Origin of the sequence: Thiobacillus sp. SCN 63-57, from assembly GCF_001725555.1 — a bacterium.
In the GTDB taxonomy this organism is placed as follows: domain Bacteria; phylum Pseudomonadota; class Gammaproteobacteria; order Burkholderiales; family Thiobacillaceae; genus Thiobacillus.
Map to the genome: position 1 here is coordinate 1 of NZ_MEGP01000025.1, position 100,969 is coordinate 100,969.

The window sequence follows — 100,969 nt, forward strand, 5'->3', positions numbered from 1 at the left end:
GTGAAACGCGGTAACCTCCATCCGGAGCAACACCAAATAGGCAGGCGATGAAGCGGCTCGCTGAGTCTGCGGGTAGGTGGCTTGAGCCGGTCAGCAATGGCCGGCCTAGAGGAATGGTTGCCCACGACAGAACCCGGCTTATCGGCCCGCTTTTCCACTTCCTATTTAATTCAATCACTTAGCTTTTCTTCCTAAAATAAGAGACAGAAAAAGCGGCTAAGCGACGGTTTTTCCAGAAACTTATCCACAACCCAAAACCACCCCTAAGTCCTTGAGGCATAGGGGTTTTTTTGTGTTCGTCGGCTTGACCCCCCCAAAACTATCCCCTATAGTGGGTGCAAGTGGTGATTGGTGGGAAGTTGTGGGAGAATGCGCCCGTCCAATCACAATCAAATTCAGCCGGATTGGGTTTCAAAAAACTGGGGGGAGCATGTTTCGGGGGGTCGCAACGGTCAGTCTGGATAGCAAGAACCGGCTCGTGGTGCCGGCGCGCTATCGCGACGCCCTTCTGGTGAACGGAGGCGGTCGCGTGGTGATCACGGCCGATCCCAGCCAGTGCCTGCTGCTCTATCCCTTGCCCGAGTGGGAGCCGATCGAGAAGAAGCTCAACGGCTTGTCCGATTTCAATCCCCGTACCCGCAGTCTCAAACAATTGCTCGTCGGCTATGCGCACGACATGGACATGGACGGCGCCGGCCGTGTGCTGCTACCGCCCATGCTGCGCAAGTTCGCCGAGCTCGACAAGAACGTCGTGCTGGTGGGGCAGGGCAGCAAGGTCGAGTTGTGGAACGAGGCGCGTTGGGAAGCGCAGGTGTCGCAGGCGCTGAGTTTCAGCGACGACGCGCTGCCCCCCGAATTGGAGGGATTTACGTTGTGATGGAGCCCGCCCATGTGCCGGTGCTGGCACAGGAGGCGGTGGCGGCGCTGGCGATCAAGCCCGATGGCGTGTATGTCGACGCGACGTTCGGACGCGGCGGCCACAGCCGGCTGATCCTGGCGCAGTTGGGCACGCGGGGGCGTCTGGTCGCGCTGGATCGCGATCCCGATGCCATTCACGTTGGCCGTACCCTGAAGGACGTCCGGCTGACGCTGGTACAGAGTACGTTTTCGCGCCTGGGCGCGGTGCTGGATGAATTGGGCATAGGGCAGGTGGACGGGATTTTGCTGGATATCGGCGTGTCGTCTCCGCAACTCGACGATGCGACGCGTGGATTCAGTTTTCGCTTCGATGCCCCGCTCGACATGCGCATGGATCCGGGGAGTGGACTGTCGGCTGCAGACTGGCTGGCGACGGCGGCAGAGGAGGAGATCAGTGAAGTCATCCGCACCTATGGGGAAGAGCGGTTTGCTAAATCGATTGCGCGCGCGCTTGTTGCGGCACGGCAAAAAGAGGCCATCCGTAGCACCGGGCAACTCGCGAATCTCATCGCCGCAACGGTCAAGAAGCGCGAACCGGGGCAACACCCGGCGACCCGCAGCTTCCAGGCTATACGGATTTATCTCAACCGCGAGCTTGAAGAACTGAGCATCGTGTTGCCGCAATGCGTGGACAGGCTGCAGCCCGGCGGCAGGCTTGTCGTCATCAGTTTCCATTCGCTCGAAGATCGCATCGTCAAGCGTTTCATGCGCGATGAGTCCCAGGGGGAACAGGCGCCGCGCCGGCTGCCGATACCGGCCGCCATGCTGAAACCGGGGCGTCTGAAACGTGTGGGTCGTGCCCAGCATGCAAGCGATGCCGAAATCGCAGCCAATCCGCGTGCGCGTAGCGCCGTATTGCGGGTGGCGGAGCGTATGGGCGAGACGACATGAGCCGTCTCAATGTCGTCCTCGCATTGGTGCTGGTGGCGTGTGCGCTGGCGGTGATCCAGGCGCAGCATCGTGCGCGCACGTATTTTGTCGAGCTGGAACGCCTGAAAAAAGAGGCGCGCGTGCTGGACGAGCAATGGGGGCAATTGCAGCTGGAGCAAGGCACCTGGGCCAATCCGGCACGGGTCGATACGCTTGCAAGGACCCGGCTGGGCCTGATTGCGCCGCCGCATGATCGTGTGCGCATCGAAACGCTGACGAACGCGCCATGAACTACCATTCGCGCAAACTGCTCAAGCTGAATCTCGCTCCCTGGCGCATGGCGACGGTGGGCGGTCTGCTGCTTGCCGGGTTGACGGTGGTGGCCGGGCGCGCCTTCTATCTGCAGGGCCTCAATACCGATTATTTGCAGGGCAAGGGCGATGCGGTGGCCAATCGCAACCTTACTCTGCCGGCGCACCGTGGACAGGTGACTGACCGCTACGGCCAGTTGCTGGCGATCAGTACGCCGGTCGAATCCCTGTGGGCGCGCGCGACCGAACTCAATCTGTCGGCAGACCAGCGCGCGCATCTGGCCAGAGTGCTCGAGATCTCGCCGTCGGAGCTGACAAAAATCCTGTCGCACAAAACGCGCGGCGAATTCAGCGTGCGCCGCCCGGTTACTCCGGAGCAGGCCGTCAAGATCGCCGCCATGGGGTTGCCGGGCTTGACGCTGCGGCGCGAATACCGCCGTTACTATCCGGCGGGGGCGGTCACTGCCCAGGTGGTGGGCTTCACCAATGTGGACGACAAAGGGCAGGAAGGCGTCGAGCGCGCCTACCAGGACTGGCTGGCCGGGCGCGCGGGCGAGCGCCAGATCCTGCGTGACCGTCACGGCAACACCATTCGCGATCTGGCGCCGATCAAGACCGCGCAGATGGGCGGCAACCTGACCCTGTCGCTTGATCTCAAGATCCAGTATCTGGCACACCGTGAACTGGCGGCGGCAATCGAGAAACACAAAGCCAAGGGCGGCAGCATCGTGGTGCTCGACGCCAAGACCGGCGAGATCCTTGCGCTGGTGAACCAACCGGTTTTCAATCCCAACAACCGCCAGAATTACAAGCCGGACCTGATGCGCAACCGCGCGGTGATCGACACCTTTGAACCGGGGTCCACCGTCAAGCCCTTCGTCGCGGCAGCGGTACTGGAGCGGGGCCTGTTCCGCCCGGACAGCGTGATCGAAACGCCGGACAACTTTCGGGTCGGAAACAAGCTGGTGCACGACGAACACCACCACGATCACCTGACGGTGACGCAGATCATCCAGATATCGAGCAATGTCGGTGCCGCCAAAATGGCGATGACATTGACGCCACAGCAGCATTGGGAGGTGTTGCATCGTGCCGGGTTCGGCCAGTTGCCGGGTTCGGGCTTCCCGGGCGAGACTGCCGGGCGGCTGCGCGATCCGGCGACCTGGAAGCCGGTCGAACAGGCCACCATGGCGTATGGCTACGGATTGTCGGTCAGCCTGCTGCAACTGACCCGGGCCTACATGGCGTTTGCCAACGACGGCGAAGTCATGCCGTTGTCTTTCCTCAAGCGTGAGCCGCAGGAGATCGTCGGCGAACGGGTGTTCTCTCCGACCGTGGCACGGGAAGTGCGCGCGATGATGGAGACCGTGACTCAGGAAGGCGGTACCGGGACATTGACCCGGGTGCCGGGTTATCGCGTGGCCGGCAAAACCGGTACCGCACACAAGCTCGTCAATGGCCATTACGCGCCGGACCGTTATCTGGCCTCCTTCGTCGGCATGGCGCCGGCGTCGAATCCGCGTCTCATCATTGGCGTGGCGATCGACGAGCCATCGGATGGCGTGTATTACGGCGGCAGCGTCGCAGGGCCTGTCTTCGCGCAGGTCATGGCAGCGAGCCTGCGCCTGCTCGGGCTGCCGCCTGATGCACCGGAAACCGAAACGAAGATGACCGAGAATGCCGTGTCGGCCAAGGGGGGCGCGTGATGGCGACGGCCGGCTCGCATCCCGTTTCCGGCCTGGCCGCATCCCAGGCTATCCACGAGACGGTGCCGCATATTCTGGAACGGCTCGGGATCGCCGTCGGCGAACTCACCAGCGACAGCCGCAAGGCCGTGCCCGGTACGGTGTTCGCCGCTTATCCCGGCGAGGCGCGCGACGGGCGGGATTTCATTGCACAAGCCGTGGCGCGGCGTGTCGACGGCGTGTTGTGGGAAGCGGACCATTACCAGTGGGATCCGGCGCTGGACATCCCCAACGCCGGCGTGGTCGGGTTGAAGACCCGTATCGGCGAAATCGCCGCGCACGTATATGGCGAGCCTTCGCGCGCGCTGCACATGGTCGGCGTCACCGGCACCAACGGCAAGACCTCGGTGGCGCACTGGGTGGCACAGGCCTTCACGCAACTGGGGCGCAACGCGGCTGTCGTCGGTACCGTCGGCAACGGTTTTCCGCCTGTCGGAGGCAAGCCCGGTGCGCTGACGCCTGCACTCAACACCACGCCCGACGCCATCGAATTGCAGCAGCGTCTTGCGGCGTACCGGCAGCAGGGTGCGGTCGCCTGTGCGATGGAAGTCTCGTCGCACGGGCTCGCGCAGGGCCGCGTCAACGGCACCCGCTTTAATGTCGCCGTGCTGACCAATCTGTCGCGCGACCACCTCGACTACCACGGCAGCATGGAGAACTATGCCGACGCCAAGGCCCGACTGTTCAGCTGGCCCGGGCTGCAATGGGTCGTGGTCAACGTCGACGACGAGTTCGGGCGGCGGCTGGAAAGCGAAACCCGGCCCGCGCGCGTCGCCGGATACGGATTCCAGCGCGGTGCGGTGGTAGCGGAAAAATTGCATCTATCCCAGGCTGGCTTGCACCTGCGGGTTCATACCGACTGGGGCAATGTCGAGTTCGATGTGCCGCTGCTGGGGCGTTTCAATGCAGCCAATCTGCTGGCTGTGCTCACCACCCTGCTGGTTTCGGACGTGAAGCTGGACGATGCCTGCCAGGCATTGACCCATGTCACGCCGCCGCCGGGACGGATGCAGACGCTGGGCGGCGATGTGCATCCCCTGGTGGTCGTGGATTATGCCCATACGCCCGATGCGCTGGAAAAAGTGCTTGCCACGCTGCGTGAAATCGCCGGCGGCGGGCGTTTGATCTGCGTCTTCGGCTGCGGTGGAAATCGTGACAAGGGCAAGCGTCCGTTGATGGGACGGGCCACCGCCAAAGGCGCGGATGAAGTCTGGGTCACCAGCGACAATCCACGCAACGAAGACCCGCATCACATCATTCAAGACATTCTCGCCGGGATGAACGGCAAGCCGCATGTCGAGCCCGATCGCGCGCGCGCGATCTTCGAGGCCATCGGCGGCGCGCATCAAGGCGATGTGGTGCTGATCGCCGGCAAGGGTCATGAGGACTACCAGGAAGTTGCGGGCGAGCGCCTGCCATTCTCCGACGTGGCCGTGGCGAAGAAGGCACTGGAGGCGTGGACATGAGCGACCGAGCCTGCGCAGTTGTGAGCACCGCGAATGGCCACCTGCGCCGACGTGCTGCAATCGGCTATGGGGCAAACCTGACGGAGGCGTGGACATGATGCGTCTTTCCGAAGCCGCCGCCATGCTGGGCGTACCGTTTGCGGGTGAGGATGCCGAGGTGCTGCGCATCGCCACCGACAGCCGGACGATCCGGCCGGGCGATCTCTTCATCGCGTTGCGCGGCGAAAAATTCGACGGCGGCAGGTTTGCCGGCCAGGCGCTGGGGCAGGGCGCGGTCGGCGTGGTGCTCGACCCGGCCCAGGCACCCGATGTGACCGCCGCCATCCGTGTCGACGATACCCGCCGGGCATTGGGCAAGCTGGCGGCCGCCTGGCGCGGACGCTTCGCCGTTCCGGTGGTCGCCATCACCGGCAGCAACGGCAAGACCACGGTCAAGGAAATGCTGGCGGCTATCCTGCGGGCGGAAGCCGGATCGGACGCCGCCGTGCTCCATACCGAAGGCAATCTCAACAACGACATCGGCCTGCCGCTGATGCTGCTGCGCTTGCGCGAGTCGCATCAATACGCCGTACTGGAAATGGGCATGAACCATGCAGGCGAAATCGACTATCTGACGCGCCTGGCCGCACCCGATGTGGCAGTAGTCAACAACGCCCTGTCCGCGCACATCGGCTTTCTCGGTTCGATCGAGAATATCGCACGCGCCAAGGGCGAGATATTCAATGGCCTGTCGGATGCCGGTATCGCGGTGTTCAACGCCGATGATCCGCATGCCTGGCTGTGGCGCGAAGCCAATGCGCACCGCTGCGTGATCGACTTCGGCATCAGGCAGCCGGCTGCGGTGCGCGGGCACTACCAGCCGTGCGATTTCGGCTCGGTGCTGACCCTCGCGCTACCCAATGCCACACTGGAGATCAGCCTACAGGTGCCGGGCGAGCACAACGCAATGAATGCGCTCGCCGCGGCGGCGGCCGCCTTTGCGCTCGACATCAGCCACCGCAGCATCGTCGCCGGGCTGTCGGGATTCGGCGGCGTCAAGGGTCGCCTGCAGAAGAAGCCCGCACTGCACGGCAGCACCTTCATCGACGACACCTACAACGCCAATCCCGATTCGGTTAAGGCCGCATTGGCCGTGCTGGCGCAACAGGCCGGCAAGAAAGTGCTGGTGCTGGGTGACATGGGCGAACTGGGCAGCGACGCCGCGGCGATGCACGCTCAGATCGGGCAGGCGGCACGCGAAGCCGGCGTCGACAGGTTGCTGGCACTGGGCGAACTGACGAAGGAAACCGTCGGGGCCTTCGGCGCCGGTGCAATGCATTTCGAACGTATCCAGGAACTGCTTGCCGAACTCGAAAACGCACTCACGCCCGACACCACCGTGCTGGTGAAAGGCTCGCGTTTCATGCAGATGGAACGCGTGGTCAACAGTTTTATGGAAGACCCGGCACCTTCGCAGCCGGGGCACGAGGGACACTGACATGCTCCTGTGGCTGTTTCAGCATCTGGGCCAGGACGTTCGGGTATTCAACGTCTTCAACTACCTGACGCTGCGTGCCGTGCTGGCCACGCTCACCGCACTGACGATCTCCTTCATCGTCGGCCCGGCCGTGATCCGCAAGCTCACTGCGCTGAAAATCGGCCAGTCGGTGCGCAGCGACGGCCCGCAAACCCATCTGGTCAAGGCCGGCACGCCGACCATGGGCGGCGCGTTGATCCTGGTCTCGGTCGCCGTGACCACGCTGCTGTGGGCGGATCTGACCAACGACTATGTGTGGCTGGCCTTGCTCACCCTGCTGGGCTTCGGCGTCATCGGCTGGGTCGACGACTGGCGCAAGGTCGTCGAGAAGAACTCGCGCGGCCTGCCCTCGCGCTGGAAATATTTCTGGCAGTCGGTGATCGGCCTCGCGGTCGCGGCCTACCTGTGGCACACGGCCAGCCTGCCGGCGCACACCGAGCTCATCATTCCCTTCCTCAAGCACGCCACGGTTCCGTTGTCGGCGGTGGGCTTCATCGCGCTGACCTATTTCGTCATCGTCGGCTCCAGCAACGCGGTCAACCTGACCGACGGCCTCGATGGCCTGGCGATCCTGCCGACCGTGATGGTGGCATCCGCCCTGGCGATCTTTGCCTACGTCGCGGGCAACGCGGTGTTCTCGAAATACCTCGGCCTGCCGCACGTGCCCGGTGCGGGCGAGCTCGCGGTGTTCTGTTCGGCGATGGCGGGTGCGGGGCTGGCCTTCCTGTGGTTCAACGCCTATCCGGCGGAAGTGTTCATGGGCGACGTCGGCGCGCTGGCGCTGGGTGCCGCCCTCGGCGTGGTCGCCGTCATCGTGCGGCAGGAAATCATCCTCTTCATCATGTGTGGCGTGTTCGTGGTGGAAACCCTGTCGGTCATGGTGCAGGTTGCCTCGTTCAAGCTTACCGGCAAACGCGTGTTCCGCATGGCGCCGATCCACCATCACTACGAATTGAAAGGCTGGAAGGAGAACCAGGTGGTGGTGCGTTTCTGGATCATCAGCATGATGCTGGTGCTGATCGGCCTGTCGAGCCTGAAGCTGAGATGAACTACGACAGCCTGAACCTTTCCGGCAAACAGGTCCTGGTGCTCGGCCTCGGCGACACCGGGCTGTCATGCACCCGCTGGCTGGCGGCGCGTGGCGCCCAGGTGAACGTGGCCGACAGCCGCGCGACGCCGCCGCATGCTGCGCGTCTGGCGGAATGGTTGCCGCAGGTGCCGCTCTTTACCGGTCCGTTCGACGATGCCCGCCTACTGGCGGCCGACATGCTGGTGCTCAGCCCGGGCGTGCCGTTGGCCGAACCGGCTGTCGCGCGTGCCGTCGCTGCAGGCGTCGAGGTGGTGGGTGATGTGGAACTGTTCGCCCGCGCGATCCATGCACTCAACACCGAGCGTGCCGCGTCGACCGATTCAAGCGGCCCGATGCGGGTGATCGCCATCACCGGCAGCAACGGCAAGAGCACCGTCACCTCGATGTGCGGCGACATGTGTCGCACGGCTGGGCTGACCACTTGCGTGGCCGGCAATATCGGCCTGCCGGTGCTGGATGCACTGGCCGAAATCGAACAAGGCATCGCCCCTGCACCCCAGGTGTGGGTACTGGAATTGTCGAGCTTCCAGCTTGAGACGACCACCAGCCTCAACGCCGATGCCGCCACGGTGCTCAACGTGTCGGAAGACCACATGGATCGCTATCCCGACATGGACGCTTACGCCGCTGCCAAGGCACGCATCTATGGCGGCGTCGGCGTGCAGGTGGTGAACCGCGACGATGCACGCAGCCTCGCCATGGCACGACCCGGCCGCCACGTGGTCAGCTTCGGTCTGGATCGCTGCCCGAGGGGCGAGAACTTCGGTTTGTGCGAGGACGAGCTCTGCCTGGGCGGCGACATGCTGATGCCCTTGTCCGCGCTGCCGGTGGCCGGGCTGCACAACGCGGCCAATGCGCTGGCGGCCCTGGCGCTGACCCGCGCGCTGGATTTGCCGATGGAGGCCTTGTTGCGCGGTCTGTTGCATTTCAAGGGACTGCCGCACCGGGTGGAAAAGGTCGCCGAGATCGAGGGGGTGACCTACTACGACGACTCGAAAGGCACCAATGTCGGCGCCACCGAGGCCGCGCTGTATGGCATGGGTAATCGCAAAGCAGTGGTGATCCTGGGCGGCGACGGCAAGGGGCAGGATTTCAGCCCGCTCAAGGCGGCAGTGGAAGCCAATGCCCGGGCCGTGGTGCTGATCGGGCGCGACGCTTCGCTGATCGATGCCGCCATCGCAGGCTGTGGCGTCGACGTCTATGCGGCCACGAGTCTTGCCGATGCAGTAAGCCAGGCGCAGCGTCTCGCCCATCCCGGCGATGCCGTCCTGCTGTCGCCCGCCTGCGCCAGCTTCGATATGTTCCGCAACTACGTTCATCGCGCCGAAGTGTTCGTCGCCGCCGTGAACAAGCTGGCGGCTGAAAGGGCGGCGAACTGATGCTTTATGCCGCGCGTGCGCCCAAACCCAGTGCCGAGCTCGATTTCAGCCTGTTGTGGCTGGCCATGGGCCTGCTGGCGATCGGCCTGGTGATGGTCTATTCCGCGTCGATTGCGATCGCCGAAGCCGCTCGTTATACCCATCACAACGGCGAGTACTACCTGCTGCGGCAGGGCATCTTCATCGCCATGGGCGTCGGGGTCGGCATCGCCGCGTTCCGGGTGCCGATGCGCGTGTGGCAGCAGGCAGCTCCCTATCTCTTTCTGGCCGGCCTGCTGTTGCTGGTGGTCGTGCTGATCCCGCATATCGGTCGAGAGGTCAACGGCAGCCGGCGCTGGATTCCGCTCGGTTTTGCCAACCTGCAGCCCTCGGAACTGATGAAATTCCTTGCCGTGTTGTATGCGGCCGACTACACCACGCGCAAGGCCGCCTTCATGCATGACTTCAAGAAGGGATTTCTGCCGATGGCCGCGGTGATGATGCTGGCCGGTGCCCTGTTGCTGCGCGAGCCGGATTTCGGCGCCTTCGTCGTCATCGTCTCGATCGCCATGGGCATTCTGTTTCTCGGCGGCCTCAACTGGAAGGTATTCGCTGGACTGGTGGTGGTGCTGCTGGTCGGGTTTGCTCTCCTGATCCTGACCTCGCCGTATCGCCTGCAGCGCGTGCTCGGCTTCATGGATCCGTTCGCCGACCCGTATGGCAAGGGTTACCAGCTGTCGCACGCCCTGATCGCCTTCGGTCGTGGCGAGTGGCTGGGCCTGGGCCTGGGCGGCAGCATCGAAAAACTGTTCTACCTGCCGGAGGCGCACACCGATTTCCTGATGGCCGTGATCGCCGAGGAGTTCGGTTTCGTCGGCGTCGTCGTGGTAATCGGTCTGTTTGGCTGGCTCATCGTCAAGGCCTTCCTGATCGGCCACCGTGCAGCCCAGCTCGAGCGCAATTTCTGTGCACTGGTGGCGCAGGGTATCGGGATCTGGATCGGTGTGCAGGCGCTCATCAACATGGGCGTGAACGTCGGCCTTCTGCCCACCAAGGGCCTCACGCTGCCTTTCCTGTCGTTCGGCGGCAGCGGCATCATCGCCAACTGCCTGGCGGTCGCCATCCTGTTGCGCATCGACTGGGAACACCGGCAGATGATGCGGGGAAAAACCTTCTGATGGCCGCCCTGAACCGTACGCTCATGGTCATGGCCGGCGGCACTGGCGGTCACGTCTACCCGGCGCTTGCGGTGGCCGACGCGTTGCGCGCGCGCGGCTGGGAGGTATTCTGGCTCGGTACGCGCGCCGGGCTGGAAGCGCGCGTAGTCCCGGCGGCGGGCATCGACATGGTGTGGGTCAGCATGGGTGGCGTGCGTGGCAAGGGCCTGCTGAAAAAGCTGCTGTTGCCGGCCACCCTGCTGGTCGCCTTCTGGCAGAGCCTCGTCGCCATCCTCAAGCGCCGCCCCGATGTCGTGCTCGGCATGGGCGGCTATACCGCCTTCCCCGGCGGCATGATGGCGAGCCTGCTCAACCGGCCCCTGGTCATCCACGAACAGAATTCGATCGGCGGCCTCACCAACCGGGTGCTGGCTTGTCTTGCAGACCGTGTGCTGACGGCTTTTCCCAAGGTATTCACTCATGCGCACGACAAACCGATCCCATGCCGTCGTGTGACGACCGAATGGGTGGGTAACCCAGTACGGAGCGATATTGTCGCTCTGGCAAACGAGCAGCGCACCGACATTGCCGCCACCACGCCGATGGCGCCCAACGGACCGCTACGCCTGCTGGTGGTCGGCGGCAGTCTCGGCGCACAGGCCCTGAACGAACGGGTCCCGCAGGCGCTGGCCCTGCTGCCTGCGGACCAGCGTCCGCATGTTGTCCATCAGTCCGGCCGTCAGCACCTGGATGCGCTGCGTGCGAACTATGCCGCCGCCAGCGTCGAGGCCGAGGTGTGCGATTACATCGAGGACATGGCTGCCGCCTATCGCGACTGCGATTTCGCGATCTGCCGCGCAGGCGCGATGACCGTGGCCGAACTGGCCTGTGCCGGCGTGCCTGCGGTGCTGGTGCCTTTCCCCTTTGCGGTGGACGACCACCAGACCGGTAATGCCCAGTTCCTGTCCGAAGCAGGCGCGGCGTGGCTGATCCAGCAGAAGGATTTGACCGCGGAAAAGCTGGCGGAACTGGTCGGCAGCCTCGACCGTGCCAGCCTCGCTGCGATGTCGGGCAAGGCACGCGCGCTGGCAAAACCCGATGCCACGGCTCGCGTCGCCGATATTTGCGAGGCACTTGCCAAATGAAACACGCCGTCAAGCACATCCATTTCGTGGGCATCGGCGGCGTCGGCATGAGTGGCATCGCCGAAGTGCTGCTGAACCTGGGTTATAGCGTGTCGGGCTCGGACCTGGCCGACAACGCGGTGACGCAGCGGCTGGCCGGCCTGGGCGCGCGCATCCATCGCGGCCATGCGGCGGAGAATATCGTCGACGCCGATGCTGTCGTCACTTCGACCGCAGTACAGGAAGACAACCCCGAGGTCATCGCTGCGCGCGAGAAGAAGATTCCCATCGTGCCGCGCGCACTGATGCTGGCCGAACTGATGCGGCTGCTGCTGGCCGAACTGATGCGGCTGCAGCGCGGCATTGCGATCGCCGGCACGCACGGCAAGACCACCACGACCAGCCTGGTCGCCAGCATCCTCGGCGAAGCGGGCATGGATCCGACCTACGTCATCGGCGGCAAGCTCACTGCCGCCGGCACCAATGCGCGACTCGGCAAGGGCGATTTCCTGGTGGCCGAGGCCGACGAGTCCGATGCCTCCTTCCTTTACCTCACGCCGGTGATCGCGATCGTCACCAACATCGACGCCGATCACATGGATACCTATGGCCATGATTTCGAGCGCCTGAAAACCGCCTTCGTCGATTTCACGATCCGCACGTGCGCGAGATCCTGCCGCGCATCACCAAGCCGATCACCACCTACGGTCTGGACGAGTCGGCGCAGGTGCGTGCGGTCAATCCGCGCTTCGAGCGCGGCCAGATGCGTTTCACGGTCAAGCGCGAAGGCATGGCCGATCTCGACGTGATGCTGAATCACCCGGGCATGCACAACGTGCTGAATGCGCTGGCGGCGATTGCCGTGGCGAGCGAAGTCGGTGCCGATGATGCCGCCATCGTCAAGGCGCTTGCCGAGTTCCATGGCGTGGGCCGCCGCTTCCAGCGTTACGGCGAGTTGTCCGCGAAGGATGGCGGGAAGTATTGCCTGGTCGACGACTACGGCCATCATCCGGTCGAGATGGCCGCCACGCTCGCCGCAGCGCGCGGCGCCTTTCCCGGCCGGCGTCTGGTGCTGGTGTTCCAGCCACATCGTTTCACGCGCACGCGCGACTGCTTCGAGGATTTCGTGAAAGTGCTGTCGGAAACCGACGTGCTGGTGTTGACCGAGGTGTACCCGGCAGGCGAGGCCCCCATCGTGGCGGCCGATGGCCGCGCGCTGGCGCGCGCGGTGCGGGTGGCCGGCAAGGTCGAGCCGGTGTTCGTGGAAAACGTGACCGATGTCCCGGCCACGGTGCGCGATCTCGCGCAGGCGGGCGACGTGGTGCTGGTGATGGGGGCCGGCAGTATCGGCCAGGTGGCGCCCGCACTGGGTTCGGAATCCGCCGGGAGGACAAACCATGCGGCATGACTACCGCATGAGCGAAGTCGACATGGCGGGCGGGGGCGCACCCGTCCTGCGCGGGCACTTCCTCTACAACGAACCGATGAAGAAGCATGTGTCGTGGCGCGCTGGCGGTGCCGCGCAACGCGTCTACATTCCGGCCGATCTCGAGGATCTGACCTGGCTGGTCCGTTCGGTCCCGGCGCACGAAAGCGTTCACATGGTGGGTTTGGGCAGCAATCTGCTGGTGCGTGACGGCGGGGTCGCCGGCGTGGTGATCTTGTTGCACGGCGTGCTGAGAAAACTGGCCATCGAAAGCCGTACGCATGGATTGCCGCCGGCGCCGGCAGATGTCGACACTGCCTTGGTGTACGCCCAGGCAGGCGTCGCCTCGCCCAAGCTGGCACGTTTTGCCGCCAACCACGATCTCGTCGGCGGCGAGTTCTGGGCCGGCATTCCGGGCACCGTCGGCGGTGCCATCGCCATGAACGCCGGCTGCTACGGCAGCGAAACCTGGGACAAGGTGGTGCAGGTACAAACCCTGGATCGCGATGGCCAGTTGAACGAACGGTTGCCGGATGAATATGTGACCGGCTACCGCCATGTCGCGCTGAAGCTTGCGCATCAGGAATGGTTCATCGGCGGCTGGTTCCGCCTCACGCGTGGCGATGGCGCGGCTTCGCGCGAAATCATCAAGGACTTGCTGAAAAAACGCATTGCCTCGCAGCCACTGAATCTGCCCAACGCCGGTTCGGTGTTCCGCAATCCCCCTGGCGACTATGCGGCCCGGCTGGTCGAGACCTGTGGCCTCAAGGGTTTCAGGATCGGTGGCGCGCAGGTGTCGACCAAGCATGCCAACTTCATCGTCAATACAGGCAACGCCACGGCAGCCGACATCGAGCGACTGATCGAGCATGTGGAAGAGACCGTGGAGACGCGCACCAATGTGCGGTTGATCCGCGAAGTGAGAATTATTGGAGAACGTCTGTGAGCACGATCGTATCGGCGAAGGCATTCGGAAAAGTCGCCGTGATGCTGGGCGGCACGTCGGCGGAACGGCCGGTGTCGCTCAATAGCGGCGCAGCGGTGCTGGCTGCGCTGGCCCGACAGGGGGTCGATGCGCACGCATTCGATCCGGCGAACCGCAATCTCGGAGATCTCATCACAGGTGAGTTCGACCGGGTCTTCATCGCGCTGCACGGGCGCTACGGCGAGGATGGGTGCATGCAGGGCGCACTCGAACTGCTGGGCATTCCCTATACCGGCAGCGGCGTGATGGCGTCGGCCATCGGCATGGACAAGTGGCGTACCAAGCTTTTGTGGCGCGCCGCCGGACTGCCGACTGCCGACTGGGACATTCTCACCGCGGCCAGCGATTTTGTCGCAGCGGAAAAGAAGCTGGGCCTGCCCATTTTCGTGAAGCCCGCCCGTGAGGGGTCGAGCATCGGCATGAGCAAGGTGACCGAGCCGGGTACGCTGAAGGCGGCCTATGAGACCGCCGCCGAACACGACACATTGGTGCTGGCCGAGAAGTTCATCGACGGCGCCGAATTCACCGTCGGCATCCTCGGCGAGGCCGCCTTGCCGCTGATCCGCCTAGAGCCAGCGAAAGACAAGGCCTTCTACGACTTCGAAGCCAAATACCTGCGCAACGATACCCAATATCACTGCCCGGCGGGGCTCCCGGAGATGCAGGAAATGGCGTTGCGGAAATTGGCGCTCGACGCTTTCCGCCTGGTCGGCGGGCGCGGCTGGGGACGGGTCGACGTCATGCTGGACAGCCTCGATAACCCCTACCTGCTGGAGGTGAATACCTCGCCCGGCATGACCGACCACAGCCTGGTACCGATGGCCGCGCGCGTCGCCGGCCTGGATTTCGACGCCCTGTGCATGAAGATACTGGAGCAGACGCTGTGACGTCTCCGGAACTCGCCGCCCATCCGCTGTCGCAGGTCGCCCGCGTGCTGACCTGGGGCGCGCTCGGGCTGCTGGCCTACGGCACCGCCAGCTGGGTGGCTGCGCAGCCGTGGTTCGCCCTGCACACCATCGAGGTGAAAACGCCGGTAGCGCACGTCACCGAGGCGCAGATCCGCCTGGTGGCCGAGCGTCAGGTACGCGGGACCTTCTTCACGGTGGATCTCGAGCATGTACGCAACAGCCTGGAAAAGCTGCCCTGGGTGCGCGAAGCGCGCGTGGAGCGCCGCTGGCCCGACACCCTGGTGGTCTCGCTCACCGAGCATGTGCCGCTTGCCCGCTGGAACGACGATGCCCTCGTGAGCGAGACCGGCGAAGTGTTTGGCGCCGCCGTGTCCACCAAGCTACCGCGCCTTGTCGGCCCCGAGGGCAGCAGCACCGAAGTGGTCGCGACGTACCGCCACTATCAGGCGGCACTGGCTCCCCTGGGCATGACGATAGACGAATTGCGGCTGTCACCGCGCCGCGCCTGGCGTGTGCGCCTCGACAACGGCATGCAGCTGGCGCTTGGCCGGATGCAGACCGACAAGCGGCTGGCGCGTTTCGTCGCCCTGTATCCGCGCCTGTTCGGCCAGCAGCCGGCAAAGGACGGGCAGGCTGCGGCCACCCCTCCCATCCCGCTGATGGTTGACCTGCGCTACACCGACGGCTTCGCCGTGCGCATGCCGAACGGCGTGACCCCTTTTAAATCGAGTGAAACATGAGTGCACTGCAACATGAGTAAGCCAAGAGATCCCAAAAACCTCGTCGTCGGTCTCGACATCGGCACGTCCAAGATCGTCTGCATCGTTGCCGAGATCAACGACGAGGGCATGCTCGAGGTCATCGGCATGGGCACGCATCCGTCGCGCGGCCTGCGCCGTGGCGTGGTGGTCAACATCGAAGCCACCGTCAACGCCATCCAGCGCGCGCTGGAGGAGGCCGAGCTGATGGCCGACTGCAAGATCCGCGAGGTGTACACCGGCATCGCCGGCAGCCACATCAAGAGCTTCAACTCGCACGGCATGTTCGCCATCAAGGACAAGGAAATCAGCCAGATGGACGTCGACCGCGTGGTGGAAACCGCGCGTGCGGTGAACATCCCGACCGATCAGCAGATCCTGCACACCATCCCGCAGGAATTCATCGTCGACGGCCAGGAAGACGTGCGCGATCCGCTCGGCATGAGCGCGGTGCGCCTGGAGGTGAAGGTGCACATCGTCACCGGCGCGGTGTCGGCGGCGCAGAACATCATCAAATGCGTACGCCGCTGCGGGATCGAAGTGGCCGACCTGGTGCTGCAGCCGCTGGCCAGCGCGATGGCGGTGCTGACCGAGGACGAGAAGGAACTCGGCGTGTGCCTGGTCGACATCGGCGGCGGCACCACCGACATCGCGGTGTTCACCAACGGTGCCATCCGCCATACCGCGGTGATTCCGGTGGCGGGCGACCAGGTCAACAACGACATCGCGGTGGCGCTGCGCACGCCGCCGAAGGAGGCCGAGGACATCAAGGTGCAATACGGCTGCGCCTTGCGCCAGCTGGCCGACGCGCGCGACATGATCGAAGTGCCCGGCATCGGCGACCGTCCGCCGCGGACACTGTCCCGCCAGACGCTGGCCGAATTCATCGAACCGCGCATGGAAGAGCTGTATTCGCTGGTGCAGGCCGAATTGCGCCGCAGTGGATTCGAGGAACTGCTGTCGTCCGGCATCGTCATTACCGGCGGCTCGGCGGCGATGCAGGGCATGGTCGAGCTCGGCGAAGAGGTCTTCCACATGCCGGTGCGGATGGGTTGGCCGCGTTATGAAGGCGCGCTGTCGGACGTCATGCGCAATCCGCGTTATGCCACTTGCATGGGCCTGTTGATGGCCGGCCTGGAAGCGCGCGGGCGCGATGCGCCGAAGTTGTCCAGCGGCAACTTCAAGGACATTTTTGAACGCATGAAGAGCTGGTTCAAGGGGAATTTTTGACGCCGTGCGAACGACGTTGAAACGGTATTTGGCGGTGGTGTCGGGTGTATCGGTACATCGAGGCAAACACGCCAAAGGATTTTCGAGTGTGGTTTTTGATTGGGCAAAAAGGAGGAAGCAATATGTTTGAACTGATGGATGTAGACACCCAGGACGCAGTGATCAAGGTCATCGGCGTGGGCGGTTGTGGCGGCAATGCGGTCGATCACATGATCAGCTCCGGATTGAATGGCGTGGAATTCATCGCCATCAACACCGACGCGCAGGCGCTGAAGCGCAACCAGGCCAAGCTGCAACTGCAGTTGGGCAACGGCGTGACCAAGGGCCTGGGCGCCGGCGCCAACCCCGATGTCGGCCGCGAAGCCGCGCTGGAAGACCGCGAGCGCATTGCCGAATTGATCGACGGCGCCGACATGCTGTTCATCACCGCCGGCATGGGTGGCGGTACGGGCACCGGTGCGGCGCCGGTGGTGGCCGAGGTCGCCAAGGAACTCGGCATCCTCACGGTGGCTGTCGTCACCAAGCCCTTCATGTTCGAAGGCAAGCGCGTGCGCGCCGCCAACGCTGGCATCGAGGCGCTGTCGCGCCACGTCGATTCGCTGATCATCATTCCCAACGAGAAATTGATGCAGGTGCTGGGCGACGACGTCTCCATGCTCGACGCCTTCAAGGCCGCCAACAACGTGCTGCATGGCGCCGTCGGTGGCATCGCCGAAGTCATCAACTGCCCCGGCCTGGTCAACGTCGACTTCGCCGACGTGCGCACCGTGATGAGCGAGATGGGCATGGCCATGATGGGTTCGGCACAGGCCAGCGGCGAAAACCGTGCGCGCATCGCCGCCGAACAGGCCGTCGCCAGCCCGCTGCTGGAAGACGTCAACCTCGCCGGCGCGCGCGGCGTGCTGGTCAACATCACCGCTTCCTCCACCGTCAAGATGAAGGAAATCCACGAGGTGATGAACACCATCAAGGGCTTCACCGCGGAAGAGGCCACGGTCATCGTCGGCCAGGTGCTCGACGACACCATGGAAGACGCTCTGCGCGTCACCATGGTCGCCACCGGCCTGGGCAATCCCGTTGCCCGTCAGAACCAGAAGCCGATGCAGATCATCCGCACCGGCACCGACGATGCGCCGATGATGGTGAACGGCAACAGCGAGGAGCTGCCCAGCGTGATGACCAGTCGCCGCAGCCGGACCATCCAGGCGATGACCGATTCCGGCATCGACACCCTGGACATCCCGGCCTTCCTGCGTCGCCAAGCTGACTGAGCGTGGTTGTAGCCGCATACGATTCCGCATGGGCTTTAGCCCATAGCGGATCGGAGTCCTTTAGGGCTTTAGCGGCTTTACAACCACGGCCTGCCCCTTGCGGGTAGAGCGGGGTTGTTGCCGCCTACGATTCCACGATGGGCTTTTCCGCCCATCGTGGATCGGAGTCCTTTGTGTGGGGAATCCCCTGCCGGGTGAACTCGTCCGCATGAAGCCGGGTCCTATTCCCGTTCCATGTGTAGGGTTGCCCGTCGCGCGACCGGTTAAAATGACGGAATGATCAAGCAACGTACTCTTAAAACGCCCGTCAAGGCGACCGGCGTCGGCCTGCATTCCGGCGTCAAGGTCGAGATGACCCTGCGCCCTGCCGGGCCCAATACCGGCATCGTGTTCAGGCGCATGGATCTCGATCCGCCGGTCGACCTCAAGGCCGACCCCTATCTCGTCACCGACACCCGGCTGTGCTCGATGCTCGAGTCCGGTCCGGCCAAGGTGTCGACCGTCGAGCATCTGATGTCGGCGCTCGCCGGCCTGGGGATCGACAACCTGTTGGTCGACCTGACCGGCCCGGAGATTCCCATCATGGACGGCTCCTCGGCGCCGTTCGTGTTCCTGCTGCAGTCCGCCGGCATCGTCGAGCAGGATGCGGCGAAGCTGTATGTGCGCATCACGCAGCCGATCGAGGTGAAGGACGGCGACAAATGGGCGCGTTTCGTTCCGCACAACGGCTTCAAGGTCGAATTCACCATCGACTTCAAGCACCCCGTGTTCGACAAGAGCGGCAAGACCGTCAGCATCGATTTCGCCGACACGGCCTACACGAAGGAAGTCGCGCGCGCCCGTACCTTCGGCTTCATGCACGAGGTCGAGGCCTTGCGCAACAGCGGACTGGCGCTGGGCGGCTCGCTCGACAACGCCATTGTCATGGATGAATACCGCGTGCTGAACCAGGATGGCCTGCGTTATGACGACGAGTTCGTCAAACACAAGGTGCTCGACGCCATTGGCGATCTCTATCTGCTGGGTCATCCGGTCATCGGCGCCTTCGAGGCCTACAAATCCGGCCATGCGCTCAACAATGCGCTGCTGCGCGAGTTGCTGCAGCACCGGGAGTCCTGGGAATTCGTCAGCTTCGCGCATGAAGAGGAGGTGCCGGCCGCCTTCCTGCGCCTGCATCCGCTCACGGCCTGATGATCGTCATCCGGCTGCTGATCGTCGCCCTGCTCATTGCGATGGCTGCGCTCGGGTTGGCCTGGCTGTTTACCGGCAATCGGAAATATCTCGGGTATATGGGCCGCGTGCTGCGTTTCGCGATCGTGTTCGGCTTTGTTGCCGCCTTGTTGTTTGTGGTGGAACGCGTGGTGCTGAGATAAGCAACGATGTGGAAAAGCCACAGCCAAGACATGGAATTGGTGCTATAAAACGACGAAGCGTGCGGACCATATCGAGTGCTAAGCAAGGCGCATTCCGCGACGGCGCTTGCGATAATCAGGGTGGAATGGCGTATCTACAAGGTCGCCGAGGCTATCCTTACCCAACCCTGGAGGAGTAACATGGCGCCAGACCGCTCTCGTGTTGGTGGGGGGCGCCAGCTTATTGTTGAAGGTCCGCCCATTTTGAATCCCACAGATCCCAAGGAGTAACTCTATGCGTATCAAAACCCTGTCAGTCCTCATCGCCCTTGCCGGCACGGCCCTGCAGGCGCACGCGGCGGACGACCGTCTCTACGTCGCGCCGACCGTGAACTACACCTTCTCCGACAACGATCGCCAGGCCGACGACGGCTGGGGTGGCGGCCTGGCACTCGGCAAGCCCATCACCGAACACCTGAACATGGAGTTGTCGCTGACGGGCAGTTCGCTTGATTACAAGACCGGCAGCGGCAAATACGACCTGTGGGGTCTGGGGGTCGACGCGCTGTATCTCTTCAACCGCAATGCCGACTTTACGCCCTACGGCGTAGTGGGCCTGGGCGCCTTGTATACCGACATCCCGGGCAAGCATGACACTGGCCTGATGGGCAATATCGGCCTCGGCATCATGAAGCGCCTGACCGACAACATTTCCCTGCGCGCCGACGCGCGCTACCGCATGGATGGCAACTCCACCAAGGCGTTCGGGGCGAATGATTTCGGCGACGCGATCATCAGCGTCGGCCTGAATTTTGCCCTGGGCCAGAAAGCCCAGCCCATGCCCAAGCCGGAACCTGCACCCGCTCCCGTTGCTGAGCCCGCACCCGCCCCTATGCCTGCCCCCGCCCCTGCGCCTGTCGTGCAGCCGGAGCCGGCCGCAGCGGCGCTCACGACTCCGCAGGCGCAGCAGCTCGATCAAGCCAAGTCGGGCGATGTGGTGGTGATCCTGGAAGGCGTGAATTTCGAGTTTGACTCCGCCCGCCTGCGCCCGGATGCCATCACCATCCTCGACGAGGCCGTGACCGTGCTGAACCGTCGCAAGGACATCAGCGTGGACGTGGTCGGCCACACCGACAGCACCGGTACCAAGCAGTACAACCAGGGCCTGTCCGAGCGCCGTGCCAAGTCGGTGTACGACTATTTCGTCAACAAAGGCATCGCCGCCGATCGGTTGACCACCAAGGGTTATGGCGAGACCAAACCCGCCTACAGCAATGCCACCCGCGAAGGCCGTGCCAAGAACCGCCGCGTGGAACTGGTCGTCAAGTAAGCGCGCATCCTCGCTGTAACGGAAGGGCCGCATCTACGGATGCGGCCTTTTTGTTTTCACGGGCGAGAGGAAACAGGCGCGGCCCAAGGAAGGGACTTGCCAGGCGGCTGCAAGCGACCGTCTCGAATCCGTGTCCGGGTGGGTAATCCATGATGGCCCTAGACGCGCGGCGCCAAGCAGACACGGTTGCGGCCGCCATGCTTCGCCGCATAGAGGCCGGCGTCCGCGCGGCCGATGGCCTGTTCGTAGGACTCCGCGCCGTCATACTCGCTGACGCCGATGCTGACTGTGACCGAGACCGGGTGTGCGTCGACGGCGAACTGCGCCTGCTCGATTTTCAGGCGCAACTGTTCGGCGACATGCTGTCCTTGTTCGAGGGTGCTGCCCTTGAGTACGACGAGAAACTCTTCTCCGCCCCAACGGATGGCAATATCCGATGCCCGCAGCCCTTTCTGAAGCGAGACCGCGACCTGGCTCAGGATGCGATCGCCGCCGATGTGCCCGAACCGGTCGTTGATCGATTTGAAGTGATCGATGTCGATCAGCAGGATGGAAATCGGGCGCGGGTCGCGCCGGTATTCGGCAAAGGTCTTGTCGATCAGGATGCTGAAGGCCTGGCGGTTGAGCAGGCCGGTGAGCTTGTCGGTGGCGGCCATGTCCTCGATGCGTTGCTGGTACCGTGCGAGCGCGATATGGGTCAGGAACAGCACCAGCAGCGTAATGCCCAGACATACCGCGAGATTGACGTAAAGGGTCTGACGGATGTCGGCCAGCGCGGCATCCACGCCTTTTTCCACGAACAGATACCACTTGAGTTCGGGAATGTAGTTCACATTGAGCAGATGGAGGCCGTGACTGTCCCTGAACTGATAGGAACCGGATTTTTCACGCAGGACGCGGTCGACGATGTCGCGCAGGCCCGGCGTCGCGCGCAGGTCGGTTTCCTGGCGTCCGGACTGGTTACCGAACAGGACGGTCTTGCCGTGCGCATCCACGAAATAGATGGTGCGCTGGAAACGCTGCTGGTAATTCGAGATGAGGTGGCGCACGGCATCCACGGTGAGCCCGACGCCGGTAGCGCCGAGAAAGCGGCCGTCGAAGTCGAAGACGCGATAATTGACGAAGATGGTCAGTGCATCCCGGTTGGCGAGATCGGGATCGACATTGATCTCGTAGGGTTCCGACATGGCACGCACCCGGTAGTACCAGACGTCGCGGGATGCCTTCGGCGACACCTGCTTCAGGATGCCCTCCCCAGTGTAGTAGTTGGCGCTGCGCTCGGACACGAAGAAGCTGCTGAATGCGCCGTAGCGCGTTTTGATCTCCTGCAGATAACGGACCATGTCCCCGACGTCCCGCTCTCCGCCCACAACCCAGTCGCGCAGGAAGGTGTCGTGCGCCATGGTCGACGAGATGAGCACGGGCCGCACCAGGTCCTTCTGGATTTCCGAATAGATATTGCTCGATGTGAGCGGCAGTTCCTGGGCGACGATGGCATTCAGGATCGCCTGTTTCGACACGTAGTAGCTGCTGAGCGTGGTGGCGAAGAAGCCGGCTGCCAACAGGATGCTCAGCCACAGGAGCAGGCGCTGGCGCTTGAAAATACGGTGTGCTGAGTACATATACGAGAGAAACAGGGCGCGCGCGATTTTAGCAAACACCCATGCCGAGCATGGGGTCAATGCGGGCAGTATGACATCGGCGGGGCGGTTTTCGGCGAGCGTGCAATATTTAGTTCAACGTGCAATAGAACGAGCACGGCTGGCGGGCCAAACCAGCTTGATCAGGTTTTCCGGTGGTGGCGCAACAGCTTGTCCAGGGCGTCCTTCAGCGGACCGTCCTCGATCTCCGCATTGAGATGCGCCAAGCCTTCCAGTGCGGCGGGCGGCAAGCCGGTTTTTTCGACGGGATGGACATAGCGCGCGAGCAACTCGGGGTTGACGCTGACGCGTACCGCCGTCGCCACGATTCCGTGCTTGCCGAGGCTGGCGATCAGCGCGTCGGTCTGGTGGCGCAGGCGGCTGGCGACGGCCCCGCTGTCACAGGCGAGGCTCAATACCTCGTTATCCAGCTGCATGACGCGAACGTGCCCGGCCAGCGCAGCGGGCAGGGAACGATCGAGCGCGGCCTGGGTCTTCAGCAGGGTCCGGGCGCGTATGGCCAGGCCGTTCGGCAGTTGGCTGGCGAGCAGGTCGGCCAGGCTCGATGCACTCATGGGCGTGACACGCCGGCGTCACGGGATGCCGGCCCCGCTATGTTAAGATTCAACGGTTTACCGCGTCCTGCGGGCATTTCGGATTCCTCATGCTGCAATCCCTATTCAAGAAAGTCTTCGGCAGCCGCAACGACCGGCTGGTCAAACAATACCTGCAAAAGGTGAAAGCGATCAATGCGCTGGAGCCGGCGATGGAGAAATTATCCGACGCCGAACTGGCAGGCAAGACGGCTGAGTTCAAGTCGCGGCTCGAAAACGGCGAGACGCTCGACAAGCTGCTGCCGGAAGCTTTTGCCGTGGTGCGCGAATCCTCCCGCCGGGTGCTTGGCATGCGCCATTTCGACGTGCAGATGGTGGGCGGTATGGTGTTGCACGACGGCAAGATCGCCGAGATGCGCACCGGCGAAGGCAAGACGCTGATGGCGACCTTGCCGGCCTACCTGAACGCGCTGGCGGGCAAGGGTGTGCACGTGGTGACGGTGAACGATTACCTGGCCAGCCGGGATGCGGAGTCGATGGGCCGGCTGTACGGCTTTCTCGGTCTGACCACCGGCGTCAACATGTCGCAAATGCCGCACGACGAAAAACAGGCCGCGTATGCCGCCGACATCACCTACGGCACCAACAACGAATACGGCTTCGACTACCTGCGCGACAACATGGTCTACCAGATGAGCGAGAAGGTGCAGCGTCCGCTGGCCTTTGGCATCATCGACGAGGTCGACTCGATCCTGATCGACGAGGCGCGCACGCCGCTGATCATATCGGGACAATCGGAAGAGAACACCGCGCTGTACCAGCAGGTCAACCTCGTGCCGCCGCGCCTGACCCGCCAGAAGGACGAGGAATCCGAGGGCGACTACTCGGTCGACGAGAAGTCGCGTCAGGTCCTGTTGTCCGAAACCGGACACGAAAAAGTCGAGGAAATCCTCACCGAGATGGGACTGTTGCTGCCCGGTGGCAGTCTCTACGACGCCTCCAACATCATGCTGATGCACCATGTGTACGCCGCGTTGCGCGCGCACGCGCTGTATTTCCGCGACCAGCACTACGTGGTGCAGAACGGTGAAGTCATCATCGTCGACGAGTTCACCGGTCGCCTGATGAGCGGCCGCCGCTGGTCGGAAGGCCTGCACCAGGCGGTGGAAGCCAAGGAAGGCGTGGCGATCCAGAAGGAAAACCAGACCCTGGCGTCGATCACCTTCCAGAACTACTTCCGCATGTACCAGAAGCTGTCGGGCATGACCGGCACGGCGGACACCGAAGCCTTCGAATTCCAGAGCATCTACGGCCTGGAAACCGTGGTCATACCGACCCACCGCCCGATGATCCGCAAGGACGAGCACGACCAGGTCTACCGGACAGCCAAGGAACGCGACCAGGCGGTGATCAACGATATCCGCGCGCGCAATGCCGGCGGCCAGCCGGTCCTGGTCGGCACCACGTCGATCGAGGCCAACGAACATTTGTCCGCCGAACTGACCCGGGCCGGACTGCAGCATAACGTGCTGAACGCCAAGCAGCACGCCCGCGAAGCGGAAGTGATCGCGCAGGCCGGGATGCCGGGCGGCATCACCATCGCCACCAACATGGCGGGCCGCGGCACCGACATCGTGCTGGGCGGCAGCATCCAGAAAGAGATCGACGCGATCCGCACCGACGAGGCGCTGTCCGACGCGGAGAAGGACGCGCGCATCGCCGCACTGAAGACCGATTGGCAGCCGCGTCACGACGCCGTGGTGGCGGCTGGCGGCCTGCATATCATTGGTACCGAGCGCCACGAGTCGCGCCGCGTCGACAACCAGCTGCGTGGCCGTTCGGGACGCCAGGGCGACCCTGGCTCCAGCCGCTTTTTCCTGTCGCTGGAAGATCCGCTGCTGCGCATCTTCGCGTCCGACCGCGTCGCCGCGATCATGAATCGGCTGAAGATGCCCGAGGGCGAGGCCATCGAGCATCCCTGGGTGACGCGTGCGATCGAGAACGCGCAGCGCAAGGTCGAACAGCGCAACTTCGACATCCGCAAGCAGCTGCTCGAATACGACGACGTCTCCAACGACCAGCGCAAGGTGATTTACGAGCAGCGCAACGAACTGCTGGCGAGCGCCGACATCGGTGACACCGTCCGCGCCATGCGCGACGACGTGCTGGACCAGACCGTCAGCCTGCACATTGCGCCGGGCAGCATGGACGAGCAATGGGACGTGGCGGGCCTTGAAAAGTCGCTGGCGGCACAGTTCTCGCTGGACCTGCCGCTGCAGCAATGGCTGGACGAGGACAAGACCCTGAACGAAGAGGGGCTGCGCAAGAAGATCCTCGAAGCCGCCGACGCGATCTATCGGGAGAAGGAAGCCCTGGTCGGCGGCGACGGCCTGCGCCAATTCGAGCGTGCGGTGATGCTGCAAAGCATGGATACCCACTGGCGCGAGCACCTGTCGGCGCTGGATCATCTGCGCCAGGGCATCCACCTGCGCGGCTATGCACAGAAGCAGCCGAAGCAGGAATACAAGCGCGAGGCGTTCGAACTGTTCTCCGCCATGCTGACCGCGATCAAGACCGAGGTCACCCAGATCACCACCACCGTGCAGATCCGTGCGCCCGAGGACGTGCAGGCGGTCGAGCCGCACGAGCCGTCGAACGTGCAGTTCCAGCACACCGAGTACGACGAGGGCCAGGACTTTGCCGAGGTCGACCAGGCTGCGGCCGCGGGCGAAGGCTATCCCAAGGTCGGCCGCAACGATCCCTGTCCGTGCGGCTCGGGCAAGAAGTACAAGCAGTGCCACGGCCGACTGAACTGAGGACCCGCCATGCCTTACTATGTTTTCCGTCTGGGAATGTTCAAAGTGCTGGAAAAGCAGGGCGAATGGGCGAGCTTCAAGGAAGCCAAGGCCCACACCAACGAACTGCGCAAGACGCTCGATCCCAAGACCGGCGACAAGTACAAGATGATCTTCGCCGAGAACGAGATTGCCGCCCAGGAAACGCTGACGGCGGAGCGTGAACTGGATCAGCGCTTGTCGGGCGACGACTGGTAACGTTGTTCACGCACTGCGCGTCCCTGTCGCCCGGGACGGCATGGCGGGTTCTGATCACTCTGATTAAGCAGTCATGGCTGAATACAACGAAGACGCTTATCGACTGGCTAGAAAAGCCTACATCGAATACAGCTGCCCATTCGAACGGGCCCTGTTGTCGCGCTGCGTGAGCTGCGATCGCTCGCGCAAGCTGAGTCTTGCCGAGCGTGAGGCGATCGCCTGCAGTGATCCCGTGGTACGCGAGCATTGCCTGGCGTTTTACCAGGACCTGCACGAGAACGCGCAATTCGCGCTCCGGATCAACCCTGATGCGCCCTGGCCGTTTGGCAAGGAGATCCGCGCCCAATGCGGCGGCGTGCGCGGGCTGTCGGCTGCCCTGGATGGCCCGACCGACGAGGCGACCGACATTGCCGCCAGCGTGCTGCAGGGGCGAGCACGTTTCGGCGACATTGCCGATTTCCCCTATTCCGAGATCATGCGTGCCGTGGTGCACTACGAGCCGCGCAAGCGTCGCCCATGAGCGGAGCGGGAACCCGGCTCGCCGCGCCCGGTCACTTGTCAGCTTTCGCTTTTTGATTACACTTTCCGCGTGCGCGCCCGACTCCGTCGATTCCTGCTGATGCTGTTGCTGCTGACCCTGCCGGTGCAGGCGTTTGCCTATTCCGCCATGCGGGTCTGCATCCTGTCGGACCAGGCCGCGATGGAACAGATGACGGCGATGCCCGATGACGCCATGGCCATGGCAGACTGCCACGCGCCCGACCAGCCACATCATCCGTCTGACCAGCACGAATGCAAGTTCTGCGCTGCCTGCGCGCTGGCCACGGCCCTGCCGATCGGGTTCGCCGATGGCGTCCCGGTCGTCCCGATCGCACACCGCTATGCTCCGCAGCCGGCTGCATCGTTCAGCGGCTTCATTCCCGACAGTCCCGACCGTCCCCCCCGAACCGCCCTCGCCTGAATCCCGCGCACGAGCGCGGTTCCGTTTTGCGCGCGGCGATCCTGCCGCGAAATTGCGAGGACGATCATGTTGAAACTTTACTTACGCCATGCGGCGCCGTGGGCGCGCGCATCTTTCCTGGGCCTGACGGCGGCTTCTGCGTGGCTGGTAGCGTTGCCTGCCGCACAGGCTGCCGGAGTCCCGCCTTCTCCGCCAGCTGTATCCAATCCTTTCGCGCACTATCGGGCCTGGCGCGAGGACGCATTGCAGGACTGGCGCCAGGCCAACGACCGGGTGGGTGAAATCGGCGGCTGGCGTACCTACCTGCGCGAGTCGCAGCAAACCGGCGAGGTCCCGGATCAGACCGGGCAGGCACATCATGCGCACTGAGCGGAAGGCCATGCATCCGACTTTTCCTGCACCGCGTACGCTGACCCTCGCCGTGTTGTCTGCCATCCTGCTGGGCGGCTGCGCGAGCTTTTCCACCGACGGCGGCTTCGAAACGGTCCGGTCCGCCACCCAGTCGCGCATCCAGAAGGATGTCGTCTGGTCACGCGATGAAGCCAGTCGTGCGCAGATCCAGGCGCGCATCAATGCGCTGCTGGCGCAACCGCTCTCCGCAGATGACGCGGTGCAGATTGCGCTGCTCAACAATCCCGGCCTGCAGGCGGCCTTCAACACGCTCGGCATCGCCGAGGCCGACTGGATCGCGGCGCAGCGCCTGCCGAACCCGGGCGTTTCCATCGGCCGTCTCACGCGGGGCAGCGAGGTGGAATCGGAACGCAGCCTGCATCTCAACCTGATGCGGCTGCTGACCATGCCGATACGCATCGACATCGAGCAGCGGCTGTTCGAGCAGACCCGGCGCGAACTGATTCTGAACGTACTGCGGCTGGCGGCGGACACCCGCAAGGCCTGGGTCGTCGCGGTGGCGGCGAAGCAATCCGCGCATTACCAGCAGCAGACGATGGATGCTGCCGAGGCCGGCGCGGAACTGGCGCGCCGCATGGCGCAGGTCGGCAACTGGAGCAAGCTGAAGCAGGCACGCGAGCAGTCGTTCTATGCGGACGCCGCACTGGCGGTGGCACGTGCCGAGCAGACGAAGCTGCAGGCGCGTGAACGCCTGGTCCGGCTGCTGGGCCTGCCCCATGGCGATGCGCTGCAATTGCCCGAACGTTTGCCGGATCTGCCTGCAACCCTGCCCGCGCTGCCGGATGTCGAACAGCAGGCCATGGATTCGCGCCTCGATCTGCAGGCCACCCGGCTGCAAACCGAGGCGCTGGCCAGGAACCTGGGACTCACACGCCGCACGCGCTTCGTCAACGTGCTGGAGCTGGGCGCCATCAGCAACAGTTCGAACGAAGCGCCCTTGCAGCGTGGTTACGAAATCAGCTTCGAACTGCCGCTGTTCGATTGGGGGCAGACCCGGGTGGTACAGGCTGAATCGCGCTACCGCCAGGCGCTCGAGCGCGCACGCGAGACCGCAGTCAACGCGCGTTCCGAGGTGCGCGAGGCCTATGCCATGCAGCAGAGCCAGTATGCCATTGCGCGCCACCTGCGCGACGAGGTGGTGCCACTGAAGCAGCGCATCTCCGAGGAAAACCAGTATCGCTACAACGGCATGCTGATCGGCGTGTTCGAGCTGCTGGCCGACGCGCGTTCGCAGATCGCGTCGGTCAACGCCGCCATCGAGGCGCAGCGCGATTTCTGGCTCGCCGACGCCGACATGCGGATGGCACTGGCCGGCACGCCGGGCAAAACCCCGGTCACCTCTCTCCCGTCCGCGTCTGTCGATGCGGCGGGCGGACACTGAAAGGATTTTCCATGACCTCAAGACGTGATTTCTTCAAACTCGGCAGCGCAGCCGCCGTCGCCACGGTGAGTCCAGCTGCCTTGGCGGCGCTTCCTGAAATTGTCAGCATGGACAGGCCCGATACCCAGCCGCCGCTGATTCCATCCAGCGGTCGTCCCTACAATCCGGTGGTGACGTTGAACGGCTGGACGCTGCCGTGGCGCATGAAGGATGGCGTGAAGGAATTCCATCTCGTCGCCGAGCCGGTGGTACGCGAAATCGCCCCCGGCATGAAGGCGCACTTGTGGGGCTACAACGGCCAGAGCCCTGGGCCCACTATCGAAGTAGTGGAAGGCGACCGGGTGCGGCTCTATGTCACCAATCGTTTGCCCGAACACACGACCATCCACTGGCACGGCCAGCGCCTGCCCAACGGCATGGATGGCGTCGGCGGATTGACCCAGCCGCACATCAAGCCGGGCAAAACCTTCGTCTACGAATTCGTCGCGCGTCGCCCCGGCACCTTCATGTACCACCCGCATGCCGACGAGATGACGCAGATGGCGATGGGCATGATGGGTTTCTGGGTGACGCATCCGAAGGACAGGCATCCGACGATCGAGCCGGTCGACCGCGATTTCTGCTTCCTCATCAACGCCTACGACATCGATCCCGGTAGCGCCACGCCCTCGGTCAACACCATGCTCGATTTCAATCTGTGGACCTGGAACAGCCGGGCGTTTCCCGGCATCGACAGCCTCAACGTGCGGCTGGGCGACCGTGTGCGCATCCGCATGGGCAACCTCACCATGACCAATCATCCGATGCACCTGCACGGCGTGGAGTTCGAGGTGACCGGCACCGACGGCGGCCCGGTGCCGAAGTCCGCGCGCTGGCCGGAGGTGACCACCGACATCGCGGTCGGCCAGATGCGCCAGATCGAATTCGTCGCTGACGAGGAGGGCGACTGGGCGTTCCACTGCCACAAGAGCCACCACACCATGAATGCGATGGGCCATGCGGTGCCGACGATGATCGGCGTCGACTACAGCGGCTTGGCGGGCAAGATCGGCAAGCTCATTCCCGACTACATGGCGATGGGTGAGCGCGGCATGGCCGACATGGCTGAAATGGAGATGCCGCTACCCGACAATACCTTGCCGATGATGACTGGCAAGGGGCCATTCGGTCCGGTCGAGATGGGCGGCATGTTCAGCGTGATGAAGGTGCGGCGCGGGCAGAAGCGCGGCGATTATTCCGACCCCGGCTGGTACAAGCAGCCGCCCGGCACGCAGGCACGCGAGCTTGCCGGCGCGATGGCCGAACCGATGCGCGCGCCCTCCACTGCCTCGCCCCAGGGTAGCCCGGGCGATGTCGAGGTCACCGTACGCAAACCCGTCGGCCACGCCGGCCATTGAATGCCGTTTTTATATTGTTACGTAGGAGCTGAAAAATGAAGACATGGATTCCCTTGCTGGCCGCGCTGGCGATCGCCGCACCGCTGCATGCCGAACCTGTGGCCGCGCCGGTTGCCCAGGCCAATGTGATGACTGATGGCGTCGTGCGCCGGGTGGATGTAGCCAACGGCAAGCTCACCCTGCGGCACGGGCCGATCGTCAACCTCGACATGCCCGCCATGACCATGGTGTTCCGGGTGCAGCCGCCGGAACTGATGAAGGGACTCAAAGTGGGCGACGCGGTGAAATTTCATGCCGAGAGCATCGACGACACCCTGACCGTCACCGCGATCCAGCCTGCGCAATAACGGACAAGGCATGGATCCGGCGAATCGCCGGATCCATGCAGGCACGAAGTGTCCCGCATTAGGACAAGTGGGTCTTTTGTACTAGATTGGAAATGGATGATGTCGAGCACGCGCAACATCGAGTACAGGGACATTTTTTTAGCGAAGGAGACAGAGATGAAACGCATAACACGCCTATCCATAGCCGCCCTTGCCCTTTCCTTGGGGATGGCGGGTGTCATGCCGGTGTATGCCGCCGATCAGGCGCGCGATCAGGATCGTACCCAGGTGCGTGATCAGGATCGTATTTACGGGTCCGAACTGATGACGCGGCAGGAACGGGCCGAATACCGCAATCGCATGCGCACGCTGAAAACCCAGCAGGAGCGCGAAGCCTTCCGCCTGGAACATCACAAGCAGATGCAGGAACGTGCCCAGGCCCAGGGCAAGACCCTGCCCGACATGCCGCCTGCCGGTATGGGGCCCGGCTCGGGGATGGGGCCGGGTATGGGACCGGGCTCCGGCATGGGACCGGGGTCCCGCCGCTAGCGGGTTGCCCCGTGCGGTCAGATGGGAGCGGCGGCTGCGCTGAAGCGCAGTGTGGCTGCGAATCCGTGGCCGCCATCCGCGCGCGGCAATCCATCTCCCAGTTCAAGCTGGGCGTGTGAGAGCGCCGCAATGCGCGCGACGATGGAAAGACCAAGGCCGCATCCTTCGGTCTCGACCTCGCCGCGCACGAAGCGGGCGCTGAGTTGCGACCGCAACACGGGGGCGACGCCCGGGCCATCGTCGGCAACGGTGATCGCACAGCCCGTTTCGCGATGCGCGATGCGCACGTCGATCCGCGCACCTTCCCCTGCATAGTGCACGGCATTGTCGAGCAGGTTGCGGACCGCGACTTGGAGCCACGCCGACGTGATGGCGATACGGCATCCCGCTGCCGCATCGACCGTCAGGGTTTGCCCCTGGCGTTGCGCGTGCGGCAAAAGCTCTTCGCACACTGCGGCGACGATGTCTGCGGGATCCAGCGGTGCGGGCGGATTGCCCTGCGTAGCTGGATCGACGCGCGCCAGCGTCAGCAATTGCTCGACCAGATGCGTCATCCGGTCCACGCCGGCGATCACCTGTGCCAGCGCGTGCTGCTGGCTGTCTGCCGTTTGCGCGCGTAGCGCGACCTGCGTCTGCACTTTCAAGGCCGCCAGCGGCGTGCGCAATTCGTGCGCGGCATCCGCGGTGAAGCGGCGCTCGTTTTCGAAGGCTTCGTTGACGCGCCGGATCAGCGCATTGAGCGCGGTGCGCAGCGGCGCAATTTCCTCGGGCAGGGCGGGCGATTCGTCGAGTGGCGTCAGGGCCTGCGCATCGAGCGCGCCCACTTGGTGCGCCACCGTATCCACCGGTCGCAAGTTGCGGCCGATACCCCACCAGACCGCCAGCGCCATTAGCGGCAGCGCCAGCGCGGCGGGAATCAGCAGCGACAGGCCGATCTCGCGCGCCAGGCCTTCGCGTGCCGCATGGGCCTGGCCGACGACGACCCGATATTCCGCGTCGGGATCCTGTACCGCATAGAACCGCCAGCGTGCGCCTTCGTACTGGCGTTCGCTGAATCCCGGCCCGATCCCGGATTCAAATCCGGCGTGACCCATGGACGTGGCCAGACGCAGCATCCGTCCGTCATCGTCGTGCCACACCTCGAATGCGATGGGCACCGGATTGTGGTGGCTGTGATCCTGGAGTTCCTTCGCAAAATGCTCGACTTCGCCGGCCGCCACGATCGCCAGCAAGGTGTCGGCGACTTGCGTCAGCTGGCCGTCGAGCAATTCGTCCGCTTCATGGTGCGCGCGCTGATACACCACCAGCGCGGACAGCAGCCAGATCGTTGCTACCGAACCGGTCAGCAACCACACCAGCCGCCGGCGCAGGGAATACGGCCGGCTCATGACGCGGGGGCGCCCGTCGACACCATGTAGCCGACGCCACGCACCGTGCGGATCAGGTCGTTGCCGAGCTTCTTCCGCAAATGGTGGATGTGGACCTCGAGCGCGTTGCTGTCGACGGCGTCGTTCCAGGTGTAGAGCTGCTCTTCCAGCGTGCGCCGCGTCAGCACGCGGTCGGTGTTTTCCAGCAGCAGGTGCAACAGATCGAATTCACGCGGGGTCAGTTCGACAGCCTGGCCGGCGCGTGTCACGCTGCGCGCCGCCGGGTTGAGTTCGATCTCGCCGACGGCGAGCACAGGCTCCGGGCGGCCATGGGCGCGCCGTACCAACGCGCGCAGGCGGGCGGTGATCTCGTCGAGATCGAACGGTTTCAGCACATAGTCGTCGGCGCCGAGATCGAGTCCGCGTACCTTGTCCTCCAGCTGGTCGCGCGCGGTCAGGATCAGCACCGGCGTGGCGTCATGGCGCCCGCGCAGCCATTGCAGCACCGACAGGCCGTCGCGTTTCGGCAGCCCCAGGTCGAGCACCACGGCCGCAAACGATTCGGTGGACAGAGCCGTTACCGCCGCCTCGCCATCGCGCAGCCAGTCGACGGCATAGCCCGCCTGAGTCAGTCCCGCCTGCAGGCCGTCGCCCAGGAGGCGGTCATCTTCCACCAACAATATGCGCATCGTTCCGGTTCATCCTTGGGTCATTGTTTCGGAATCCTGACCGTGTCCTCGTCGAACACGCCCTGTTCCGCCTGGCGGTGGCAGGCAGCACAATTGGCGGCGGAGCCGATCGATTTGCGCGACCACACCGGCTTCGACACCTCGTCATGCTTGCGCACGAACCAGCGGGTTTCGGTGACGCGCAACGGCGCTTGGTTGGCCCCCATGCTTTGCATCACCCGACTGCCCATCCGGCTGGTGCCGCTGTCGGCGGCGTTGGCCTCCAGGAATCGCAGGATATCAGCCTGGGTTGCCGGATCAAGGCTGGCGTTTTCTCCGAAGTGCTGATCGAGCCCACCCATCAGACGGCGCCACGATGCTTTCGGCAGGAAAGCCGGCGAATAGGCGATATGGCAACTTGCGCATTCCTGTTGCCAGGCCTTGTTGGTCGTCCGCGGCAGGACATTGCCGCCGCCATCGCCGTGCGCATCGCCGGATGGCAGCGAAAACGCCAACAGGCTGGCCACGCCGACTGCCGTGACGACTCCGATTCCGCGCAATAGATAGTTCATGGTGTGCTCCTTATCGGGCCTGGCTCAGCCAGGCGATGAAATCGCCTTTTTCCTGCGCGCTACATTCGCGTTGCAGAACGTCCTGGCAGTTGCGCCGGAACCATTTCTCGACCTTGGTGGCATCGGTGAAGCGCTGCGGATTGGCCACCGGCGCCAGCGGCTCGATGCGCTTGCCGACGCGGCTGCGTCCGGCCTGGGCGGGGTTGGCAGTATGGCAACCGGCGCAGCTCACGGCCTGGCCATCGCGGCCCGGGTGCTCAGTGCGATACAAGGCAGCACCGCGCGAGGCGGACAGGCCGGACACCGGCACGCCCGCCTGCTGCGCATACTGCGCCATCAGGCTGGCAGGGCTGTCGGCCGCCGCCACGGCGGAGGCCATGCCGAGTACCGCCAGGCCACCGTAGAGAAGGTGCTTAATCATGCTGCACCTCGTTTCCCGCGCCGAGGTATTGCTTGCCGGTCACCATGCTTTGCGCCACCCGTTCGCCGCGCCATTGGTGAAACACCAGCGCAGCCAGATGCAGACCGATGAAGCCGAGCATCAGGCCGAACCCGAATTCGTGCGGCTCGCCCAGCACGTCTTCCAGCCACGGCATATTGCCCAGCCAGCCGGCGAGCGGACCGGTCTGGAACTCGCTGGCGGCCAGCCCCAGTCCGGTGACGACCATCAGCGCCATCACGCCGTAGGCAAACAGATAGGCCAGGCTGGCGATCGGATCGTGGCCTGCGCGATGCTTCGCGGGCAGGCGCAGTTTCCCGAGGCTGTCTTTCCACACGGCGGGATGCCACAGGTCGCGCCAGCGTGCGCTGAGCGGGCCAGCCAAACTCCACAGCAGCCGTGTCAACAGGCCGGCCGTCAGGGTGTAGCCGATGAGAATGTGCAGATTCCAGAGCGTCTTTTCATACGGCCCGTGTTCGAACCAGTCGGCCAGTTGGCTGGTGACGATGAGCGATACGATGGACAGTGCTATGACCCAGTGCAGCAGGCGCAGCAAGGGGTCGAACACGCGGTGCGGATGGGTGGCGGCATGTGACATGGCAGTCTCCTGAGAGGGGAATGCAGCAGACTGTATGCGCCCCAGCTTAGGGGCACCTTAAGAGAAACGTTTATTCGGCAATCCGGGCCGCCGCATGGGTTCACTTTCTCCAAACACGCGCGTAAAGGCTATTCTGACAGTGGGCGAAAAACACATGCATGTCCCCATGCGTGCTTTGAGTCATCGCGCGGAGCCATTTGCAATCAACCGGATCGAGATTGGGGCATGAAGAACATCAAGCTGGTTTTTTGGGCGCTACTGCTGGCGCTGACGGCTCTGTGGCTGCTGGCCGACACGTGGGTGCCCGACCCCTTCACCTATTTCTCGCTTCGCACCGTACTGATGCAATACACCGGCGTCATTGGCATGGGCGCCATGAGTGTCGCCATGCTGCTGGCCACGCGGCCGAAATGGCTGGAGCCCCCTCTGGACGGGCTCGACAAGATGTATCGCCTGCATAAATGGCTGGGGATCACCGGGCTGGTGTTTTCCTGCATTCACTGGTGGTGGGCGCAGGGAACCAAGTGGATGGTGGGCTGGGGATGGCTCAGCAGGCCTGCACGCAAGTCGGCTGCCGGCCAGATGCTGGGGCCGGCCGAGAGCTGGCTGCGCGGCCAGCGTGGGTTGGCTGAATCGCTGGGCGAGTGGGCGTTTTATGCCGCGGTGGTGCTGATCGTCCTGGCGCTGGTCAGGCGTTTTCCCTACCACCTGTTCACCAAGACGCACAGATGGCTGGCGGTGGTTTATCTGATACTGGTTTATCACTCCGTCGTGCTGCTCAAGTTTGCCTACTGGTCGCAGCCAGTCGGGTGGGTCATGGCCCTGTTGATGCTGGGCGGCACCGTGGCGGCGTTGCTCGTCCTGTTGCGCCGCGTCGGGGTCGGCCGCAGAGTGCAGGGCACGATCGAATCGCTCATCTACTACCCGGAATTGCGCGTACTCGAAACGGCCATCCGCCTGGGAAGCGGCTGGCCTGGCCACAATGCCGGACAGTTTGCCTTCGTCACGTCCAGAAAAAGCGAAGGCGCCCATCCGTACACGATTGCATCGGCCTGGGATGCCGACGATCGCCGCATCGTCTTCATCACCAAGGCGCTGGGCGACCATACCAGCAAGCTGCACGATCGCTTGAAGGTCGGTGCGCCCGTCACGGTGGAAGGGCCTTATGGCTGTTTCGATTTCCGCGACGGGCACTCGCGCCAGATCTGGATCGGCGCCGGCATCGGCATCACCCCCTTCATCGCCCGCATGAAGCAGCTGGCGCGCACGCCCGGCAAACAGGAGATCGACCTGTTCCATCCGACGGCGGATTTCGAACAGGCCGCCATCGACAAGCTCACGGCCGATGCCCAGGCCGCCCATGTACGCCTGCATGTGCTGGTTAGCGGGAAGGACGGACGACTCGATGCCGACCGCATTCGCGCAGCCGTGCCGCAATGGCAGTCGGCAGGCATCTGGTTCTGTGGCCCGCCGGGATTTGGCCAGGCCATACGGAACGATTTCGTCGCCCATGGCCTGGTGCCGGATGACTTTCACCAGGAGATGTTTCAGATGCGCTGAAGGCCTTCGTCCGGAATGGGACGACCGCCTTGCCAGGCGCGACGGACAGCCACTTAAGGCGGTCTTAAGAATTCACCGGCAGGATGCGCATCGAGCCGGGTAAATGTGCCGGTGCCGACGCCTGCCCCTATAACTTTTTGCGACGCATTCCACTTCGACCCGTGCCGAACCGATTTCTTCGCCTGTTGATGCTCTGGTTCCTTGTCGCCTTGCAGGCGATGACGCCATTCGTCCATGCCCATGCGGGACCGGTGCAAGCGAGCCATGCAGGCTGGCTGCATGGGCATGCGGGTGCGCCCGGCGACGTGGCCTATCACCTGGCCGAAAACAGGGAGCAGGGCGCGGAGATCGAAGTGGCGCAGGGCATACGATCGTTGCGGCAGGCCGTGCTGTTTGTGGCGGATGCCGATGCGTCATACCCGGTGCCGGCGCTTCCGCCGTCGGTGGCAACAGCAGCCAGGCTGAGCCCTGTCTGGCTGGGCGCTACCCCCTTGCAGGCCATCCTCCCCGATCACGCCCTGCCGCACGCGCTGGCGCCGCCGCGCCGCTGATCGTCCCACGCGGCGCACCTGCCTGTGCGCCTGCCCGAATTTCTTGCCCATGGAGATCAAGCATGATCGCTGGTTATGTTTCTACCCGTATTCTCGTATTGGCGCTGCTCGGCGCCGCCCCGGCTTTCGCCGCCGACGTCCTGCCCTTGTCTGCCGCGCAGAAGAAGAACCTTGGCATCGTCACCGTCGTTGCGGCCACGCAAGACGCCAGTCCCGCGCTTGCCTATACGGCGCGGGTGACCTTGCCGCCTGCCAGCGTGCGCGTGGCTGCCGCGGCCGGTGCCGGGCTGGTCACCCAGCTGCATGTACAGGCGGGCGACACGGTCAAGCGCGGCGCCCCGCTCGTCACCCTGTCGATGCCCGGCCTGGCCGATGCGCAGAATGCGCTGACGCAGGCGCGGCTGAGATCGCAGTTGGCGGCCAGCAATGCCGCGCGCGATGAGAAGCTGTTCGGCGAAGGCCTGATCGCTGAATCGCGCTTGCGCGCCACACGCTCCGAGGCCCAGTCGGCGCATGCCAGCCTGGTGGCGGCACAGACCGCATTGTCCATGATGGGCGCGGGCAAGGTGACCGGCAGTTCGATCACGCTGACCGCGCCGATCGCCGGCGTGGTGACGGAGAGTGTCGCCGAACCGGGCCAGCGCGTGGATGCCGGCATGGCGCTGGTGAAAGTGGCGGATCTGTCGAATCTGGCCCTGGAGATTCCGTTGTCGACGATCCAGGCGCGCCAGGTGGCGGTTGGACAATCCGTGACGGTGGCGGACAGCAAGGCCAGCGGGCGCGTCATCGCGCTGCTGCCGCAACTCAATGCGTCGCAAAGCGTGCTGGCGCGCGCCAGCCTCGTCGATCCCGACAAGCTGCTGCGTCCCGGCCAGTCGGTTCAGGTTGCGCTGGCCGGAACGTCAGTCCCGCAAGGCAAACAACCGGCCCAGACCCTGATCGTGCCGGCCGCTGCGCTGGTGTGGAAGGCCAGCCAGCCCTATGTGTTCGTCGAAACCGCGCAGGGCTTCGCGCCGACGCCGGTGCAGCTGATTCGCCAGAATGCCAGCCAGGCTGAAGTGACCGGCCTGGTTGCCGGCAGCCGCGTCGCCGCCAAGGGTGTGGCGGCGCTCAAGGCGCAGTGGCTGGGAGAGTAATCCATGATGAATATCCTGATCGAAACCGCGCTCGCGCGACGCTGGTTCGTGCTCGCGTTGGCACTGGTGCTGGCGGGGCTGGGCGTGCGCGCGTTCCAGCAGATTCCCATCGATGCCTTCCCCGATGTTTCGACCACCCAGGTCAAGCTGATCCTGAAGGCGCCGGGCATGACGCCGGAAGAGGTGGAGTCGCGCATCGCACAGCCGGTCGAAACCGAACTGCTGGGCATTCCGCACCAAGCCATTCTGCGCAGCCTGTCGAAGAACGCGCTGGTCGACATTACCGTCGATTTTGCCGAGGGCACCGACATCTACTGGGCACGCCAGCAAGTGGCGGAGCGCTTCGCCAACGTGAAGGGCGACCTGCCCGCCAATGTGTCGGGCGGCCTGGCGCCGATTTCCACGCCGCTGTCGGAACTCTACATGTTCACCCTCGAAGGGCCGTTGTCGCTGGCGGAGAAACGCACCCTGCTCGACTGGACGGTGCGTCCGCAATTGCGGGCGATTTCCGGCGTGGCCGACGTCAACTCGCTCGGCGGCCGCGTCGCGACGTTCGCGGTGAACCCCGACCCGGCTGCGCTGGCCGCGCGCGGCGTCACCTACGACGAATTGCGCACCGCACTGGAGAAAAACACCCGCAACGACGGCGCCGGGCGCGTCAACGAAGGCGAGGAAACCTGGGTGGTGCGCGTCAATGGCGGCATCGGTTCGCTGGACGATTTGCGGCACATCGGCATCAAAACGGTGGGGGGCGTGGTCGTCACCGTCGGCGACGTCGCGCGCGTGGAACTGGGTGAGATGACCCGCTACGGTGCCGTGACGCAAAACGGCCAGGGCGAGGCGGTGGAAGGCCTGGTGATCGGCCTGAAAGGCGTCAATGCGGGCGAGCTCATCAAGAACGTCAAGGCCAAGCTTGCCGAGATCCAGGCCACCCTGCCCAAGGGCGTGACGATCTCGACGTTCTACGACCGTGCGCAACTGGTCGACCGCGCCGTCGGCACGGTGAGCAAGGCGCTGCTCGAAGCGGCAGTGCTGGTGGTCATCCTGCTGCTGCTGTTCCTCGGCAATCTGCGCGCAGCCATTGTGGTGGCGCTGATCCTGCCGCTGTCGGTGCTGGCGACGTTCGTGCTGATGCGCCAGTTCGGGCTGTCGGCCAATCTGATGAGCCTGGGCGGATTGGCCATCGCGATCGGCCTCTTGGTCGACGCGGCGGTGGTGGTGGTGGAAAACATCGTCGCGCACCTGGCGCACGATCCGGAGGACACCAGCGAAACGCCGCTGCAACGCGTGTTGTGGGCGACGCAGGAAGTCGCCAGCCCGGTGACCTCGGGCATCGCCATCATCGCCATCGTGTTCCTGCCGCTGCTGACACTACAGGGGCTGGAGGGCAAGCTGTTCGCGCCGGTCGCGCTGACCATCGTGTTCGCCCTGGCCGCGTCCCTGCTGCTGGCGCTCAGCGTGATCCCGGTACTGGCCTCGTTTCTGTTGAAGCAGGGCGCGCACACCGATCCGTGGCTGCTGCGCCGCGCGCAAGGCCTCTACACGCCGCTGCTCGATCGCGCGCTGGCGCGGCCGAAGCTCGTCTACGCCACCGCAGGCGTGCTGATGCTGGCAGCGGTCGGCGTCTATCCGCTGATCGGCAAGACCTTCATGCCGACCATGGACGAAGGCGACATCCTGGTGCAACTGGAAAAGTTGCCGTCGATCAGCCTGGAAGAATCGGTTGCGCAGGATATGCGGGTGCAAGCAGCGCTGTTGAAGCAGGTGCCGGAAATCAAACGCATTGTGGGTCGCGCCGGCGCCGACGAACTCGGGCTCGACCCGATGAGCCTCAACGACACCGATACCTTCCTGGTGTTGAAACCGCAGGCTGAATGGCGTCGCCCGGACAAGGAATGGTTGACTGACGAAATCCGCAAAATCCTCGACGGCTTCCCCGGCATCGCCTACAACTTCACCCAGCCGATCGACATGCGGGTGTCGGAAATGCTCACCGGCTCGCGCGGGGACGTGGCGATCAAGATTTTCGGCCCGGATCTCGCCACACTCAACCGGCTGGCGGGCGAGATCTTCAACGTGGTCGGAAAAGTCCCCGGCGCGTCCGACGTCTATACCCAGCAGAACGCGGGCGTGCAGTACCTACAGGCGGAAGTCGACCGGAATGCTGCCGCCCGTTTCGGTCTCAGTGCCGACGACATCGCCATGCTGTTGCGCACGCAACTCGAGGGCGAAGTCATCGGCACGATCCAGCAGCAGGGGCGGCGCGTGCCGCTGCAACTGCGGGGCCCCGCCGGTTTGCGCGAATCGCCCGACGCGTTGCAGGCGATTCGCCTGACCCTGGCGGACGGCCGCGAGATCAGCCTCGACCAGGTGGCGCATCTCAAGCGCACTACCGGCCCGGTGGCGGTGAAGCGCGAAAATGCGGCGCGCTTCACCGTGGTGCAGAGCAACGTCGCCGGGCGCGACCTGGTCAGCTTCGTCGAGGACGCGAAAGCCGCCGTCGCCGCGCAGGTCAAGCTGCCGCCCGGCTACAGCATTACCTGGGGCGGCCAGTTCGAGAACCAGCAGCGTGCCGCGAAGCGCCTGATGGTCGTGGTGCCGGTGGCGCTGCTGTTGATCGGCTTCCTGCTCTATGTCACGTTCGGCGATGCGCGCCAGGCGCTGCTGGTGATGATGAACGTGCCGCTGGCGCTGATCGGCGGCATCTTCGCGCTGTGGGCCTCGGGCGAATATCTGTCGGTGCCCGCCTCGGTCGGCTTCATTGCGCTCTTGGGCATCGCGGTGCTGAACGGCGTGGTGCTGGTCAGCCACTTCAACCAGTTGCGCGCGCAGGGACTGCAGGGCGATGCCGTGGTGCGTGACGGCGCGTTGCGGCGCCTGCGTCCGGTGCTGATGACCGCCAGCATCGCCGCGTTCGGCCTGGTGCCGCTGCTGTTCGCGACCGGGCCCGGCTCCGAAATCCAGCGCCCGCTCGCCATCGTCGTCATCGGCGGCCTGATCAGCGCCACCCTGCTGACGCTGGTGATGCTGCCGCTGTTGTACCGCCAATTCATATTGAAAGGAGCGCGCGCATGAAGGCCGTGCACACATTGAGTCTCGCGTTGGCACTGGCGTTCGCCGCGCCGATTTTATCCACGGCGGCCTACGCCGATTATCTGCCCGACCCGGTCGCCGCCGAAGCTGCCTTACGGGCCTCGCCCATGGTGGCGCAGGCGCGCGGCGAATTTGCCGCGCAATCGCTGAGGAGCGAGAGCCTGCGCCGCGGGCGCGAAGAGTGGGTGCTGGGTGCGGATGCCCTGCAACGCCGGATCGATACGCCGCAGGATCGTTTCGCGGAGTGGGGCGTGGCGCTGTCGCGTCCGTTGCGTCTACCCGGGCGCGCCGCGGCCGACCGCGTGCTTGCCGGTGCGCTGACTGCCCATGCCGAAGCGAGTTACGGTGAAGCGATGCACGAAAGCGGCCGGCAACTGCTTGCGTTCTGGTTCGACTGGCTGAACGAAGCCGGCCAGACCAGGCTGTGGCTGGCGCAGGTGAATCTGGCCGAACAGCAGCTCGCCACCGTGGATGCGCGCATTCGCCTGGGCGAGGCGCCGCGTTCGGAGCGCGTCAACGCGGAAGCGGCGCTGGCGCAGGCGCGTCTGCAGCAGCAGCAGGCGGCCACGCGCGAGCAGCGGGCGCGCAGCCGGCTCATGGCGCAAGGCGCCGGTCGAGCCGGCCGGGCCGGCCGAGGACTATGTCAGCACCGTGCTGGCACACAACCACGAACTGTTCCGCGCGCGGCGCCAGGCCGAGGTGTTGCGGGCCGAGGCCCGGCAACTGGCCAGCCGCCGCAGCATCGACCCCACGGTCGGCGTGTTCTACAAGAATGAATTGGGCGGCAGCGAGCACCAGTTGGGCGTAAGCGTCGGGCTGACGTTGCCGGGCAGCGCGCGGCGTACCGACCAGCAGGCCGCCGAGCAGCTCAGCACCACCGCGGAAGAGGCGGCCATCCGTCTGGAGCAACGTTTGCGTCAGGAGGCGCGCGCGGATTTCGAGGCGGCGGCGGCCCAGGTGGCGAACTGGCAGCAGGCCGACCATGCCGCCCAGTCGCTGGCGGAGGCGGCGCGGCTGGCGGCGCGTGCCTACAGCCTGGGCGAAGGCAGTCTGGATCAGGTGCTACTCAACCGCCGGCTGGCGCTGGAAGGCCAGTTGAACGCCCAGCAGGCGCAGTTCGCTGCGTTGGCGGCAGATGCCCGATTGAAGCTGGACGCCCATCGACGGAAGTCAAGTCGGGCGCGCCCTCGTTCAGGGCGTGGCGGGGGCCGGTGCCGCTGCGGGCGCTTGCGCCGGGCGCGCCGAAGCGGGCGACGAGGGCGACGAGGGCGACGAGGGCGACGAGGGCGTCGGGCTCATGCGCCGGGCCTCTTCCTGCATCGCGGTGATCTGTTCGGGTTTCAACTGCCATACCAGGCTGTCGCGCGCCTTGGCGGCGGCCTCGATCCCTTGCGCCGCGGCGAGATTGAACCAGAGATAGGCGCGTGCCTTGTCGATCGCCGTGCCGGTTCCATAGCGGTAGAGTTCGCCCAGGCTGTACTGCGCCTTGGCGTAGCCGCTTTTCGCGGGTTTTTCGATCCAGCTGAAGGCTGCGCGGTAATCCTGCACGACCCCGCGCCCCTTCAGCAAGGCGAGGCCGTAACGATACTGCGCTTCGGGCAGACCTTGCTGGGCGGCCAGGGCAAACCAGTGGGCCGCTTCCTTGTCGTTCTGGATCACGCCATCGCCCTCGGCATAGCGCATGGCCAATTGCAACTGGGCCTCGGCATCGCCTTTCTCGGCTCGGGCGTGGGGCACGCTGATGGGTTCCTGTGCGGCAGTCATGGTGTCGCTCGGGTCGATGGCAAACCAGGCTGTGACACCAACCAGTGCACCGAGGGTTGTCAGCAACAGCACCGGCTTCAGGGGATTGAACGTCCAGAAGCGATGGCGGCAGTCGCGGCAGCGCAGCGGGGTGTGCAGCAACAGGTGACGGATCCCGTCATGGGCATGCAGCGAGCCGCTGCGAATCTTGTCGCTTCCGCACTGGGGGCAGACGCGTGGCAGATGAGCCATTACCGTACCTGCCCGGCGAGATAATCGACCGCCGCCCGGACGTCGGCATCCGCCAGCGACGGATTGCCACCCTTGGCCGGCATGGCGTTCCTGCCCTGCAGGGCCGAAGCGTAGAGGGCGGTCATGCCCTGGGCCAGGCGAGGACGCCAGTCGCTGGCTTCACCGATGATCGGTGCGCCCGCGATGCCCTTGTCATGGCAGAAGGCGCAGGTCTGGCGATAGACCTGCAGGCCATGAGCGAGGTCGGACTGGATGGCAGGAGAGCCGTCGCTGCTGGGGACGGCGGTCGGAGCGGGTTGTGCGGAATCGGTGGGCAATTCAGGCGGGCGCATGGCGTGGGGCCCGGTCTGCATCGGAGTGGGCGCCATGCCCATTCCCGCCGGGGGCATGGCGGATTGATCGCAGGCTGCGAGCGACAAGGGAGCCAGCATGGTCAGCAACGTGACGTATTTCATGGCCGCGGGCTCCTCGTCTCCCAATGCGCGTTTGGGCGACGCCCGTTCGCGCAATTCCGGTTTACAGCTTGCCGCCTCCCTGGGTCATGAGGAAGCCGACCGCGTTGGCGAGATCGGCTTCCGACAAGCCGGCGTTGCCGCCTTTGGCCGGCATGCCGCGAATGCCGTTCAGCGCATGGCTGTAGAGCGTCGCATAACCCTGGCTTACGCGCGGTCCCCAGGCCGCCTTGTCGCCCATCTTGGGGGCGCCGGCCACGCCGGTGGCATGGCAGACGGCGCAATTGGCCTCGTAGACGGCCTTGCCCTTGGACGGGTCGGGTTTGGCGGCCGACGCCGCGGCGGCCGCGGGTGCGGCCGGTGCCGCCGCTTCCGGTGCCTTGAATTTGGCGCCGGCTGCATCGGCCATGTAGGCCACTGCGCGAGCCACTTCGGTATCGGACAAGTCGCCGTCGCCACCACGCGGCGGCATCTGGCGAATGCCTTCGAGGGCATGCTTGATCAAGGTCTCATAGCCCTGGCTGATACGCGGCCCCCAGTCGCCCTTGTTGCCGAACTTGGGCGCGCCCAGTGCGCCGGGCGTGTGGCACGTGGTACACACGGCCTCGAAGACTTCCTGGCCGGACTTCTCGACCTTGGGCGCATTGGCGTCGAGCGCGACCAGATGGGCGAAAGGCTTGATGCGGTCGAGCGTTGCTTTCTGGGCGGCTTCGCTGGTGGTGTCGGGCAGATGTTTGTCCTGAATGCTGAGCACCAGCATGACGATCAGGAAAATCGCCAGCAGGGGCGCGAACAATCCGGCAAGAACGGAAATGATGATCTCCTGCGGGGTGGCTTGAGTCATCTTGGCGTGCGAATCGGCCATGAAAGGTTCCTTGGGGGGTGGCATCGAAAGCGGCGATTATAAGGAAAGCCACCCCGACAGGAAAGGGCGTTGCGCCCGGCGGATAGACGCAACGTGGCAAAAAGGCTATGCTTCGCGGCTCCTAGCGCCCGTAGCTCAGCTGGATAGAGTACTGCCCTCCGAAGGCAGGGGTCGTGCGTTCGAATCGCGCCGGGCGCGCCAGTTTCCCCGATCCCTCATCGGCTTCAGCCCCTTGTCCCTCAAGGGTTTAAACTTCGCACGACGGGTTTAAACTTCGCGCTGGCGTTCAATTTCGAGTGTTACAACATGGCCCATCCCACCCCGACCGACATCAAGTTGCACCAGGCTTCGCGCAAGCTGGAAATCGCCTTCACCGACGGCGCCCGTTTCGAATTGCCGTTCGAATTTCTGCGGGTCTATTCGCCGTCCGCCGAAGTGCGCGGCCATGGCCCCGGGCAGGAGGTGCTGCAGGTCGGCAAACGTGAAGTCCTGATCAATGCCGCCGAACCCGTAGGTTTGTACGGCATCAACTTCTTCTTCTCCGACGGCCACGACACCGGGATTTATTCCTGGGAATATCTCTACGATCTGGGCATCAACCAAGCTGCGTTGTGGGACGAGTATCTCAAGCGCATGGATGCCGCCGGCGCCTCGCGCGATCCCGGGATCGCCAAGATGTTCGAGCAGCGCCCCAAGGCCAAGTAGCCGTCATGGGCAGTTCCTGTACGGCACCCACACGCGCGCCTTCCGGGGCGCGTGTTGTTTTGGTGAGCCCGTACGAACTGGGTCGCCAGCCGTTCAATCTGGCGCAGCCTGCCGCATGGTTCGCGCGCGAACACATTGCTGCCGCCTGCGTCGACCTGTCGCAGCAAAAACTCGACCCTGTCACTTTTGCGGATGCCGAATATGTGGCGATTTACCTCGGCATGCATACCGCCACGCGGATTGCGGCTGCGGCGCTGCCGAAAATCCGCTCGCTTGCTCCGCGTGCGCGCATCGCCGCGTTCGGCCTGTATGCGCCGGTCAACGCCGCATGGCTGAAAACACTGGGCGTGGACGCGGTTTTCGGCGGCGAGTCCGAGCCCGATCTGCTGGACTGGGTACGAACGGGGATTGCGCCGGCCGACATTCTGGTGCGGCGCGACAAGATCACGTTCCTGCTGCCTGAACGACGCGGCCTGCCCGATCTGCAGCGCTACGCCAAACTGATCCTGGCCGACGGCACGCAAAAAATCACCGGCTTCGCCGAAGCGAGCCGCGGTTGCAAACATCTGTGCCGCCACTGTCCGGTGGTGCCGGTGTACGAAGGGAAATTCCGCATCGTCCCGGTGGAGACGGTGATGGCCGACATCGCGCAGCAGGTCGAAGTGGGTGCGCAGCACATCAGTTTTGGCGATCCCGATTTTCTCAATGGGCCGACGCATGCGTTGAAAGTGGCCGAGGCCTTGCATGCGCAATTCCCCGACTTGAGCTGGGATGCCACGATCAAGGTCGAGCACCTGCTGAATCACGCCGACCTGCTGCCGCGCCTCAGGCAATGCGGCCTGCTGTTCGTCGTCACCGCGGTCGAATCGGTCGACGACGCGATTCTTGATCGCCTCGCCAAGGGCCACACCCGCGCCGATTTCGAAGCGGCGCTGGCGCACTGCCGCATGCTCGGTATCGCGCTGGCCCCCACCTTCGTGCCGTTCACGCCGTGGACCACGCTGGCAGGCTATCGCGCGCTGCTCGCCACCCTGCTGCGGCTGCATCTGGTCGAAGCCGTGCCGCCGGTACAGCTGGCGATCCGCCTGCTGGTGCCACAGGGATCGCACCTTCTGCACTTGTCCGATTTTGCCGCACAGGTCGGCGCCTTCGACGAGGCCATGCTGGGCTATCCGTGGCAGGCGGACGACCCGCGCGTCGATGCGTTGCAAAGCGAGATCATGGCCTGGGTGATGGATGCCGAGAAAAAGGGATTGCCGCGTGCCGACGTGTTCGCCGGAATCTGGACACGCACCCATGCCGCGCTGGCCGAGACGCCGCCGCCGCTCGATCCCGCGCAATTCGGCGAGACCATCGCGCATCATTCCGAGCCCTGGTACTGCTGCGCCGAGCCGACCGAAACCCAACTCGCCAGCTTCTAACCATGCCGCGTCTCCTGTTGCTGCTCCCCGCCGCGGGTTATGCCAACCAGGACTTCATCGTCGCTGCCAAGCGGCTGAACATCGAACTCGTCGCCTGTGCCGACTATTGCCATCGGCTTGCGCCGGGTTGGGGCCTGCCGCCGCTGATGAGCGTGCCTTTTGATCAGCCCGACATCGCCTTGCCCCAGGTTTTGCGCGCCTTGACGCAGACCGTCGATGCAGTGTTGGCTGTGGACGATCACGGCGCGGCGCTGGCAGCGCAGCTGCGCGTGGCACTCCAGCTGCCCGGCAATCCGCCCGAGGCCGTGGCGACCTTGACCGACAAGCTGCGTTTTCGCCGGCAGCTGCAGACGATTGGATTGCCTTGCCCTGCCTTTGTCGAGGTCCGCGACGATGACGTGGGTGCCGCGCTTGCGCTGGGTTTTCCGCTGGTGGTGAAAGCGCGCCGATTGAACGCCAGCCGCGGTGTGATCCGGGTGGACGATGCCGATCAACTCAGACGCACGCTCGGACAGGTTCGGCGCATCCAGGCGCGTGCCCAGCGCGACGCCGGCGCCGGCCTGCTGGTCGAGCGCTTCATCGCGGGTGCCGAAGTCGCACTCGACGGCGTGCTGGTCCACGGCGCACTGCAGGTTCTTGCCGTGTTCGACAAACCCGATCCGCTCGACGGGCCTTACTTCGAGGAAACGCTGTTCGTCACGCCTTCGCGCTTGCCCGCTGCCACACAGGCCGAGCTGGCCGCCGCCGTGCAGCGCGCCTGTAAGGCGAGTGGCGTGACCGAGGGCATGATCCATGCCGAAGCCCGCATCAACGACACAGGCGTGTGGCTGCTCGAGATCGCGCCGCGCGGCATCGGCGGGTTATGCGGACGCGTGTTGGACGCAACACTGGGCATGACGTCGGCCGAAATCGTGCTGCGCCATGCAGCGGGCCTGCCGCTACCGGCGCAGGCAGGGAAGGAGGCGGCCGGCGTGATGATGATCCCCGTGCCGGCGAGCGGTATCCTGCAGGGCGTCGACGGCCTCGACGCGGCGCGCGACGTACCGCATGTCAGCGGCATCGAAATCACCGCCCAGGCCGGCCAGCTGGTGGCGCCGCCGCCCGCGGGTGCGAGCTATCTCGGCTTCATCTTCAGCCGGGCCGCCACGCCGCAGGAAGCCGAACATGCCCTGCGGGGCGCCCATGCGGCGCTTACCATCCGCGTTCAGCCTTTACTTGAGTCATGAACGCCTTCCATCATGAACTCGCCACGGCCATCGGCCACGCCACGGGATTGCCATTCGAGGTATCCGGCGCACAGGCCGTGCATGGGGGAGACATCAGCCAGGCCTTCAGGCTCAGCGACGGGATGCGCAGCGTGTTCGTCAAGATCCAGCCTGCTGCCCGGCTCGCGATGTTCGAAACCGAAGCGGCCGGGCTCGCCGAACTGGCTGCCGCGAACGCCGTTCGGGTCCCGCAGGTGATCTGTCATGGCCTGGCTGCAGGGCAGGCGTATCTGGTACTCGACTATCTGCCTTTGGGCACGCGGGGCGACGCCGTGCAACTGGGGCGGCAGCTTGCGCAACAACACCGTGTCAGCGCCGCACAATTCGGCTGGACGCGCGACAACTGGATCGGCGCCACGCCGCAGCCGAATGCCTGGCACGACGACTGGATCGGCTTCTGGCGTACGCAGCGGCTCGGGTTCCAGCTGCGTCGGGCAGCCGAGAACGGCCACACCGGCGCGTTGCAGCGGGACGGCGAAGCCTTGCTCACCCGCCTCGACGCCTTTTTCGGCGGCTACGTACCCGGCCCTTCGCTGCTGCACGGTGACTTGTGGGGCGGCAACCACGCCTACCTGGCCGATGGAACGCCCGTGATCTTCGATCCGGCGGTGTATTTCGGCGACCGCGAATGCGACCTGGCGATGAGCGAACTGTTCGGCGGTTTTGCGCCGGATTTTTACGCGGCCTACCGCGAGGCGTGGCCGCTCGACGCAGGCTACGCCGTGCGTAAAACGCTCTACAATCTCTACCATATCCTCAACCACGCCAATCTGTTCAGCGGCGGCTATGCAACGCAGGCCGCGCACATGGCCGCCCAGTTGCTGGCGCAGATTCGATAGGCTTTTTATGCTGCAGCGTCTGCTCTTTCTGGCTTTTGCACTCGGCCTGGCCGCCTGTTCCGGCCTGCCATTCAATGCGGTCGCACCCAAGGTGAGCGTGGCGGATGTGGCGATCAGCCGTCTTGGTTTCTTCGAACAGCATTTCGATGTGGGCTTGCGCGTGAGCAATCCGAACGATTTCGACCTGACGATCGAGGCGCTGGATTTCGAACTGGAGCTCAATGGGCTTTCGTTTGCCAATGGCCTGTCGCAGACTTCGACCCGGATCGCGGCGACCTCCAGCACATTGCTGCGGATCGACGCCATCACGCAATCGAAGGATCTGATCCGGCAGATCGAGAGCCTGTCGCCGGAATCCTTGAAGGCGGGCGTCCCCTATCGCATCCACGGCCGGTTCAAGACCGACCGCTCGCCCAACTGGGTGCCGTTCGACCATTCGGGGGTATACGGTGGCGGCAAGGAGAAGTCCCCGGGCCACGCAGTCTGACCGGGGGCAGCCGCCGCCCATCCGGGCAGGATCAGCCCGCCAGGGATCGCAGGGTGGGGACGCCCAGCCCGAATGCATCGGCGTGCTGCAGCGCGCGCACCAGCCGCGCCGGCGCCGACCGGCCGGTGCAGCCATGGTCGGGATCGCCGTCGAAAGCCTCGAGCATGCCGGCGATCAGCGCGTTGCGGTCGTGCACGACGCCAGTCAGTGCATCCTGAATGTCCATCACCTCGTCCGCCACCTGACGCGCGAAGGCTTCGTGCTGCGCCCACAGCTGCGAAACCGTGCCGCCGGTTTTCAAACCGGCGATATTGGTGGTGAGGATGTAGACGTTCTTGCGCACCAGTTCGAACAGCAGTTCGTTTCCCGGGGCGACTTCGCGGCACGGCAAATCGATGGCGGTCAGCGCCTGGCATAGCAGGGCGGCGCCGGGGCCTGCCGCCGGCGAGGCGATCAGCGGCTTGGCGTCGGTGCCCTTCTTCTTCTCGAACCAGACCGAGATCACCGTGGGGTCGACGTAGCCGTGGGCTTCCCAGTCGCGCGGCAGCAGTTCGTTCTGGATCAGCGCGGCGCGCGGCTTCCAGGCATCGGGCAGTGCTGCCAGTAGCGTGTGCAGGTCGGCTTCGCCAACCGCGATCAAGACCAGCTCCGGCGCGGGATGGCGTTGCACCAACGCTGCCATGTCGTCGTCGCGATTGACCGGAACCACGGTACGGCCGGCGCGCAGCAGCCCGCCGGCGAATACGCGACCGAGCTGGCCGAGACCGATGACGACGGCCTCGCTCACTCGAGGCCCTTCGAATGCAGGTATTCGTCGTAGGTGCCCATGTAGAACTCGACGCCTTCAGGCGTGATTTCGAGGATACGGGTGGCGAGGCTGCTGACGAACTGGCGATCGTGCGAGACGAAGATCAGCGTGCCCTTGAACAGATCGAGCGCGAGATTGAGCGACTCGATCGATTCCATGTCCATGTGGTTGGTCGGCTCGTCCATCACCAGCACGTTGTGGCGACCGAGCATCAGCTTGCCGTACAGCATGCGGCCCTTCTCGCCGCCGGACAGCACGCGTACCGATTTCTTGACGTCGTCGCCGGAGAACAGCAACCGGCCGAGGATGCCGCGCAGCACCTGCTCGTCGTCGCCGGGCTGGGTCCACTGGTGCATCCAGTCGGTGAGGTTGAGATCCATGTCGAAATCGCTGACGTGGTCCTGCGAGAAATAGCCGATGCTGGCGTTCTCGCTCCATTTCACTTCGCCGAATTGCGGCGTCAGTTCGTTCATCAGCAGCTTCATCAGCGTCGATTTGCCGACGCCGTTGCCGCCGATGACGGCCATTTTTTCGCCGGCTTCCAGCGAAAAGTTCATGTTGGAAAACAGTGGGGTGCCGTCGTAGCCGAATTTCAGGTTCTCGACCTCGAGCGCTCGACGGTGCAGCAGCTTCTCCGGTTCGAAGCGGATATAGGGGTTCTGCCGCGAGGACGGCTTGAAATCCTCGATCTTGATCTTGTCGATCATCTTCATGCGGCTGGTGGCCTGCCGCGCCTTCGACTTGTTGGCCGAGAAGCGGCGCACGAATTCCTGCAGTTCGGCCACCTTGTCCTTGGCCTTGGCGTTGGCCGCGGCCTGGCGCTCCTTGGCCTGGGTGGACGCCAGCATGTAGTCGTCGTAGTTGCCCGGATAGACCTTGATGGTGCCGAAGTCGAGGTCGGCCATGTGGGTACAGACCTGGTTCAGGAAGTGGCGGTCGTGCGAGATGACGACGATGGTCGCATTGCTCTCGTTCAGCACGTTCTCCAGCCAGCGGATGGTGTTGATGTCGAGGTTGTTGGTCGGTTCGTCGAGCAGCAGGATGTCCGGGTTGGAGAACAGTGCCTGCGTCAGCAGCACGCGCAGCTTGAAGCCCGGCGCAATCTCGCTCATCGGCCCATTGTGCTGTTCGATGGGGATGCCCACGCCAAGCAGCAGCTGTCCGGCGCGCGCCTCGGCATCGTAACCGCCCATCTCGCCGAACCTGGCCTCCAGTTCGGCGGCGTGCAGGTAGTCCTCCTCGCTCGCCTCCGGGTTCATGTAAATGGCGTCCTTTTCCTGCATCACCCGCCACATCTCGGCGTGGCCCTGCATCACCACGTCGAGCACGCGCTGGTCCTCGTAGCCGAACTGGTCCTGGCGCAGCCAGGCCATGCGTTCGCCCGGATCGAGCGAGACGTTGCCGGCGGTCGGTTCCAGTTCGCCGGCCAGGATCTTCATGAAGGTCGACTTTCCGCAGCCGTTGGCGCCGATCAGGCCATAGCGGTTGCCATCGCCGAACTTGACGTTGACGTTCTCGAACAGTGGCTTGGAGGCGAATTGCAGGGTGATGCTGGAAGCGGTGAGCACGGCGGAAATCCTGAGACGCAAAGCGGGGCATTTTAACATTCCGCCTGCGTGATCATGGCGGACAGTCTGCCGCCTGCCGAACGTGGCTAGATGGAGGCGTGCAGCGCCGGGTGGTCGAGAATCGGCCGGTCGAGAAAATAGCCCTGCACCAGGTCGACGCCGAACTGGCGCAGCAGGGCAAGCGTCGGGCCATCCTCGACATATTCCGCGACGACCGACTTGCCGAGGCCGAGCGCGACGCTGACCATGGCCTGGACGAACACCTGGTTGTCGGGATCGCTGGGCAGATCGCGGATGAAAATGCCGTCGATCTTGATGGTGTCGACGTGCAGGTGCTTGAGGTAGGCGAAGGAGGCGAAGCCGACGCCGAAATCGTCGAGGCAGACGCCGCAGCCGAGCTGGCGCAAGGCCTCGATCATGCGCTGCGCATCGTGCAGGTCGGACACGGCTGCGGTCTCGGTGATCTCGACGATCAGGCGGCTGGGATTGACGCCGGCCTGGCGCAGTTCGTCGCCAATGTATTGCGGCAGGCCGGGCTCGGACAGCGAGCGCCCGGACAGGTTGAGCGCAATCGATGGAATCGCCGGATTCTCCGCCAGCCGGCGCACGATTTCGTGGATCACCCAGCGGTCGATGTCGAGGATGCGCCCGCTTTTCTCGGCCAGCTGGATGAAATGCCCCGGCATGATGAGCTGGCCGGGATTGCGCTCGTCGGTCATGCGGATGAGCGCTTCCAGGTGGGACAAGGTGCCGTCTTCCGCCCGGTATACGCCCTGGAAATGCAGCTGGAACAGGCCCTTGTCGAGCGCGTTGCTGATGCGCTCGCCCCACGACAGGCGGGTGCGCATTTCGGTGTCGGCCTCGGTGTCCGCGCGGAAGACGCGCCAGGTGTTCTTGCCGGCATCCTTGGCCTGGTACATGGCGATGTCGGCGCGCGCAACCAGGTCGTCGGCATCGGCGGCCTGCCCGGGATAGTAGGCGATGCCGAGGCTGGTCGTGAGCCGCAGGTTCTGTCCTTCGAAGCGGAAAGGGATCTGTGCGATCGCCCGCACCACGCGGTCGGCCAGCACTTCGGCTTCATTGCCTTGCGCCGACGGCAGCAGGATGGCGAACTCATCGCCGCCCAGACGTGCCAGGACTTCATTGCGCCGCACCAGCGTGCTGATTTCGCTGGCCACCCGGATCAGCAGCGCATCGCCGGCGCGGTGGCCATAGCTGTCGTTGATGGTCTTGAATTCGTCGAGATCGAAGAACATGACCGCGCACTGCGTCTGGTGACGGTCGCTGTCCAGCATGGTGCGCGCCAGCTCCTGCTGAAAGCGGTGGCGGTTGTAGAGCCCGGTCAGGGCATCGCGTTCGGCCAGATACACCAGTTGTTCGGCCGTCTGGCGTTCGCGGGTGACATCCTCGTAAATCCACAGGTGGCCGATGAAGCGGTTTTCGCGGTCGCGTACCGGGTAATCGAGTTCGGTGATGACGCGTCCGTCGGTCATCTGGATTTCGTAGCTGTCGGAGAGTTCGCGCGTTTCCAGCACCGACAGCAGATGCTTGGAGAAATGATCGGGGCGCGCCAGCATCGAGGTCGATTTGGCCAGTACCTCGTGCACCGGCAAGCCGATCAGATGGATCTCCTCGTCGATCATCCACATGCGGGTGAACGCGGGATTGTGATAGATCACGCGGCCGTCGGCGGCAACGAACAGGATGCCGAGATTCATTGCCGACAGCAGCGATACCAGCCGGGCGCGCTCCTGCTCGGTTTCTTCCAGGTAACGGCTTTGCAGGCTTTCCGCCGCGCGCAGTTCGTTGATGGCCTGACGCAGGTTGGCCTCGGTTGCCTTGAGGTCGTCGATGCTGTGGATGCTGGCGCGGATGCCCTGGTACACGCCGCTGTAGTCATGGATCGGCTGCCAGTTCACCGCTGCCCAGAAATGGCCGCCGTCCTTGCGGCAGATGCGCAAGGCATAGCCTTGGCCGGACGTGCCGCGCAAGGCATGGCGCAACTGAAACTCGGCGGCGGTGCGGTCTTCCGGATGGATGATGTCGGCCGGGAAGTTCATCTGCGCCATGCATTCGCCGACACTATGGCCGAGCATGCGCTCGACCGAGGGATTCACCCACAGAAGCTTGCCCTCGGGCGACAGCCAGAATTCGAGATCGTGGGTGTAATCGGCGATGGCGTGAAAGCGCGCTTCGTTTTCGCGTGCACGGTCGACGTTGAAGCGCACGGATTCGGCCATGCGATTGAAGGTGTCGATCAGTTGTCCGATCTCGTCTTCGCCGGCGCCGGTCAGTTTCACGTCCAGATCGCCCTGGGCCATGCGCTTGCTGGCGCGGGTCAACGCATCGAAGCGGCGGATCACGCCGCCGACCGACAGGGCCAGCAGAATGCCAGTCAGCAGCAAAGCCGCGGCTGCAATGAACAGGCTCTGCCGGAGGTAACGGTTGCGCGCGTGCTGGATGAAGTCGCCCGACAGGACCAGGGCGATTTCGCCATAACGCTGGCCGGCATACTCGATCGGCAGGGTCAGGCGGAAATCGGCATCGGTACTTTCGGTCCCGGCTTGATGCACGATGCGCCGGTTGCTGTCGCGCACCTCGATCATTTTCAGGCCGCCTTCACGCTGCAGGGTTTCGACGATGTCGCGCACACTGGCGTCATCCTGCTGCGAGAGCGGGGCCAGCAGGGCGGCAACCAGGGTTTTTCCCATGTCTTGGGCCCGATTCTCGGCCTGTTTCTGCAATTCCTCGCTGGTGAGGTGGACACCGTTGATGATCAGGAACGCCAGCATCAGCGCTTCCACCCCCAACGCGGCGAGGGTGAGCTTGTAGCGCAACGAGAGCCGTCCGAACCAGGCCCTCAATGCGCCACCTGCATCATTTTCTCCGCCTGCAGGGCATAGGGGCGGAAAGCACGCAATTCATTGCCGTCCACGGAGACGAATCCCCCATACCCGCCGTGCTGTAAAAACACCTTTCCTTCCGGGGTGGTGGCGAAATCCAGCAATGCCCGGCGGATTGCGTTTGCTTCCTGGTCGCGCAGACGGGGATGCGTCAGATACATCAGGCTTGAAAGCGGGGCGGTCTCCACGACGACACGCAATTGTTCGCGGATATCGGCGGGCAGCAGCCGGTAGGGATGCAAGCCCAGCATGGCTGCCGCCGTGCGTCCATTGATGACCTGCATCACGGCATTGAGGTGGGAGCCGTAATCCATGATCTGGTAATCGATATTGCGCCGAAGCCCGAGTGCGGCCAGGTCGGCCTGCACGGCCAGGGCTGCCACGGCTATGGAATCAGGGGTGGCGATGTTTTGGTCGCGCAAGTCCTCCGCCACCCGGTAAGGCCCGCTATTCTTGACGACCAGCAGGCCGCGCGTGGGCTGGGCATACTTCAGCAGCGGCCGATAGCCGGCATCCTGTCGAGCCAGCCAGGCCAGGTGCGGGGCGGTGAGCAGGATGTCATAGTCACCCTGCCGGGTACGTTCGACAAAAGTCTTGAAGTCGCGCGCGCTATAAACGGCGACTCGCCGCCGCAAGTGCTTTTCCATCGCCTTGGCCAGCGGCTGGTAGATGTCGAGGGTCTGCTTGGCCGTCATGTTGGGGAAGACACCAAATATGAGCGGCGTATCCGTATCGGTTTCAGGATGGGCATCGGCAATCAGTACGAGGGCAAGCGCCCCCGACAGAACGACAGACCTGAGCCACGGTACCCAGACCGGGAGACGTCGCCGTGCGGGACGAACGCGCGGCGACGCGTGCGCGGCCCGGTCCGGCTGGTGTGGGGAGGTGACGTGCGCGAGGGCATGGGCGCAAAGGCGGGGTATACCCGACCGCTGGAGAATTCGGTGCAAGCGTGCTTTCCTCGTTTACAGTTTTTTTTGCAGAACCTTGGATCTCCGCTTGTAGTTGTATAAAGCCTGCTTGCTACGGGGCAGATGATCCGGACTGCTGTCGACGAAGCCGCGCTCCTCGAACCAGTGTTCGGTACGCGTGGTCAGCACGAACAGTTGCTTGAATCCTGCCTTCTTTCCTCTTTTTTCGGCTTCGGCCAGCAGTAGATTGCCGAAGCCGCGTCCGCGATATTCGCTGGAAACGGCCAGGCAGGCGAGCTCGGCCGCCTGTTCTTCCGGGAAGGGATACAGCGCCACGCAGCCGGCGATGACGCCGTCGGATTCGAGCACCAGGAAGCGCTCGACTTCCATTTCCAGCAGTTCGCGTGAGCGCCGCACCAGAATGCCGTCGCGCTCGAGCGGTTCGATCAGGCCGAGGATGCCCCCGACATCGTCGATGGTGGCGGCGCGCAGGGTTTCCAGCGGCGCCGGCGTAATGAGGGTGCCGACACCCTCGCGGGTGAACAATTCGGACAACAGCGCACCATCGCGGTGGCGGCTGATGAGGTGGGCGCGCTTCACGCCCTGCGTGCAGGCAGTGATCGTACAAGGCAGATAGTAGGTCACGTCCTCGGGCAATTTGCGGGCCTTGCCATGTCCTGCCAGTTCGAGCACCTGCCGCGCCTCGTTGACGGTGAGGGCGTTGAGGATCGTGCGGCCCTTGCCCGGCACGCCGTCGGTGTCCATCAGGAAAATCAGCTTGTCGGCCGCCAGCTCGACCGCGGCCTGGGTGGCTACGTCCTCCAAGCTGAGGTTGAAGATTTCGCCAGTTGGCGAGTAGCCGATGGGCGAAAGCAGCACGATGTCGTGCTGGTCCAGCCGCCTGCGTATGGCGGCGGCGTCGATCTTGCGGACTTCCCCGGTGTGCAGCAGGTCCTCGCCTTCGATGACGCCGATGGGTTTGGCGGTGACGAAGTTGCCCGAGGCCACCCGGATGTCGGCGCCCGCCATCGGCGTATTGGCGAGCCCCAGCGACAGCAGGGCTTCGATCTCGACCCGTACCGTGCCGGCGGCTTCCTTGACGCAGGCCAGCGCTGCGTCGTCGGTGACGCGCAGGCCGCTCACATAGCGGATTGCGGTGCCGTTCTCGGTCAGGCGCGCCTCGACCTGCGGCCGTACGCCGTGTACCAGAACCAGCCGCACGCCCAGACTGTTCAGCAGGTTGACGTCGTGCGCCAACTGCACGAAGCCCCCGTCCGCCACCAGCTCTCCGCCAAACGCAATGACGAAGGTCTTGCCGCGAAAACCGTGAATGTACGGCGCGGCGGAGCGGAACCAGTGAACGAAATGGGTAGTGTCTTTCAATGACATGGCCTAGAACGGGAAGTCTTTAGGGCGAAGGATACAGAAAACACTGCGAAACTGGAGGACGTCGACTTTTCTGCATGAAATAAATGGAATAAATCGGTTAGGCTTGGCGTCATAACTGGGCATGGCGGCATTTCCTGTTTAAAACAATTTTGAAGGAGACAACAATGAAGCAGATGAATAAATGGATGGGTGCTTTGCTGGGCGGCGCGGTGATGATGGGTGCCCTGGCACTGCCGGGTACCGCTGCGGCAGGCGCCGATGACGGCAAGACCAAGGTTGTGATCCAGGTCAGCGATTCGAACCCGGCCACCTGGAATCTGGCGCTGAATAACGTCAAGAACTTCCAGGCCGCCACGAAGGGTCAGGCCATCATTGAAGTCGTGGCCTACGGACCGGGCATCGGCATGCTGACGGCTGATTCCGAAGTGGCCAATCGCGTGAGCGAAGCGGTCGATTCCGGCGTGAAAGTGGCTGCGTGCGGAAACACCATGAAGGCGAAGAAGCTCACCAAGGAAGACATGAATGCCAAGGTCGACATCGTGCCTGGCGGCGTGGTGGAAATCGTGGAGCGTGAAAAGGAAGGGTACAGCTACATTCGTCCCTGATCGCTGCGAAATGAAAAAACCGGGCACAAGCCCGGTTTTTTCATGCCCTTAAAAATCACCCCATAGCGTTTGCATCGCCGCCAGTGCGGCCAACGCCGCCGTCTCGGTACGCAGCACGCGCGGTCCCAGTCGGACCGGAATGGCGCCTGCTGCATGCAGTGCAGCGATTTCATCGGCCTCAAAGCCCCCCTCCGGACCGGCCACCAGCCAGTCCTGGGCGGTCGATGAGGACAGGTCGGCCAGTCGCGCCTCGGCCGTCGGGGACAGGAACAACAGGCGCCCGGCCTCATGCTGCCCCAACCAGTTGGCCAACGTCATCGGCGACGCCACGACGGGCACCCGGTTACGGCCGCACTGTTCACAGGCGCTCGCCACGACGCCTTGCCAGTGCGCCACCCGCTTGTCTGCGCGTTCGCCTGCCAGCTTGACCACGCTCCGTTTGGCGGCGATCGGCTGGATCGCCGCCACGCCCAGTTCGACCGCCTTCTGCAACGTATAGTCCATGCGTTCGCCGCTCGAGATGCCCTGCGCCAGCCTCACGTGCAAGCGCGATTCGCGCTCGACATCGGCAAAGCCGGTGACGCTGACGGCCACCTCGTCCTTCTGGATGCGTTCGATGCGCGCGGCATATTCGCCGCCACGGCCGTTGAACAGGGTGATGGCGTCGTCTACCGCCAGCCGGAGCGCGCGCACGGCATGGCGCGCAGGGCCGGCCGGCAGGTTGAAACGGGCGCCTGGTGCAAGCGGCTGGTCAAGGTAGAAGCGTGGCGGTGACATCTTGGTATTATGCCGACGTTGTCCAGCGTTTTTACGGAGCACGTCATGGTTTCCCTCACCACCCCGGTATGCGACTTTGGCTGGAAGGCCCCCGGTTTCAGTTTGCCTGGCGTCGACGGCAGGATGTGGACGCTGAGCGAGGCGATGGGCCCGAACGGCTTGCTGGTGATGTTCATCTGCAACCATTGCCCGTATGTGAAGGCGATCCGCCCACGTCTGGTGCATGATCTGGCTGAGCTCAAGGCGCACGGCATCCATGCCATCGCCATCATGTCGAACGATCCGACCGAGTATGCCGAGGACTCGTTCGACAACATGAAAAAAGTGGCCGCAGAATTCGGTTTTCCGTTCCCTTATGTGATTGACGAGACCCAGGACGTGGCAAAAGCCTATGGGGCCGTGTGCACCCCCGATTTTTTCGGCTTCAACCGCAATTTCGAACTGCAGTATCGCGGCCGCTTCGACGAATCGCGTAAAGAGACCGCGCCCGAGGGCGTGCGGCGCGATCTGTTCGAGGCGATGAAGGCCATCGCGGTGACCCAGCATGGCCCTGCAGAGCAGATTCCCAGCATGGGCTGCTCGATCAAGTGGAAGGATGTGTGACGTGGCCGACCGTCGGCAGCACTGGGAAAACGTGTATCGCGGCAAGGCGGCCGACCAGGTCGGCTGGTTCCAGCCGCACGCCGCGTCGTCGCTGCGTTTGATCGAGAACAACGCAGACAAGGACGCACACATCATCGACGTCGGCGGCGGCGCGTCGGTCCTGGTGGACGGCCTGCTCGATGCCGGCTACCGCAACCTGACCGTGCTCGACCTCGCCGAATCGGCGCTGGCAACCAGCCGCGCGCGGCTCGGCGCGCGCGCGCAGTCGGTACAGTGGATCGTCGCGGATATCACCCGCGCCGAATTGCCAGCGGCGCGTTACGACGTCTGGCATGACCGGGCCGTGTTTCATTTCCTGACCGATCCGGCGGATCGTGCACGCTATGTGACGCAGGTGCTGGCCAGTGTCAAACCGGGTGGGCATGTCATCGTGGCCGCATTCGGCCCCGGCGGGCCGCTGCAGTGTTCGGGGCTGGACGTGGTGCGGTATGCCCCCGACTCGCTGCATGCCGAATTCGGTGCACCATTTCGCCTGCTTGGGCACGAAACCGAAATCCATCACACGCCGGCGGGTAAGGAGCAGGAATTTGTCTACTGTTATTGCGTGCGGGTCTGACCATGCTTGAACAGGTCAAGACACTGGTCCGCGAGGTGGCGCGGCGTGAAGTGACGCCGCGCTTCCTCAAGGTGGCGCATAGCCACAAGCTCGACGGCAGCCTTTTTACCGAGGCCGATGCGGCGACCCAGGCCGCCCTGGAAGACGCGCTGCCCCGGATCCGCGATGTGCCGGTGCTGGGCGAGGAAATGACCGAGCGACAGCAGCACGATGCCTGGGAAGCCGGCCGCGACGGATTGTGGTGCGTCGACCCGATCGACGGCACGTCCAACTTCGTCGCCGGTGTGCCCTATTTCGCGGTGTCGGTGGCGTATCTCTACAAGGGCGAGCGCCAATTGGGCGTGGTGTATGACCCGGTGGCCGACGAGATGTTCAGCGCCGAACGCGGGCACGGTGCTCATCTCAACGGGACGCCGTTGCCCCTGCGGGCGCCGGCCACCGAGTTGCGACGCGCGCTCGCTGGCGTCGAGATGAAGCGCATCGACCGCGAACTGGCCGGTCGCCTGGCCTCGTGGCCACCTTATGCCTCGCAGCGCAATTTCGGCGCGTCCACCCTGGATTGGTGCTACACGGCTGCTGGCCGTTTCGACATCTATGTCCATGGCGGGCAGAAATTATGGGATTACGCTGCCGGCGCCCTGATTCTGGAGGAGGCTGGCGGGCGGCTGGCCAGCCTGTCGGGCAGTTTCGATATCGCCAATGTGTGGGAGCGTTCCGTCGTCGCCTCGGCCAGCCCCGAACTGTTCGAACTGTGGCGCGACTGGCTGAAGGCGGCAGGCGCATAAGCCGGCGCATCGGGTAAATAAAAAGATTTTAGGGTCTCATTTATGAGCCATGGCTTGAGCTTGTCGGCTTAAGTCCTTGTCGCGTCACCTGTTTTGTTCGGTTTGGGCCTGGCTTGCGGAAGCCTGCCCTGCTGACGGATAATCAAGGTTTTTGCATATTCTGCCCAAGCTGTCTGTGCGCGGCTTTCCCGGGTGGGGATGCGACCGTTTTTTACTTAGCAGAAGGGAACGCAATGCCAACCCGTAATGACCTGGCCAATGCCATCCGCGCGCTTGCGATGGATGCCGTCGAAAAAGCCAAATCCGGCCACCCCGGCGCCCCCATGGGCATGGCGGAAATCGCTGAAACGCTGTGGAACCACCACATGCGCCACAATCCCACCAACCCCAAGTGGGCAGACCGCGACCGCTTCGTGCTGTCGAACGGCCACGGCTCGATGCTGATCTATGCCTTGTTGCATCTGACCGGCTACGACCTGTCGATGGACGACCTCAAGCAGTTCCGCCAGCTGCATTCCAAGACCCCGGGCCATCCCGAGTACGGCTACGCGCCCGGTATTGAAACCACCACCGGCCCGCTCGGCCAGGGCATCACCAACGCCGTCGGCATGGCGATGGCAGAAAAGATCCTCGCCGCCGAATTCAACAAGCCCGATCACACCATCGTCGACCACCACACCTACGTGTTCATGGGCGACGGCTGCATGATGGAAGGCATCTCGCACGAAGCCTGCGCGCTGGCCGGCACCTGGAAGCTGAACAAGCTGATCGCCTTCTGGGACGACAACGGCATCTCGATCGACGGTCACATCGAAAACTGGTATACCGACGACACGGCCAAGCGCTTCGAAGCCTACGGCTGGAATGTGGTGCCGAACGTCGACGGCCATGACGTCGTCGCCCTTGAGGCCGCGATCCAGAAGGCCAAGGCCAGCACCGACAAGCCCACCCTGATCTGCTGCAAGACCGTCATCGGCAAGGGCTCGCCCAACAAGGCCGGCACCCACGACGTGCACGGCGCCGCGCTGGGCCACGACGAAGTCGAAGCCACCCGCAAGAACATGGGCTGGAACCATCCCGCGTTCGAGATTCCCGCCGACATCTATGCCGGCTGGGATGCCAAGACCAAGGGCCAGGGCCTCGAAACGCTGTGGAACAACAAGTTCGCCGAATACAAGAAGGCCTTTCCCGCCGAAGCGGCCGAATTCGAGCGCCGCATGAAGGGCGACCTGCCCGCCAACTGGAAGGCGCATGTCGCCGAGAAGCTGGCTGCGATCAACGCCAAGGGCGAGACCGTCGCCACCCGCAAGGCCAGCCAGATCGCGATCAACGCGCTGGCCCCCGCGCTGCCCGAGTTCCTCGGCGGCTCGGCCGACCTCACCGGCTCCAACCTGACCAACTGGGAAGGCTGCCACCCAGTGCGCCACGGCAACCCCGGCAACTACATCAGCTACGGCGTGCGTGAATTCGGCATGGCCGCGATCATGAACGGCATGGCGCTGCACGGCGGCCTCTTGCCCTTCGGCGGCACCTTCCTGATGTTCTCCGAATACTCGCGCAACGCCATCCGCATGGCCGCGCTGATGAAGCAGCGCGTGATCCACGTGTTCACCCACGACTCCATCGGCCTCGGCGAGGACGGCCCGACCCACCAGCCGGTGGAGCAGACCGCCACCCTGCGCATGATCCCCAACATCGACGTCTGGCGTCCGTGCGACACCGTCGAGACCATGGTTGGCTGGGCCGCGTCGGTCGAGCGTACCGACGGCCCGACCTGCCACATTCTCAGCCGCCAGAACCTGCCGTTCATGAAGCGCGACGACGCGACCCTGGCCAACATCGCCAAGGGCGGCTACGTGCTGAAGGATGCCGCGGGCGCCAAGGCGGTCATCATCGCCACCGGTTCCGAAGTCGAGCTGGCCGTCAAGGCCCAGGAAGCGCTGGCCGCCGAAGGCATCGCGGTGCGTGTGGTCTCCATGCCGTCGACCAACACCTTCGACAAGCAGGATGCGGCATACAAGGCCAGCGTGCTGCCCAAGGGGCTGCCGCGCGTCGCCGTGGAAGCCGGTGTCACCGACTTCTGGCGCAAGTACGTCGGCCTGGAAGGCGCCGTGATCGGCATCGACCGCTTCGGCGAATCCGCTCCGGCTCCGGCGCTGTTCAAGGAGTTCGGTATCACGGCCGAGGCCGTCGCGGCCGCGGTCAAGGGCGTTCTGTAAACCGTGAGGTGTGAGGCGCGAGGGGTGAGGGGGCGTTGACCCGCCTCACGCCTCGCGCCCCGCGCCTCACCACAACAAGATTTTCAACTCACTGGAGACTGACACATGGCAATCAAAGTTGGTATCAACGGTTTTGGCCGCATCGGCCGTATGGCTTTCCGCGCAATCGCCAAGGATTTCAAGGACATCGAAGTGGTCGCGATCAACGACCTGCTCGATCCCGAGTACCTGGCCTATATGCTGAAGTACGATTCCGTGCACGGCAACTTCAAGGGCGACATCGCCGTTGAAGGCAACAACCTCATCGTCAACGGCAAGAAGATCCGCCTGACCGCCGAGCGCGAGCCGAGCAACCTGAAATGGAATGAAGTGGGCGCCGACATCGTGATCGAGTGCACCGGCTTCTTCCTGACCAAAGAAACCTGCCAGAAGCATATCGACGCGGGCGCCAAGAAAGTCGTTCAATCGGCCCCGTCGAAGGACGACACCCCGATGTTCGTGTACGGCGTGAACCACGAGAAGTATGCCGGCGAGGCCATCGTCTCCGCCGCTTCGTGCACCACCAACTGCCTGGCACCCATCGCCAAGGTGCTGAACGACAACTGGGGCATCAAGCGTGGCCTGATGAGCACCGTGCACGCCGCCACCGCCACCCAGAAAACCGTCGACGGTCCGTCGTCCAAGGACTGGCGCGGCGGCCGCGGCATCCTGGAAAACATCATCCCGTCGTCGACCGGCGCCGCCAAGGCCGTCGGCGTGGTGCTGCCGGAACTGAAGGGCAAGCTGACCGGTATGGCGTTCCGCGTTCCCACCTCCGACGTGTCGGTCGTTGACCTGACCGTCGAGCTGGAAAAGCCCGCCAAGTACGCCGACATCTGCGCTGCGATGAAGAAGGCCTCGCAGTCCGGCGACATCAGCAAGACGTTGGGCTACACCGATGAGAAGGTCGTTTCGACCGACTTCCGCGGCAATGGCTTCTCCTCGATCTTCGACGCCGAAGCCGGTATCGCCCTGGACGACACCTTCGTCAAGGTCGTGTCCTGGTACGACAACGAGTACGGCTACACCTGCAACATGCTGCGCTTCGTGCAGCACGTCGCGAAGTAATTCGGTAAACGGTGAGCGGTGAGCAGCGAGCGGCTTTGTTCCGCTCTCGGCTTGCCGCTCACTGCTCACCCGACTGAGCTGTAAGGCCTGGGTGGTACGCTGCCCAACCCTTACCGCTTAATTTTCAGGAGAAACAAACCATGGCATTCATCCGCGTCACCGATCTCGATCTGGCAGGCAAGCGCGTCTTCATCCGCGCCGACATGAACGTTCCGGTCAAGGACGGCAAGGTTACCTCCGACGCCCGCATCACCGCGTCGATGCGCACCATCGAGCACTGCCTCAAGGCCGGTGCAAAAGTGATGGTCACTTCCCACCTCGGCCGCCCGACCGAAGGCGAGTTCAAGGAAGAGGATTCGCTGAAGCCGGTGGTCGACGTGATCGCGCAGAAGCTCGGCAAGAACGTGCGCCTGATCCGCGAATGGACTGACGGCGGCTTCGACGTCGCCGACGGCGAGCTGGTGGTGCTGGAAAACTGCCGCGTCAACAAGGGCGAGAAGAAGAACGTCGACGAGACCGCGAAGAAATACGCCGCGCTGTGCGACGTGTTCGTGATGGACGCCTTCGGCACCGCGCACCGCGCCGAAGCCTCGACCCACGGCATCGCCAAGTTCGCGCCGACCGCTGCAGCTGGCATCCTGCTGACCGAAGAACTCGAGGCGCTCGACAAGGCGCTGGCCAACCCGGCTCGCCCGATGGTCGCCATCGTCGGTGGCTCCAAGGTCTCGACCAAGCTGACCGTGCTGGAAGCGCTGGCCGAGAAATGCGAACAGCTGGTGGTCGGCGGCGGCATCGCCAACACCTTCCTCAAGGCCACCGGCCACAACGTCGGCAAGTCGCTGTGCGAGGACGACCTGGTGCCCACCGCACAGGCGCTGATCGAGAAGATGACCGCCCGTGGCGCGACCATCCCCATCGCCGTCGACGTGGTGTGCGGCAAGAAATTCGACGCCAACGAACCCGCCGTGCTGAAGGACGCCGGCGACGTCGCCGACGACGACATGATTTTCGATATCGGCCCGAAGAGCGCGCAGCAGCTCGCCGACATCATCATGAAGGCCGGTACCGTGGTGTGGAACGGCCCGGTCGGCGTGTTCGAGTTCGACCAGTTCGGCGAAGGCACCAAGACCATCGCCATGGCGATCGCCAACACCAATGCCTTTACCCTGGCCGGCGGCGGCGACACGATCGCCGCGATCCAGAAGTACGACATCTACGACAAGGTGAGCTACATTTCCACCGCCGGCGGCGCCTTCCTCGAATACCTGGAAGGCAAGGTCCTGCCTGCTGTGGCGATCCTGGAGGAACGCGCGCAAGGCTAAGGTACAAACGGCAAACGGTGAGCGGTTCCCGCTCACCGTTTTTGTTTTTATATCGTTTGCTACTCACTGCTCACCGCTCACCCCAATATGATTCGCAGAACCAAAATCGTCGCCACCCTCGGCCCCGCCTGCTCCGATCCCAAAACGCTGGATCGCATGATGGAGGCCGGCCTGGACGTGGTGCGTCTCAACTTTTCACACGGTGCGGCGCAAGACCATATCGACCGCGCCGAACTGGTGCGCTCGCTGGCGCGCACGCGCGGCCGCGCGGTCGGCGTGCTGGTCGACCTGCAAGGCCCGAAAATCCGCATCGGCAAGTTCAAGGACAGCAAGATCACGCTGGCCAAGGGCGATACCTTCATCCTCGATGCCGCCTGCGCGCTGGGCGACCAGACCCGCGTCGGCCTCGACTACAAGGAATTGCCGAATGACGTGAAGCGGGGCGTGACCCTGCTGCTGGACGACGGCCGCATCGAGTTCTGGGTCGAGGACGTCCAGGGCGCGGAGATCATCTGCAAGGTGGTGCAGGGCGGCGTGCTGTCGAACAACAAGGGCATCAACCGCAAAGGCGGCGGCCTGTCGGCCTCGGCGCTGACCGAGAAGGACATCGAGGACATCAAGACTGCCGCCGCCCTGAAGGCGGATTACCTGGCGGTGTCGTTCCCGCGTTCCGGTGCCGACATGCGCCAGGCGCGCGAACTGCTTCGCGCGGCTGGCGGCAAGAGCCAGCTCGTCGCCAAGATCGAGCGCACCGAAGCGATCGAGCATCTGGAAGACATCCTCGAGGCGTCCGACGCCATCATGGTCGCGCGCGGCGATCTCGGCGTGGAAGTCGGTGACGCGGCCGTGCCGGCGCTGCAGAAGCGCATGATCCGCATGGCGATCGAGCGCAACAAGGTCGTCATCACCGCGACCCAGATGATGGAGTCGATGATCTCGAGCCCCATCCCGACCCGTGCCGAAGTGTCCGACGTCGCCAACGCGGTGCTCGACGGCACCGACGCGGTGATGTTGTCGGCGGAAACGGCGGCGGGCCAGTTCCCGGTCGAGGCGATCCAGGCGATGGATCGCGTCTGCCTGGAAGCCGAAAAGGAAGCCGAGCCCGGCTTTTCCAACGACCGCCTGAGCAAAAGCTTCCTGCGCGCCGACGAGGCGATCGCGATGTCGGCGGTGTTCACGTCGGTCCACCTCAACATCAAGGCGATCGCCGCCCTGACCGAGTCGGGCAACACCTGTCTATGGATGAGCCGTCTGTCCACCCGGGTGCCGATCTATGCCTTGACACCGCAGGTCGAAACCCGTAGAAAAGTCACTCTTTTCCGCGGCGTCTATCCGATCAACCTGAAAACCGCCAGCAAGGAGCGCGATGCCTTGCTGGCCGAAGCCGAGGAAGAGTTGCGGCGGCGTGGTGCGGTACGTGACGGCGACCTGATCCTGCTGACCATCGGTGAACCCATCGGCCAGTCGGGCGGCACCAACACCATGAAAATCGTCCGCGTGGGCGGATCGAAAAAATCCTGATTTTGAAAACAGCTTGCTGCACATTTTTAACCTAGGAGACTGTAAATGGCCCTGATTTCCCTTCGTCAATTGCTCGACCATGCCGCCGAAAACGGCTATGGCCTGCCTGCGTTCAACGTCAACAACATGGAACAGGTCCATGCCATCATGCAGGCCGCCGCCGCCGTGGATTCGCCGGTGATCCTGCAAGGTTCCGCCGGCGCCCGTTCCTATGCCGGCGAGCCCTTCCTGCGCCACCTGATCCTGGCCGCGATCGAAATGTATCCGCAGATTCCCATCTGCATGCACCAGGACCACGGCGCGTCGCCCGCCATCTGCTTCCGCTCCATCCAGTCCGGCTTCAGCTCGGTAATGATGGACGGCTCGCTCGGTACCGACGGCAAGACCCCGTCCACCTACGAATATAACGTCGCCACCACCGCCAAGGTGTCCGAACTGGCCCATGCCTGCGGCGTGTCGGTTGAAGGCGAACTGGGCTGCCTGGGCTCGCTCGAGACCGGCAAGGCTGGCGAGGAAGACGGCCACGGCGCCGAAGGTGTGCTGGACCATTCCGCCCTGCTGACCGATCCCGACGAGGCCGCCGACTTCGTGTCCAAGACCAAGGTCGACGCCCTGGCCATCGCCATCGGTACCTCGCACGGTGCCTACAAGTTCACCCAGAAGCCCACCGGCAAGGTCCTGCGCATCGACCGCGTCAAGGAAATCCATGCCCGCATTCCGAACGTCCACCTGGTGATGCACGGCTCCTCCTCGGTGCCGGAAGACTGGCTTGCCATCATCAACAGCTACGGCGGCGACATGGGCCAGACCTACGGCGTGCCGGTCAGCGAAATCGTCGAAGGCATCAAGAACGGCGTGCGCAAGGTCAACATCGACACCGACCTGCGCATGGCCTCCACCGGCGCGATCCGCAAGCACCTGGCGGAAAACAAGTCCAACTTCGACCCGCGCAAGTTCCTCAAGGAAGCCACCAAGGGCATGAGCGAGATCTGCAAGGCGCGCTACGAAGCCTTCGGCGCCGCCGGCCAGGCCAGCAAGATCAAGAAGGTCTTCAACCTGGAAGAAATGCAGAAGCGCTACGACAAGGGCGAACTCGATCCCAAGGTCAACTGATCACTGGCTTCGGGCCGGAATCAGATGCTGAAATCAAATGGGACGCTGCGGCGTCCCATTTTTTTGCGCCCACGAGCGCCGCGCTGATGATCTTGGTGGCGCCTTTTGGCGGGGAGCGGCCGTACATCTGATCGCTGGGCCGACTGTTCATCGGCCGAAATCGCCGGAGGCGCCCTGCACCCCCTAGGTCAGCTATGGCGACCTCAAACAGCCTCCGCTGGGTTGCCTTGAGACGAATGGAACTCAGAAGACGGTTTAACAGTCCCTTATCACGGCGAACGGATGCTATACCAAACAATAATGTGCCGGAGGTGACTTATGAATACGGCGTTATCTGATCCTTCAAGCACGCTCCTTGGGAATCTTCCCAGCCTGCTGCCTAAACTCGAAGCACTTTACAAGGATGTCCATGCGCATCCGGAATTGTCGATGCAGGAGAACCGCACGGCGGGTCTTGCGGCGAAACATCTCCGGGACAATGGTTACGAGGTGACTGTTGGCGTGGGCAAGACGGGAGTCGTTGGCCTGCTGCGAAACGGGGAAGGCCCCACGGTCATGCTGCGTGCCGACATGGATGCGCTCCCTGTCCGGGAAGCGAGCGGCGTCGATTATGCGAGCACCGTCATGGCCACGGATGCCGCGGGAAATTCCGTGCCGGTGGCGCATGCCTGCGGCCACGACATGCACGTGGCATGGCTGATGGGTGCGGCTTCGCTATTCTCGCAACGGCGCGAGACCTGGCGCGGTACGCTGATGGTGGTCTTCCAGCCAGGTGAAGAGACGGCGCAAGGTGCACGGGCCATGATTGACGATGGCCTGTTCACACGCTTTCCCAAGCCTGATGTCGTGCTCGGCCAGCATGTCATGGTCGGCCCCGCAGGCACGATCGCGGGCAGCGCCGGGCCGATCACCTCCGCCGCCGATAGTCTGCAAATTCGCCTGTTCGGACGCGGTGCGCATGGCTCGATGCCGCAGGCCAGCATCGATCCGATCGTCATGGCCGCGGCGATTGTCCTGCGACTGCAAACCATCGTTTCCCGCGAAGTGGCCGCTACCGACGCCGCAGTGGTCACCGTCGGGGTGTTGCAGGCAGGTACCAAGGAGAATGTGATCCCGGACGAGGCCATCATCAAGCTGAACATCCGGACGTTCGATGAAGGGGTGCGCAAGCATGTGCTTGCAGCGGTCGAACGGATCGTCAATGCTGAAGCGCAGGCTTCCGGCGCGCCGCGAGCGCCGGAGATCACCTCGTTGGATCGCTACCCCCTCAACGTCAACGACAAGCAGGCAAGCGACCGCATTGCGGAGGCCCTACGCCGCCATTTCCCACCCGACCGCGTCCGGCACACCGGGCCCGCGCCGGCGAGCGAGGACTTCGGTTGCTTCGGGAGTGAATGGAACACGCCATCGGTATACTGGTTTGTCGGTGGGACCGATCCCGACATCTATGCAAAAGCCAAGGCAACGGGGCGGATCAACGACCTGCCGGTCAATCACAGTCCCTTTTTCGCCCCCGTCATCCATCCAACCCTGCAGACAGGCATCGAAGCCATGGTCGCGGGCGCGTTGGCCTGGCTGGCTAAATGAAGAACTAATCAAACGTTTCAACGCCTTCGCAGGACGTTTTCAATGCCGCTGATCCCCGTTCTCGAACAGAAGGCGATTCACGAACTTCTGCTGGTTTTCGACCTGGCGGGTACCTTTGTCTTCGCAATCAGTGGCGCGATGTTGGGCGTACGCCGCAATCTCGATATCTTCGGAATTCTGGTCCTGTCCTTCGCGGCCTCGAGCGCGGGGGGGATCACACGCGATCTGTTGATCGGCGCCGTCCCGCCCGCCGCGATCCGTGACTGGCGTTATCTTGCGGTTGCTCTTGCCGCCGGGTTGCTGGCTTTTTTCTGGTCATCACTGTTCGTTCGCCTGCGCACCCCGATATTGATCTTCGATGCGGCTGGACTTGCGCTTTTTGCCGTCGCCGGCACACAGAAGGCGCTTGCGTACGGACTGAACCCGCTGATGGCAGCACTGCTGGGCATGTTGACCGGCATCGGCGGAGGCATCGTGCGCGATCTGCTCGTCGTCCAGACACCCGCCGTGCTTCGGAGAGACCTCTACGCTCTCGCGGCACTTGCTGGCGCGGTGCTCATTGTCATCGGACATGCACTGGCTTTGCCGATAGTCCCGACCGCGATTGCTGGAGCTGTTGTCTGTTTCGGGCTTCGGCTGATGGCGATCCGGCATGGCTGGAATCTACCTGTCCCTCGGCCTCTTGAAAGCGGGGACGAGAGGCACGAGCGTGATTGACGGCAGTACATCCGTAGTCATCCGATGACGGCTACCCCGCTAAGTAGTGAATTGGAGGAACGACCGCGGTTAAACCTGTGTGAGGCGACTGAATCTACCCCAGCATCGCCTTCAACGCCGCCAGCCGATCACTGCCGCTGGCCTTGGCGTCCGCGCTGGAGGGCTTCTCCGGCTGGCGCACGTCGTCGCCAAGCTCGTCGATGAAGCGCGAGGGGTCGCAGGCGACCGTTTCGCGGGCGCGCTTGCGGCGCGAGCAATAGGACAGCGTGAGCGACTTCTTCGCGCGGGTGACGCCGACATACATCAGGCGGCGCTCTTCCTCCAGCCGGCCTTCGTCCACCGCGTCACGGTGCGGCAGGATGTTCTCCTCGACGCCGACCAGGAACACGTGGCCGAATTCCAGCCCCTTGGCGGCGTGCAGGGTCGAGAGGCGCACCGCGTCGGGCTCCTCCTCGTCGCGGCCTTCGAGCAGCGTGATCAGCGCGATGGTCTGCGTCAGCTGCAGCAGGTCCTTCTCGTCTTCCTCGCCCTTCTTGGCGATCCAGGCGGCAAATTCGAGCACGTTGTTCCACTTGTTCTGCGCCGCGCGCTGGTCGTCCTGGTCGAAGAGATACACCTCGTAGTCGATGGTCTTCAAGAGGTCGTTCAGCAGTTCGCCCGCCGGCTCGCGCGGCACGCGTTCCTCCATGCGGTTGATGAAGTTGCAGAACTCGATTAGCGGCGCCAGCTGACGCTCGCCGATCTGTGATGCGGCAGCGGCGGAAAACACCGCCTCGAACAGGCTGACGTGCAGGGTGGCGGCGACCTGGCCGAGCTTTTCCAGCGTCGCCGCGCCGATGCCGCGCTTGGGCGTGGTGACCGCGCGGATGAAGGCGGGATCGTCGTCGCTGTTGGCGATCAGCCGCAGGTAGGAAATCACGTCCTTGATCTCGGCGCGGTCGAAGAACGACTGCCCGCCGGACAGCTGGTACGGCACCTTCTCGTTGCGGTAGTCGCGCCACTCGGTGCGGTGCTGGAACTTGTGCGACAGGAGCCGCATGACCACCGATTCGGCTTCGTGCTCGTCGTCCTTGGTCGGCATCACCTGGATCGCGTCGCCGAGGCCGAGGTCGCTCCACAGGCGTTTCTCGAACAGCTTGGGGTTGTTGGCGATGAGGCTGTTGGCGGCCTTCAGGATGCGCACGCTCGAACGGTAGTTCTGCTCCAGCTTGACCACATGCAGGTGCGGGTAGTCTTCGTTCAGCTGGCGCAGGTTGTCGGCCGAGGCGCCGCGCCAGCCGTAGATCGCCTGGTCGTCGTCGCCGACCGCGGTGAAGGCGGCGCGCACCCCGGTGAGCTTCTGCAGCAGGCGGTACTGTGCGACGTTGGTGTCCTGGTATTCGTCGACCAGGATGTGGCGCAGGCGGTTCTGCCACTTCTCGCGCAGCCCGGCGTGTGTATCCAGTAGCTCGGCCGGCAGGCGGATGAGGTCGTCGAAGTCGACCGCCTGGTAGGCGCGCAGGGTGGCGTCATAGCGGTCGTAGATCTTGGCGTAGGCGCGCGCGTTGTCGTCCTCGGCCGTGGCGAGCGCGGCGGCGGGCGACTTCAGCTCGTTCTTCCACAGCGAGATGCGCGACACGGCGCGGCGGATTTCCTGCTTGTCCGTGGTCTTGAGGATTTCCGACACGATGCCGGCGGCATCGGCCGAATCAAGAATTGAAAATGCCGGCTTCAGTTCGGCGAATTTGGCGTCCTCGCGCAGCATCCTGAGGCCCATCGAATGGAAAGTAGTGACGATCAGGCCTTTCGTGTTGACGCCCTGCGTGAGCTTGGCGGCGCGCTCCTGCATTTCGCGTGCGGCCTTGTTGGTGAAGGTGATCGCGGCGATCGAACCCGGCTTGTAGCCGCACTCCCCAATTAAATAGGCGATCTTGTGGGTGATGACGCGCGTCTTGCCCGAACCGGCGCCCGCCAGCACGAGCAAGGGGCCGTCGAGGTATTTCGCCGCCTCGCGCTGCGGCGGATTGAGCGCTGCGAGCAGGCTCATGCCGCGCCGAATTCGCGGGTCAGCCAGGCGTTGATGGCATCCGATTCGTACAGCCAGGTCTGCTTGCCTTGCGCGTCAGTGATCAGCAGGCACGGCACCTGCGGCTTGCCACCACCCGCGATCAGGGCTGCCCGGTGCGTTTCGTCATGCTGCGCGTCGCGCAGTTCGATGTTGAGCGAAAGCCGCTGTATCGTGCGCCGGGTCTTGAGGCAGAACGGGCAGGTGGGGTAGTGGTACAGCGCCAGACTGCGTGTGCGTGCGTCGACGTCCTGCTGCGCGGCGGCAGGACGCACGACGCCTTTCGGGCGTGTCAGCCAATAGCCCACGAGCATGAAGGGGGCGAGGATGAGGCGCAGGGTACGAAAAAACAGGCGGATCAGGGGTTTCATGGCGCAGACGTCACAAGAGGTTCGGGCGGGCGCGCTATGATGCAGGTCAACACAGCACACAAAGAAGCCGTATTTTATATGCCTACCTATGCCATTGGCGATCTTCAGGGATGTCACACGTCCCTGCTGCGTTTATTGGATGCGATCCGGTTCGACCCGGGCGCCGACCGGCTGTGGCTTGTGGGTGATCTGGTCAACCGTGGGCCGGAATCGCTGGCGGTGTTGCGGACCGTCAGGGAACTGGGGAATGCCGCCATCAGTGTGCTCGGCAACCACGATTTGCACTTGCTGGCGCTGGCCGAAGGTTTCGGACGGGTACACAAGGGCGATACGCTCGACGAGATACTGAATGCGCCGGACCGCGACGAGCTGCTGGTCTGGCTGCGACAGCAGAAACTGGCCTGGCGCGATGGCGAGTTCCTCATGGTGCACGCGGGCGTGCTGCCGGGCTGGACGGTGGACGACACGATGCAGCATGCCGCGGAGGCGGAAGCTGCGCTACAAAGCCCGCATTACCGGGAATTCTTCGCGCAGATGTACGGCAATGCGCCGGTGGCGTGGGATGCGGCGCTGCATGGCGTCGAGCGCCTGCGGGTGATCGTCAACGCATTCACCCGGCTGCGCTACTGTTCGGCGGAGGGCGAGATGGAATTCCACCACAAGGGCGCGCCGGGTACACAGCCGGCCGGCTGGCTGCCGTGGTTCGAGGTGCCGGGGCGCAGGAGCGCCGAGGCGACCCTCGTCATCGGACACTGGTCGACGCTCGGGTTGATCAACCGCGACGACCTGATCGCGCTGGATACCGGTTGCCTGTGGGGCGGCAGATTGACCGCCGTCAGGCTGGAGGATCGGCAGGTGTACGAGGTGCAGTGCCCGCAGGCTCGGTTTCCGAAATCCTGAGGCCCAACAGCCTGGCGGTGGCGGCTTCAGCCTGTGCCGCCAGATCGCGCCGGTGGCCGTTGGGCAGGATGGGGTCGCCGAAATGCAGTTCGGCGACGAGGCCGGGCTCGCTGACGATCTGCTTCAGGCTTTGCCACATGCTGAGGTCGTCGATGTAGGCGGGTGCAGCGCTGTATTCGCCGTCCAGCGTGCGGTAGCGCAAGGCCGCCGGTACGATCGGACAATTCAGCTCGACCGCCGGCTGCAGCAGCGACGGCATGAAGCGCCGCAGCCCCTTCCCGTCGCCGGTGGTGCCTTCGGGGAACACGGCGACCCAGGCGCCCGACTGCATCAGCGCCCGCATCTCGGTGTTGATGCGCGCCGTGTCGGCACGACGGCCGCGTTCGATGAACAGCGTGCCGGTCTTGTGTGCCAGCCAGCCGGCCACCGGCCAGTTGCGCACTTCGGCCTTGGAGACGAAGTGCACCCGCTGGGCCGCGTAGATCAGATAGATGTCCAGCCACGACACGTGATTGCATACCAGCAGCGCGCCGCCGGGCAGGCGGGGCGCAGTGTCCGCCTTCAGCCGTACGCCGAGTACCCGGAGCAGGCGCCGGGCCCAGGCCATGATGCGGCGATCCCGCTGGGCGGGGCTGAGCAGGGGGAAAATCAGTCCTGCCAGGACGACGCCCCAGGCCAGGTGCAGGGCCAGCAGGCCGATGCGGAGGACGCGGCGCAGAGGGGTGGGGAAATAGGCAAGGATCACCCGTTCATTGTAAGACTCATCCGATGAGACGGCGGGCATAGTTGCGGTTGAGTTGCGCCATCGGCAGCAGCATCAAGAGATCGGCCGTATTGAAATCGGGATCCCACGCCGGTTCGCCGCATACCATCGCGCCGAGCCGGGTGTAGCCCTTGATCAGCGGCGGCAGCGTTGCGGTCTGGCCTTCGTCGAGCGACTCGACGGGCAGGCGGTAGCGTGGCGTGGCGCGCCATTCGATCGGCGCGAGATGACGTTGGATGATCTGGCGGTACACGCTGGCCGCGACATGGCCGCCGTCCGCCATGCCGATGCTGGCGCAGCCGACGATGTATTCGTAGCCATAGCGCGTCATATAGTCAGCCAGCCCGATCCACAGGCGGGCGATGACGGCACCGCTGCGGTGCGCCGGATGCACGCACGAGCGTCCCAGTTCGGCCATGCGCGGGCGCAGGAAGTGCAAGCGGGTCAGGTCGAATTCCTGTTCGGAATAATAGCTGCCGACGCGTTTGGCGGCGTCGGGCGGCAGGATGCGATAGGTGCCGACGATTTCGCCGCTGGCCAAGTCGCGTACCAGCAGATGGTCGCAGAAAGGGTCATACAGATCGATATCGTGCCCCGGCAGAACGGAGGACAGACGCGCGCCCATCTCCTCGGCAAACACCTTGTGACGCAGGCGCTGCGCTTCGCGGATTTCGTTGTCGTCCACCGCCAGCGAGATGTGGTAGCGGCTGGCGGAAAGGGATGGTTGGGCGCTGAGAACGTCGAGCATGGGGCACTCCCATTGATGGAATGCGCCCAGCTTAGAGATCGGGTGTTAACCCGGCGTGACGTTCAGGTTTCGGAACGATGAACTACGAATCAGGGGATCCCGGGAGATCGGGCCCGGCTTCAGTGCGATACGCGTGTCGTTCCCCCACCCGACAATACCCGTACGCGATCGCCTACCCGGAATTCCTCGTCCGCCGCCTGGGTGATGGCGAGCATCCGCCCTGAATCGAGCTTGACCGTGATTTCCACGCCTTTCTGGCGCGTGGTTGCCTCTTCCGCGGCTGCACCGCCCAATCCGCCCAGTACCGCGCCAATCGCCGCACCGACCACGCTGCCCTTGCCGCTGCCTACCGTGCTGCCGGCCACACCGCCGACGACGGCGCCCGCGCCTGCACCGATCGGCGTCTTGGTCCCTTCGATATTCACCTCACGCACCGACTCCACCACGCCCATCTGCACCTCCTGGACGGCCCGGGTCTGGTCGCGGCTGTAGTCCTTGCCGCCGACGCCGCTGGCGCAGCCGCCAAGTAGTGCCAAGCTGGCTGTCATCAGGGTGACGGCAACGATGGTTGGGGTCTTCTTCATGGTGCGGGTCCTGTAGTTGCACATGTTTCACTATAGGCGGTGTGACCGTCGATTCTCGGCGTGGTTCAGAGCGTTTTGCCAAACGTGATCTTGAGCCGTCCGGCGATTTCCTGTCGGCTCGGCGCGTGGTTCTGACCGCCGCGGTGCTCGATTTTGATCGCCCCCATCACGCTTGCCAGCTGGCCCGCGGTTTCCCAATCCAGCCCGTGCGTGATGCCATACAGAATACCGCTGCGGTAGGCGTCGCCGCAGCCAGTGGGGTCGAGGATGGCCGCCGGCCGCACGGCCGGGATGTCGATCTGCCCGCCGGCCGTGTGGATCACAGAACCTTCGCCGCCGCGTGTCACGATCAGCGCCTCGACGTGGCGTGCAAGCGTGGCCAGATTTTCCCCGGTGCGGCTCTGCAGCAGCTCGGCTTCGTAATCATTGAGGATGACGTAGCTGGATTTGTGGACGCACTCCAGCAGTTCCTCGCCGGAAAACAGCGGCATACCCTGGCCCGGGTCGAACACGCATGGCACCCCCGCCTCGTGAAAGCCGCGCACGTGGCGCAGCATGCCGTCGCGGCCGTCCGGGGCGACGATGCCCAGCTTGAGATCCAGCACCTGGCGCACGTCGTTCTCGTGCGAGTAGTTCATCGCGCCGGGGTGGAAGGCGGTGATCTGGTTGTCGTCGAGGTCGGTGGTGATGAAAGCCTGCGCGGTGTAGGTGCCGGCGACATGGTGGATGTAGTCGCGCGGAATCGCCAAGGCGTCGAGACGCTCGGCATAGGCGGCGAAGTCGTCGCCCACGGTCGCCATGATCAGCGGCTCGCCGCCCAGCAGTTTGAGGTTGTAGGCGATATTGCCCGCGCAGCCGCCGTACTCGCGGCGCATCTCCGGCACCAGGAACGACACGTTCAGCATGTGGATCTTGTCGGGCAGGATGTGGTGCTTGAAGTGATCCTGGAACACCATGATGGAATCGAAGGCGAGGGAACCGCAGATGAGGGTGCGCATGATGGGTGGGTGTGGGCTGAAAACGACAGCCCGGATTATACGCAGCCGGTTGGCCGGGATTCACGGAAGATTCATGCGCCTGACAGCGCAGGTTCACGCAGCGCGGCCATGCTGCGCGCATGAACGTTGCCGCCCATGCCCACACCCGCCGTACCGCCTTGCTCTGGTCGGTGCCTGCGCTGCTGTTTGCCAGCGATGCGCTGGCATGGGGGCTGATGACCCATGTGTACTTTGCGCAATTGCTGGTATGGGGCGTACCCCTGCTCGATCCTGCGCTGCGCCGCGCGGTGCGACGGTTTCCGCAGCGCCTGAGGGCCGGCGCCTGCCTGCCCGATCTGGCGCTGGTGGGCACGACTGCGGGGACTCGCGCATTCGACGCCAGCCACCGCTGGGAGACCGCCCACGCGCTATTGGATGCGGCGCACGACGACGAATCGCGGGCCTGTGCAGTCGGTGCAATGAGCCATCTGTGGGTCGACATCATTGCGCACAATCATTTCGTTCCCGCTCACGAGCATCTGTGGTGGAACGTGCCGATGCTCACGCATGCCGCCGCGGAATGGGCGATGGACCATCATATCTCGCGCCATCTGTTCAGTTCGTCAGCCCCGCTGTTGCAGATCGACGACTGGCTGGTGGACTATGTGGCGTGCAACTTCGATTGCTCGTCCGCCGCTAGCCGACGGGCAATCCGCCAGCTATCGAGTGCCGAACGCCTGTTGCGGCAGAGCCGCCTGCCCCATGCGCTGCATGGCGTAGGGTGCGTGCTGGATCGCAAGCTTGCCACGCGTTTCGATTACTACATCCAGGAAGTGACGGCCCGGTTGCCGCAGATGAACCGGGTGCTGGCCGGCGAGGCGCCCGCCTGGTTGCCGGATTGTCCGCCGGTGGCGGTGGCACGCGAACGCATCGCCGCGCACGCGCCGGAACTGGTGGCATGCCGGTTGCCGCTGCCTGGGGATCTGTTCGAAGCTGAGGTTCAGCCGCGTTTCCGCAACGCAGCCTGAGGTTTTTAAGACAGGCGCCCTACAGCGCCAGCGAGAGGGCGGCGATCGTGCCGCCAAGCAGCGCACCCACCAGGACATCGCTCACGTAGTGCAGTCCCAGTACCAGCCGTGACAGCGCGACCAGCGCGGTGAAGGGCCATACCAGCCATCCCAGTGCCGGGTAATAGGCCGTGGCGACCGCGCTGAAGACCACAGCATGCAGGGTGTGGCCGGAGGGAAAACTGAAGCGGTCGAGCGGTGCGGTCAGGCAACAGATCGACGGGCAGGCCTGATAGGGGCGCGGACGTTCGGTAGCGCCTTTCAGCCATTTGTAGACGAGCGTGCCGACGAGTCCGGCCGTGATCATGTGGAGCACGGCCGGCAGGGCGTCCCATCCGTTCCAGGCGATCAGCGCCAGCATCAGCGCATACCAGAACACCCCGTCGCCGAGCCGGCTGGCGAGTCGTAGCAGGCCGACCTCCCAGTCGGGCAGGCGCACGCCGTTGAGGCGCTCCAGCCAGGCATGTTCGCGTGCGGCCAGTCGATCGAGGCCGTGGTGGGCAACCAGACTCAGACGATTTTGCATGGCGGAATCCTCATGAACGGACTGTCGGGGCCGCGGCAGGCCAATCCAGCTGGGGTTCGGTCGCGGGTTCGGGGTGGGCGAGACGCAGCAGCACCCGCTCGAAACTGTCGATGATGGCGTCCCACGACAATTGGGCGGCACGCGCGGCTGCAGCGGTGCCCAATCGGCGTTGCCGTGCGACATCAGGAGCCAGCGATGCCGCCTGGGCGATGAACGCCGCTTGATCCTCGGGCGCGACCTTGAGGCCGTTTTCGTCGTGCCGGATGATTTCTTCGGCGGCTGCGCAATCGTAGGCCACCACCGCGAGGCCGGAGGCCATCGCCTCGATCGTCACGTTGCCCCAGGTCTCGGTCAGGCTGGGGAACAGGAACACGTCGCCCGAGGCGTAATGTGCCGCTAGCGTCTCGCCGACCTGGGTGCCGCAGAATATCGCATCGGGCCGTTTGGCCTGCCAGCCGGCGCGTTCCGGGCCGTCGCCCACCAGCACCAGGCGGGTGGCCGGGTGCGCCTGATTCATGGCATCGAAGGCGCTGAACACCAGGGACAGATTCTTCTCGGCTGCCAGGCGACCCACGTACAGCACCGCAGTCTCGTTCTCGCCCACGCCCCACTGCGCGCGCAAGGCCGCATCGCGGCGGCCAGGGTGGAACAGTTGCGTGTCCACCCCGCGCCCGATGATCTCGATGTTCTCGTAGCCATGCGCCAGCAGTTCGCGGCGGATGCCTTCGGTCGGCACCAGCGTGACGGCGGCCTTGTTATGGAATTTGCGCAGATAGGCGACGATGGCGCGGCGCAGCAGGCCGAAGCCGTAGTGGCTGCTGTAGCTGTGGAAATTGGTGTGGAAGTCGCTCGCCACCGGCAGGCGCAGTTTGTTGGCGGCCGCCAGCGCCGACCAGCCGAGCGGACCTTCGGTGGCGATCTGTACCACGTCCGGACGCTGCCGGGTCCACAGCCGGGTCAGCGCGGCTTTCGCCGGCAGACCCATCTTCAGGCCTTCGTAACGCGGCAGCGCGATGCCACGTTGCAAATGTTCGCTGAGGGTGGCGGTGGGCTGCGGTTGGTCGTCGGAATGCTGGCGCGGACGGATCAACTGCACCTGGTGATTGCGTACCTGCAGGCCGTTGACCAGGCGGCCGAGCGTCATCGCCACGCCATTGACTTCGGGCGGGTAGGTTTCGGTCACCACCGCAATGCGCAGTTGCGGGCGCATGGACGGAAGCGTCTGGCAGGTGAATTCGGCGGCATCCATGGGGCGCAGCATGCCCCTGCCGTGCGACAAACAGATGACGCCGAAGTGATGGTTTGGTGAAGCGGGTGCTCAGGCCGCGAGCGGCAAAGCGTCCTGCGCGATCGAGCGCAGCAGCAGGATGTCGCGGTAGGCGCCCGGTTCGAAGCCGATGCGCGTGCCGCCCCGGTTGTCGTAAATCAAATCGTGGAAGAAGGCCTCGATATCCGGGGTATTCCAGACTTTCACCAACTGTTCCAGCAGGTGCGGATACGCCTCCAGCCCCTGGCCGGCTTCGTTGTCCTGGGAAATCGGATGGTCGGTGAGGTTGACGTTGAAATAGCGGCGGCATTCGGCGCTGGCGGCTGCATAGCCGGCGGTATCGCCTTCGCGGTGCAGCAGGTCGAGCAGCAGCAGCCAGGGTACCGGCGACTCGGTCGGCGTGGCGCGCAGATGCTCCTGCAGCAGATGGATGGCCAGGTCGCCATGCCCGAAGGCCATGAACACTTCGGCCTGGTCAAGAACATCTTCCTTGACTTCGGTGCCGCTGGTTTGCTGAGGCGGGGCGATTTCCGGCATGCGCGGGGAAACGGACGGCGGTTCAGCCGGCATGTCGGCGCTCAATTCAGATAGCGTTTTCTCCGGCATTCCCGTTTGCGTCCAGGGCGTGTCGCCCAGCGTGGGCCGGGCGGAGCGGGTGCGGCGCAGCAGCCAGGCGGCCAGCGCAATCAAGCTGGCCACGATCGCCATCGCCAGCAGATACAGCGGCCACTGGGCGGGTTGCGAGGACGTGGCAGGCGCGGGTGCCGTCGTGGGGGTGGCATGCCGGGCGGCTTCGAGCTCGGCATTGCGGCGCTGCAACGCGGCGAGTTGGGCCTCCAGGTGCGCAAGTTTGCGGCCCAATGCCGTGTTTTCATCGGACAGTTCGGTGGCGGTCAGGCCATCGAGGCGCGGCTGCGTCAGGTCGGGCAGGCGCGTGTCGAGACGCAGCGCCACTGGCGTATCGTTCTGGCTGGATAGCTCGTGCTTTCCGGACAGCACCAGGCGCGGGACGCTTTCTTTCGGCGCGGCATGCACGCGGGGCGGGGTCTGGGTCCGCGCGGCCGCGTTCGGCGGTCGCGCGATGGACGTGGCCGCGCGATGGGACGGTCGATGGGCGCGTCGAGGTGAAACGGGACGGGATGGGGCAGCGGCGGGCGCCGGTCCGGTTTGCGCGCTTGCAACGGGGACATTCTCGTTGAGGGGGGCTTCCGTCGCCACGGGTGGGTCGAGCAACACGACATACTCGCGTTGCAAGCGTACCTCGCAGTCCGAAACCAGCACGAACTGTACGATCGGATCATTTACCGGGTAGGACGTACGGATGAGCAGGCGCGTCTGATCCCCGGCCCGTTCGATACTCAGTTTTGCGCGGAGCGGCGGTGCGACGCTGTTTGCGCTGCTGCCGAGGCTGAAGCAGTCCGCTGTCGTGTCGGCGGTCGCGCCGAGCAGGGTGACGGTCGCATTCAGGGACCGGCCCAGTTGCGAATGTACATTGATGTCGCCCATGCCCAAGGCTGCGGCGGAGCCGGCCTGGCACAGACTCAGAAGAAAGCAAACAGTTTTGAGGTTCACACCGTCGGAAAATGATAAGGGGCGCACACCTCTATTCCGGCTAAGAACGCCACAACTTTAGGGTGCAGCGCCATATTGGCATGGTTTTTGTAATTCACTCAACCCAATAGTACAAGCGCCCACACGACGACCACGTTGGCCAGCGCGATCATCACGGCGGCACTCCCCATGTCCTTGGCGCGCTTGATGAGCTGGTGGTGCTCAAGGGAAATCCGGTCCACCGCGGCCTCGAGCGCCGAATTCAGCAATTCGACGATCAGCACCAGCAGCACCGCGCCGATCATCAGCGCGCGGCTTATCCCCGTCTGGCCCAGATAAAGCGCAAGCGGGATCATCAGCAGCGCCAGAAACACTTCCTGCCGGAAGGCATCCTCATGCCTGAACGCGGCGGTGAGCCCGGCCCACGAATAGCCCGCCGCGTTCAGCACGCGCCGCAGGCCGGTCTTGCCCTTGTAGGGGCTGACGGGGTCGGTCATGCGTGGGCGGAGGCGGCAGGTTTGTAGGCCAGATCGAGCTCGCGGGCGGCCTTGACGTCGTCTAGCCGCCGCACCGGCAGGCTGTAGGGCGCACCCTTCACCAGATCCGGGGTGGTCTCGGCCTCCCGTTTGATCGCTTTCATCGCCTCGATGAAGCCGTCGAGCGTTTCGCGGCTCTCGGTCTCGGTCGGCTCGATCAGGAGGCATTCCGGCACCAGCAGCGGGAAATAGGTCGTCGGGGCGTGGTAGCCATAGTCGAGCAGGCGCTTGGCGAAGTCCATCGCGGACACCCCGGTGGCGTCCTTCAGCTTTTTCAGCGTGACGATGAACTCGTGGCTGGCGCGGCGTTCGGGATAGGCGAGATCAAAGCCGGCCTCGCGCAGCTTCGCCATCAGGTAGTTGGCGTTGAGCGTGGCGTACTCGGCAACGCGGTGCATGCCCTCGCGGCCCAGCAGGCGCGCATACACGTAGGCGCGCATCAGCACGCCGGCGTTGCCCATGTTGGCCGACATGCGGCCGATCGACTGCGGCAGGTCGGCCTCGGTCGCCAGCCGGTAGAAACCGTTCTCGTTCAGCACCAGCGGGATCGGCATGAAGGGCAGCAGGCGCTGCGCCACGCCGACCGGGCCTGCACCGGGGCCGCCGCCGCCGTGTGGGGTGGAGAAGGTCTTGTGCAGGTTCATGTGGATAACGTCGAAGCCCATGTCGCCGGGGCGCACCTTGCCGAGAATGGCGTTGAGGTTGGCGCCGTCGTAGTAGAGCAGGCCGCCGGCGTCGTGGACGATCTTCTGGATGTCGGCGATCGTCTTCTCGAACACGCCGAGCGTCGACGGGTTGGTCAGCATCAGGCCCGCGGTCTGGGGGCCGACTGCGGCCTTGAGCGCGACCAGGTCGACGCTGCCGGTCGCGTCGGTGGGGATTTCCTTGACCGTGTAGCCGCACATGGTCGCCGTTGCCGGGTTGGTTCCGTGCGCCGCGTCCGGCACGATGATTTCCCTGCGGGCCGTGTCGCCGCGCGCGTCGTGGTAGGCGCGAATCATCGCCACCCCGGCGAATTCACCATGCGCACCCGCCATCGGCGCCATCGACACGCCGGCCATGCCGGTCACGTCCTTCAGCATTTCCTGCAGCTCGTACATGCTGGCGAGGAAGCCCTGGCCGGTCTCGTCCGGGCTCGCCGGATGACGCGCGAGGAACTGCGGCAGCATCGCCAGCGAATTGCACGCGCGCGGGTTGTACTTCATGGTGCACGAACCGAGCGGGTAGAACTGCGTATCGATGGAGAAATTCTTCTGCGACAGGCGCGTGTAGTGACGCACGACGTCAAGTTCAGAGACTTCAGGCAGCGCAGGCGCATCCTTGCGGCGCAATTCGGCGGGCAGGTCGTCGAGGCTGCCGCCAGCGGCGGGCAACTGGGCGGCGGCGGTGCGGCCGGGACGGGAATGGTCGAATATCAGCATGGTGGTTAGACGTAAGGCGTGAAGGGTGAGGGGCGAGGGGTGGGGCTGGGCAGGCGCGATGTTGTCTCGCAACCGTTCCTCACCCCTTTCCCCTCACGCCTCACGAATTTATTTCAATGCAGCCAGTGCAGCGTCGTAGTTCGGCTCCTGCTTGATCTCGGGAACGAGTTCGGCATGGAGTACCTTGTTGTGCTCGTCCAGCACCACGACTGCGCGCGCCGTGATGCCGGCCAGCGGGCCGCTGGTGATGGCGACGCCGTAGTTCTTCATGAACTCGGCACCGCGCATAGTCGACAGCGTGGTCACGTTGTTGGTGCTTTCGGCGCCGCAGAAGCGGCTCATTGCGAACGGGAGGTCGGCCGAGATGATCAGCACGGCGGTGTTGCCGACGGCTGCGTCGTTGAACTTCTTGGTCGACGTCGCACACACCGGGGTATCGAGGCTCGGCACGATGTTGAGGATTTTTTTCTTGCCGGCGAAATCGGCCAGCGAGACGTCGGCCAGATCCTTGTTGACCAGCTTGAAATCGGGCGCGGTGTCGCCGACTTTGGGGAAGCTGCCTGCGACGTCGATGGGGTTGCCGCCTAGAGTCACTGCCATGATTGCTCTCCTTGAATAAATCGATTAAATGCCGGGCACTAGAACGATAACGCCCGATCCATTTCCTGCCAATTAACTGCCGTGCTGGTCGTAGCGCGCCAGATGCTCATCCAGGTTCTCGCGCAGCATTTTTTCGTATTGGTCGAGGAAATAAGCGATCGCAGCCTCTTTTTCCGCGATCAGCTGTTCCTTGCTCTCTGATGCCGCCGTGATGACGAAGGCGTTGAATCTCGAGGCTGCAAATAGCGCGCATGCGCTGACCCGGCTGGGCTTCACCTCGTTCAGGTGGGTATTGGCCAACTGAATGAACGAGTCGGTCATATCCCAGAATTGCTTGTCCCGCAGTACATCGCTCATGCTTGACTCCAATCAGCTCTTGTACGCACACGGCGGGGCTTCGCGCCGTTTCGACAGGATACGTTCCATTTGTTGCGCGTAGTGGTCGAGATCCGCTGCGGTCTTGGTTTCGGTGACGCACACCAGGATTGCCTGTCCGAGTTCGGGATACCAGCCGGAGATGTCCAGTCCGCCAAGGATGCCCTGCGCACGCAGTGCGCGCAGCACGTCACGCGCGCTTGTGCCCTTCAGGGTATTGTCGTTGAGCTTCAACACCACTTCGTGGAAGAAGGGCGAAGCGAATGCGCGTGTGACGCCGGGAATCGCTGCGAGCTTGTCGGCCAGCGCCACGGTGTTGGCGTGGCTGTTGGCAGCGACTTTCGCCAAACCCTGCGGTCCCAGCAGCGACATGTACTGCGTCGCCGCGGTGACCACCAGGCCCTGATTGGTGCAGATGTTGGAGGTGGCCTTGGAACGGCGGATATGCTGCTCGCGTGCCTGCAGCGTCAGCGCGAAACCCGGCTTGCCGTCGAGGTCGACGGTACGGCCGACGATGCGCCCGGGCATCTGCCGCACGAACTCCTGGCGGCAGCACATGAAGCCGAAATAGGGGCCGCCCGAGGCCATCGGCGCGCCCAGCGGCTGGCCTTCGCCGACGGCGATGTCGGCGCCCACGATTTGATTATTCTGGCCGCCCCACTTGCCGGGTGCTTCCAGCACCGCCAGCGTGGTCGGGTTGACCAGTGCGATCGCCAGCGCGCCTTTCTCATGCGCCCAGTCGGTCATGGCGTGGACATCTTCCAGCACGCCGAAGAAGTTGGGCTGCGGGATCACCAGTCCGGCGAAGGCACCCGGGTCGGCCGGCAGCACCGTTTTTCCTGTAGCAGCGTCGTAGTCGAGCTCGACCAGTTCGATGCCCTGGTTCCTGACCGTGGTGTCGACCACGCGGCGATAGATCGGGTGCACCGTCTTCGGCACCAGCACGCGGCGCGAGGTCTTGTGCGAGCGGACCGCCATCAGCACTGCTTCGGCCAGCGCCGAGGCACCGTCATAGAGCGAGGCGTTCGAGACGTCGAGCCCGGTCAGCCGGGTCATCATGGTCTGGTATTCGTAGATCAGCTGCAGCGTGCCCTGGCTCGCTTCGGCCTGGTAGGGCGTGTAGGCGGAGTAGAACTCGCCGCGCGTGGAATGTGGTGCTCGTAGACACCGGCGCCGATGAAGTTGGACCAGAAGCCGTCCTGCGACGCGCGTTCCTGCATCAGTCGCGTTACTGCCATCTCGGGCAGGCCGTCGGGCACGTCCTTGAGCTTGCCGGTCTTCAGTGCGGGCGGGATTTCGTCGAACAGGTCTTCGATGCTTTTGGCGCCGATGGCGCCAAGCATGGCAGAGACGTCTTCTTCAGTGTGGGGGATGAAGGGCATTTTATTGGGGAGAGGTGATAGGGGTTAGGGGTGAGGAATGCGCTGGCGCAAGAGGGGGTTCCTGACGCCTTACCCCTCACGCCTCACCGTCATCAATGCGCTTCGGACTCGACCAGCTTCTGGTAAGCCGCGGCGTCGAGCAGTTCGGCGACATCGCCGGCATTGGTGGGCTTGAGCTTGAACATCCAGGCAGGCACTGTAGGCGTCCTTGTTCACGGACTCGGGGCTGGATTCCACGTCGCCATTGGCAGCAATCACTTCGCCGGCCACGGGCGCGTAGACGTCGGATGCGGCCTTGACCGACTCGACCACGGCGCATTCCTCGCCCTTGGCAAGCGTGCGGCCGGTGGCCGGATTTTCGATAAAGACCATGTCGCCGAGCAGATCCTGCGCGTGATGGGTGATGCCCACGGTCAACGTGCCGTCGGCTTCGACGCGCACCCATTCGTGGCTGGGGGTGTATTTGAGGTCAGCGGGAATGCTCATGGTTTCTCCAGGTAAGGGGTTAGGGGTAAGGCGTGAGAAGCGGTTGCTATGCACCTGACCCCTCACGCCTCACGCCTCACGAAATTAAAACTTTGCCGTTGCGCACGAACGGATACTTCACCACTTTGGCTTTCAGTTTCTTGTCGCGGATCTCGACTTCGACTTCCTCGCCCGGGGCGATGCCGAGCGGGATGCGGGCGAGCGCGATCGATTGCTGCATCGTAGGCGAAAACGTGCCGGAGGTGATTTCGCCGTCTCCATTTTTCGTCAGCACTTTCTGATGGCTGCGCAGCACGCCCTTGTCGAGCAGCACGAGGCCGGCAAGCTGCTTCGTGACTTCGCTTGCCTCGAGCGCCTTGCGGCCGACGAAGTCGCGCTCGGTCTTCAGGTCCACCGTCCACGCCAGGCCGGATTCCAGCGGCGAGGTGGTCTCGTCCATGTCCTGGCCGTAGAGGTTCATCCCCGCTTCCAGGCGCAACGTGTCGCGCGCGCCGAGGCCGATCGGCTTGCCGCCGGCTTCCATCAGCGCCTTCCAGAAGAAGGGCGCGGACTTCGCCAGCACCATCACCTCGAAGCCGTCCTCGCCGGTGTAGCCGGTGCGGGCAATGAACATCTCGCCCATGGCGGCAGCGTTGAAAGGCTTGAGGCTGGCCGTGATCTGGTCGACGCCGGGCAGGGCTTCGTTGAGGACGCGCGTGGCGTCGGGGCCCTGGATCGCGATCATCGCGAGGTCGCGGCGCGGCGTCAGTGTGAGGCCCATGTCCCAGTCGGCGTTTTGCTTTTCCATCCAGGCGAGATCCTTCTCCGCGGTGCCGGCGTTGACCACCAGGCGGAACCAGGATTCGTCCATGAAGTAGATGATGAGGTCGTCGATGACGCCGCCGGCCTCGTTGAGCATGCAGGAATACAGCGCCTTGCCCGAGACCTGCAATTTGTCGACGTTGTTGGCGACCAGCCGTCGCAGGAAGGCGCGCACATTGGCACCGCGGATGTCGAGCGGCAGCATGTGGGAGACGTCGAACAGGCCGCATCCGGAACGCACGGTGTGGTGTTCCTCGATCTGCGAGCCGTAGTTGACCGGCATGTCCCAGCCGCCGAAGTCGACCATCTTGGCGCCGAGTTCGCGGTGAGTGGCGTTGAGCGGGGTTTGTTTGAGCATGGGGCACCAAAAATAAAAAAGGGTGAAGCGAGGATGCGCTCCACCCCTCTGTCCTTGGTACCTGAGAGATTACAGCGGCTGATCCAATGAACCAGCGGGCTGCTGCCCCTTCGGTGGCAGTTGCGCGGATCTGATCCAATTCGCGACTGCGCTCTCCAGAGTGTTCCGGTTGTTGCGGTCCTTTTGCCTGAGCGATTCCGGGTGGGTTACGCCTTCGGCGGCACGATGTTCATGCGCTCTCCCGCAACGGGAGTGCGCACTATACCGAAGAAGCGCTGGGCCGGCTAGCTTGACGCTATATCAATACGTCAGTTGCAGGTTGAAGCCCATCGGCGTCAGGTCGTGCACGGTCAGTGGCAGGCTCAGGGGCTGTTCGCTGCGCGCGGGAATGCCCGCGGCAATGCGCTGGGCGTCGCCAAGGTACTCGCTGGGGGCGAAGCTGCGGCGCGCGAGCGGACGGTTGTGCTGGTCGGTCAGGGTCAGCACGAGTACCGGCCAAGCCTGGACATGATTGGCGCGGTTGCCCAGGGTAAGCGTGAGTTTGAGGCGCCCGCTGGCCTCGGTTTGCAGGTCGGAGCCGACGATCTGCAGCAGCGCCAGGTTTTTGGGAAGCGAAAGTGTGCAGCCGAGCGCTGCGCAGGCTTGTTCGAGTGCGGGTCGGGTTTGCGGCAGCCGGCTCACCAGGGTGTCGCGCAGAAAATAAGTGGTTTGTGCCAGCAGCACGACAAGCAGCAACAGGCTCGCCGTTCCCCACACCCAGGGACTGAGGCGGCGGGGCGAGGACGGTATGCGTGCCTTGCCGGGCATCGGGGAGGCATATTCGATGCGGGCGGCGGGGGGCGCTTCAGCAGCGGTGGACCGGCGCAGGGGTGTGGCGGGTTCGGGCGGATAACCAGGGGTGGTGTGGATCTGCGGCAGTGGACCGGGGTCGTCCGGAACCGGAATGTCCGGGTCGATCAGTATGATCGAATCCAGGTCGAACGATGTCTCGCGCTGGACGATCCCGCGTGGGGTGTCGGCAACCGCAATGCTTTCCTCTTCTGGCAACGGTGCGGCAGGTGGTGCCTCGTCGGCCGTGTCCGGGGTGTCGGCAGTCGTGGCTTCTTGTTCGGCAGACGGGTGGGTTTCAGGCTGCGGAGGCGGTTCGACCAGCTCGGGTTCTGGCTGTGGCAGCGGCGAGCCGTCTTCCATGAGCAGGCTCAGCCGCGCATCGAAGGCCGTGCCGCACACGCTGCATTGTACCCAGCCCTGCGCGGCGTCGAGCTGGTCTGTGCCGAGACGGAATACGCTGGCGCAGTGCGGACAGGTGGTGCGGTAATTCACCGCTTGACGCCAGCCAGACGCACCCAGCCTTCATCGACGACGGGCGCTTGGAAGTCAAACCAGTCGCGGTAGACCGCCATGACCTCGTCGGCCTGTTCGGCCAGGATGCCGGACAACACCAGCCGTCCGCCGGCGCGTACCCGGCCGGCCAACAGCGGCGCCATGCCCTTGAGCGGATTGGTGAGGATGTTGGCGACGACGACGTCATATTGGCCCGGTGCGAGTTCGCCGGGCAGGCAGAAATGGGCGGAAACCTCGTTCAGCGCGGCGTTGTCGCGCGATGCGTCGACGGCCTGGGTATCGATGTCGACGCCGTCGACGCGCACGGCGCCCAGCTTGACCGCTGCGATGGCGAGAATGCCGGAGCCGCAACCATAGTCCAGCAGCGTTTCACCGCCGGCGAGCTGCGTATCCAGCCAGCGCAGGCACAGACGCGTGGTGGGATGGCTGCCGGTACCGAATGCCAGGCCGGGATCGAGCTTGAGGTTGATTGCGCGGCTGTCTGGCGCGTCGTGCCAAGTCGGCACGATCCACAGGCGCGGCGAGATCGGGATGGGATCGAACTGCGATTGCGTGAGGCGTACCCAGTCCTGCTCGGCCACGGTATCGACCGTGTAGTCGGTCGGAGCGGGAATGCCAGCCTGTTTTGCCGCAGCAGCCAGCGTTTCCGCCACGTCGGCATCTTCGTCCAGCAGTACCACCGCGATACTGTGCGGCCACAATTCGGCAGTCGGATGATCCGGTTCGCCGAACAGCGGGGTTTCGTCCACCGTACCGGCGTCGGCGTCTTCCAGCGACACCGATAGCGCACCCACATCCATCAGCGCGTCGGACAATGGCTCGGCCTGTTTGGATTCGACGAGGATGCGAACGGATTGCCAGGGCATAGGGGTGAGGCGTGAGGGGTTAGGCGGGATGGCGGTGCGTGGAGAGAGGACTGCGCCTCACTCCTTACGCCTCACCCCTCACGCTTCTCTCCCGCCAGCTTGTGCTCCAGATAATGGATGCTGGTGCCGCCGGCGATGAAAGCCGCATCGTTCATCAGTTCCTGGTGCAGCGGGATATTGCTGTGGATACCCTCGACCACCATTTCCATCAGCGCACCGCGCATGCGGGCGATGGCCTGGTCGCGGGTATCGCCGTAGGCGATCAGCTTGCCGATCATCGAGTCGTAATGCGGTGGCACGTAGTAGCCGTGGTAGACATGCGAATCGACGCGGATGCCAGGACCGCCGGGCGCATGGTAGTTGGTCAGCTTGCCGGGGCTGGGGACGAAGGTCGTCGGATGCTCGGCGTTGATGCGGCATTCGACGGCATGGCCCTTGAAGGTGATGTCCTTCTGTTTCCACGGCAGTTTCTCGCCAGCAGCGACGCGGATCTGCGTCTGCACGATGTCGATGCCGGTGATGAGCTCGGTCACCGGATGCTCGACCTGTACCCGGGTGTTCATCTCGATGAAATAGAACTCGCCGTTCTCGTAGAGGAACTCGAAGGTGCCGGCGCCGCGGTAGCCGATCTTGCGGCAGGCTTCGGCACAGCGTTCGCCGATCTTGTCTCGGAGCTTGGCGTCGAGCCCGGGGGCCGGCGCCTCTTCCAGCACCTTCTGGTGGCGGCGCTGCATCGAGCAGTCGCGTTCACCCAGGTGAACGGCGTTGCCGTGTTCATCGGCGAGGATCTGGATTTCGATGTGGCGCGGGGTCTGCAGAAATTTTTCCATGTAGACCATGGGATTGCCGAAAGCCGCCCCAGCTTCGGTCTTGGTCATGGTGACGGCGTTCAGCAACGCGGCTTCAGTATGCACGACGCGCATACCGCGGCCGCCGCCGCCGCCGGCTGCCTTGATGATGACCGGGTAGCCGATACGGGCGGCGGTCCGGACGATCTCGTCGGGATCGTCGGACAAGGCGCCGTCGGAGCCGGGCACGCACGGCACCTTGGCTTCGAGCATCGCCTGTTTGGCGGCGACCTTGTCGCCCATCAGGCGGATATTGTCGGGACGTGGGCCGATGAAGGTGAAGCCGGACGATTCCACGCGCTCGGCGAAGTCGGCATTTTCCGACAGGAAACCGTAGCCGGGATGGATGGCGGCGGCATCGGTGACTTCGGCGGCGGCGATGATCGAGGGCACGTGCAGATAGCTCTGTGCCGAGGGCGCCGGGCCGATGCAAACCGATTCGTCGGCCAGCTTCACATACTTGGCGTCGCGGTCGGCTTCGGAATACACAGCGACCGTCTTGATGCCCATTTCGCGGCAGGCGCGCTGGATACGCAGGGCGATTTCGCCGCGGTTTGCAATCAGAATCTTTTCAAACATTTGGGTTCTCCGCGGCGAAATCGCCCTGACGGCCTTCGGCCGTTGCGCGTTTTGGCTTCGCCGCTGCGCTGCCTGACGGCAGCTGGTCTCCGCGGTTGGCGATGAGGATTTTTTCAAACATGGTTTAGGGGGAGAGGCAGGATTCAGGATTCAGGATTCAGGGGATGCGCGGCATTGCCGCGTCAAATGAACGAGGCATGAAGCATCTTCCCTGACCCTGAATCCCTGACCCTGGCCTCTGAATCCTTTCCTCAAGCAATCACAAACAAGGGTTCGCCGTATTCCACCGGCTGACCATTTTCGACCAGGATGGCCTTGATGACGCCACCCTGATCCGCCTCGATCTCGTTCAGCAACTTCATTGCCTCGATGATGCACAGCGTGTCGCCGGCATTCACATTCTGGCCGACCTCGGCAAAGTTTTTGGAACCGGGCGCCGGAGCGCGGTAGAAGGTGCCGACCATAGGGGAACGCACGACATGCCCCTCGGGGACAGCGTCTTCCACCGGGGCCGCGACGGGGAGGGCCGCGACCGGGGCGGCCGTCTGTATCATTTGCGGTGCGTGCGCCATCATCATCGGCGCGCCGGCGATGCTTTTGGCGATGCGGACTTTTTCTTCGCCCTCGGTGATTTCCAGCTCGGCAATGCCCGAGGCTTCGACCAGGTCAATGAGCTTTTTCAGTTTTCTGAGATCCATGGGGGGTCCTGTTTTGAAGGTGACGCAGCGCATATTCCAGCGCCAGTTCGTAGCCGTGCGCGCCCAGACCGGACACCACGCCAACGGCGAGGTCGGAGAAATACGAGTGGTGGCGGAAGGATTCGCGCGCGTGAATATTGGAAAGATGAACTTCGACAAATGGAATGGCGGTCGCTGCCAGTGCGTCGCGCAGCGCAACGCTGGTGTGGGTGTAGGCCGCCGGATTGATGACGATGAAATCCACGTGGTCGCGGGCAGCCTCGTGCAGCCGGTCGATCAGGGCGCCTTCATGGTTGTGCTGAAAGGTTTCGACGTGTGCCCCGGAGGCTTCTCCCAGGCTGACCAACGCACGATTGATGTCGTCGAGCGTGGCGAGACCGTAATGTTTGGGTTCGCGGCTGCCCAGCAAATTGAGATTGGGGCCATGCAACACCAGGACATGTGGGCGCAGACTGGGGACCGATTTAGCCGACGTGCGGCTGGTTCGTTTGGTCGTCATGGCGGCGAGTTTGCCGTAAATGGGGGTAAATTGTCTAGATATTGACGCTAAATCACAACTATGAGTCGATTTTGTCCAGCGCTTGTTCGAGCGTGGCGCGCGGCAGCCGGCCCAGGTGGCTCAATGCGACATGGCCGTCGCGATCGAGCACGATCGTATACGGGAGCGCGCCGCTCGGATTGCCAAGCTGTCGGGCCAGGTTATGCGCGGCTCCTTCGCCGATCAGGATCGGATAATTGACGGACACGCGTTGCAGGAATTGTGCGACGTTGGTCGAATTGTCGATGGCGATGCCGACAAATTCCACGCCTTTGGGCCGATATTGGCTGCGCAGGGCAACGAAATCCGGTATTTCCTCGCGACACGGTGCACACCAACTGGCCCAGAAATTCAGTACGACGACCTGCCCGCGCCATTGTGACAGCGGTCGCCGGCGTCCTTGCGCATCCGGAAAACCGAGCTGCCACAGCCCCGAGACCGCGGACGCAGCGGGCGTTTTGGGCGCATAGCGTGTCTGCGCCAGCCAGATTCCCGCCGCCAACGCAGCCAGGACCAGGGGGAGGCCATACAGCAGTTTTTTTTGCATAGGGGATGGCGCGTCGTTAAGTTCCCCATCCTGAAAACAGGATGGGGACAGGGCGCTCAGGCAGCCTGGACTGCCGGGGGACGCGGGGAGACACAGCCATCAGGCCGGCTGTTTACAGCGTACCGTAGGAATGCAGGCCCGACAGGAACATGTTCACGCCGAGGAAGGCGAACGTCGTGACGAGCAGGCCGCCCAGCGCCCACCATGCGAGCATCGGTCCGCGCAGGCCCTTGACCAGGCGAATGTGCAGCCAGGCGGCATAATTGAGCCACACGATCAGCGCCCAGGTTTCCTTCGGGTCCCACGACCAATAGCCGCCCCAGGCTTCGGCTGCCCACATGGCACCGAGGATGGTGGCAATCGTGAAGAAGGCGAAGCCGATCGCGATGGATTTGTACATGATGTCGTCGATCACTTCCAGCTTGGGCAGACGGCTGGCGAGGATGCCGCGCTGCGCCAGCAGGTAGGCGGCGCCCAGCATGGCGGAAATCGAGAACGAGCCGTATCCGATGAAGTTGGCCGGGACGTGCAGCTTCATCCACCAGGATTTGAGTGCCGGTACCAGCGGCTGGATTTCATGTGCGCCGCGATCCAGGGCATACCACAGGATGAAGCCTACGGCTGCCGAGATCACCAGCAGCACGAAGGCGCCCATCTGCCTCGTCTGGTAACGCGCTTCGTAATACAGGTACAGCATCGCGGTGATCAGGCAGAACAGTACGAACACTTCGTACAGGTTGGAGACCGGAATATGGCCGACGTCGGTGCCGATGAGGTAGGACTCGTACCAGCGCACCATCAGGCCGATGAAGCCCAGTGCGACGGCAGACCATGTCATCGCGGTAGCCGTTTTCATCGTGAACGCGGAACGTGCCAGCAAACCTACCCAATAGGTCAGGGTGGCGAGCACGAACAAGGCGCACATCCACATGATGGCGGCCTGGCTGGAAATCAGGTACTTGAGGAAGAAGGCTTCATCCATGCGTGCCAGGTTGCCGTGGTACTGGCTGATGGCGAACAGGCTGACCGCGCCGACAATGATGAAGAGCGGGCGGAACGATTTCCAGAACCAGCCGAATACCGCCAGCGCCGGAATGGCCGCCAGCAGAATACCCTTTTCGTACGGATCCATGAATTCGCCGAAACGTGAGAGCGCGAACAGGCCGCTCGACGCAATGATGACAGCGAACAGCCAGTCGAACCACGACAGGCGCTTCAGGAGCGGGGCGGGTTGATGCAGGGCGAGTTCCATGATTGTGACCTCCGGATTACTTGGCAAGCGTGTCGAGCGCCTGGGCGTGTTGGGTAAACTCTTTTTCGAAGTCTATCGTGTGTTTGGCCGATGACATGGCCAGCAGGGCGTGGCCAGGTTTGATGCGCAGCCAGACGCGTCGTTCGCGTACAAAGAGCATGAAGAATACGCCGAGTGTCAGCAAAAACGAACCTAAATAGACCACGTTCTTCCCGGGCGACCGGGTAAGCTGCAGGCCGCTCGCCTTGACCTCGTCATAATGCATCAACTGCAGGTAGATCGGCGCGCCGTAGACAAACATGTCGCTGACGCTGTTGAGCGTGTCGCGTACCAGCCAGCCGGTAGCGTCATCGGGCTTGGGTTCGGGCAGATGGGCCTGGCGATTGGCGATTCTCAGGGCCTCGTATGCCGTAAGTTCAAGAATGCGCAGATAGGTGCCCGCCGCTTTTTCGCGCTCGGCGGCGGGTACGTTGGTTTCGATGAACTGGCCCAGGGTCTGAAACCCGCCTTTGGCAAACAAAGCCAGCACCTGCGCGGCGCTATTGGTCAGCTTGCCCTCGATTTGCGGGTCAGTCGCATTTTTCGGCAGGGCTTGATGGGCAAAATTGGCCGCGATTTCATGCCGCCATGCGGGATTCAGCAGGGCGCCGCGCAGCCGCATGAACGTCTCGAGGTTGCCGTCCGCGTCGAGGGGCATGCGCATGTAACGGAAGGCCTCGTTCGGCGCGTCGCGCACGCCCGACATCATGTACCAGCGGCCATCGAGTTCGAGCGGCAGCATGTAATTGCTGAATTCATGTGCCTGCCCGCGCGAATCGCGCAGCTTGTACTGGAAGCTGGGGCCGACGTTGCGCAGATGCTTCTTGTCGCTGATCGGGCTGCCGCCCAGCACACTCATGGTGCTGCCGGACTCGACGGCGTCGCCACCCATGTTCTCGATATTGAAAGGCCGGAAATCGGTGAACTCCAGCGTGTAGTCGCCTGCCACGCTGGTCAGCGTGGCATTCTGGTGCACGGTGCCTTCGATCGGGAAGGACGAGTCCGTAGGCGCAAACAGGTTCCAGCCGCGGAGGCTCAGCCGGGTGCCGCCATCGGCAAAGCTGGCCTGGTAGATCGCGATACCGTCCTGGATCAACGGATGGTTGACGGCAATCGTCGCATCGCGGATTTTCTTTCCTGAGCGGTCGAATATTTCGAGGTCGCTCTCGAAATTCTTGGGTTGCCCCGTCGTGTAATGTTCGATGCGGAATTGCTTGAGTGCAACGGTGAAAGGCAGATCCTGAACCAGATAGCCGTCAGCCACATTCAGAAAAACCACGTCGGCACTGGATCCTTCCGGAATCTGCACGCTCCCGCGAAACGACGGATTGGAGGGAGATAGACGCGAAATTGCCGGTACCTGGCTCTGCGGAATGTCGCGGGTCTCGATTTTCTTGTAGCCCAGCAGTTGCTGCACCTTGAATACCAGATTGCCGTCTATCAGGCCGCCGATGCAGATCATCACGATGGCCGAATGCGCGAGAAAATAGCCGAGACGGTTCCAACTGCCAGCTTTGGCGGCGAGTAATACGCCTTCCTCGCGCGGTAGGTTTTTCACCTTGTAGCCCTGGCCTTCGAGGTAGTGCTGCACGCTGGCAGCGAGGGCTTCGGGCGTCTGGGTCGTGGCAGCCTCGTGCTTGTGCTTGAATGCGTTCAGCGATTGTTCGCTGACGTGCTCGCGAAAGCTTTTCATTTCGCGTGCAAAGTTCGGTGCATTACGGTAAATACAGACGGTGGTGGAGACGACCAGAAAGGTCAGGATGACCAGAAACCAGGCTGCATGATAGACATCGTACAACCCCAGTTTTTCATAGGCCTCGAACCAGAACGGCCCGAACTGGATGATGTAGTTGTTGTAGGGCTCGGCCTGCTTCAGTACGGTCCCGATAATAGAGGCGACAGCCAGGATGGACAGCAGGCTGATCGCGAAACGCATCGAGCTCAACAGCTCGAATACGGATTTTCCGAAGGACGGGGACGTGGAATTCATGGGGGCAGCAATACCCTCTAGGGCACCAGAAAAAAAAGGGTGACCTGCGTCACCCTTTCATCGACTCGGATGCGGTCAATAAGTTTAACGCAAGCCCTGAATATAAGCAGCCACGGCTTTCATGTCAGCATCCGTCATCTTCGCCGCGATGGTGCGCATCATCTTGGCGCCGTCGTTGGCACGCGTCTCTAGGCGGAAATTGTTCAGCTGTGCGTAAATGTATTCGCTGTGCTGTCCGGCCAGGCGCGGAAACTGGACGGGGACGCCCTTGCCCTGCGGGCCGTGGCAGGATGCGCACGCCGGCACGCCAGCGCCTTGTACGCCGCCACGGAAGATTTTCTGGCCCAGCAGCGCCAGTTCCTGATCCTTGGAAGTCCCGGGCTTGGGCTGCTGGGCGCTGAAGTAGGCCGCCAGGTTCAGCATGTCCTGCGGACTGAGACTGGCGACGATGCCGCCCATCACCGCATTTTTGCGCTCACCCGACTTGAAGTTGGTGAGTTGCTTGTCGATGTATTCCGCATTCAGGCCGGCCAGCCTGGGATTGGCCGCGACGGTGCTGTTGCCGTCCGCCGCGTGGCAGCCTGCGCAGACTTGATTGACGATGCTTTCAGCCGCCTTGGGATCGCCTTTGCTGGCCGGGCCCGCAGCAGGTTCGTTGGCAAAAGCGGAGGTGGCGGCCAGTGCGGCAACCAGTGAGACGACGAGTTTCATCAAAAGCTCCTGAAGCTTGCAAAACTTGGGAAAACGGGTAGTTTAGCGGCAACTAATATGACTGCCAAGCCCGTGCTCAATCGCGCTCAATTCCATACCTCGGTCGCCCAGCTGCGCGATTTGCCCTACAGTCGCGCCGAGATTGCGTTTGCCGGGCGATCGAATGCCGGAAAATCCAGTGCGATCAATCTGTTAACGCGTAAAAACCGTCTGGCGTTTACGTCCAAAACGCCAGGGCGGACGCAGCTTATCAATTTTTTCGAACTGGATGCCGACACCTATCTGGTCGATCTGCCCGGCTACGGCTATGCGAAAGTGCCGCCGGAAGTGAAAGCAAAATGGGAAGGCCTGCTGTCGCGTTATCTGCAGGAGCGTGAAGCGCTGGTCGGCATGGTGCTGATCATGGACGCGCGCCACCCGCTTACGCCGCTGGACCGGCAGATGCTCGACTGGTTTACGCCTACGGGCAAGCCCGTACATATATTGCTGTCGAAGGCTGACAAACTTTCGAACAGTGAGAAGGCATTGACGTTGCGCCGTGTCAAGCAGGAACTCTTGTCGCAAGCGTGCATCACTGTGCAACTGTTCTCAAGCCTCTCCCGCTTGGGTGCTGAAGAAGCCGCCGCTTTGATCGAAGGCTGGCTTGGCCATGCACACCCGGTCACGACCGGCCCTAACCCGGTGCCTGGCGACGCCCAACAAAAAAGCCCCGACCAAGGGAGGGATCGGGGCTAAAAAATGCCTTAAGGGGATTAAGGCATCCCGCTCAGGGAGGAGAAGCGGGAGACGATACGAGACCGTCTATTCCGTAGAGCAACCCTGGGCTGAAATAGTTCCAGCCACCCACAAATTTTTTGGAGAACTTTGTGAATCTGCCATTTGGCCAATTCCCAGCCCGCCGGATGCGGCGCATGCGACGCGACGATTTTTCCCGGCGCCTGATGCGTGAGCACACACTTACGCCTAACGATTTTATCTATCCGGTATTTATTCTGGAAGGCCAGAACAAGCGCGAGGCAGTGAGTTCGATGCCGGGTGTCGAGCGGCTATCGCTCGATTTATTGATGCCGGTCGCCGAGGACTGCCTGAAATTGGGGATTCCCGCGCTGGCGCTATTTCCGGTGATCGATGCCGGCTTGAAGACCCTGGGAGCGGAAGAGGCGTTCAATCCCGCGGGCTTGGTGCCGAGGACCGTGGCCGCACTGAAAGATCGCTTTCCCGAGTTGGGTATCATCACCGATATCGCGCTCGACCCCTATACCAGTCATGGCCAGGATGGGCTGCTCGACGACAGCGGCTACGTCATGAACGACGAAACGGTGGCCGTGCTGGCACGGCAGGCCGTGACCCATGCCCAGGCGGGCGCTGACGTGGTGGCCCCCTCCGACATGATGGATGGGCGGGTTGCGGCACTCCGCGCCACGCTCGAAGAGGCAGGACATATCCATACTCGCATCCTGGCCTATGCTGCCAAATATGCTTCCAGTTTTTACGGGCCGTTCCGCGATGCCGTCGGATCGGCTGCCAACTTGGGTAAGGGCAACAAAACCACGTATCAGATGGACCCAGCCAACAGCGATGAAGCCCTGTGGGAAGTCGGCATGGACTTGCAGGAAGGCGCCGATATGATCATGGTGAAGCCGGGGCTGCCATATCTGGACGTCATTCGCCGGGTCAAGGATGCCTACGGGGCGCCGACCTACGCCTATCAGGTCAGCGGCGAATACGCTATGTTGAAGGCAGCGGTACAAAATGGCTGGCTGGATGAGCGGGCCTGTGTGCTGGAGGCCTTGATGGCCTTCAAACGTGCGGGAGCGGATGGCGTGTTGACGTATTTTGCGCGCGACGCCGCACACTGGTTGCGTGCCGGAACCTAAACTTTCGTGTCATAGGGGCCGATAGAAAGCAGGTGGGGAATGGATTTTCCCCGGTATGTCAGGAGCGCAAGGTGACGCTGAGTTTGAGTAAGTTGATCGGGCGTGGCCGGAGCATCGCTGATGATTTTGACAAAACCATCATCAGCTTTGAGTCGCCCTACCGCCTCAAGGATTTGAGCCCGTTGTCGGAAGGGGAGCCCGAAACCCAGGAAGAGCGTCTGGGCGAAAAACTCTTCAAGCTGCGCTTTGCGCAGCAGGACGAGGTGTTCAATCATGCCAGCATGCTGGTGCAGAAACGCTATGCTTGGCGCGGTTTTCCCAAGGCACAACTGAAAAAATACCCCAATCGCATCACGATTCTGTCGTTCCACCAGGAAAAAATCGTCGGGACCGTTACCGTCGGCTATGACTCGGAAGAAGGCATGCTGGCCGACGAAATCTACAAGCCTGAAATCGATACGCTCCGCGCGCAGGGCAAGCGGGTCGGCGAACTCAGCAAGCTTGCCATCGACGAGAATATCGGCTCCAAGCAACTGCTCGCCAGCCTTATCCATATCGCATATCTGTATGGCGTGATCCACGAATGTACCGATGCCATCATCGAAATCGTGCCCCGCCACAAGGCCTTCTATGAAAGGATGTTGGGCTTCAAGCAGATTGGCGAGGAGAAAATGAACAACCGGGTCAATTTTCCGGTGTTGCTGATGCATCTGGAACTGGATTACATGCGGAAACAGATCGAGACGCTTGGCGGCAAGGGCAAGGCCGCCAAGGATCGTAGCCTCTATCCGTATTTTTTCTCGGCACATGACCAGGAAGGCATCCTTGGGCGCTTGCTGCGGGAGGAAACCTGAACTCGACTGGCGTGCCCTCCTTCGATTACCACGAAGCGTTTAGTCGTAATATCGGCTGGTTAACGCCGCATGAGCAAACCCTGCTGCGCGGCAAGAAAATTGCCATTGCCGGGCTGGGAGGGGCGGGCGGCGTGCATCTGCTGACGCTGGCCCGTCTGGGTATTGGAAAATTCCACGTGGCCGACCTCGACGATTTTGCCCTAGTGAATTTCAACCGGCAGGCAGGGGCCAGCCTGGGCAGCCTGGGTCAGCCCAAAGCGCGGGTCATGGCTGGACTGGCACGCGAGATCAATCCCGAACTGGATATTCAGGTATTCGACGAAGGGGTGCAGCCGCAGAATGTGGACGCATTCCTGGACGGCGTCGACCTGTACGTGGATGGCCTGGATTACTTTGTTTTTCCGGCTCGCCGCCTGGTCTACGATGCCTGCCGTGCCCGCGGCATCCCTATCACCTTCGCCGTTCCGCTTGGCATGGGCGCGGCCGTGCTCAATTTCCTGCCGGACGGCCCCAGTTTCGACGATTATTTTCGGCTGGAGGGCACACCCGAGGACGAATGGCCGACCCGTTTCCTGGTCGGACTGGCCCCCGCTCTGCTCCACCGCGGCTATCTGGTTTATCCCGAAATCGTCGACTTCAAGGCCCAGCGTGTCCCGTCGACTGGCTTGGCATGCCAGTTGTGCGCAGGGATGGCCGGTACCGAGGCCCTGAAGATCCTGCTGGGCCGCGGTAAGGTCCGTGCTGTGCCCCACAGCATGCAGTTCGACGCCTACACCGGCAAACTGAAGCACGTCTGGCGCCCAGGCGGCAATGCTCATCCGCTCCAGCAGTTGGCGATTGCGTACGTCAACTGGCGCCTGTCACGCGCGCGTCACTGATTCGCCCGTTGCATCCGACCAGCACGGGTGCGCCCGGCCTGCCTCAAGCCACTGCAATCCTTTCCGGTGGAGGTCGCCTCGAGCAACCGCACTACCTTATTTGACGGGTGTCGGTTTTTTTTACATTTCGCCTTGTGATGCCCAAGGTGGATTTGCATAATATGTTGATACGTATAGACATTTTTTAACTGGCACACGCTGTGCTTTATGTTGGCCAAGGCAAGGAAGGCGAATGCCCAGATCAGAAGTCAACTCAAGGAGCACGAAATGAAATTCAATATGAAATTGGTGCAAGCAAGTTTGGTTGCAGCGATGGCCACGGCAAGTGCCGGCTCCATGGCTGCCGTGTTTAACGATTTCCAAGTGTCGGAAGGCTCCGTGCCTGGAAGCGTTGTGAATACGTTTACCGCAGACAAAATTACCGGTAACTATGTCGAAGTAGTGAGCTTCGACGGCGCAGGCAACTTTGCCACTTCCATCAAATGGCAAGCTGGTCAATATGTTGCAAATGATGGGACGACCCCGCTTACCACCCAACTTGGCAGCTTTGGCTCCAGTGGTTATGGACTTTATGCGTTGCTGCAAGGAACCGGTACCTACTCTACAAATGGGGCTGGCATTACAACCTTCAACTTCAATCCGGGTGGCAGCCTGAATGTCTGGATCGACCCCGATGCCAACACAAGCTTTACCGCGCCTGCGACAGGGGCGGGTGCCTGGACAACAGGGAATACTGGCGATCCGGACTACCTGATTGCATCTGGCGCCTTGTTTGGTGGCACGGGTACGCTTGATCCCACGCTGAGTTCATGTAAGAACGGCGGCATCAACTGCGGCAGCTTCGGTACGTCGACCAGCTTCCTGCTGACGGCGCTCGGCTCGCAGTATTTCACTGCTCCGGTGCCCTTCTACAACGTTTCGTTCGAATCGGGTCAGTTGAACTCCTTCGTGGTGGCTGGCACGCAGACTATCAATGGTTCGCAGGACGTGGTGTTCGGTGTGCCTGAGCCGACCAGCATCGCGCTGATGGGTCTGGGTCTGGTCGGATTGGGTGTTAGCCTGCGTCGCCGCAAGCAAGCCTGATCGATCGCAGTACGCATGAGTGAAAACCCCAAGGCTCAGGCCTTGGGGTTTTTTATTTTGCTAGGGTCCGTGAATAGGCAAAACATGAATCCGGCATGTTTGCGGGCTTTCGTGGACGTGGCCATTAAATTGGCGTTGCATCCTGAAGCACTTACTGAAATGACTCAAGAACTATCGGCAGCATCCATCGGCGCGCCCTTATGCGGAATCGTCTTAGAGAATGGCCGGGTGAACTCGCAGGCGGCATAACGACTATCTTGACTTGATAACTGCAGCTTCAGGCTTTTGGAATGTTCGGCAGGCGTAAGGTGAAGTCACACTGCAATACCTTGAATGGGGGAGTGTGCCTGTAACGGTGGGTGAGGAGGGATATCTTGGCTCTTCTCGCGCTGGAATCTTAAGAAGCTATTGTGTGTCTCCAGGACTCCATCGGCGCGCCACACCACGACGTGGGCGA

At 63.6% G+C, this 100,969-nt stretch carries 95 protein-coding genes, 1 tRNA gene, 1 other RNA gene, 4 pseudogenes and 1 riboswitch; of the genes and pseudogenes, 60 read left to right on the forward strand and 41 right to left on the reverse strand.

The window, feature by feature from the left end; genetic code table 11:
* The 20 genes and pseudogenes from rnpB to ABT23_RS11055 form a co-directional block, all read left to right on the forward strand.
* Positions 1-157, forward strand: an RNA gene (gene rnpB / locus ABT23_RS10960) — RNase P RNA component class A; the annotation flags it as partial.
* Positions 158-430: 273 nt separating this feature from the next.
* Positions 431-877 (forward strand): division/cell wall cluster transcriptional repressor MraZ, encoded by a 447-nt coding sequence (mraZ, locus tag ABT23_RS10965; RefSeq protein ID WP_018509172.1) that lies wholly within the window; start codon positions 431-433, stop codon positions 875-877.
* Positions 877-1,809 (forward strand): 16S rRNA (cytosine(1402)-N(4))-methyltransferase RsmH, encoded by a 933-nt coding sequence (gene rsmH, locus ABT23_RS10970; RefSeq protein ID WP_296635260.1) that lies wholly within the window; start codon positions 877-879, stop codon positions 1,807-1,809. Before mraZ ends, rsmH begins: the two co-directional genes overlap by 1 nt.
* A complete protein-coding gene (gene ftsL / locus ABT23_RS10975; RefSeq protein WP_018509170.1) occupies positions 1,806-2,078 on the forward strand; it encodes a cell division protein FtsL in 273 nt (90 codons plus the stop codon). Before rsmH ends, ftsL begins: the two co-directional genes overlap by 4 nt.
* Complete coding sequence (locus tag ABT23_RS10980) at positions 2,075-3,805, forward strand: penicillin-binding protein 2 (RefSeq protein ID WP_296634962.1); 1,731 nt, start codon at positions 2,075-2,077, stop codon at positions 3,803-3,805. Before ftsL ends, ABT23_RS10980 begins: the two co-directional genes overlap by 4 nt.
* Positions 3,805-5,310, forward strand: coding sequence for a UDP-N-acetylmuramoyl-L-alanyl-D-glutamate--2,6-diaminopimelate ligase (locus tag ABT23_RS10985; RefSeq protein WP_296635263.1), 1,506 nt, complete (start codon positions 3,805-3,807; stop codon positions 5,308-5,310). Before ABT23_RS10980 ends, ABT23_RS10985 begins: the two co-directional genes overlap by 1 nt.
* 94 nt (positions 5,311-5,404) lie before the next feature.
* Positions 5,405-6,787, forward strand: coding sequence for a UDP-N-acetylmuramoyl-tripeptide--D-alanyl-D-alanine ligase (murF, locus tag ABT23_RS10990; RefSeq protein WP_296634965.1), 1,383 nt, complete (start codon positions 5,405-5,407; stop codon positions 6,785-6,787).
* A 1-nt stretch (position 6,788) separates the two neighbouring features.
* The gene (mraY, locus tag ABT23_RS10995; RefSeq protein ID WP_296634967.1) at positions 6,789-7,874 is read left to right on the forward strand and encodes a phospho-N-acetylmuramoyl-pentapeptide-transferase; all 1,086 of its coding nucleotides are present in this window, start codon (positions 6,789-6,791) and stop codon (positions 7,872-7,874) included.
* Complete coding sequence (murD, locus tag ABT23_RS11000; protein ID WP_296634970.1) at positions 7,871-9,295, forward strand: UDP-N-acetylmuramoyl-L-alanine--D-glutamate ligase; 1,425 nt, start codon at positions 7,871-7,873, stop codon at positions 9,293-9,295. Before mraY ends, murD begins: the two co-directional genes overlap by 4 nt.
* Positions 9,295-10,452: a putative lipid II flippase FtsW gene (gene ftsW / locus ABT23_RS11005; protein WP_296634973.1), complete on the forward strand. Its 1,158-nt coding sequence runs from the start codon at positions 9,295-9,297 to the stop codon at positions 10,450-10,452. The genes murD and ftsW overlap by 1 nt, the downstream gene beginning before the upstream one ends.
* A complete protein-coding gene (murG, locus tag ABT23_RS11010) occupies positions 10,452-11,576 on the forward strand; it encodes an undecaprenyldiphospho-muramoylpentapeptide beta-N-acetylglucosaminyltransferase (RefSeq protein ID WP_296634975.1) in 1,125 nt (374 codons plus the stop codon). Before ftsW ends, murG begins: the two co-directional genes overlap by 1 nt.
* Positions 11,573-12,963: pseudogene (murC, locus tag ABT23_RS11015) on the forward strand (UDP-N-acetylmuramate--L-alanine ligase). The gene murG and the pseudogene murC overlap by 4 nt, the downstream one beginning before the upstream one ends.
* Complete coding sequence (gene murB, locus ABT23_RS11020) at positions 12,953-13,927, forward strand: UDP-N-acetylmuramate dehydrogenase (RefSeq protein WP_296634978.1); 975 nt, start codon at positions 12,953-12,955, stop codon at positions 13,925-13,927. The pseudogene murC and the gene murB overlap by 11 nt, the downstream one beginning before the upstream one ends.
* A complete protein-coding gene (locus ABT23_RS11025) occupies positions 13,924-14,853 on the forward strand; it encodes a D-alanine--D-alanine ligase (RefSeq protein WP_296634981.1) in 930 nt (309 codons plus the stop codon). Before murB ends, ABT23_RS11025 begins: the two co-directional genes overlap by 4 nt.
* A complete protein-coding gene (locus ABT23_RS11030) occupies positions 14,850-15,614 on the forward strand; it encodes a cell division protein FtsQ/DivIB (protein ID WP_296634984.1) in 765 nt (254 codons plus the stop codon). The genes ABT23_RS11025 and ABT23_RS11030 overlap by 4 nt, the downstream gene beginning before the upstream one ends.
* A gap of 12 nt (positions 15,615-15,626) precedes the next feature.
* Positions 15,627-16,862, forward strand: coding sequence for a cell division protein FtsA (gene ftsA, locus ABT23_RS11035; protein ID WP_296634987.1), 1,236 nt, complete (start codon positions 15,627-15,629; stop codon positions 16,860-16,862).
* A 122-nt stretch (positions 16,863-16,984) separates the two neighbouring features.
* Positions 16,985-18,133, forward strand: coding sequence for a cell division protein FtsZ (gene ftsZ, locus ABT23_RS11040; protein ID WP_296634991.1), 1,149 nt, complete (start codon positions 16,985-16,987; stop codon positions 18,131-18,133).
* A 276-nt stretch (positions 18,134-18,409) separates the two neighbouring features.
* A complete protein-coding gene (lpxC, locus tag ABT23_RS11045; protein ID WP_296634993.1) occupies positions 18,410-19,324 on the forward strand; it encodes a UDP-3-O-acyl-N-acetylglucosamine deacetylase in 915 nt (304 codons plus the stop codon).
* Complete coding sequence (locus tag ABT23_RS11050) at positions 19,324-19,506, forward strand: hypothetical protein (protein WP_296634996.1); 183 nt, start codon at positions 19,324-19,326, stop codon at positions 19,504-19,506. The genes lpxC and ABT23_RS11050 overlap by 1 nt, the downstream gene beginning before the upstream one ends.
* Before the next feature lie 274 nt (positions 19,507-19,780).
* Entirely contained in the window at positions 19,781-20,815 is a 1,035-nt protein-coding gene (locus ABT23_RS11055; RefSeq protein WP_296635000.1) for an OmpA family protein, read from the forward strand.
* A 158-nt stretch (positions 20,816-20,973) separates the two neighbouring features.
* Here ABT23_RS11055 and ABT23_RS11060 read toward each other — a convergent pair whose 3' ends face one another.
* Together ABT23_RS11060 and ABT23_RS11065 are read right to left on the reverse strand one after the other, a co-directional pair.
* On the reverse strand, positions 20,974-22,476 hold the full coding sequence (locus ABT23_RS11060; RefSeq protein ID WP_296635003.1) for a sensor domain-containing diguanylate cyclase: 1,503 nt from the start codon (positions 22,474-22,476) through the stop codon (positions 20,974-20,976).
* Positions 22,477-22,598: 122 nt separating this feature from the next.
* Complete coding sequence (locus ABT23_RS11065; RefSeq protein ID WP_296635006.1) at positions 22,599-23,030, reverse strand: DciA family protein; 432 nt, start codon at positions 23,028-23,030, stop codon at positions 22,599-22,601.
* 89 nt (positions 23,031-23,119) lie between these two features.
* On the opposite strand from ABT23_RS11065, the gene secA reads away from it, so the two are divergent.
* The 9 genes from secA (at position 23,120) to ABT23_RS11110 (ending at position 31,087) form a co-directional block, all read left to right on the forward strand.
* Positions 23,120-25,825, forward strand: a complete 2,706-nt coding sequence (gene secA / locus ABT23_RS11070; protein WP_296635009.1) for a preprotein translocase subunit SecA — start codon at positions 23,120-23,122, stop codon at positions 25,823-25,825.
* A gap of 9 nt (positions 25,826-25,834) precedes the next feature.
* Entirely contained in the window at positions 25,835-26,062 is a 228-nt protein-coding gene (locus tag ABT23_RS11075) for a hypothetical protein (protein WP_296635012.1), read from the forward strand.
* 73 nt (positions 26,063-26,135) lie between these two features.
* Positions 26,136-26,582 (forward strand): hypothetical protein, encoded by a 447-nt coding sequence (locus ABT23_RS11080; RefSeq protein ID WP_296635015.1) that lies wholly within the window; start codon positions 26,136-26,138, stop codon positions 26,580-26,582.
* 69 nt (positions 26,583-26,651) lie between these two features.
* Entirely contained in the window at positions 26,652-27,023 is a 372-nt protein-coding gene (locus tag ABT23_RS11085) for a hypothetical protein (RefSeq protein WP_296635017.1), read from the forward strand.
* Between the two features lie 66 nt (positions 27,024-27,089).
* The gene (locus ABT23_RS11090; RefSeq protein WP_296635021.1) at positions 27,090-27,392 is read left to right on the forward strand and encodes a hypothetical protein; all 303 of its coding nucleotides are present in this window, start codon (positions 27,090-27,092) and stop codon (positions 27,390-27,392) included.
* A gap of 10 nt (positions 27,393-27,402) precedes the next feature.
* Entirely contained in the window at positions 27,403-28,815 is a 1,413-nt protein-coding gene (locus ABT23_RS11095; RefSeq protein ID WP_296635023.1) for a TolC family protein, read from the forward strand.
* A gap of 11 nt (positions 28,816-28,826) precedes the next feature.
* A complete protein-coding gene (locus tag ABT23_RS11100) occupies positions 28,827-30,212 on the forward strand; it encodes a copper oxidase (RefSeq protein WP_296635027.1) in 1,386 nt (461 codons plus the stop codon).
* A 35-nt stretch (positions 30,213-30,247) separates the two neighbouring features.
* On the forward strand, positions 30,248-30,559 hold the full coding sequence (locus tag ABT23_RS11105; RefSeq protein WP_296635029.1) for a copper-binding protein: 312 nt from the start codon (positions 30,248-30,250) through the stop codon (positions 30,557-30,559).
* Positions 30,560-30,715: 156 nt separating this feature from the next.
* A complete protein-coding gene (locus ABT23_RS11110) occupies positions 30,716-31,087 on the forward strand; it encodes a hypothetical protein (RefSeq protein ID WP_296635033.1) in 372 nt (123 codons plus the stop codon).
* Positions 31,088-31,104: 17 nt separating this feature from the next.
* Here the strand turns inward: ABT23_RS11110 and ABT23_RS11115 are convergent, their stop codons facing one another.
* Genes ABT23_RS11115 through ABT23_RS11135 form a run of 5 tightly spaced genes read right to left on the reverse strand, consistent with a single transcriptional unit; the run spans position 31,105 to position 34,731 of the window.
* Positions 31,105-32,475, reverse strand: coding sequence for an ATP-binding protein (locus ABT23_RS11115; RefSeq protein WP_296635036.1), 1,371 nt, complete (start codon positions 32,473-32,475; stop codon positions 31,105-31,107).
* Positions 32,472-33,143, reverse strand: coding sequence for a response regulator transcription factor (locus ABT23_RS11120; RefSeq protein WP_296635039.1), 672 nt, complete (start codon positions 33,141-33,143; stop codon positions 32,472-32,474). Before ABT23_RS11120 ends, ABT23_RS11115 begins: the two co-directional genes overlap by 4 nt.
* 20 nt (positions 33,144-33,163) lie before the next feature.
* Entirely contained in the window at positions 33,164-33,694 is a 531-nt protein-coding gene (locus ABT23_RS11125; protein ID WP_296635040.1) for a diheme cytochrome c, read from the reverse strand.
* A gap of 10 nt (positions 33,695-33,704) precedes the next feature.
* A complete protein-coding gene (locus ABT23_RS11130; protein WP_296635043.1) occupies positions 33,705-34,115 on the reverse strand; it encodes a DUF1924 domain-containing protein in 411 nt (136 codons plus the stop codon).
* Positions 34,108-34,731, reverse strand: a complete 624-nt coding sequence (locus tag ABT23_RS11135; RefSeq protein WP_296635047.1) for a cytochrome b/b6 domain-containing protein — start codon at positions 34,729-34,731, stop codon at positions 34,108-34,110. Before ABT23_RS11135 ends, ABT23_RS11130 begins: the two co-directional genes overlap by 8 nt.
* Positions 34,732-34,956: 225 nt before the next feature.
* Between ABT23_RS11135 and ABT23_RS11140 the strand changes: the two genes are divergently transcribed.
* The 6 genes and pseudogenes from ABT23_RS11140 to ABT23_RS14810 form a co-directional block, all read left to right on the forward strand.
* Positions 34,957-36,291: a ferric reductase-like transmembrane domain-containing protein gene (locus tag ABT23_RS11140; protein WP_296635051.1), complete on the forward strand. Its 1,335-nt coding sequence runs from the start codon at positions 34,957-34,959 to the stop codon at positions 36,289-36,291.
* Positions 36,292-36,479: 188 nt separating this feature from the next.
* Positions 36,480-36,842 (forward strand): hypothetical protein, encoded by a 363-nt coding sequence (locus ABT23_RS11145; protein WP_296635054.1) that lies wholly within the window; start codon positions 36,480-36,482, stop codon positions 36,840-36,842.
* Positions 36,843-36,904: 62 nt separating this feature from the next.
* The gene (locus tag ABT23_RS11150) at positions 36,905-37,978 is read left to right on the forward strand and encodes an efflux RND transporter periplasmic adaptor subunit (RefSeq protein ID WP_296635057.1); all 1,074 of its coding nucleotides are present in this window, start codon (positions 36,905-36,907) and stop codon (positions 37,976-37,978) included.
* Between the two features lie 3 nt (positions 37,979-37,981).
* The gene (locus tag ABT23_RS11155; RefSeq protein ID WP_296635060.1) at positions 37,982-41,053 is read left to right on the forward strand and encodes a CusA/CzcA family heavy metal efflux RND transporter; all 3,072 of its coding nucleotides are present in this window, start codon (positions 37,982-37,984) and stop codon (positions 41,051-41,053) included.
* A complete protein-coding gene (locus ABT23_RS11160) occupies positions 41,050-41,847 on the forward strand; it encodes a TolC family protein (protein ID WP_296635063.1) in 798 nt (265 codons plus the stop codon). Before ABT23_RS11155 ends, ABT23_RS11160 begins: the two co-directional genes overlap by 4 nt.
* Positions 41,744-42,160 (forward strand): annotated as a pseudogene (locus ABT23_RS14810) (TolC family protein); the annotation flags it as partial. The gene ABT23_RS11160 and the pseudogene ABT23_RS14810, both read left to right, overlap by 104 nt.
* A gap of 102 nt (positions 42,161-42,262) precedes the next feature.
* On the opposite strand, the gene ABT23_RS11165 reads toward ABT23_RS14810, so the two are convergent.
* From ABT23_RS11165 to ABT23_RS11175, 3 genes are all read right to left on the reverse strand, one after another.
* A complete protein-coding gene (locus tag ABT23_RS11165) occupies positions 42,263-43,066 on the reverse strand; it encodes a tetratricopeptide repeat protein (protein WP_296635066.1) in 804 nt (267 codons plus the stop codon).
* Positions 43,066-43,521, reverse strand: coding sequence for a c-type cytochrome (locus ABT23_RS11170; RefSeq protein ID WP_296635069.1), 456 nt, complete (start codon positions 43,519-43,521; stop codon positions 43,066-43,068). The genes ABT23_RS11165 and ABT23_RS11170 overlap by 1 nt, the downstream gene beginning before the upstream one ends.
* Positions 43,522-43,582: 61 nt before the next feature.
* The gene (locus tag ABT23_RS11175; protein WP_296635073.1) at positions 43,583-44,383 is read right to left on the reverse strand and encodes a c-type cytochrome; all 801 of its coding nucleotides are present in this window, start codon (positions 44,381-44,383) and stop codon (positions 43,583-43,585) included.
* 124 nt (positions 44,384-44,507) lie between these two features.
* On the opposite strand from ABT23_RS11175, the gene ABT23_RS11180 reads away from it, so the two are divergent.
* From ABT23_RS11180 to ABT23_RS11205, 6 genes are all read left to right on the forward strand, one after another.
* Positions 44,508-44,584, forward strand: a tRNA-Arg gene (locus ABT23_RS11180).
* Between the two features lie 105 nt (positions 44,585-44,689).
* The gene (locus tag ABT23_RS11185) at positions 44,690-45,088 is read left to right on the forward strand and encodes a DUF971 domain-containing protein (RefSeq protein WP_296635076.1); all 399 of its coding nucleotides are present in this window, start codon (positions 44,690-44,692) and stop codon (positions 45,086-45,088) included.
* Between the two features lie 5 nt (positions 45,089-45,093).
* Positions 45,094-46,509, forward strand: coding sequence for a CUAEP/CCAEP-tail radical SAM (seleno)protein (locus ABT23_RS11190; RefSeq protein ID WP_366366676.1), 1,416 nt, complete (start codon positions 45,094-45,096; stop codon positions 46,507-46,509).
* 2 nt (positions 46,510-46,511) lie between these two features.
* Positions 46,512-47,735, forward strand: coding sequence for an ATP-grasp domain-containing protein (locus ABT23_RS11195; RefSeq protein WP_296635120.1), 1,224 nt, complete (start codon positions 46,512-46,514; stop codon positions 47,733-47,735).
* Complete coding sequence (locus ABT23_RS11200) at positions 47,732-48,613, forward strand: fructosamine kinase family protein (protein ID WP_296635123.1); 882 nt, start codon at positions 47,732-47,734, stop codon at positions 48,611-48,613. Before ABT23_RS11195 ends, ABT23_RS11200 begins: the two co-directional genes overlap by 4 nt.
* A gap of 7 nt (positions 48,614-48,620) precedes the next feature.
* A complete protein-coding gene (locus tag ABT23_RS11205; protein WP_296635125.1) occupies positions 48,621-49,100 on the forward strand; it encodes an LEA type 2 family protein in 480 nt (159 codons plus the stop codon).
* A gap of 31 nt (positions 49,101-49,131) precedes the next feature.
* Here ABT23_RS11205 and ABT23_RS11210 read toward each other — a convergent pair whose 3' ends face one another.
* From ABT23_RS11210 to argA, 5 genes are all read right to left on the reverse strand, one after another.
* The gene (locus ABT23_RS11210) at positions 49,132-49,887 is read right to left on the reverse strand and encodes a hypothetical protein (protein ID WP_296635128.1); all 756 of its coding nucleotides are present in this window, start codon (positions 49,885-49,887) and stop codon (positions 49,132-49,134) included.
* Positions 49,884-51,476: an ABC-F family ATPase gene (locus tag ABT23_RS11215; protein ID WP_296635130.1), complete on the reverse strand. Its 1,593-nt coding sequence runs from the start codon at positions 51,474-51,476 to the stop codon at positions 49,884-49,886. The genes ABT23_RS11210 and ABT23_RS11215 overlap by 4 nt, the downstream gene beginning before the upstream one ends.
* A gap of 86 nt (positions 51,477-51,562) precedes the next feature.
* Positions 51,563-54,340: an EAL domain-containing protein gene (locus ABT23_RS11220; protein ID WP_296635134.1), complete on the reverse strand. Its 2,778-nt coding sequence runs from the start codon at positions 54,338-54,340 to the stop codon at positions 51,563-51,565.
* A complete protein-coding gene (locus ABT23_RS11225; protein ID WP_296635137.1) occupies positions 54,337-55,329 on the reverse strand; it encodes a phosphate/phosphite/phosphonate ABC transporter substrate-binding protein in 993 nt (330 codons plus the stop codon). Before ABT23_RS11225 ends, ABT23_RS11220 begins: the two co-directional genes overlap by 4 nt.
* 15 nt (positions 55,330-55,344) lie before the next feature.
* Positions 55,345-56,673: an amino-acid N-acetyltransferase gene (gene argA / locus ABT23_RS11230; protein ID WP_296635139.1), complete on the reverse strand. Its 1,329-nt coding sequence runs from the start codon at positions 56,671-56,673 to the stop codon at positions 55,345-55,347.
* Between the two features lie 170 nt (positions 56,674-56,843).
* Between argA and ABT23_RS11235 the strand changes: the two genes are divergently transcribed.
* A complete protein-coding gene (locus ABT23_RS11235; protein WP_296635142.1) occupies positions 56,844-57,284 on the forward strand; it encodes a DsrE family protein in 441 nt (146 codons plus the stop codon).
* 48 nt (positions 57,285-57,332) lie between these two features.
* Here the strand turns inward: ABT23_RS11235 and ABT23_RS11240 are convergent, their stop codons facing one another.
* Positions 57,333-58,061 carry a 16S rRNA (uracil(1498)-N(3))-methyltransferase gene (locus ABT23_RS11240; protein WP_296635146.1) on the reverse strand — a complete coding sequence of 243 codons (729 nt, stop codon included), beginning with the start codon at positions 58,059-58,061 and terminating at the stop codon, positions 57,333-57,335.
* A 45-nt stretch (positions 58,062-58,106) separates the two neighbouring features.
* On the opposite strand from ABT23_RS11240, the gene ABT23_RS11245 reads away from it, so the two are divergent.
* From ABT23_RS11245 to ABT23_RS11290, 10 genes are all read left to right on the forward strand, one after another.
* Positions 58,107-58,664, forward strand: coding sequence for a thioredoxin family protein (locus ABT23_RS11245; protein ID WP_296635149.1), 558 nt, complete (start codon positions 58,107-58,109; stop codon positions 58,662-58,664).
* Position 58,665: 1 nt separating this feature from the next.
* Complete coding sequence (locus ABT23_RS11250) at positions 58,666-59,280, forward strand: class I SAM-dependent methyltransferase (RefSeq protein WP_296635153.1); 615 nt, start codon at positions 58,666-58,668, stop codon at positions 59,278-59,280.
* Positions 59,281-59,282: 2 nt separating this feature from the next.
* Positions 59,283-60,065 (forward strand): inositol monophosphatase family protein, encoded by a 783-nt coding sequence (locus ABT23_RS11255; RefSeq protein WP_296635155.1) that lies wholly within the window; start codon positions 59,283-59,285, stop codon positions 60,063-60,065.
* 233 nt (positions 60,066-60,298) lie between these two features.
* The gene (tkt, locus tag ABT23_RS11260) at positions 60,299-62,284 is read left to right on the forward strand and encodes a transketolase (RefSeq protein ID WP_296635162.1); all 1,986 of its coding nucleotides are present in this window, start codon (positions 60,299-60,301) and stop codon (positions 62,282-62,284) included.
* A gap of 105 nt (positions 62,285-62,389) precedes the next feature.
* Complete coding sequence (gene gap / locus ABT23_RS11265; RefSeq protein ID WP_296635167.1) at positions 62,390-63,391, forward strand: type I glyceraldehyde-3-phosphate dehydrogenase; 1,002 nt, start codon at positions 62,390-62,392, stop codon at positions 63,389-63,391.
* Between the two features lie 140 nt (positions 63,392-63,531).
* Positions 63,532-64,713, forward strand: a complete 1,182-nt coding sequence (locus tag ABT23_RS11270; protein WP_296635170.1) for a phosphoglycerate kinase — start codon at positions 63,532-63,534, stop codon at positions 64,711-64,713.
* Positions 64,714-64,800: 87 nt separating this feature from the next.
* A complete protein-coding gene (gene pyk / locus ABT23_RS11275) occupies positions 64,801-66,234 on the forward strand; it encodes a pyruvate kinase (RefSeq protein WP_296635174.1) in 1,434 nt (477 codons plus the stop codon).
* A gap of 45 nt (positions 66,235-66,279) precedes the next feature.
* On the forward strand, positions 66,280-67,347 hold the full coding sequence (gene fba, locus ABT23_RS11280; RefSeq protein WP_296635175.1) for a class II fructose-bisphosphate aldolase: 1,068 nt from the start codon (positions 66,280-66,282) through the stop codon (positions 67,345-67,347).
* Between the two features lie 318 nt (positions 67,348-67,665).
* The gene (locus tag ABT23_RS11285; protein WP_296635178.1) at positions 67,666-68,934 is read left to right on the forward strand and encodes a M20 family metallopeptidase; all 1,269 of its coding nucleotides are present in this window, start codon (positions 67,666-67,668) and stop codon (positions 68,932-68,934) included.
* A 42-nt stretch (positions 68,935-68,976) separates the two neighbouring features.
* Complete coding sequence (locus ABT23_RS11290; protein ID WP_296635180.1) at positions 68,977-69,651, forward strand: trimeric intracellular cation channel family protein; 675 nt, start codon at positions 68,977-68,979, stop codon at positions 69,649-69,651.
* Positions 69,652-69,745: 94 nt separating this feature from the next.
* Here the strand turns inward: ABT23_RS11290 and ABT23_RS11295 are convergent, their stop codons facing one another.
* Positions 69,746-71,677 carry a UvrD-helicase domain-containing protein gene (locus tag ABT23_RS11295; protein WP_296635183.1) on the reverse strand — a complete coding sequence of 644 codons (1,932 nt, stop codon included), beginning with the start codon at positions 71,675-71,677 and terminating at the stop codon, positions 69,746-69,748.
* Positions 71,674-72,066, reverse strand: coding sequence for a glutaredoxin (locus ABT23_RS11300; protein ID WP_296635186.1), 393 nt, complete (start codon positions 72,064-72,066; stop codon positions 71,674-71,676). The genes ABT23_RS11295 and ABT23_RS11300 overlap by 4 nt, the downstream gene beginning before the upstream one ends.
* A 78-nt stretch (positions 72,067-72,144) precedes the next feature.
* Here ABT23_RS11300 and ABT23_RS11305 point away from each other — a divergent pair, with 78 nt between their 5' ends.
* A complete protein-coding gene (locus tag ABT23_RS11305; protein WP_296635189.1) occupies positions 72,145-72,966 on the forward strand; it encodes a symmetrical bis(5'-nucleosyl)-tetraphosphatase in 822 nt (273 codons plus the stop codon).
* On the opposite strand, the gene ABT23_RS11310 is transcribed toward ABT23_RS11305, so the two are convergent.
* From ABT23_RS11310 to ABT23_RS11325, 4 genes are all read right to left on the reverse strand, one after another.
* Positions 72,902-73,711 carry a lysophospholipid acyltransferase family protein gene (locus ABT23_RS11310; RefSeq protein ID WP_296635192.1) on the reverse strand — a complete coding sequence of 270 codons (810 nt, stop codon included), beginning with the start codon at positions 73,709-73,711 and terminating at the stop codon, positions 72,902-72,904. The two genes, ABT23_RS11305 and ABT23_RS11310, sit on opposite strands and share 65 nt — an antisense overlap.
* A gap of 16 nt (positions 73,712-73,727) precedes the next feature.
* Positions 73,728-74,477 carry a GNAT family N-acyltransferase gene (locus ABT23_RS11315; RefSeq protein ID WP_296635196.1) on the reverse strand — a complete coding sequence of 250 codons (750 nt, stop codon included), beginning with the start codon at positions 74,475-74,477 and terminating at the stop codon, positions 73,728-73,730.
* Positions 74,478-74,596: 119 nt separating this feature from the next.
* Positions 74,597-75,061, reverse strand: a complete 465-nt coding sequence (locus ABT23_RS11320; RefSeq protein ID WP_296635200.1) for a glycine zipper 2TM domain-containing protein — start codon at positions 75,059-75,061, stop codon at positions 74,597-74,599.
* 65 nt (positions 75,062-75,126) lie between these two features.
* The gene (locus tag ABT23_RS11325) at positions 75,127-76,059 is read right to left on the reverse strand and encodes a carbohydrate kinase family protein (RefSeq protein ID WP_296635201.1); all 933 of its coding nucleotides are present in this window, start codon (positions 76,057-76,059) and stop codon (positions 75,127-75,129) included.
* A gap of 119 nt (positions 76,060-76,178) precedes the next feature.
* Between ABT23_RS11325 and ABT23_RS11330 the strand changes: the two genes are divergently transcribed.
* Positions 76,179-77,066 carry a zinc dependent phospholipase C family protein gene (locus ABT23_RS11330; protein ID WP_296635203.1) on the forward strand — a complete coding sequence of 296 codons (888 nt, stop codon included), beginning with the start codon at positions 76,179-76,181 and terminating at the stop codon, positions 77,064-77,066.
* Positions 77,067-77,085: 19 nt separating this feature from the next.
* Here the strand turns inward: ABT23_RS11330 and ABT23_RS11335 are convergent, their stop codons facing one another.
* From ABT23_RS11335 to ABT23_RS11425, 19 genes and pseudogenes are all read right to left on the reverse strand, one after another.
* Entirely contained in the window at positions 77,086-77,631 is a 546-nt protein-coding gene (locus ABT23_RS11335; RefSeq protein ID WP_296635205.1) for a phosphatase PAP2 family protein, read from the reverse strand.
* Between the two features lie 10 nt (positions 77,632-77,641).
* On the reverse strand, positions 77,642-78,892 hold the full coding sequence (locus ABT23_RS11340; RefSeq protein ID WP_296635208.1) for a glycosyltransferase family 1 protein: 1,251 nt from the start codon (positions 78,890-78,892) through the stop codon (positions 77,642-77,644).
* A gap of 57 nt (positions 78,893-78,949) precedes the next feature.
* Positions 78,950-80,404, reverse strand: a complete 1,455-nt coding sequence (locus ABT23_RS11345; protein ID WP_296635210.1) for a hypothetical protein — start codon at positions 80,402-80,404, stop codon at positions 78,950-78,952.
* A gap of 164 nt (positions 80,405-80,568) precedes the next feature.
* Positions 80,569-80,946, reverse strand: coding sequence for a diacylglycerol kinase (locus tag ABT23_RS11350; protein WP_296635213.1), 378 nt, complete (start codon positions 80,944-80,946; stop codon positions 80,569-80,571).
* Positions 80,943-82,466, reverse strand: a complete 1,524-nt coding sequence (gene gcvPB, locus ABT23_RS11355) for an aminomethyl-transferring glycine dehydrogenase subunit GcvPB (protein ID WP_296635266.1) — start codon at positions 82,464-82,466, stop codon at positions 80,943-80,945. Before gcvPB ends, ABT23_RS11350 begins: the two co-directional genes overlap by 4 nt.
* A 48-nt stretch (positions 82,467-82,514) precedes the next feature.
* Complete coding sequence (tpx, locus tag ABT23_RS11360) at positions 82,515-83,006, reverse strand: thiol peroxidase (protein ID WP_296635216.1); 492 nt, start codon at positions 83,004-83,006, stop codon at positions 82,515-82,517.
* 72 nt (positions 83,007-83,078) lie between these two features.
* Positions 83,079-83,363, reverse strand: coding sequence for a DUF3144 domain-containing protein (locus ABT23_RS11365; protein WP_018509094.1), 285 nt, complete (start codon positions 83,361-83,363; stop codon positions 83,079-83,081).
* Between the two features lie 12 nt (positions 83,364-83,375).
* Positions 83,376-84,763 (reverse strand): annotated as a pseudogene (gene gcvPA, locus ABT23_RS11370) (aminomethyl-transferring glycine dehydrogenase subunit GcvPA).
* Between the two features lie 92 nt (positions 84,764-84,855).
* A pseudogene (gene gcvH, locus ABT23_RS11375) lies at positions 84,856-85,249 on the reverse strand (glycine cleavage system protein GcvH).
* A gap of 76 nt (positions 85,250-85,325) precedes the next feature.
* Entirely contained in the window at positions 85,326-86,408 is a 1,083-nt protein-coding gene (gcvT, locus tag ABT23_RS11380; protein WP_296635219.1) for a glycine cleavage system aminomethyltransferase GcvT, read from the reverse strand.
* A 165-nt stretch (positions 86,409-86,573) separates the two neighbouring features.
* A riboswitch (glycine riboswitch) is annotated at positions 86,574-86,662 on the reverse strand.
* 46 nt (positions 86,663-86,708) lie between these two features.
* Positions 86,709-87,731, reverse strand: coding sequence for a zinc-ribbon and DUF3426 domain-containing protein (locus ABT23_RS11385; protein WP_296635221.1), 1,023 nt, complete (start codon positions 87,729-87,731; stop codon positions 86,709-86,711).
* Positions 87,728-88,618 carry a 50S ribosomal protein L11 methyltransferase gene (gene prmA / locus ABT23_RS11390; RefSeq protein WP_296635228.1) on the reverse strand — a complete coding sequence of 297 codons (891 nt, stop codon included), beginning with the start codon at positions 88,616-88,618 and terminating at the stop codon, positions 87,728-87,730. The genes ABT23_RS11385 and prmA overlap by 4 nt, the downstream gene beginning before the upstream one ends.
* A gap of 71 nt (positions 88,619-88,689) precedes the next feature.
* Positions 88,690-90,045, reverse strand: coding sequence for an acetyl-CoA carboxylase biotin carboxylase subunit (gene accC, locus ABT23_RS11395; protein ID WP_296635231.1), 1,356 nt, complete (start codon positions 90,043-90,045; stop codon positions 88,690-88,692).
* 251 nt (positions 90,046-90,296) lie between these two features.
* Complete coding sequence (accB, locus tag ABT23_RS11400; protein WP_296635268.1) at positions 90,297-90,743, reverse strand: acetyl-CoA carboxylase biotin carboxyl carrier protein; 447 nt, start codon at positions 90,741-90,743, stop codon at positions 90,297-90,299.
* Positions 90,712-91,242 carry a type II 3-dehydroquinate dehydratase gene (gene aroQ, locus ABT23_RS11405; protein ID WP_296635234.1) on the reverse strand — a complete coding sequence of 177 codons (531 nt, stop codon included), beginning with the start codon at positions 91,240-91,242 and terminating at the stop codon, positions 90,712-90,714. The genes accB and aroQ overlap by 32 nt, the downstream gene beginning before the upstream one ends.
* A 58-nt stretch (positions 91,243-91,300) precedes the next feature.
* Positions 91,301-91,828, reverse strand: coding sequence for a TlpA disulfide reductase family protein (locus ABT23_RS11410; RefSeq protein ID WP_296635238.1), 528 nt, complete (start codon positions 91,826-91,828; stop codon positions 91,301-91,303).
* A gap of 112 nt (positions 91,829-91,940) precedes the next feature.
* Entirely contained in the window at positions 91,941-93,080 is a 1,140-nt protein-coding gene (gene ccsB / locus ABT23_RS11415) for a c-type cytochrome biogenesis protein CcsB (protein ID WP_296635240.1), read from the reverse strand.
* Positions 93,081-93,096: 16 nt separating this feature from the next.
* Positions 93,097-95,109, reverse strand: a complete 2,013-nt coding sequence (locus ABT23_RS11420; protein ID WP_296635242.1) for a cytochrome c biogenesis protein ResB — start codon at positions 95,107-95,109, stop codon at positions 93,097-93,099.
* 84 nt (positions 95,110-95,193) lie between these two features.
* Positions 95,194-95,820, reverse strand: a complete 627-nt coding sequence (locus tag ABT23_RS11425; protein ID WP_018509082.1) for a c-type cytochrome — start codon at positions 95,818-95,820, stop codon at positions 95,194-95,196.
* A 57-nt stretch (positions 95,821-95,877) separates the two neighbouring features.
* Here ABT23_RS11425 and yihA point away from each other — a divergent pair, with 57 nt between their 5' ends.
* From yihA to ABT23_RS11455, 6 genes are all read left to right on the forward strand, one after another.
* On the forward strand, positions 95,878-96,555 hold the full coding sequence (gene yihA, locus ABT23_RS11430; protein ID WP_296635244.1) for a ribosome biogenesis GTP-binding protein YihA/YsxC: 678 nt from the start codon (positions 95,878-95,880) through the stop codon (positions 96,553-96,555).
* Between the two features lie 137 nt (positions 96,556-96,692).
* Positions 96,693-97,697 (forward strand): porphobilinogen synthase, encoded by a 1,005-nt coding sequence (gene hemB, locus ABT23_RS11435; RefSeq protein ID WP_296635272.1) that lies wholly within the window; start codon positions 96,693-96,695, stop codon positions 97,695-97,697.
* Positions 97,698-97,780: 83 nt separating this feature from the next.
* Positions 97,781-98,551, forward strand: coding sequence for a hypothetical protein (locus ABT23_RS11440; protein WP_296635247.1), 771 nt, complete (start codon positions 97,781-97,783; stop codon positions 98,549-98,551).
* An 11-nt stretch (positions 98,552-98,562) separates the two neighbouring features.
* On the forward strand, positions 98,563-99,429 hold the full coding sequence (locus tag ABT23_RS11445) for a ThiF family adenylyltransferase (RefSeq protein WP_296635251.1): 867 nt from the start codon (positions 98,563-98,565) through the stop codon (positions 99,427-99,429).
* A gap of 267 nt (positions 99,430-99,696) precedes the next feature.
* On the forward strand, positions 99,697-100,512 hold the full coding sequence (gene pepA / locus ABT23_RS11450; protein ID WP_296635254.1) for a flocculation-associated PEP-CTERM protein PepA: 816 nt from the start codon (positions 99,697-99,699) through the stop codon (positions 100,510-100,512).
* Between the two features lie 15 nt (positions 100,513-100,527).
* Positions 100,528-100,761, forward strand: a complete 234-nt coding sequence (locus tag ABT23_RS11455; protein ID WP_296635258.1) for a hypothetical protein — start codon at positions 100,528-100,530, stop codon at positions 100,759-100,761.
* Positions 100,762-100,969: the final 208 nt, after the last annotated feature.

Excerpts from the sequence above, each read along its gene's own strand:
- mraZ (WP_018509172.1), top strand. The coding sequence starts at position 431 with ATGTTTCGGGGGGTCGCAACGGTCAGTCTGGATAGCAAGAACCGGCTC.
- rsmH (WP_296635260.1), top strand. The coding sequence starts at position 877 with ATGGAGCCCGCCCATGTGCCGGTGCTGGCACAGGAGGCGGTGGCGGCG.
- ftsL (WP_018509170.1), top strand. The coding sequence starts at position 1,806 with ATGAGCCGTCTCAATGTCGTCCTCGCATTGGTGCTGGTGGCGTGTGCG.
- ABT23_RS10980 (WP_296634962.1), top strand. The coding sequence starts at position 2,075 with ATGAACTACCATTCGCGCAAACTGCTCAAGCTGAATCTCGCTCCCTGG.
- ABT23_RS10985 (WP_296635263.1), top strand. The coding sequence starts at position 3,805 with ATGGCGACGGCCGGCTCGCATCCCGTTTCCGGCCTGGCCGCATCCCAG.
- murF (WP_296634965.1), top strand. The coding sequence starts at position 5,405 with ATGATGCGTCTTTCCGAAGCCGCCGCCATGCTGGGCGTACCGTTTGCG.
- mraY (WP_296634967.1), top strand. The coding sequence starts at position 6,789 with ATGCTCCTGTGGCTGTTTCAGCATCTGGGCCAGGACGTTCGGGTATTC.
- murD (WP_296634970.1), top strand. The coding sequence starts at position 7,871 with ATGAACTACGACAGCCTGAACCTTTCCGGCAAACAGGTCCTGGTGCTC.
- ftsW (WP_296634973.1), top strand. The coding sequence starts at position 9,295 with ATGCTTTATGCCGCGCGTGCGCCCAAACCCAGTGCCGAGCTCGATTTC.
- murG (WP_296634975.1), top strand. The coding sequence starts at position 10,452 with ATGGCCGCCCTGAACCGTACGCTCATGGTCATGGCCGGCGGCACTGGC.
- murB (WP_296634978.1), top strand. The coding sequence starts at position 12,953 with ATGCGGCATGACTACCGCATGAGCGAAGTCGACATGGCGGGCGGGGGC.
- ftsA (WP_296634987.1), top strand. The coding sequence starts at position 15,627 with ATGAGTAAGCCAAGAGATCCCAAAAACCTCGTCGTCGGTCTCGACATC.
- ftsZ (WP_296634991.1), top strand. The coding sequence starts at position 16,985 with ATGTTTGAACTGATGGATGTAGACACCCAGGACGCAGTGATCAAGGTC.
- lpxC (WP_296634993.1), top strand. The coding sequence starts at position 18,410 with ATGATCAAGCAACGTACTCTTAAAACGCCCGTCAAGGCGACCGGCGTC.
- ABT23_RS11050 (WP_296634996.1), top strand. The coding sequence starts at position 19,324 with ATGATCGTCATCCGGCTGCTGATCGTCGCCCTGCTCATTGCGATGGCT.
- ABT23_RS11055 (WP_296635000.1), top strand. The coding sequence starts at position 19,781 with ATGCGTATCAAAACCCTGTCAGTCCTCATCGCCCTTGCCGGCACGGCC.
- ABT23_RS11065 (WP_296635006.1), bottom strand. The coding sequence starts at position 23,030 with ATGAGTGCATCGAGCCTGGCCGACCTGCTCGCCAGCCAACTGCCGAAC.
- secA (WP_296635009.1), top strand. The coding sequence starts at position 23,120 with ATGCTGCAATCCCTATTCAAGAAAGTCTTCGGCAGCCGCAACGACCGG.
- ABT23_RS11075 (WP_296635012.1), top strand. The coding sequence starts at position 25,835 with ATGCCTTACTATGTTTTCCGTCTGGGAATGTTCAAAGTGCTGGAAAAG.
- ABT23_RS11080 (WP_296635015.1), top strand. The coding sequence starts at position 26,136 with ATGGCTGAATACAACGAAGACGCTTATCGACTGGCTAGAAAAGCCTAC.
- ABT23_RS11090 (WP_296635021.1), top strand. The coding sequence starts at position 27,090 with ATGTTGAAACTTTACTTACGCCATGCGGCGCCGTGGGCGCGCGCATCT.
- ABT23_RS11095 (WP_296635023.1), top strand. The coding sequence starts at position 27,403 with ATGCATCCGACTTTTCCTGCACCGCGTACGCTGACCCTCGCCGTGTTG.
- ABT23_RS11100 (WP_296635027.1), top strand. The coding sequence starts at position 28,827 with ATGACCTCAAGACGTGATTTCTTCAAACTCGGCAGCGCAGCCGCCGTC.
- ABT23_RS11105 (WP_296635029.1), top strand. The coding sequence starts at position 30,248 with ATGAAGACATGGATTCCCTTGCTGGCCGCGCTGGCGATCGCCGCACCG.
- ABT23_RS11110 (WP_296635033.1), top strand. The coding sequence starts at position 30,716 with ATGAAACGCATAACACGCCTATCCATAGCCGCCCTTGCCCTTTCCTTG.
- ABT23_RS11115 (WP_296635036.1), bottom strand. The coding sequence starts at position 32,475 with ATGAGCCGGCCGTATTCCCTGCGCCGGCGGCTGGTGTGGTTGCTGACC.
- ABT23_RS11120 (WP_296635039.1), bottom strand. The coding sequence starts at position 33,143 with ATGCGCATATTGTTGGTGGAAGATGACCGCCTCCTGGGCGACGGCCTG.
- ABT23_RS11125 (WP_296635040.1), bottom strand. The coding sequence starts at position 33,694 with ATGAACTATCTATTGCGCGGAATCGGAGTCGTCACGGCAGTCGGCGTG.
- ABT23_RS11130 (WP_296635043.1), bottom strand. The coding sequence starts at position 34,115 with ATGATTAAGCACCTTCTCTACGGTGGCCTGGCGGTACTCGGCATGGCC.
- ABT23_RS11135 (WP_296635047.1), bottom strand. The coding sequence starts at position 34,731 with ATGTCACATGCCGCCACCCATCCGCACCGCGTGTTCGACCCCTTGCTG.
- ABT23_RS11140 (WP_296635051.1), top strand. The coding sequence starts at position 34,957 with ATGAAGAACATCAAGCTGGTTTTTTGGGCGCTACTGCTGGCGCTGACG.
- ABT23_RS11145 (WP_296635054.1), top strand. The coding sequence starts at position 36,480 with ATGCTCTGGTTCCTTGTCGCCTTGCAGGCGATGACGCCATTCGTCCAT.
- ABT23_RS11150 (WP_296635057.1), top strand. The coding sequence starts at position 36,905 with ATGATCGCTGGTTATGTTTCTACCCGTATTCTCGTATTGGCGCTGCTC.
- ABT23_RS11155 (WP_296635060.1), top strand. The coding sequence starts at position 37,982 with ATGATGAATATCCTGATCGAAACCGCGCTCGCGCGACGCTGGTTCGTG.
- ABT23_RS11160 (WP_296635063.1), top strand. The coding sequence starts at position 41,050 with ATGAAGGCCGTGCACACATTGAGTCTCGCGTTGGCACTGGCGTTCGCC.
- ABT23_RS11165 (WP_296635066.1), bottom strand. The coding sequence starts at position 43,066 with ATGGCTCATCTGCCACGCGTCTGCCCCCAGTGCGGAAGCGACAAGATT.
- ABT23_RS11170 (WP_296635069.1), bottom strand. The coding sequence starts at position 43,521 with ATGAAATACGTCACGTTGCTGACCATGCTGGCTCCCTTGTCGCTCGCA.
- ABT23_RS11175 (WP_296635073.1), bottom strand. The coding sequence starts at position 44,383 with ATGGCCGATTCGCACGCCAAGATGACTCAAGCCACCCCGCAGGAGATC.
- ABT23_RS11185 (WP_296635076.1), top strand. The coding sequence starts at position 44,690 with ATGGCCCATCCCACCCCGACCGACATCAAGTTGCACCAGGCTTCGCGC.
- ABT23_RS11190 (WP_366366676.1), top strand. The coding sequence starts at position 45,094 with ATGGGCAGTTCCTGTACGGCACCCACACGCGCGCCTTCCGGGGCGCGT.
- ABT23_RS11195 (WP_296635120.1), top strand. The coding sequence starts at position 46,512 with ATGCCGCGTCTCCTGTTGCTGCTCCCCGCCGCGGGTTATGCCAACCAG.
- ABT23_RS11200 (WP_296635123.1), top strand. The coding sequence starts at position 47,732 with ATGAACGCCTTCCATCATGAACTCGCCACGGCCATCGGCCACGCCACG.
- ABT23_RS11205 (WP_296635125.1), top strand. The coding sequence starts at position 48,621 with ATGCTGCAGCGTCTGCTCTTTCTGGCTTTTGCACTCGGCCTGGCCGCC.
- ABT23_RS11235 (WP_296635142.1), top strand. The coding sequence starts at position 56,844 with ATGAAGCAGATGAATAAATGGATGGGTGCTTTGCTGGGCGGCGCGGTG.
- ABT23_RS11240 (WP_296635146.1), bottom strand. The coding sequence starts at position 58,061 with ATGTCACCGCCACGCTTCTACCTTGACCAGCCGCTTGCACCAGGCGCC.
- ABT23_RS11245 (WP_296635149.1), top strand. The coding sequence starts at position 58,107 with ATGGTTTCCCTCACCACCCCGGTATGCGACTTTGGCTGGAAGGCCCCC.
- ABT23_RS11255 (WP_296635155.1), top strand. The coding sequence starts at position 59,283 with ATGCTTGAACAGGTCAAGACACTGGTCCGCGAGGTGGCGCGGCGTGAA.
- tkt (WP_296635162.1), top strand. The coding sequence starts at position 60,299 with ATGCCAACCCGTAATGACCTGGCCAATGCCATCCGCGCGCTTGCGATG.
- gap (WP_296635167.1), top strand. The coding sequence starts at position 62,390 with ATGGCAATCAAAGTTGGTATCAACGGTTTTGGCCGCATCGGCCGTATG.
- ABT23_RS11270 (WP_296635170.1), top strand. The coding sequence starts at position 63,532 with ATGGCATTCATCCGCGTCACCGATCTCGATCTGGCAGGCAAGCGCGTC.
- pyk (WP_296635174.1), top strand. The coding sequence starts at position 64,801 with ATGATTCGCAGAACCAAAATCGTCGCCACCCTCGGCCCCGCCTGCTCC.
- fba (WP_296635175.1), top strand. The coding sequence starts at position 66,280 with ATGGCCCTGATTTCCCTTCGTCAATTGCTCGACCATGCCGCCGAAAAC.
- ABT23_RS11285 (WP_296635178.1), top strand. The coding sequence starts at position 67,666 with ATGAATACGGCGTTATCTGATCCTTCAAGCACGCTCCTTGGGAATCTT.
- ABT23_RS11290 (WP_296635180.1), top strand. The coding sequence starts at position 68,977 with ATGCCGCTGATCCCCGTTCTCGAACAGAAGGCGATTCACGAACTTCTG.
- ABT23_RS11295 (WP_296635183.1), bottom strand. The coding sequence starts at position 71,677 with ATGAGCCTGCTCGCAGCGCTCAATCCGCCGCAGCGCGAGGCGGCGAAA.
- ABT23_RS11300 (WP_296635186.1), bottom strand. The coding sequence starts at position 72,066 with ATGAAACCCCTGATCCGCCTGTTTTTTCGTACCCTGCGCCTCATCCTC.
- ABT23_RS11305 (WP_296635189.1), top strand. The coding sequence starts at position 72,145 with ATGCCTACCTATGCCATTGGCGATCTTCAGGGATGTCACACGTCCCTG.
- ABT23_RS11315 (WP_296635196.1), bottom strand. The coding sequence starts at position 74,477 with ATGCTCGACGTTCTCAGCGCCCAACCATCCCTTTCCGCCAGCCGCTAC.
- ABT23_RS11320 (WP_296635200.1), bottom strand. The coding sequence starts at position 75,061 with ATGAAGAAGACCCCAACCATCGTTGCCGTCACCCTGATGACAGCCAGC.
- ABT23_RS11325 (WP_296635201.1), bottom strand. The coding sequence starts at position 76,059 with ATGCGCACCCTCATCTGCGGTTCCCTCGCCTTCGATTCCATCATGGTG.
- ABT23_RS11330 (WP_296635203.1), top strand. The coding sequence starts at position 76,179 with ATGAACGTTGCCGCCCATGCCCACACCCGCCGTACCGCCTTGCTCTGG.
- ABT23_RS11335 (WP_296635205.1), bottom strand. The coding sequence starts at position 77,631 with ATGCAAAATCGTCTGAGTCTGGTTGCCCACCACGGCCTCGATCGACTG.
- ABT23_RS11340 (WP_296635208.1), bottom strand. The coding sequence starts at position 78,892 with ATGCTGCGCCCCATGGATGCCGCCGAATTCACCTGCCAGACGCTTCCG.
- ABT23_RS11345 (WP_296635210.1), bottom strand. The coding sequence starts at position 80,404 with ATGGGCGACATCAATGTACATTCGCAACTGGGCCGGTCCCTGAATGCG.
- ABT23_RS11350 (WP_296635213.1), bottom strand. The coding sequence starts at position 80,946 with ATGACCGACCCCGTCAGCCCCTACAAGGGCAAGACCGGCCTGCGGCGC.
- tpx (WP_296635216.1), bottom strand. The coding sequence starts at position 83,006 with ATGGCAGTGACTCTAGGCGGCAACCCCATCGACGTCGCAGGCAGCTTC.
- ABT23_RS11365 (WP_018509094.1), bottom strand. The coding sequence starts at position 83,363 with ATGAGCGATGTACTGCGGGACAAGCAATTCTGGGATATGACCGACTCG.
- gcvT (WP_296635219.1), bottom strand. The coding sequence starts at position 86,408 with ATGCTCAAACAAACCCCGCTCAACGCCACTCACCGCGAACTCGGCGCC.
- prmA (WP_296635228.1), bottom strand. The coding sequence starts at position 88,618 with ATGCCCTGGCAATCCGTTCGCATCCTCGTCGAATCCAAACAGGCCGAG.
- accC (WP_296635231.1), bottom strand. The coding sequence starts at position 90,045 with ATGTTTGAAAAGATTCTGATTGCAAACCGCGGCGAAATCGCCCTGCGT.
- accB (WP_296635268.1), bottom strand. The coding sequence starts at position 90,743 with ATGGATCTCAGAAAACTGAAAAAGCTCATTGACCTGGTCGAAGCCTCG.
- aroQ (WP_296635234.1), bottom strand. The coding sequence starts at position 91,242 with ATGACGACCAAACGAACCAGCCGCACGTCGGCTAAATCGGTCCCCAGT.
- ABT23_RS11410 (WP_296635238.1), bottom strand. The coding sequence starts at position 91,828 with ATGCAAAAAAAACTGCTGTATGGCCTCCCCCTGGTCCTGGCTGCGTTG.
- ccsB (WP_296635240.1), bottom strand. The coding sequence starts at position 93,080 with ATGGAACTCGCCCTGCATCAACCCGCCCCGCTCCTGAAGCGCCTGTCG.
- ABT23_RS11420 (WP_296635242.1), bottom strand. The coding sequence starts at position 95,109 with ATGAATTCCACGTCCCCGTCCTTCGGAAAATCCGTATTCGAGCTGTTG.
- ABT23_RS11425 (WP_018509082.1), bottom strand. The coding sequence starts at position 95,820 with ATGAAACTCGTCGTCTCACTGGTTGCCGCACTGGCCGCCACCTCCGCT.
- yihA (WP_296635244.1), top strand. The coding sequence starts at position 95,878 with ATGACTGCCAAGCCCGTGCTCAATCGCGCTCAATTCCATACCTCGGTC.
- pepA (WP_296635254.1), top strand. The coding sequence starts at position 99,697 with ATGAAATTCAATATGAAATTGGTGCAAGCAAGTTTGGTTGCAGCGATG.
- ABT23_RS11455 (WP_296635258.1), top strand. The coding sequence starts at position 100,528 with ATGAGTGAAAACCCCAAGGCTCAGGCCTTGGGGTTTTTTATTTTGCTA.